Origin of the sequence: Streptomyces sp. NPDC093260 (genome assembly GCF_040683715.1) — a bacterium.
Taxonomy (GTDB): Bacteria; Actinomycetota; Actinomycetes; order Streptomycetales; family Streptomycetaceae; genus Streptomyces; species Streptomyces sennicomposti.
In genome coordinates this window covers 68,257-181,147 of the sequence record NZ_JBFBEK010000010.1, presented here as the reverse complement: position 1 = coordinate 181,147, position 112,891 = coordinate 68,257, and the positions used below count along the sequence as shown (strand labels likewise).

At 74.5% G+C, this 112,891-nt stretch carries 97 protein-coding genes and 2 pseudogenes (1 of these 99 cut by a window edge); 46 read left to right on the top strand and 53 right to left on the bottom strand.

Annotated features, from left to right (window positions below; genetic code table 11):
* Together fxsT and AB0N63_RS15495 are read left to right on the top strand one after the other, a co-directional pair.
* A protein-coding gene (gene fxsT / locus AB0N63_RS15500; RefSeq protein WP_365529171.1) for an FxSxx-COOH system tetratricopeptide repeat protein crosses the window boundary here: on the top strand, window positions 1–2,989 show its 3' portion. It extends 698 nt beyond the left edge of the window; 2,989 of the gene's 3,687 nt are visible here — the last part of the coding sequence; the start codon falls outside the window, past its left edge; its stop codon occupies window positions 2,987–2,989.
* Between the two features lie 52 nt (window positions 2,990–3,041).
* Window positions 3,042–4,022, top strand: coding sequence for a hypothetical protein (locus tag AB0N63_RS15495; RefSeq protein WP_365529168.1), 981 nt, complete (start codon window positions 3,042–3,044; stop codon window positions 4,020–4,022).
* On the opposite strand, the gene AB0N63_RS15490 is transcribed toward AB0N63_RS15495, so the two are convergent.
* The 5 genes from AB0N63_RS15490 to AB0N63_RS15470 form a co-directional block, all read right to left on the bottom strand.
* On the bottom strand, window positions 3,991–6,324 hold the full coding sequence (locus AB0N63_RS15490; RefSeq protein WP_365529165.1) for a hypothetical protein: 2,334 nt from the start codon (window positions 6,322–6,324) through the stop codon (window positions 3,991–3,993). The genes AB0N63_RS15495 and AB0N63_RS15490 overlap by 32 nt on opposite strands.
* Complete coding sequence (locus AB0N63_RS15485; protein ID WP_365529162.1) at window positions 6,321–7,454, bottom strand: hypothetical protein; 1,134 nt, start codon at window positions 7,452–7,454, stop codon at window positions 6,321–6,323. Before AB0N63_RS15485 ends, AB0N63_RS15490 begins: the two co-directional genes overlap by 4 nt.
* A gap of 327 nt (window positions 7,455–7,781) precedes the next feature.
* Window positions 7,782–9,083, bottom strand: a complete 1,302-nt coding sequence (locus AB0N63_RS15480; protein WP_365529159.1) for a hypothetical protein — start codon at window positions 9,081–9,083, stop codon at window positions 7,782–7,784.
* Between the two features lie 463 nt (window positions 9,084–9,546).
* The gene (locus AB0N63_RS15475; protein ID WP_365529156.1) at window positions 9,547–9,888 is read right to left on the bottom strand and encodes a GNAT family N-acetyltransferase; all 342 of its coding nucleotides are present in this window, start codon (window positions 9,886–9,888) and stop codon (window positions 9,547–9,549) included.
* A 27-nt stretch (window positions 9,889–9,915) separates the two neighbouring features.
* The gene (locus AB0N63_RS15470; protein WP_365529153.1) at window positions 9,916–10,896 is read right to left on the bottom strand and encodes a pirin family protein; all 981 of its coding nucleotides are present in this window, start codon (window positions 10,894–10,896) and stop codon (window positions 9,916–9,918) included.
* Window positions 10,897–10,981: 85 nt separating this feature from the next.
* Between AB0N63_RS15470 and AB0N63_RS15465 the strand changes: the two genes are divergently transcribed.
* The 4 genes from AB0N63_RS15465 to AB0N63_RS15450 all read left to right on the top strand — a co-directional run bounded on the left by AB0N63_RS15465 (window position 10,982) and on the right by AB0N63_RS15450 (window position 16,003).
* Window positions 10,982–11,464: a carboxymuconolactone decarboxylase family protein gene (locus AB0N63_RS15465; protein WP_365529151.1), complete on the top strand. Its 483-nt coding sequence runs from the start codon at window positions 10,982–10,984 to the stop codon at window positions 11,462–11,464.
* Between the two features lie 223 nt (window positions 11,465–11,687).
* Window positions 11,688–12,263, top strand: a complete 576-nt coding sequence (locus tag AB0N63_RS15460; protein WP_365529148.1) for a DNA starvation/stationary phase protection protein — start codon at window positions 11,688–11,690, stop codon at window positions 12,261–12,263.
* 106 nt (window positions 12,264–12,369) lie between these two features.
* On the top strand, window positions 12,370–14,658 hold the full coding sequence (locus AB0N63_RS15455; RefSeq protein WP_365529145.1) for a helix-turn-helix domain-containing protein: 2,289 nt from the start codon (window positions 12,370–12,372) through the stop codon (window positions 14,656–14,658).
* A 295-nt stretch (window positions 14,659–14,953) separates the two neighbouring features.
* Window positions 14,954–16,003 (top strand): helix-turn-helix domain-containing protein, encoded by a 1,050-nt coding sequence (locus AB0N63_RS15450; protein ID WP_365529143.1) that lies wholly within the window; start codon window positions 14,954–14,956, stop codon window positions 16,001–16,003.
* Here the strand turns inward: AB0N63_RS15450 and AB0N63_RS15445 are convergent.
* The 5 genes from AB0N63_RS15445 to AB0N63_RS15425 form a co-directional block, all read right to left on the bottom strand.
* Window positions 15,958–16,608, bottom strand: a complete 651-nt coding sequence (locus tag AB0N63_RS15445; RefSeq protein WP_365529140.1) for a TMEM175 family protein — start codon at window positions 16,606–16,608, stop codon at window positions 15,958–15,960. The two genes, AB0N63_RS15450 and AB0N63_RS15445, sit on opposite strands and share 46 nt — an antisense overlap.
* Window positions 16,609–16,779: 171 nt before the next feature.
* Window positions 16,780–17,259, bottom strand: coding sequence for an NUDIX domain-containing protein (locus AB0N63_RS15440; protein WP_365529137.1), 480 nt, complete (start codon window positions 17,257–17,259; stop codon window positions 16,780–16,782).
* Window positions 17,260–17,429: 170 nt separating this feature from the next.
* A complete protein-coding gene (gene lnt / locus AB0N63_RS15435; RefSeq protein WP_365529134.1) occupies window positions 17,430–19,040 on the bottom strand; it encodes an apolipoprotein N-acyltransferase in 1,611 nt (536 codons plus the stop codon).
* A 67-nt stretch (window positions 19,041–19,107) separates the two neighbouring features.
* A complete protein-coding gene (locus AB0N63_RS15430; RefSeq protein WP_365529131.1) occupies window positions 19,108–19,650 on the bottom strand; it encodes a hypothetical protein in 543 nt (180 codons plus the stop codon).
* A 56-nt stretch (window positions 19,651–19,706) separates the two neighbouring features.
* Entirely contained in the window at window positions 19,707–20,492 is a 786-nt protein-coding gene (locus tag AB0N63_RS15425; protein WP_365529128.1) for an aspartate/glutamate racemase family protein, read from the bottom strand.
* 57 nt (window positions 20,493–20,549) lie between these two features.
* Here AB0N63_RS15425 and AB0N63_RS15420 point away from each other — a divergent pair, with 57 nt between their 5' ends.
* Window positions 20,550–21,728 carry a glycosyltransferase gene (locus AB0N63_RS15420; protein WP_365529126.1) on the top strand — a complete coding sequence of 393 codons (1,179 nt, stop codon included), beginning with the start codon at window positions 20,550–20,552 and terminating at the stop codon, window positions 21,726–21,728.
* A 43-nt stretch (window positions 21,729–21,771) separates the two neighbouring features.
* Here AB0N63_RS15420 and AB0N63_RS15415 read toward each other — a convergent pair whose 3' ends face one another.
* Window positions 21,772–23,112 (bottom strand): TerD family protein, encoded by a 1,341-nt coding sequence (locus AB0N63_RS15415; protein ID WP_365529340.1) that lies wholly within the window; start codon window positions 23,110–23,112, stop codon window positions 21,772–21,774.
* A gap of 307 nt (window positions 23,113–23,419) precedes the next feature.
* On the opposite strand from AB0N63_RS15415, the gene AB0N63_RS15410 reads away from it, so the two are divergent.
* From AB0N63_RS15410 to AB0N63_RS15400, 3 genes are all read left to right on the top strand, one after another.
* Window positions 23,420–23,851 carry a DUF6643 family protein gene (locus AB0N63_RS15410; protein WP_009187292.1) on the top strand — a complete coding sequence of 144 codons (432 nt, stop codon included), beginning with the start codon at window positions 23,420–23,422 and terminating at the stop codon, window positions 23,849–23,851.
* Window positions 23,852–24,309: 458 nt separating this feature from the next.
* Complete coding sequence (locus AB0N63_RS15405) at window positions 24,310–24,915, top strand: hypothetical protein (protein ID WP_365529123.1); 606 nt, start codon at window positions 24,310–24,312, stop codon at window positions 24,913–24,915.
* A gap of 150 nt (window positions 24,916–25,065) precedes the next feature.
* Complete coding sequence (locus AB0N63_RS15400) at window positions 25,066–27,504, top strand: right-handed parallel beta-helix repeat-containing protein (protein WP_365529120.1); 2,439 nt, start codon at window positions 25,066–25,068, stop codon at window positions 27,502–27,504.
* On the opposite strand, the gene AB0N63_RS15395 is transcribed toward AB0N63_RS15400, so the two are convergent.
* Window positions 27,474–29,774: a hypothetical protein gene (locus AB0N63_RS15395; RefSeq protein WP_365529338.1), complete on the bottom strand. Its 2,301-nt coding sequence runs from the start codon at window positions 29,772–29,774 to the stop codon at window positions 27,474–27,476. The genes AB0N63_RS15400 and AB0N63_RS15395 overlap by 31 nt on opposite strands.
* Window positions 29,775–30,230: 456 nt before the next feature.
* Between AB0N63_RS15395 and AB0N63_RS15390 the strand changes: the two genes are divergently transcribed.
* Window positions 30,231–31,076 carry a DeoR/GlpR family DNA-binding transcription regulator gene (locus tag AB0N63_RS15390; protein ID WP_365529117.1) on the top strand — a complete coding sequence of 282 codons (846 nt, stop codon included), beginning with the start codon at window positions 30,231–30,233 and terminating at the stop codon, window positions 31,074–31,076.
* 159 nt (window positions 31,077–31,235) lie between these two features.
* Here AB0N63_RS15390 and AB0N63_RS15385 read toward each other — a convergent pair whose 3' ends face one another.
* Window positions 31,236–32,360 (bottom strand): PLP-dependent cysteine synthase family protein, encoded by a 1,125-nt coding sequence (locus tag AB0N63_RS15385; protein WP_365529114.1) that lies wholly within the window; start codon window positions 32,358–32,360, stop codon window positions 31,236–31,238.
* Window positions 32,361–32,731: 371 nt separating this feature from the next.
* Here AB0N63_RS15385 and AB0N63_RS15380 point away from each other — a divergent pair, with 371 nt between their 5' ends.
* Together AB0N63_RS15380 and AB0N63_RS15375 are read left to right on the top strand one after the other, a co-directional pair.
* Window positions 32,732–33,055, top strand: a complete 324-nt coding sequence (locus AB0N63_RS15380; protein WP_365529111.1) for a hypothetical protein — start codon at window positions 32,732–32,734, stop codon at window positions 33,053–33,055.
* A 196-nt stretch (window positions 33,056–33,251) separates the two neighbouring features.
* Complete coding sequence (locus AB0N63_RS15375) at window positions 33,252–33,803, top strand: ATP-binding protein (protein ID WP_365529108.1); 552 nt, start codon at window positions 33,252–33,254, stop codon at window positions 33,801–33,803.
* Window positions 33,804–33,899: 96 nt separating this feature from the next.
* Here AB0N63_RS15375 and AB0N63_RS15370 read toward each other — a convergent pair whose 3' ends face one another.
* Window positions 33,900–34,211: an SHOCT domain-containing protein gene (locus AB0N63_RS15370; RefSeq protein WP_365529105.1), complete on the bottom strand. Its 312-nt coding sequence runs from the start codon at window positions 34,209–34,211 to the stop codon at window positions 33,900–33,902.
* Between the two features lie 173 nt (window positions 34,212–34,384).
* Here AB0N63_RS15370 and AB0N63_RS15365 point away from each other — a divergent pair, with 173 nt between their 5' ends.
* The 3 genes from AB0N63_RS15365 to AB0N63_RS15355 are packed head-to-tail and all read left to right on the top strand — an operon-like array spanning window position 34,385 to window position 36,484.
* A complete protein-coding gene (locus AB0N63_RS15365; RefSeq protein WP_365529103.1) occupies window positions 34,385–34,972 on the top strand; it encodes a TetR/AcrR family transcriptional regulator in 588 nt (195 codons plus the stop codon).
* Between the two features lie 22 nt (window positions 34,973–34,994).
* Window positions 34,995–35,579 (top strand): DUF4865 family protein, encoded by a 585-nt coding sequence (locus AB0N63_RS15360; RefSeq protein WP_365529100.1) that lies wholly within the window; start codon window positions 34,995–34,997, stop codon window positions 35,577–35,579.
* Window positions 35,576–36,484, top strand: a complete 909-nt coding sequence (locus AB0N63_RS15355; protein ID WP_365529098.1) for a phosphotriesterase — start codon at window positions 35,576–35,578, stop codon at window positions 36,482–36,484. Before AB0N63_RS15360 ends, AB0N63_RS15355 begins: the two co-directional genes overlap by 4 nt.
* A 259-nt stretch (window positions 36,485–36,743) precedes the next feature.
* Here AB0N63_RS15355 and AB0N63_RS15350 read toward each other — a convergent pair whose 3' ends face one another.
* Both AB0N63_RS15350 and AB0N63_RS15345 read right to left on the bottom strand, forming a co-directional pair.
* Window positions 36,744–37,982, bottom strand: coding sequence for an ROK family protein (locus AB0N63_RS15350; protein ID WP_365529095.1), 1,239 nt, complete (start codon window positions 37,980–37,982; stop codon window positions 36,744–36,746).
* Window positions 37,983–38,035: 53 nt separating this feature from the next.
* Window positions 38,036–38,728, bottom strand: a complete 693-nt coding sequence (locus AB0N63_RS15345; protein WP_365529092.1) for an alpha-ketoglutarate-dependent dioxygenase AlkB — start codon at window positions 38,726–38,728, stop codon at window positions 38,036–38,038.
* Between the two features lie 67 nt (window positions 38,729–38,795).
* On the opposite strand from AB0N63_RS15345, the gene AB0N63_RS15340 reads away from it, so the two are divergent.
* A complete protein-coding gene (locus AB0N63_RS15340) occupies window positions 38,796–39,929 on the top strand; it encodes a methyltransferase (protein ID WP_365529336.1) in 1,134 nt (377 codons plus the stop codon).
* A gap of 49 nt (window positions 39,930–39,978) precedes the next feature.
* On the opposite strand, the gene AB0N63_RS15335 is transcribed toward AB0N63_RS15340, so the two are convergent.
* Both AB0N63_RS15335 and AB0N63_RS15330 read right to left on the bottom strand, forming a co-directional pair.
* On the bottom strand, window positions 39,979–40,851 hold the full coding sequence (locus AB0N63_RS15335; protein ID WP_365529089.1) for a ketose-bisphosphate aldolase: 873 nt from the start codon (window positions 40,849–40,851) through the stop codon (window positions 39,979–39,981).
* 37 nt (window positions 40,852–40,888) lie between these two features.
* The gene (locus AB0N63_RS15330; RefSeq protein WP_365529087.1) at window positions 40,889–41,017 is read right to left on the bottom strand and encodes a hypothetical protein; all 129 of its coding nucleotides are present in this window, start codon (window positions 41,015–41,017) and stop codon (window positions 40,889–40,891) included.
* A 120-nt stretch (window positions 41,018–41,137) separates the two neighbouring features.
* Between AB0N63_RS15330 and AB0N63_RS15325 the strand changes: the two genes are divergently transcribed.
* Complete coding sequence (locus AB0N63_RS15325) at window positions 41,138–41,917, top strand: DeoR/GlpR family DNA-binding transcription regulator (RefSeq protein WP_365529084.1); 780 nt, start codon at window positions 41,138–41,140, stop codon at window positions 41,915–41,917.
* Between the two features lie 38 nt (window positions 41,918–41,955).
* Here the strand turns inward: AB0N63_RS15325 and AB0N63_RS15320 are convergent, their stop codons facing one another.
* Window positions 41,956–42,339, bottom strand: coding sequence for a luciferase family protein (locus tag AB0N63_RS15320; protein WP_365529082.1), 384 nt, complete (start codon window positions 42,337–42,339; stop codon window positions 41,956–41,958).
* 290 nt (window positions 42,340–42,629) lie between these two features.
* Between AB0N63_RS15320 and AB0N63_RS15315 the strand changes: the two genes are divergently transcribed.
* A complete protein-coding gene (locus AB0N63_RS15315; RefSeq protein WP_365529079.1) occupies window positions 42,630–43,202 on the top strand; it encodes a hypothetical protein in 573 nt (190 codons plus the stop codon).
* Window positions 43,203–43,445: 243 nt separating this feature from the next.
* Window positions 43,446–44,648, top strand: a complete 1,203-nt coding sequence (locus AB0N63_RS15310) for an MFS transporter (protein WP_365529334.1) — start codon at window positions 43,446–43,448, stop codon at window positions 44,646–44,648.
* Between the two features lie 179 nt (window positions 44,649–44,827).
* On the opposite strand, the gene AB0N63_RS15305 is transcribed toward AB0N63_RS15310, so the two are convergent.
* A complete protein-coding gene (locus AB0N63_RS15305; protein ID WP_365529077.1) occupies window positions 44,828–47,371 on the bottom strand; it encodes an ATP-dependent Clp protease ATP-binding subunit in 2,544 nt (847 codons plus the stop codon).
* Window positions 47,372–47,637: 266 nt separating this feature from the next.
* Between AB0N63_RS15305 and AB0N63_RS15300 the strand changes: the two genes are divergently transcribed.
* Window positions 47,638–48,393: a maleylpyruvate isomerase family mycothiol-dependent enzyme gene (locus AB0N63_RS15300; RefSeq protein WP_365529074.1), complete on the top strand. Its 756-nt coding sequence runs from the start codon at window positions 47,638–47,640 to the stop codon at window positions 48,391–48,393.
* 75 nt (window positions 48,394–48,468) lie between these two features.
* On the opposite strand, the gene AB0N63_RS15295 is transcribed toward AB0N63_RS15300, so the two are convergent.
* The 3 genes and pseudogenes from AB0N63_RS15295 to AB0N63_RS15285 all read right to left on the bottom strand — a co-directional run bounded on the left by AB0N63_RS15295 (window position 48,469) and on the right by AB0N63_RS15285 (window position 51,261).
* The gene (locus tag AB0N63_RS15295) at window positions 48,469–49,134 is read right to left on the bottom strand and encodes a response regulator transcription factor (protein ID WP_365529071.1); all 666 of its coding nucleotides are present in this window, start codon (window positions 49,132–49,134) and stop codon (window positions 48,469–48,471) included.
* Window positions 49,131–50,418 (bottom strand): annotated as a pseudogene (locus tag AB0N63_RS15290) (sensor histidine kinase). Before AB0N63_RS15290 ends, AB0N63_RS15295 begins: the two are co-directional and overlap by 4 nt.
* 144 nt (window positions 50,419–50,562) lie before the next feature.
* Entirely contained in the window at window positions 50,563–51,261 is a 699-nt protein-coding gene (locus tag AB0N63_RS15285) for a TetR/AcrR family transcriptional regulator (protein ID WP_365529069.1), read from the bottom strand.
* 149 nt (window positions 51,262–51,410) lie between these two features.
* Between AB0N63_RS15285 and AB0N63_RS15280 the strand changes: the two genes are divergently transcribed.
* Complete coding sequence (locus AB0N63_RS15280) at window positions 51,411–51,863, top strand: nitroreductase family deazaflavin-dependent oxidoreductase (protein ID WP_365529066.1); 453 nt, start codon at window positions 51,411–51,413, stop codon at window positions 51,861–51,863.
* A gap of 180 nt (window positions 51,864–52,043) precedes the next feature.
* Here AB0N63_RS15280 and AB0N63_RS15275 read toward each other — a convergent pair whose 3' ends face one another.
* Entirely contained in the window at window positions 52,044–53,306 is a 1,263-nt protein-coding gene (locus AB0N63_RS15275; RefSeq protein ID WP_365529063.1) for a geranylgeranyl reductase family protein, read from the bottom strand.
* Between the two features lie 214 nt (window positions 53,307–53,520).
* Here AB0N63_RS15275 and AB0N63_RS15270 point away from each other — a divergent pair, with 214 nt between their 5' ends.
* On the top strand, window positions 53,521–54,876 hold the full coding sequence (locus AB0N63_RS15270; RefSeq protein WP_365529060.1) for a dipeptidase: 1,356 nt from the start codon (window positions 53,521–53,523) through the stop codon (window positions 54,874–54,876).
* Window positions 54,877–55,541: 665 nt separating this feature from the next.
* Window positions 55,542–56,258: an MBL fold metallo-hydrolase gene (locus AB0N63_RS15265; protein ID WP_365529057.1), complete on the top strand. Its 717-nt coding sequence runs from the start codon at window positions 55,542–55,544 to the stop codon at window positions 56,256–56,258.
* Window positions 56,259–56,327: 69 nt separating this feature from the next.
* Here AB0N63_RS15265 and AB0N63_RS15260 read toward each other — a convergent pair whose 3' ends face one another.
* The 3 genes from AB0N63_RS15260 to AB0N63_RS15250 form a co-directional block, all read right to left on the bottom strand.
* Window positions 56,328–57,371, bottom strand: a complete 1,044-nt coding sequence (locus AB0N63_RS15260) for an NUDIX domain-containing protein (protein ID WP_365529054.1) — start codon at window positions 57,369–57,371, stop codon at window positions 56,328–56,330.
* 150 nt (window positions 57,372–57,521) lie between these two features.
* The gene (locus AB0N63_RS15255; protein ID WP_365529051.1) at window positions 57,522–57,716 is read right to left on the bottom strand and encodes a hypothetical protein; all 195 of its coding nucleotides are present in this window, start codon (window positions 57,714–57,716) and stop codon (window positions 57,522–57,524) included.
* Window positions 57,717–58,160: 444 nt separating this feature from the next.
* The gene (locus AB0N63_RS15250; protein WP_365529048.1) at window positions 58,161–59,114 is read right to left on the bottom strand and encodes an ROK family protein; all 954 of its coding nucleotides are present in this window, start codon (window positions 59,112–59,114) and stop codon (window positions 58,161–58,163) included.
* A 129-nt stretch (window positions 59,115–59,243) separates the two neighbouring features.
* On the opposite strand from AB0N63_RS15250, the gene AB0N63_RS15245 reads away from it, so the two are divergent.
* A complete protein-coding gene (locus AB0N63_RS15245; protein WP_365529045.1) occupies window positions 59,244–60,398 on the top strand; it encodes a LacI family DNA-binding transcriptional regulator in 1,155 nt (384 codons plus the stop codon).
* 82 nt (window positions 60,399–60,480) lie between these two features.
* Here the strand turns inward: AB0N63_RS15245 and AB0N63_RS15240 are convergent, their stop codons facing one another.
* From AB0N63_RS15240 to AB0N63_RS15220, 5 genes are all read right to left on the bottom strand, one after another.
* Entirely contained in the window at window positions 60,481–61,788 is a 1,308-nt protein-coding gene (locus AB0N63_RS15240; RefSeq protein ID WP_365529042.1) for an aldolase/citrate lyase family protein, read from the bottom strand.
* 198 nt (window positions 61,789–61,986) lie between these two features.
* Window positions 61,987–62,949: an electron transfer flavoprotein subunit alpha/FixB family protein gene (locus AB0N63_RS15235; RefSeq protein ID WP_365529040.1), complete on the bottom strand. Its 963-nt coding sequence runs from the start codon at window positions 62,947–62,949 to the stop codon at window positions 61,987–61,989.
* Window positions 62,950–63,002: 53 nt separating this feature from the next.
* A complete protein-coding gene (locus tag AB0N63_RS15230; RefSeq protein ID WP_365529037.1) occupies window positions 63,003–63,788 on the bottom strand; it encodes an electron transfer flavoprotein subunit beta/FixA family protein in 786 nt (261 codons plus the stop codon).
* 433 nt (window positions 63,789–64,221) lie between these two features.
* Window positions 64,222–64,740, bottom strand: a complete 519-nt coding sequence (locus AB0N63_RS15225) for a flavin reductase family protein (protein ID WP_365529034.1) — start codon at window positions 64,738–64,740, stop codon at window positions 64,222–64,224.
* Between the two features lie 207 nt (window positions 64,741–64,947).
* Window positions 64,948–65,274: a thioredoxin family protein gene (locus tag AB0N63_RS15220; RefSeq protein ID WP_365529032.1), complete on the bottom strand. Its 327-nt coding sequence runs from the start codon at window positions 65,272–65,274 to the stop codon at window positions 64,948–64,950.
* 334 nt (window positions 65,275–65,608) lie between these two features.
* On the opposite strand from AB0N63_RS15220, the gene AB0N63_RS15215 reads away from it, so the two are divergent.
* A complete protein-coding gene (locus AB0N63_RS15215; protein WP_365529029.1) occupies window positions 65,609–66,337 on the top strand; it encodes a lysophospholipid acyltransferase family protein in 729 nt (242 codons plus the stop codon).
* Window positions 66,338–66,379: 42 nt separating this feature from the next.
* Here AB0N63_RS15215 and AB0N63_RS15210 read toward each other — a convergent pair whose 3' ends face one another.
* The 5 genes from AB0N63_RS15210 to AB0N63_RS15190 form a co-directional block, all read right to left on the bottom strand.
* On the bottom strand, window positions 66,380–67,081 hold the full coding sequence (locus AB0N63_RS15210; RefSeq protein ID WP_365529027.1) for a phenylalanine--tRNA ligase beta subunit-related protein: 702 nt from the start codon (window positions 67,079–67,081) through the stop codon (window positions 66,380–66,382).
* Between the two features lie 17 nt (window positions 67,082–67,098).
* A complete protein-coding gene (locus AB0N63_RS15205; protein ID WP_365529024.1) occupies window positions 67,099–67,695 on the bottom strand; it encodes a transglutaminase family protein in 597 nt (198 codons plus the stop codon).
* Between the two features lie 120 nt (window positions 67,696–67,815).
* A complete protein-coding gene (locus tag AB0N63_RS15200; protein WP_365529332.1) occupies window positions 67,816–68,886 on the bottom strand; it encodes a low specificity L-threonine aldolase in 1,071 nt (356 codons plus the stop codon).
* On the bottom strand, window positions 68,883–69,638 hold the full coding sequence (locus AB0N63_RS15195; RefSeq protein WP_365529021.1) for an SDR family oxidoreductase: 756 nt from the start codon (window positions 69,636–69,638) through the stop codon (window positions 68,883–68,885). Before AB0N63_RS15195 ends, AB0N63_RS15200 begins: the two co-directional genes overlap by 4 nt.
* A 41-nt stretch (window positions 69,639–69,679) precedes the next feature.
* Window positions 69,680–71,077 (bottom strand): DUF6421 family protein, encoded by a 1,398-nt coding sequence (locus AB0N63_RS15190; protein ID WP_365529018.1) that lies wholly within the window; start codon window positions 71,075–71,077, stop codon window positions 69,680–69,682.
* Between the two features lie 443 nt (window positions 71,078–71,520).
* Here AB0N63_RS15190 and AB0N63_RS15185 point away from each other — a divergent pair, with 443 nt between their 5' ends.
* On the top strand, window positions 71,521–72,204 hold the full coding sequence (locus tag AB0N63_RS15185; RefSeq protein ID WP_365529015.1) for a glycerophosphodiester phosphodiesterase family protein: 684 nt from the start codon (window positions 71,521–71,523) through the stop codon (window positions 72,202–72,204).
* Between the two features lie 37 nt (window positions 72,205–72,241).
* Here the strand turns inward: AB0N63_RS15185 and AB0N63_RS15180 are convergent, their stop codons facing one another.
* Window positions 72,242–72,781, bottom strand: a complete 540-nt coding sequence (locus tag AB0N63_RS15180; RefSeq protein ID WP_365529012.1) for an N-acetyltransferase — start codon at window positions 72,779–72,781, stop codon at window positions 72,242–72,244.
* Window positions 72,782–72,877: 96 nt separating this feature from the next.
* On the opposite strand from AB0N63_RS15180, the gene AB0N63_RS15175 reads away from it, so the two are divergent.
* Both AB0N63_RS15175 and AB0N63_RS15170 read left to right on the top strand, forming a co-directional pair.
* Entirely contained in the window at window positions 72,878–73,270 is a 393-nt protein-coding gene (locus AB0N63_RS15175) for a VOC family protein (protein WP_365529009.1), read from the top strand.
* 92 nt (window positions 73,271–73,362) lie between these two features.
* Window positions 73,363–74,187, top strand: coding sequence for a VOC family protein (locus tag AB0N63_RS15170; RefSeq protein ID WP_365529006.1), 825 nt, complete (start codon window positions 73,363–73,365; stop codon window positions 74,185–74,187).
* A gap of 153 nt (window positions 74,188–74,340) precedes the next feature.
* On the opposite strand, the gene AB0N63_RS15165 is transcribed toward AB0N63_RS15170, so the two are convergent.
* Both AB0N63_RS15165 and AB0N63_RS15160 read right to left on the bottom strand, forming a co-directional pair.
* Window positions 74,341–74,967 (bottom strand): MarR family transcriptional regulator, encoded by a 627-nt coding sequence (locus AB0N63_RS15165; RefSeq protein WP_365529003.1) that lies wholly within the window; start codon window positions 74,965–74,967, stop codon window positions 74,341–74,343.
* The gene (locus AB0N63_RS15160) at window positions 74,964–76,670 is read right to left on the bottom strand and encodes an FUSC family protein (protein WP_365529000.1); all 1,707 of its coding nucleotides are present in this window, start codon (window positions 76,668–76,670) and stop codon (window positions 74,964–74,966) included. The genes AB0N63_RS15165 and AB0N63_RS15160 overlap by 4 nt, the downstream gene beginning before the upstream one ends.
* Window positions 76,671–76,860: 190 nt before the next feature.
* Between AB0N63_RS15160 and AB0N63_RS15155 the strand changes: the two genes are divergently transcribed.
* From AB0N63_RS15155 to AB0N63_RS15140, 4 genes are all read left to right on the top strand, one after another.
* Window positions 76,861–77,460 (top strand): DUF5134 domain-containing protein, encoded by a 600-nt coding sequence (locus AB0N63_RS15155; protein WP_365528997.1) that lies wholly within the window; start codon window positions 76,861–76,863, stop codon window positions 77,458–77,460.
* 188 nt (window positions 77,461–77,648) lie between these two features.
* On the top strand, window positions 77,649–78,584 hold the full coding sequence (locus AB0N63_RS15150; protein WP_365528994.1) for a M56 family metallopeptidase: 936 nt from the start codon (window positions 77,649–77,651) through the stop codon (window positions 78,582–78,584).
* Window positions 78,585–78,825: 241 nt separating this feature from the next.
* Window positions 78,826–79,485 (top strand): helix-turn-helix domain-containing protein, encoded by a 660-nt coding sequence (locus AB0N63_RS15145; protein WP_365528991.1) that lies wholly within the window; start codon window positions 78,826–78,828, stop codon window positions 79,483–79,485.
* A 173-nt stretch (window positions 79,486–79,658) separates the two neighbouring features.
* A complete protein-coding gene (locus tag AB0N63_RS15140; protein ID WP_365528988.1) occupies window positions 79,659–81,005 on the top strand; it encodes an FAD-dependent oxidoreductase in 1,347 nt (448 codons plus the stop codon).
* Window positions 81,006–81,033: 28 nt separating this feature from the next.
* On the opposite strand, the gene AB0N63_RS15135 is transcribed toward AB0N63_RS15140, so the two are convergent.
* Window positions 81,034–81,429, bottom strand: coding sequence for a helix-turn-helix domain-containing protein (locus AB0N63_RS15135; RefSeq protein ID WP_365528985.1), 396 nt, complete (start codon window positions 81,427–81,429; stop codon window positions 81,034–81,036).
* Between the two features lie 90 nt (window positions 81,430–81,519).
* Between AB0N63_RS15135 and AB0N63_RS15130 the strand changes: the two genes are divergently transcribed.
* Window positions 81,520–82,599 carry an NADH:flavin oxidoreductase/NADH oxidase gene (locus AB0N63_RS15130; protein WP_365528982.1) on the top strand — a complete coding sequence of 360 codons (1,080 nt, stop codon included), beginning with the start codon at window positions 81,520–81,522 and terminating at the stop codon, window positions 82,597–82,599.
* A gap of 21 nt (window positions 82,600–82,620) precedes the next feature.
* On the opposite strand, the gene AB0N63_RS15125 is transcribed toward AB0N63_RS15130, so the two are convergent.
* The 3 genes and pseudogenes from AB0N63_RS15125 to AB0N63_RS15115 all read right to left on the bottom strand — a co-directional run bounded on the left by AB0N63_RS15125 (window position 82,621) and on the right by AB0N63_RS15115 (window position 88,890).
* Entirely contained in the window at window positions 82,621–86,964 is a 4,344-nt protein-coding gene (locus tag AB0N63_RS15125) for a cation-translocating P-type ATPase (RefSeq protein ID WP_365528979.1), read from the bottom strand.
* A 543-nt stretch (window positions 86,965–87,507) separates the two neighbouring features.
* Window positions 87,508–87,762, bottom strand: a pseudogene (locus AB0N63_RS15120) (hypothetical protein); the annotation flags it as partial.
* A 381-nt stretch (window positions 87,763–88,143) separates the two neighbouring features.
* Window positions 88,144–88,890 (bottom strand): PaaX family transcriptional regulator C-terminal domain-containing protein, encoded by a 747-nt coding sequence (locus tag AB0N63_RS15115; protein WP_365528976.1) that lies wholly within the window; start codon window positions 88,888–88,890, stop codon window positions 88,144–88,146.
* Window positions 88,891–88,959: 69 nt separating this feature from the next.
* Here AB0N63_RS15115 and AB0N63_RS15110 point away from each other — a divergent pair, with 69 nt between their 5' ends.
* Window positions 88,960–90,696, top strand: a complete 1,737-nt coding sequence (locus tag AB0N63_RS15110; protein ID WP_365528974.1) for an acyl-CoA dehydrogenase family protein — start codon at window positions 88,960–88,962, stop codon at window positions 90,694–90,696.
* 33 nt (window positions 90,697–90,729) lie between these two features.
* Here the strand turns inward: AB0N63_RS15110 and AB0N63_RS15105 are convergent, their stop codons facing one another.
* Window positions 90,730–91,368 carry a hypothetical protein gene (locus tag AB0N63_RS15105; protein WP_365528971.1) on the bottom strand — a complete coding sequence of 213 codons (639 nt, stop codon included), beginning with the start codon at window positions 91,366–91,368 and terminating at the stop codon, window positions 90,730–90,732.
* Between the two features lie 281 nt (window positions 91,369–91,649).
* Between AB0N63_RS15105 and AB0N63_RS15100 the strand changes: the two genes are divergently transcribed.
* The 4 genes from AB0N63_RS15100 (at window position 91,650) to AB0N63_RS15085 (ending at window position 95,650) form a co-directional block, all read left to right on the top strand.
* Window positions 91,650–92,735, top strand: a complete 1,086-nt coding sequence (locus AB0N63_RS15100) for an exo-alpha-sialidase (RefSeq protein ID WP_365528968.1) — start codon at window positions 91,650–91,652, stop codon at window positions 92,733–92,735.
* A gap of 116 nt (window positions 92,736–92,851) precedes the next feature.
* The gene (locus AB0N63_RS15095; RefSeq protein WP_365528965.1) at window positions 92,852–93,529 is read left to right on the top strand and encodes a uracil-DNA glycosylase; all 678 of its coding nucleotides are present in this window, start codon (window positions 92,852–92,854) and stop codon (window positions 93,527–93,529) included.
* Complete coding sequence (locus tag AB0N63_RS15090) at window positions 93,526–94,518, top strand: BadF/BadG/BcrA/BcrD ATPase family protein (protein WP_365528963.1); 993 nt, start codon at window positions 93,526–93,528, stop codon at window positions 94,516–94,518. The genes AB0N63_RS15095 and AB0N63_RS15090 overlap by 4 nt, the downstream gene beginning before the upstream one ends.
* Before the next feature lie 208 nt (window positions 94,519–94,726).
* Window positions 94,727–95,650, top strand: coding sequence for a hypothetical protein (locus AB0N63_RS15085; protein WP_365528961.1), 924 nt, complete (start codon window positions 94,727–94,729; stop codon window positions 95,648–95,650).
* Window positions 95,651–95,796: 146 nt separating this feature from the next.
* Here the strand turns inward: AB0N63_RS15085 and AB0N63_RS15080 are convergent, their stop codons facing one another.
* Window positions 95,797–96,837: a lactonase family protein gene (locus AB0N63_RS15080; RefSeq protein ID WP_365528958.1), complete on the bottom strand. Its 1,041-nt coding sequence runs from the start codon at window positions 96,835–96,837 to the stop codon at window positions 95,797–95,799.
* Between the two features lie 156 nt (window positions 96,838–96,993).
* A complete protein-coding gene (locus AB0N63_RS15075; RefSeq protein ID WP_365528955.1) occupies window positions 96,994–98,490 on the bottom strand; it encodes an FUSC family protein in 1,497 nt (498 codons plus the stop codon).
* 305 nt (window positions 98,491–98,795) lie between these two features.
* Here AB0N63_RS15075 and AB0N63_RS15070 point away from each other — a divergent pair, with 305 nt between their 5' ends.
* Entirely contained in the window at window positions 98,796–99,272 is a 477-nt protein-coding gene (locus AB0N63_RS15070) for an Lrp/AsnC family transcriptional regulator (RefSeq protein ID WP_365528952.1), read from the top strand.
* 137 nt (window positions 99,273–99,409) lie between these two features.
* On the opposite strand, the gene AB0N63_RS15065 is transcribed toward AB0N63_RS15070, so the two are convergent.
* Window positions 99,410–101,455: a BTAD domain-containing putative transcriptional regulator gene (locus AB0N63_RS15065; RefSeq protein ID WP_365528950.1), complete on the bottom strand. Its 2,046-nt coding sequence runs from the start codon at window positions 101,453–101,455 to the stop codon at window positions 99,410–99,412.
* A 290-nt stretch (window positions 101,456–101,745) separates the two neighbouring features.
* On the opposite strand from AB0N63_RS15065, the gene AB0N63_RS15060 reads away from it, so the two are divergent.
* A complete protein-coding gene (locus AB0N63_RS15060) occupies window positions 101,746–102,624 on the top strand; it encodes an alpha/beta hydrolase (protein WP_365528948.1) in 879 nt (292 codons plus the stop codon).
* Window positions 102,625–102,707: 83 nt separating this feature from the next.
* Here AB0N63_RS15060 and AB0N63_RS15055 read toward each other — a convergent pair whose 3' ends face one another.
* Window positions 102,708–103,502: a LysR substrate-binding domain-containing protein gene (locus tag AB0N63_RS15055; protein WP_365528946.1), complete on the bottom strand. Its 795-nt coding sequence runs from the start codon at window positions 103,500–103,502 to the stop codon at window positions 102,708–102,710.
* A 58-nt stretch (window positions 103,503–103,560) separates the two neighbouring features.
* On the opposite strand from AB0N63_RS15055, the gene AB0N63_RS15050 reads away from it, so the two are divergent.
* Window positions 103,561–103,965, top strand: a complete 405-nt coding sequence (locus tag AB0N63_RS15050; protein WP_365528943.1) for a DUF5997 family protein — start codon at window positions 103,561–103,563, stop codon at window positions 103,963–103,965.
* A 118-nt stretch (window positions 103,966–104,083) separates the two neighbouring features.
* On the opposite strand, the gene AB0N63_RS15045 is transcribed toward AB0N63_RS15050, so the two are convergent.
* Genes AB0N63_RS15045 through AB0N63_RS15030 form a run of 4 tightly spaced genes read right to left on the bottom strand, consistent with a single transcriptional unit; the run spans window position 104,084 to window position 108,951 of the window.
* A complete protein-coding gene (locus AB0N63_RS15045) occupies window positions 104,084–105,241 on the bottom strand; it encodes an XdhC/CoxI family protein (protein ID WP_365528941.1) in 1,158 nt (385 codons plus the stop codon).
* Entirely contained in the window at window positions 105,234–107,375 is a 2,142-nt protein-coding gene (locus AB0N63_RS15040; protein WP_365528938.1) for a xanthine dehydrogenase family protein molybdopterin-binding subunit, read from the bottom strand. The genes AB0N63_RS15045 and AB0N63_RS15040 overlap by 8 nt, the downstream gene beginning before the upstream one ends.
* Window positions 107,372–108,364: a xanthine dehydrogenase family protein subunit M gene (locus AB0N63_RS15035; protein ID WP_365528935.1), complete on the bottom strand. Its 993-nt coding sequence runs from the start codon at window positions 108,362–108,364 to the stop codon at window positions 107,372–107,374. The genes AB0N63_RS15040 and AB0N63_RS15035 overlap by 4 nt, the downstream gene beginning before the upstream one ends.
* Window positions 108,361–108,951, bottom strand: a complete 591-nt coding sequence (locus AB0N63_RS15030) for a 2Fe-2S iron-sulfur cluster-binding protein (RefSeq protein ID WP_365528932.1) — start codon at window positions 108,949–108,951, stop codon at window positions 108,361–108,363. The genes AB0N63_RS15035 and AB0N63_RS15030 overlap by 4 nt, the downstream gene beginning before the upstream one ends.
* Before the next feature lie 281 nt (window positions 108,952–109,232).
* Here AB0N63_RS15030 and AB0N63_RS15025 point away from each other — a divergent pair, with 281 nt between their 5' ends.
* From AB0N63_RS15025 to AB0N63_RS15010, 4 genes are all read left to right on the top strand, one after another.
* Window positions 109,233–109,829, top strand: coding sequence for a TetR/AcrR family transcriptional regulator (locus AB0N63_RS15025; protein WP_365528930.1), 597 nt, complete (start codon window positions 109,233–109,235; stop codon window positions 109,827–109,829).
* A gap of 215 nt (window positions 109,830–110,044) precedes the next feature.
* On the top strand, window positions 110,045–110,884 hold the full coding sequence (locus AB0N63_RS15020) for a patatin-like phospholipase family protein (protein ID WP_365528927.1): 840 nt from the start codon (window positions 110,045–110,047) through the stop codon (window positions 110,882–110,884).
* 287 nt (window positions 110,885–111,171) lie between these two features.
* Window positions 111,172–111,846: a dienelactone hydrolase family protein gene (locus AB0N63_RS15015; protein WP_365528925.1), complete on the top strand. Its 675-nt coding sequence runs from the start codon at window positions 111,172–111,174 to the stop codon at window positions 111,844–111,846.
* A 45-nt stretch (window positions 111,847–111,891) separates the two neighbouring features.
* The gene (locus AB0N63_RS15010; protein ID WP_365528922.1) at window positions 111,892–112,770 is read left to right on the top strand and encodes a universal stress protein; all 879 of its coding nucleotides are present in this window, start codon (window positions 111,892–111,894) and stop codon (window positions 112,768–112,770) included.
* Window positions 112,771–112,891: the final 121 nt, after the last annotated feature.

The window sequence follows — 112,891 nt, the reverse complement described above, 5'->3', positions numbered from 1 at the left end:
TTTCGCCGAACGCGTCCGCCCCGCGCTGGAGCGGCTGGCGCAGGCCCTGGACCGGCCCCGCTTCTCCCGGCCCGCCAGGGCGCTGCTGGTCTGCGGTCCCCGGCACGCGGTGTGGGCGGAGTGGATCGAGGACCGGCTGCGCGGCTCCCGCGTCCAGGTGGTCCGCCGCTCCTACGGCGACTGGCCGGTCCAGCCGCCCGGCCCGGACGAGGTGCTGCTGCTCCTGCCGCCGACCGCCCCGGGCCCCGAGGACCGGCAGGCGCTGCGGGAGCTGTCCGACCCCGGGGTGCGGATGGTCCTGGTCGACGACGAGGCGCTGCCCCGCGAGTTCGCCCACCACCAGCGCGTCGATCTGCGCCGGCTGTCCGAACAGCGTGCGGCCGAGCGGCTGCTGCGCGCCCTGGACCTGTCCGCCGGCACGGTCCGTCCGTCCCGCGGCCGCCGCTTCCCGAGCCTGCCCAACAGCACCAACCTCGTCGCCCGCAACGTCGCCTTCGTCGGCCGGGACGCGCTGCTCGACGAGATCCGCGCCGAGGTCGCCGAGCTGGCCCGCGAGCACCGCCCCTGCCTGGTGTCGGGCGCGCCGGGCATCGGCAAGAGCGAGGTGCTGCTGGAGTTCTGCCACCGTTTCGGCGGCTCCTACGACGTGGTGTGGTGGCTGACCGGCGACGACCGCAGCGAGGTCCTGTCCGGTCTCACCGCGCTCGGCGGCGCCCTCGGCGAGCCCACCCGGCAGGACGCCGCCGCGCACGTGCGGGCTCTGCGCTCGCGCGCCGACGCCCTCGGCGAGCGGTGGCTGCTGGTGTGCGACGAGATCGACGACGCGGCGGGCGCGGAGCGGGCCGCCGGGCTGCTACCCGAACCGTCCGAGCACTGCCATGTGCTGATCGGCGCCCGCGCCGCCGCCGAGGAGGCCGGCCGCGGCGCCCTGGAGGTGCCGCCGTTCACCCGGGACGAGAGCGAGGCGCTGCTCACCACGATGGTGCCGGGGCTGACGCCGCTGTCCGCGCGGACCGTCGCCCAGCGGGTCGGGCCGCTGCCGCTGGCGCTGTGGCTGGCCGCCTGCTGGCTGCGGGTGGCCGCCGAGCGGGCGGAGGCGGTCAACCAGTCGGGGCCGCAGGCGCTGCTGACCGCGGTGGACGACTTCAGTCGGGCTTTCGACCCGCGCCGCCAGGCGCACGGTGCGGGTCCGACGCCGAGCGTGGAGGTACTGCTGCAGCTGGCCCGCGCCTCCCTGCTGCGCACCCCGGCGGCCGAGGCGTGGGCGCGGGAGCCGGTGGGCAGCCGGGCGCTGGTGTGGCTGCTGGAGGCGTGCGCCCTGCTCACCGGGGCCGGCGCGGATCTGCGTCTGCTGCACTCCCGGCAGCTGGCGGCGGCGCTGGCCCGTACCGCGCCGGACCCGTCCGGCGGCCGGCCCGGCGATCCGACCGCGCCGGTGCGCTCCGGCGACCAGCTGCTGATCGACGCCTCGCTGTGGGCGATGAACCGGCACGGTCTGCTGGACTTCGACTTCGCCCGTCCCGACCAGCCCGTCCGCCAGCACCGGGTGCTGCGGGACCTGATCGTCGCGGAGATGAGCGGCGCCGACCGGGCCGACCGGGAGGAGGAACTGCGGGCCGCGATCGGCGACACCCTGCTGGTGACCGACCAGGACCGGCCGGCGCCCGCCCCGCAGACGATCGTGCGCCGCGGCCGGCAGATCGACGCGCTCAGACTCTGGGCGGACCACCGTCCCGAGGTCCGCCAGGCTCTGCTCGGCCATCTGTCCGATCTGATCGTCAGCCAGGAGGAGCAGCACCTCCAGGACGCCCGGCGGCTGGCGGAACTGGCCGAACCGTACTGGGAGCCGGACTCCCTGGAGGGGCTGCGGCTGCGGTCGATGCTGTCGCAGACGCTGCGCCACCTCCAGGTCTACGGGCCGTCCGCTCGGATGGCCCGCAGCGTCCTGCAGAGCTACCGCACCCGGCTCGGCCTCGGCCATCCCCGCGCGCTGCTGGCGGCCGACGGGTACGCGGCGAACCTGCGCACCTTCGGCCGGTTCGGCGACGCCCTGGACGAGGGGCTGCACGCCGCGCGCGCCATGACCCGGCTGCTCGGGCCGCGGCACTGGACCACCGAGCAGATGCGCCGCAATCTCGCCTGGCGCTACGCCGTGCTCGGCAACTACACCGAGGGCCTGCGCATCCTGCGCATCCTCTACGACCACCGGCGCGCCGTCGGCGGGGACGACGACCCGGTGGTGGAGGGCATGGTCCCGAAACTGGCTGAGATGCACCGGCTGCTGGGCCAGAACATCGAGTCCTACCAGTTGCTCAAGAAGGCGCGGGTGCTGGGCGGGGCGCAGCCCCCGATCAGCCGGGTGCCGCTGGTGGTGCAGGCCGAGAACGGGCTGGCGGTGAGCGAGCGCCGGCTCGGCAGCCACGAGCGGGCGCAGGAGCGCGATCTGCGCACCCTGGACATGGCCGCGGCGATGCTGGGCGAGCGCAGCATCGCCGCGCTGCGCTGCCGGTTCAGCCTCGCCGCCGACCACCATCTGCTCGGCGACCACGACGGCGCCGTGGCGGAGACGGAACGCTGTCTGGAAGGACTGGAGGCGACGCTGGGTCCCGAGCATCCGTACGCCGATCTGTGCCGGGTACGCCTGGGCGTCCATCTGCGCGGCGCCGGACGGCTGCCGCAGGCCCGCGACGTCGGCCGGGCCGCGCAGGAGAACCTGCGCCGGCGGCTCGGCGACCACCACCCCTGGGTGCTCGCGGCCGCCACGTCGGTCGCGAACGCCCTGGTGGAGCTGGACGAGCTGGACGAGGCGGTGCGGTTGGAGGAGTTCGCCCGGCTGGGCTACGACAGGACGGGCTTCGGGCGGCACCCGGACCGGGCCCTGGTGGCGGACAATCTCGCCATGACCCGCGCCCGGCGGCTGGGCGCCCCGCCCACCGGCGAGGAGCCCCGGCAGCGCGCGGACATCGATCTCGAACTGCCCGATCTGTGAAGCGGGCCGCGGCACACCGGTGCGGCGCGGACCGGAAGGAGCGTGCAAGCCGATGAAGCGGGACGCCGACGGGGCGGTGAGCGATCCGAAGGCCCTGGTCGCCCCTCACGCCGAACGGGGCTACGACCATCTGATCGAGGCCTGCCGCACCACGGCCGCGGCCTGCCCGGAGATCCGGTCGCTGACCCATCTCACCCTCAACACCGTCGACTTCTGCGTGCGCGCCGCCGCCGCGACGCCCTTCGAGGACGCGCTGCCCTGGGAGGACGACGTGGAGGTGGAGGGGCGGCCCGCGCGGCGGCTGGTGCGCTGGGTGACCGAACTCGACCGCGCCATGCGGCCGTTGAACACCGGGGAGCTGATGCGGGTGCTGGCCGTCACCCGCTCGTCCGGGGCGCAGTGCTCGCGGCTGCGGGAGGGGCAGTACGTCGTCGGCGTCAGCGCGACCGGCGCCGGCAGCGACGCCGTGGACCGGGCCGTCAACGCGATGGTCACCGATCTGCGGACCCGCCACTACCAGCAGGGAGACGAGTTACCGGGCGGCGAGCTGGGCCGGTCCAAGCGCGTCCTGGACGGGCAGGTCCCGCTGGTGATGCACGTCCTGACCCCCGACCAGGACGAGGAGAGCCGGCTGCGCGGCATCTGGCAGCGCCATGTGAACCCCTACGACCTGCAGTACGCCGGCTACTACCGGCGCCGCTCCCCGGTCTGCGTCGGCGACGCCTTCGAGCACGGGGAACTGGTCGACACCTTCCTCGTCGTCCCCGTCCAGACCCGGCGCGCGCTCTACCGGGACCTCGTCTTCCGGCTCGGCTCGGCGCTGGTCGAACTGACGGACATCCTGCGGCCGGTGACCGGCGACCCGGTGGAGCGGCTGGTCCTCGACGTGCAGGAGGGGGCCGTGTACGTGCACTGGCTGGACGCGGCCGCGGGCGACTTCCTGGTGGGCGTCACGGTGCGGCAGCGGGAGGTGGCGGTGGCCGAGGAGCGTCTTGCCGACCTCATCGCCGAGCTGCGCCCGGGTCCGCGCTGACCTCCTCGCGCAGCGCGCGCCACACGGTGTCGGCCAGGCCGGTAAGCATTTCCTCCACGCCGCCGGCCGGGTCGCCCGCGCCCGGGCCGCTCCCGCCGGTGTCCACCCGGGGCAGCACCTCCACCGAGATCTCGAAGCTGCGGCAGACCGTGAACAGGTCCTGTTCGCTGCGGGCGTCGGCGTCGCCGCTCTCCCACCAGTGGGTGACCGCCTCCCGGAACGCCTCCACCAGCCGGCGCGCGTACAGCAGGGCGCCCATGGCCTGGAGCGTCGTCTGCTCCGTGGTGGCCCGGCGCGGCAGCGCCGCGCGCCCGCCCTCGATGCCGGGGGCGGCCGGGCCGAGCCGCGGGCGGGGGCCGACGCCGTCCTCCAGCAGCCGGTCGAGGGCCGCCTGGGCCTGCCGGAAGGGCCCGCGGACCGGCGGCGGCACCCGGGGGTCGGCCGAGTCCGGTCCGGGCGGCGGGGCGGGCAGCCGGGGATGGTTCACCGCGTGGTCCACGGCGTCGATCCGGTCCGCGAGCATGGCCTGCTGGGTCGTGATCGTCTCCAGCTGGTCGCGGACCTCCCCCAGCACGGCGTTGCGGCCGTTGGCCCGCAGCCGTTCGATCAGGCTGCGCACCCCGTTGAGCAGCATGGACTCGAAGCGGGGGTCGTCGAACACCAGCGGCACGGTGCCGCAGTGCTCGGCGACGCGGTTGCGCATCTCCCGGCAGGCGTGGCCGTTGACGACGACCAGCACCTCCACGTTCTCCGGCGACAGGACGGAGCGGACCCGGTCCACGAAGTGCTGGACGGCGTGCACATCGCCCTGGGTCAGCACGGAGGGCACCGGCAGCAGCGCGATCCACGCCTTGCGGGTCACCTGTACCCAGCGCGGTTCGCCGCCCTCCCGGGGCACGGTGAGGCTGCGGACGGAGAGCGGCGGCATGTGGTGCCACCACTGCCGGGGGGCGAGCACGTGCTGCAGCCGGTGGGCGACCTCGGCCATCTCGCGCTTGCCGTGCGCGGCGCGCAGCGCGGCGTGCACATCGGTCAGGCCGATCTCCCGCGGCGGCCGCGGCGCGGACCGCCGCGCCGGGTCGCCGTCCCCCGCGCCCGCCTCGCGCCCCACGGCCTGGTCCCAGGCGCCCTCGCAGATCTGGAGGATCTGCCGGGGCACACCGTCGGACTGGAGGACGATCTCCCTGAGCGCGGGTTCGGCGAACGGCGAGCTGTCCGCGCCGGCCGGCGGTTCCGGGTCCGCGCGGTGGACGTGCTCGGCGATCAGCCGGTCGGTCTCGGCGGCGCCCCAGCTGTCCAGCCACAGCGGCAGCACACGCTCGTGCAGCGACAGCGGCAGCCGGCCCCACAGCTCCGGCCGGGCGCAGAACAGCAGCAGGCCGCCCTGGTTCACATAGCGTTCCACCAGCATCTCGAACGCGTTGATGAACACGGCCCGGTCCTGCTCGGGCCACTCCGTGGTCTTGTCCAGCTCGTCCAGGACCAGCGCGTAGGGCCGGCCGCTCTTGCCGTAGACGAGGCTGAAGACGGCGAGCGCGTCGAAGACCTGCTGGATGCTGCGGATCGGCTCGCGGATGCCGCGTTCCTGGAGGTAGGCGACGGGTTCGCCGCCGGACAGCCAGTTCCACACGTCGTTCTCGAAGGGCCTGTTGAACAGCTGGGCGAGGGCGACGGCGAAGGTCCGGTGCGCGGTGACGCCCCGTAAGTGGCGGCGCAGCCGGTGCTGGATGCGCTCCTCGTCCAGGTTGAAGGCCTGGACGATCTTCTGCGGGTCGAGGCGGCGCGCCCGCAGCCCGTCCAGGAAGGCGGCCCGGTCGGCGCCGAACCGGTCGGTGTCGTCCTCGCTCAGGATCTCGGCGGTGACGTCGGCGTAGAAGTCGGTGATGGCCTGTTTGAAGTCCACGAAGGCGTCGAAGTCGTCGCGGGGGCTGGTCAGGCGCTCCTGGTAGACGGTTCGCATGTCGATGGAGGGCTGGCTGATCACCCACAGGGGCAGCGGCGGTACGTGCTTCCTCAGCAGCTGGGTGGCCTCGCGGGCCAGATGACTCTTGCCGAGGCCGAACTCGCCGACCAGCGCGATGGCGCGCCCGCGGGTCTCCGGCTCCCCCTGGTGCCGGAGGTAGGCCTCGACGTGCTCGGTGAGCCAGGCGCTGGTGCGCCCCGGGATGTGGACGCCGGCGCCGGCCGGTCCGGTCCCGATGGGGATGCTGTCGTCGAAGGCCTCCAGCTGCGCGACGGTGCTCTCGCGGAAGGGGTTCTTGCCGGGCAGGCCCTCGTGGGGGCCGATCGGTGGCGAGGTCATCGCGTCTCCTGTCCATGGCGGGTGGCGCCCGGCTCGCGCAGGAAGGCCTCCGGTTTCGGCCGGTGCGCCTCGAACCAGTCGGCGACATGGCTCTTGCGCAACTGGCCCTCGTCGTTCAGCACCGCCTCCTGGGAGACCTGGCGCAGGCAGTCCTGAAGCCTGGAGATGCTGAGGAGCGCCCAGGTCTCGGGCTGGTAGTCGAGCACGTCGTCATGGATGACGATCTTCGGGGCGGGTATGTCGCGGACCTCCATCCAGTGCCGCAGGTACTTGCCCCAGTCCTGCGGTCTGAGGGCGGAGGTCTGCAGATGGGTGATGCCCTTGCGCTCCTTCTCCGTGAAGAAGGTGTCGATGTCGCGTCCGGCATCCGTACGCTTCGTCTCCACGAAGAACACCACCCCGCGCGTGGACCGGTCGTAGCAGAAGCGCAGGAACCGCCGGGCGATGTCGGCGTCCTGCCAGTCGATGTGCGGCACGATCACCACGAGGGCGCGGCCGCACGCCTCCAGCGTGGCCGTGAGCCGGCGCCAGGCGAGGTACGGGTCCGGCTGCTCGGGCCGGTCCTCGCGGTGCCAGGCGGCGGCGAACTCCTCGTCCGCGCACAGCTTCTCCACGATGAGACGGGCGATGCGGTGGACCGTCATGTCGTACTGCGGCACGAAGGGCTTGGCGCCCGGCGGCGAGCCGAGGCCCCGGCCTTCGTTGCCGTTGCCGTCGATCCGCACGACGTACGCCGTCCGCGCGGGCCGGCGCCGGCTCCACGGGCGCTCCTGCCGGTCGGGCCCGGAGGCGTCCTCCGGCTGCTCCGGGTCGCCGGCCGGCTGTGCGAAGCCGTCGAGCTGCTGGACGAGTTCGTGGACGCAGCGGTGCAGCAGGCTGCTCTTGCCGGTGCCGGGCAGGCCGCTGACCACGACCAGGTGGCCGTGGCCGTCCTCACCCGGTCGTATGCCGCGGGCCATGGCACCCACCTCGGTGCGGAAGGTGAGCAGGGCGTTGGGCAGGTGGTCGATGTCGACCCAGAGGTCCTCGTGCCCGGTGATGTGCCAGGGCGCCAGCGGCTCGTACGTGGGCCAGGGGGCGTGGCCGTCTTCGGGAGGCGTGCCGAAGAGGCTGCAGTTGGCATTGGGCATGCGCGTTCCCCCGTGTGCGTGCTTCGGGCCGTCCCGGGGCGCGGGCCGCCCGATGGTGTCCTCGGTGCGCCGTGCGGGGCGCGCTGCGCCGGCCGGCCGGTGCTCCGGGCCGGGGCGGCGCGTGGCCCGCGTGCGTCTCCTGCTCGTGCGGGCGTGCCCCGCCCGCGGTGCTGGGTGGCTGTGTCACGAGTCTCCCCTGCCGGTCGGACCTCCGTGCGGAATACGAGCGTCGGTGCGTCAGCTGTGGGCGGCGCGCGCCGGATCCGGTCCGCGGTCCGCCCGGGGATGTCCCTCCCCCTGGCGATCCCCGCTCCCGTGACCGGGTACTCATCCCGCCCGGATCCGGCTGCTGCCCTTGGTGCGCCGCCGGGGCCGCAGGGCGCGGTGCGGGAGCTGCGGGACGGCGGGGTCCACGGGGCGGTCGGGGGTGCGGACGGCCACCCATGGCCGGGTGTCGGCGCGGGCCCAACGGAAGCCGTAGTGCAGGAGGTTGACCGTGAGGACGGCCGGTCCGACGACGCCGGCCGTCCCCGGGAACGTCGGCTCCAGGGAGAGCGCCAGCAGGATGGCGGTGATGCCGTTCTGCTGGCCGAGGCCGAGGTGAGCCCGGTCGGCGCGGCTGAGCCGGGGCCGTACCAGCAGGCGTCCGATGAGGAGGGTGACCAGGAACTGCGCGGCGAACGCGGCGGCGCCGAGCACCAGGCCCTGGTAGAGGGAGACGCCTCCGGAGAGCAGGAAGCCGAGGGCGGCCGAGGCCAGCAGGAAGGCGAGGGCGACCGCCCCCTCCAGGACGCCGGCGAACCGGCCGAGGCGTACGGCGAGGCCGGCCAGCGCCACCGCCAGGACGAGGGTGGTGTGCGCGGCCACCGTCAGGAGCACCACCACGACGGCCAGCGCCGCGATGTCCAGGGACAGCGGCCGGCCGGCCGCGGACCGGACCTCGCCCGCGGGTGCGGGCGGCGGGACCGTCCGGTCCGCGTCGTCGTCCGCGCGCCCGGTGCGGGAGCGGAGCAGGTGTGCCAGCCGGATCAGCCGCCACACGGCCAGCGTGAGCGCGAACAGCGCGATGTTGGACAGCAGGCTGCCGAGGACGTCCGCGGAACCGGACACCACCGAGCCGGAGGCCGGGCCGGTACCGCCCAGGCGCAGGGCGAGCGCGGAGAAGTACACGGTGAGCAGGACCGTCATCGGGTCGTCGAAGGACGCCCAGATGGACAGGATGGCCTTGGCGCGCGGGGTGACCCGCGGATCGTCCTGCATGGCGGCGACGGACAGCGGGTCGATCTGCGCCACCGCGATGCCGAGGACCAGGTACTCGGGCCTGCGGAAGGCGAGGACCATCACCGCCGCGATGAGCGCGGCCTTGAGGATGACGCCGAAGGTCACGGCGACCAGCACGACCCGTAAGGACCTTCTGACCTCGGCCAGTTCGATGTCGTGCGTGCTGCCGTACAGGCCGATGCCCAGCAGCAGGGTGGCGGCGAAGCCGTAGCCGGGGGTGCCGAGCAAGGAACGGGCCGGCCAGAGCGCCCCGGCGACGAGCCCGGCGCCGACGGCGGCGCAGACGGCGAGGACGAGGTACGGCACGGCGAGTCGGCGTGTGTGCCCGCGCAGCAGGTTCACTCCCAAGGCCCGCGCTCCGTTCGGCTCCGCGCCAAGTCCGCTCGCGCGGCCGGGAGACGGTCGCCGTGGGGACCGTCGGCGCGGCGGCGCGAGGGGCCCATCATGCCGTACCCGTGGGCCCCGCCCGCCACATACGAGTCAACACGCACCACCGACTCACCCCCCGGAGCGACCTTGCCCGACAAGGCACACCTGAGTCCAGGGTATCGGGGCGGTCACGGTCCGCACAGGGCGCTCGGGCTTCCCGGGGCCCTTTCCGGACGACGGCGGGCGACGGCCCGCGCGCCCCCGGCCGCCGGGGAGCCGACCCGGCGGCCGGAGGCGGCCCGGACGCTCCGGGGGCGGGGTGCGGGGGCGGGCCCTGCCGTGGAGTGGGCGCACCCGTGGGGCGGGTGCGCCCGCGTGTTCCTCCGCCGCCGCCGGTTCAGCCTGCGTACGGGCCCGGCCTCTTCGTCGCTGCGGCTGCCGGTCAGGCCGGTTTCCCGTCCCGCAGCCAGCTGAGGACGTCGGGGGTCACCGGGTCGGCGATGTCGGCGAACTCGCCGTGTCTGGTGAGGTACTTGGCGACGTACGGGCACACCGGCACGATCCGCTTGCCCTGGGCGCGCACGTCGGCGAGGGCCTGTCCGACGAGCTGTGCGGCCAGGCCGCGTCCGGCGTAGGCGTCGCCGATCTCGGTGTGGTAGAAGACGCGCTGCTCGCCGCGGTCGCGGAAGGCGGTCAGGCCGGCGCGCTCGCCCTCGACCAGGATCTCGTAGCGGTGCCGGTCGTCCCTGCGCTCGACGGTGGGCTCGGTGGCGGGCTGGGTCATCGGGTTTCCTTTCGACAGGTGGCGGGTTCAGCGCGGCGGGTTGCGGCGCGGGCGGATGGTGGCGTGCGGCAGGGCGGGGGCGGGCAGCCGGTCCGCGGGACAGCCCTCGACGACGCCGAACCGGTCGGAGGCGTCCTCCCAGTCCCGCCGGGCCCGGACGATGTCGTCATGGCTGCGTCCGACGAAGTTCCACCACATGACGATCTCCTCCTCGAAGGGGGTACCGCCGAGCAGGACCGTCCGGGCGGGGCCGGCGGACTCGTTGCGCAGGGTCAGGGCGCCGTGGCCGGGGCGCACGTAGCCGAGTTCCGCCGGGCGCAGCACGGTTCCGGCCAGCCGAACGTCCTCTTGGTCCACGAGGAGCCCGTGTTCGAAGGCCGGGTCCACGGCGAGGGTGACCGAGGCGTGCGGTGCGAGGGTGATCTCGGCGCCCAGGAGGGGGCTGAAGACCGGTACCGGCGAGACGGACCCGGCCAGCTCGCCCAGGAACACCCTGATCTCGGCGCCGTCGGTCCGTACGGGCTCGGGCACGTGGTGGCGGAAGTCACGGGCGGTGTGCCGGTGTTCCGCCGGCAGCGCGACCCACAGCTGGACGCCGTGCAGGACGGAGGTCCGCGCGGTGGAGAACTCCGAGTGGCTGATGCCCTGTCCGCCGGTCATGAGGTTCAGCTCGCCCGGCCGGACCAGGGCGTGGCTGCCGAGGCTGTCGCGGTGCTCGATCTCCCCGCTGAACAGCCAGCTCACCGTCTGGAGGCCGGTGTGCGGGTGCGGGGGCACGCGCATGCCGCCGGTGCGGGCGACGTCGTCGGGGCCGTAGTGGTCGGCGAAGCACCATGCGCCGATCAGGGTCCGTGACCGCTGCGGCAGCGTGCGCCGTACGGTCATGGCCCGGGGGCCGCCCAGGGGTACGTCGCGCGGGGTGAGGATCTCGACCTCGCCGTCCGTCTGCCCGCCGTCCTGCCGTGTTCCGCCGTGGGTCTCCACGGTCTCCGCTTCCGTCCTGCTCATCGAGCACCACCTTTCAGCATCATGATACTTTCACATTCAACAACTTTTCCTCGCCAACACCGATGACGTCCGGAGGAATTCCGAGTTGACCAGCACCGCGCCGGGGTCCGCGACCCGGCGGATCTTCATCGACAAGCAGAGCCCCGCCGCCTACGACGCGCTGGTGCGCACCTCGGAGGCGGTCCGCAAGGTCACCGCCGACGCGGGACTCGACCGGTCCCTGGTGGAACTGATCGACCTGCGCGTGTCCCAGATCAACGGCTGCGCCTACTGTCTGCACGTCCACACCCGGGCCGCCCTGCGCACCGGCGAGACGACACAGCGCCTCGGGGTGCTGGCCGCCTGGCGGGACACCGAACTGTTCACGCCCGCCGAACGCGCGGCGCTCGCCCTGGCCGAGGCGACCACCGCGGCGGCCGACACCGCCGCGCAGGAGACGGCGTACGCGGCCGCCCGCGAGGTGCTCACCGACGACCAGATCTCCGCGGTGATCTGGGTGGCGGTCACCATCAACGCGTTCAACCGGGTCTCGATCCTGAGCAGGCATCCGGTACGGCCGGAACGGTGACGCGGACGCGCTCTCAGGGGCCGCCGGACGACGCCGGCGCGCGACGGGGCGGCGCCGAGCCCGTCCGCGCACGGCCACGGCACCGGGAGCACACGGTCTCCCGCCGCGCCGCCCCTGGTGCGCTCAGGGGCGCCACCGCATGCGCTGGCGGACAACTCGTCCCCGTTCACAGCGCCTAGCGTCGCCCGGGTACCGCACAGCACGGCAGCCCAGGGAGCACACCATGAGCACGGTCACCCCGCCCACGAGCAGCCAGCCGTGGCTGCACCAGAAGGGCACGGTCGTCCAGGAGTTCGGAACCGTGAGACAGTTCCCGCTGGGCCTCTCGCACGACGCCCGGATGTATTCCTGCCAGCGCCTGAACAAGATCCTGGCGGACACCCAGATCCTCTACGGCCTGTACAAGAAGCACCACTGGCTGCTGCGCGGCGCGACCTTCTACCAGCTGCATCTGCTGCTGGACAAGCACGCCGTGGAGCAGCTCGCCCTCGTGGACACGATCGCTGAGCGGGTCCAGACGCTGGGCGGGGTGGCGCTGGGCGATGCCCGGCACGTCGCCGAGATCACGACGGTCCCGCGCCCGCCGGACGGGGCGGAGGAGGTTCCCGCCATGCTCTCCCGCCTGCTGGAGGCCCACGAGGAGATCCTGACCCAGGCGCACGACGCGGCGGCCCGCACCGGCGAGCTCGGTGACGACGGCACCAACGACCTCCTGGTCTCCCAGGTGATCCGTACCGGGGAGCTCCAGGCCTGGTTCCTGGCCGAGCACCTGGTCGACACCCCTTTGGTGCGGGCCTGATCCGGACCGCCCGAAGGGGGCTGTGACCTGCGCTCTCACCATTTCGTCCTACAATCGTCCCGGCCGTGCCCTCGGGTGGGCGAGGCATGGGGCGGGGAGGACCGGGGTGGCCGGTGGGCAGGCGTTCGGCGCGCTGCTGCGCGAACTGAGGATCGCCAGGTCGCTGACGATCGAGGGTCTCGCGGAGGCGTCGGGGGTCAGCGTCCGGGGCGTGGGCGACCTGGAGCGCGGCCGGCGGGCGGCGCCGCAGCGGCGAACCGTCGCCGCGCTCGCGGACGGTCTGGGGCTCGGCGAGGCGGAGCGGGAACGCCTGCTGGCGTCCGCCCGCAGCGGCCGGAGCCCTGCCTACCGCCCGGCCGGCGTCCGCGCCTTCCCCCGCGGCGTCGACGACTTCGTCGGCCGGTCCCGGGAACTGGAGCGCTTCGGCGGACTCGCGGAGCGGGCCGCCGCCCGCGCCGCGTCCCGCTCTCCCGGCGACGGCGGAGCGGCACACCCGGTCGTGGTGGCCGTCTCCGGGGCCCCCGGCACCGGCAAGACCACCCTCGCGCTGCACGCCGGCCGCCGCCTGGCCGACCGGTTCCCGCACGGTCAGCTGGTGCTGGACCTGCGGGGCACCGACGAGAACCCGCCCGCACCGGCCGAGTTGCTGCTCGTCGTCCTCAAGTCCTTCGGCGTGCCCGACCGCGACCTCACCAAGGCGGGGCCGGAGGGCCATCCGGCGCTGTACCGGCAGCTGCTGGCCGAGCGGCGGAGCCTGCTGGTACTCGACAACGCCCGGGACGAGGCGCAGGTGCGCCCGCTGCTGCCCGGGGCCGGCGCGGGGATGGTCGTGGTGACCAGCCGGCGGATGCTGACGGGCCTGGAGAGCGTGCACCGGATGCCGCTCGGCGAGCTGAGCACCGAGGAGGCCACCACGTTCCTCGCCTCGCTCGTCGGGGCCGAGCGCGCCACCGCCGATCCCGCGGCCCTCGCGGACGTCGCCCGGCGCTGCGGGCATCTGCCGCTGGCGCTGCGGGTGGCCGGCAACTGGCTGGCGACGCGTACGGGCTGGACGGTGCGCCGGCTGGCCGACCGGCTCGCCCTGGAGGAACGGCGGCTGGACGTGTTGTCCGCCGGGGACGTCCGCGTGGTGGCCGCCTTCGACCTGTCCTACCGCCAGCTCACCTCCGCCGCCGCCCGCATGTTCCGGCGGCTGTCCCTGGTGCCGGGCCCGGACGTGAGCGCCGCATGCGCCGCCCGGCTGACCGGCCAGGACCTGTTCGACGCCGAGGACACCCTGGAGGAACTGGTCGAGGCCGGGCTGCTCGGCACGGACCGGGACCGCTACCGTCTGCACGATCTGCTGTGCCTGTACGCCCGTGGCCTGCTGACCGCCGAGGAAGGCGCCGAGGGGGCCGAGCGGGCGCGGGCGCGGATGTACCGCTGGCTGCTGGAGACGGCCGTCGTGGCGGGCCGCTGGTACGAACCGGACCACGGGGCTCCGCCGGCCGCCTGGCAGGGCACGGTCGATCTGTCCAGCGCCGACCGGGCGCGCCAATGGCTCCAGGCCGAAGGGGGCAACTGGCTGGCCGCGCTGCGCGCCGCCGCGGCGGCCGGTGAGCACGCCACCGTGGTCGAAGTGGCCGAGTCCCTGCACTGGTTCTCCGACCAGTGGATCTTCTGGGGGCACTGGCACGAGATCTTCGGCACCGCCGCCCGCTCCGCCCGGGCGCTGGGCGATCCGCTGCCGGAAGCGACCCAGCTGAACTACGACGCCTGGGCCCTGCTGCTGTGCGAGGGCCGCCCCCGGGACAGCCTCGCGCGGTCCGCGCAGGCCCTGGCCGCGGCGAAACGCGCGGGCGACCTGGAACAGCAGGCCTGGGCCCACCACTACACCGCCTGGGCCCACCGGCTCCTCGACGAACCCGCGCCGGGCGTCCGCCACAACGAGCGGGCCGCCCGGCTGTTCGAGGCCGCCGGTGATCTCCACGGCCTCCTGCAGTGCATGCACACCCGCGCACTGCTCCTGGCGGGTCAGGACCGCAACGAGGAGGCCATCGCGGCCTACCGGTCCACGCTGACGTGGCTCGACGGCACGGGCGCCGCCATCGAGCCCCACGTCGCCGGCCTGACCCGGCTGGGCGTGCACGGCGGCATCGGCACCTGCCACAGCCGGCTGCGCCAGTGGGACGAGGCCGTGTTCCATCTGCGGACCGCCCTCGAACTGTGCCGCGCCGGCGGCAACACCGCCCTGGAGAGCCGCCATCTCGTCCATCTGGCCGACGCCCTGCTGGCCGCCGGGCACACCGACGAGGCACGGGAGGCCCTGGCCCGCTGCGTCCGTCTCGGACCGGACGCCGACCCGCAGTGCGTCGCCGAGGCCCGCGGTCGGCTCGACCGCCTCGGCAGCCGCTGAGCGTTCCGGCAGCGCCCGGGCGTCCGGCCGCGTTCCCTCACCGTAGGCCATGGCGTCGGAGGCGCCCTGTTCCCGGAGCGCACCGCGCTGTTCCGTGAGCGCACGACGGGCGGTCCCGCCGCGGACCGGCGCTTTCTGCCTGTTTCCTGCCTGGAGGGCGGTCCCGTGCGCTGCTTGGCTGATCGCGGCGGGGAAACAGGACTGCGAGATCGCCGTCCGTGCCTGTCCGCGATGCGTTGCGAACGCGCCGCGGCCCGGGGTCTTCGCCGGTACCGCACGTGGAGAGGAGAGCCAGGTGAGCCTGGTGCTGACGACGGATTCCGTCCCCGACGAGGAGAAACTCGACTACTGGCGCGCGGCCGTGAGCAGGGGGCTGGTGCCGATGGCCGTCACACCGCGGGGTGAGGACCCGATCGCCGGCCGGATCACCACCGGCCACCTGGGATACCTCAGGGTCTGCGCCGTCGAGGCGGACGCCCAGCGCACGAGCCGTACCGCGGCGCACATCGCGCGCTCCCCCGAGGCGTTCCTGGCCGTGGGCGTCCAGCTGCGGGGCACGGCCACCCTGGTCCAGGACGGCCGGCGCACCGCCGTCGCCGAACGGGACATCGTCGTCTACGACACGGCCCGCCCCTACTCGCTGGACTACCCGGAACGGTTCTCCACCCGCGTCGTCCACCTGCCGCGCCGGGTGCTCGGCCTGCCGGACGAGCAGATCCGCCGGATCACCGGAACCGTCGTCGACACGGCGCAGGGCATCGGCTCGGTGCTGCTGCCGTTCCTGGCCACGCTGGTCACCTCGGCGCACACCTGTTCACCGGCCGTCGCCGGGAGGCTGGCCGCCACCGTCCTCGACTTCTTCGCCACGCTCGTCGCCGAGCACACCGGGTCCGGCGAGGAGGGACCGGACGGTGCGCGCCGGGAGCTGGTGCTGCGCGTGCGCGATCACATCGACCGCAACCTCGGGGACCACGACCTGTCCCCGCAGACGGTCGCGGCGGCGCACCACATCTCCGTGCGCTATCTGCACCGGCTCTTCCAGGACGAGGGCATCACGGTGAGCCGGCTCGTCCAGCGGCGCCGGCTGGAGGAGAGCGCGCGCGAACTGGCGCGCGGCGGCGCGAGCGCCCCGACGGTGTCCGCGGTGGCCCGGCGGTGGGGATTCGTCAGCCCGGCGCACTTCAGCCGGGTGTTCCGCGGCTGCTACGGCTGCTCCCCGCTGGAGTGGCGCAGACTGCGCACCGCGCGGGACGGCGGCACGTCCCCGCAGAAGGCGCCGCCCCAGCCGTGCCGGCCGGCTCAGTCGTCCCGGCCCTCGGGCAGGCCCTCGCTGGTGGCGAAGTAGAAGACGGGCAGGACGACGAAGACGCCGATCGCCAGCAGCGGCGCGACGAACACCCCGAGCAGCCCGGCGACGGCGTAGGCGAGCGCCCCCGCCCAGGAGCGCAGCCGTCCGTGCCGCACGTACGTCCGCTCGGCGTCCGGGTGCAGCAGTTCGGGCCGGCGGGCGAGCTGCCGGTAGAAGACCACCCAGCTCAGGCACATCGCCGCGGCGAGACCGGCGTACAGGGCGACGGCGACCCGGGCGTCGGCGTCCATGAGGTCGGCCTGCAACGCGTCCGCGACCACCGCGGTGGGGAAGGAGAGCGCGGCGGTGGTGAGCAGCATGAGGAGGTTGGCGGCGTGCAGGCCGCGGTCCATGATCCGGATGCGGACGAAGGCCTGGTGGTGGTTGAGCCAGATCACCGACACATAGCCGAAGGAGGCCAGATAGCCGAGGTAGGCGGGCCACTGGACGAGCAGGGCGCGGCCGAGTCCGCCCGGCCGGTGCGGCGGGTCGGTGAGGTTGAGGACCAGCAGCGTGACGGCAATGGCGAACACGCCGTCGCTGAAGGCCTCGGCCCGGGTGGTCTCGGACCGGGAGAACGTGCGGGGCCGGGTGCGGGACAAGCTGGCTCCTGGGAGTGTGCGGCTCGGGCCACGAGTATCCGTGCCCGTCCGCCCCTGCACCGCCGTCAGCGGGGCGGTGTGCGCCGCGAGGCAACGAAACGGGCGCGCACGGAGCACATGTCCCGCCGGGAGCCGCCCGGCCCCGTCGTCAGGTCTCCAACCCGTCAGGTCTCAGCCGGGCAGCGCGGGGTCGAACCAGGCCGGCCCGTCGGTCATGGCCTGCTTGATCCGGGTCAGGGCGAACTCGTCCAGGGCGGGCAGCGCGTCCACCGCGAACCAGCCCACCTCCAGCGACTCGTCGTCGTTGACCCGGGCCTGCCCGCCCACGGCGCGGCAGCGGAAGGTGATGTCCATGAACTGGCAGATGTCGCCGTTGCCGTAGGTGATCGGCTTCAGCGCCTGGACGAGGACCACCCGCTCGGCGACACAGTGCACCGCCGTCTCCTCGTACACCTCCCGCACGGCGCAGGCGGCCGGTTGCTCGCCGGGGTCGGGGATGCCGCCGACCACCGACCACTTGCCGGTGTCGGAGCGGCGGCCGAGCAGCACTCTGCCCTCGTCGTCGAAGACGACGGCGGTGATGCCGGGCAGCCACAGCAGCTGGCTGCCGGCGGAGGCCCGGAGGATGCGGATGAAGTCGGGAGTGGCCATGCGACCGACCCTAACGGTCCATCGGCCGGCCCCGGCCGGCCCGGCGGCCCCCACCGGCGTACGCACCGTGTCCACGACCTCGTGGGGCCGACGCGTCCGCCCGCGTGCGCGCCCCGTGTGCGGCCCGGTACGACTTGCCGCGCGTACGCCCGCCGGCACCCCGCGTGCGGTCAGACCCCCTCGGCGCGGCGGGCGCGCACCCCGGCCCCGATCGCCCAGCCGAGCCCGCCCGCGGCCAGCAGCACCAGGACCGCCTCGGGCAGGACGCCCAGCTCGGTGGCGGGCGTCTCGGAGGACCGCAGCGGCACCTTCTGGACCAGGTAGGCGGGCACGAACATGCCCGTCTTCTGCGTGACCCGCCCGTCCGGCATGATGACCGCGCTGATGCCGCTGGTCACCGGGACGGTCACGGCCCTGCTGTGCTCGACCGCGCGGATCCGGCTCATGGCGAGCTGCTGGTAGGTCATCTCGCTGCGGTCGAAGGTGGCGTTGTTGCTCGGCACGGAGATCATCTGCGCGCCGTGGGTGACGGTGTCGCGCACGGCCCAGTCGAAGGCGGCCTCGTAGCAGGTGGCCAGGCCGACCTTGGCGCCGCCGACGGTGAACACGCCCGGCTCGCGGCCCCGGCTGAAGTCCTGGCGGACCATCGCGGTCCAGTTCTCGTTGATCGCCCCGATCAGCGAGCGCAGCGGCAGGTACTCGCCGAAGGGCTGGATCTGCCGTTTGTCGTACGTCTGGAGGGGGCCCTTGACCGGGTCCCACAGGATCTGCTCGTTGAACAGCTGACCGTCCCGCTCCACGACGCTGCCGATCGAGATCGGCGCCCGGATCGACTTGGCCGCCTGGTCCACGACGAGGCGGGCGTCCGGGTACTCGAGGGGGTCGATGTCGGAGGAGTTCTCCGGCCAGAGCACGAAGTCGGGCCGGGCCGTCCTGCCCGCCCTCACGTCGGCGGCCAGCCGTGCCGTCTCGCGTGCGTGGTAGTCGAGGACCGCCCGGCGCTGGGCGTTGAACTCGAGGCCCGCGCGCGGCACGTTGCCCTGGACGAGGGCGACGGTGGCAGTGCCGTTCTCGGCCTTGTCGCTGACCAGGGAGCGGGCCGCGACCGCGCCCACCACGGGCACGGCCACGCTGAGCAGCGCCGCGGCGGCGGCCGACCGCCGCAGAGTGCGGGTGCGCCGCCCGTGGACGGCCAGCCGCACCCCCTCGCCGAGGCCGAAGCCGCACAGGACGACCGCGAAACCGAGTACGGGTGTGCCGCCCACCGCGGCCAGCGGCAGGAACATCCCGTCCGCCTGCCCGAAGGCGACCTTGCCCCAGGGGAAGCCGTGGAAGGGCACGCGCGCGCGTACCGCCTCGCCGGCGATCCAGACGGCCGCCGCCCACACCGGCGCCCCGGGGAGCTGGGAGACCGCCGCGATGCCCACGCCCACCAGGGCGACGAAGACCGCCTCGATGAGGACCAGCGCCAGCCAGGGCCCGGGGCCGACCTCCACGCCCGTCCACACCAGCAGCGGGAGCAGGAAGCCGAGGCCGAAGAGGTAGCCGAGACCGAGCGCGGCCTTCCGGCTGCGGCCGCGCAGCACCCAGCCGAGGGCGGCGAAGGCGGGCAGGGCCAGCCAGGACAGGGTGCGGGGCGGGAAGCTGACGTAGAGGAGGAGGCCGGCCAGCGTCGCGGCCGCGGCCGGGGCGAGCCGGACGAGCCTGGTCCTCCAGGGCGCCGGAGCGGGCTGCGGACGCAGTCCGTCCGACTCGTCGACGGAAGTTGCGGTGACGGTCACCCCAGGGAGTGTACGGCGGTGACCTGGGGCCCGGCCGTACGGTCGCCGGGCGCCCCCGCCACGGCCGTCAGGCGAGGTCGGGGGACGGCGGGCGGAGCCGGGCCTTGATCACGCGGACCGCCGACTCGGCGTTGTCGATGGTGATCGTGAACGTGTGGCCGTCCCACAGCCGCAGCACGATGCCCTCGCCGCGCCGTACGACGACGGCGGTGCCCTTCTCGGGCCGCCAGCGGTAACCCCAGCCGCCCCAGTGCCGCGGGGTGACGTGGGGCGCGAACTCGGCGCCGGCGACATGGGCCAGCGGGATCCGGCGGCGCGGCAGTCCGATGTGGCCGCAGCGCACCTCCAGGCACTCGCGGTCGACCTTCACCGCGACGTGCACGAAGGCGAGGGTGCCGAACAGGACCAGCAGTCCGGCCGCGATGCAGCCCACGACGGACATCACCAGCGGTGCCACGCCGGAGCTCCAGGCGGAGTCGACGGCCAGCTCGATGCCGAGGGCGAGACAGGCGGCGCCGACGAGCGCCAGCAGCCACTGGAACCGGTTGGTGGCACGGCCCGTCCAGACCTCCGGACACGGGCCGCCGTCACTGTGGGAGTGGTCCCTCATGTCAATGAGGTTACTAAGGTTTGGCCGCGCGGGTAGCGCGTCGCGCACGGGGAGTGTCAGCGCGCGGGGGTGGCGGCCTGGAGGAGGCGGCCCTCGGCGTAGGCGAGCGCCGGGGCGGGCAGTGCGCCCTCCCGGCCGTTGAGCAGGACCGTCACGGCGCCCTCGGCTGCGGTCTCCGGCTCGGGCCGGGCGCCGATCCGGCGCAGCGCCTGCGCCGCGACCGCGCCCGCCGAGCCGTGCAGGACGAGCGGCGGGCGGCCGGGCTTGCGGACGGCGCCGCGGATGCGCTCGGCGACCAGTTCGTAGTGGGTGCAGCCGAGGACGACGGTCGTCACGTCGTCGGGGGTCAGCGCGGCGGCGGCGGTGACCGCCTCGTCGATCGCCGCCTGGTTCGCGTGCTCGACGGCCTCGGCCAGCCCCCAGCAGGGCACCTCGGTGACCGGCACGCCGTCGGCGAAGTCGCGGATCAGGTTCCGCTGGTAGGGGCTGCCCGTGGTGGCGGGCGTCGCCCAGATGGCGACGGGGCCGCCGCCGGCGGCGGCCGGCTTGATCGCGGGCACGGTGCCGACGACCGGGAGGTCCGGTTCGAGGAGCTGGCGCAGGGCGGTCAGCGCGTGCACGGTCGCGGTGTTGCAGCCGACGATCAGGGCGTCGGGGCGGTGCGCGGCGGCGGCCTCGGCGACGGCGACGGCGCGCGCGGTGAGGTCCTCGGGGGTGCGCGGCCCCCAGGGCATGCCGGCCGGGTCGAGGGAGAGCACGAGATCTGCGTCGGGTCGCAGGCGCCGTACCGCGGCGGTGGCCGCCAGCAGCCCGATCCCGGAGTCCATGAGCGCGATCTTCACGCCGTAACGATAGACGATGGCCTCGATCGGGCCGCCCGGGTGGGGCAGACTGCGGGGGTGACCGTGATCGTGTGGACCGCCGTGGGATCACTCGCCGCCTGGCTGTGGCTGCTGCTCGGCCAGGGCTTCTTCTGGCGTACGGACGTCAGGCTGCCGCCAGGCGAGGACCCGCCGCGGGGCGGCTGGCCGGCGGTGTGCGTCGTGGTGCCCGCGCGCGACGAGGCGGCCGTGCTCGGCGAGAGCCTGCCCTCGCTGCTCGCCCAGGACTATCCGGGGCGGGCGGAGGTCTTCCTGATCGACGACGGCAGCACGGACGGCACCGGGGAACTGGCCCGGGCGCTGGGGCGGCGCGGCGGGCTGCCGCTGACCGTGGCCTCGCCCGGCGAGCCGCCCGCCGGCTGGACCGGCAAGCTGTGGGCGGTGCGGCACGGCGTCGCGCTGGCACGCGCGCGGGAGCCCGAGTACCTGCTCCTGACCGACGCCGACATCGCGCACGCCCCGGACAGCCTGCGCCGGCTGGTCGCGGCGGCGCGCGCCGGCGGCTTCGACGTGGTCTCCCAGATGGCCCGGCTGCGGGTGGAGTCGCTGTGGGAGCGGCTCGTCGTGCCGGCCTTCGTCTACTTCTTCGCGCAGCTCTACCCGTTCCGCTGGATCGGCCGCAGGGGCGGACGGACTGCGGCGGCCGCGGGCGGCTGTGTGCTGCTGCGCGCGGAGACCGCCGGGCGGGTCCGGATCCCGGACGCGATCCGGCACGCGGTGATCGACGACGTGGCGCTCGCCCGGGCCGTCAAGGGCGGCGGCGGGCACGTCTGGCTGGGGCTCGCCGACCGCGTGGACAGCGTGCGCCCGTACCCGCGGCTGCACGACCTGTGGCGGATGGTCTCGCGCAGCGCCTACGCGCAGTTGCGGCACAACCCGCTGCTGCTGGTCGGCACGGTCGCCGGGCTGGCGCTGGTCTATCTGGCGCCGCCGGTGGCGCTGGTGGCGGGGCTCGCGGCGGGCGGCGCGGCGGCGGCGCTCGCCGGGGGCGCGGCCTGGCTGGTGATGACGGCGACGTACGTGCCGATGCTGCGCTACTACCGCCAGTCGCTGTGGCTCGCCCCGCTGCTGCCGTTCACCGCGTTCCTGTACCTGCTGATGACGGTGGACTCGGCGGTGCAGCACTACCGGGGCCGGGGCGCGGCCTGGAAGGGCCGCACCTACGCGCGCCCGGACGCGATTCCCGAGGAGGGCTGACGCCCGGGCGCGGGCCCTCGTTCGCGGACGCTCGCCCGGGTGGTCACTTGCGGCCCGGGGTCCAGTTCATGCCCCAGCCGTAGGCGTGGTCGACGGTGCGCTGCGGGCTGACGCCGCGCTGGGGCACCAGATAGCGGGCCTCGCGCTGGACGACGAGGTCGCCCCCGGTGTTGGTGATGAGGGCGAGCGCGCACACCGTCGAGGGCACGGTGCACTCGTCGAGGGAGAAGTCGACGGGTGCGCCGTGCTGCGGCTGGAGCGTGACGGTGGCGTGCAGATCGGCGAAGGAGCGGGCGCCTTCGTAGATGGTGACGAAGACGAGGATGCGCCGGAAGTCGCTGCGGTGGTCGAGGTTGACGGTGAGGTTCTCGCCGGTGGCCACGGCTCCGGTGCGGTCGTCGCCGTCGAGGTGGATGTACGGCGGCCGGTGCAGGGCGCCGAAGGCGTTGCCGAGGGCCTGGACGACGCCCTTGCGCCCGTCCGACAGTTCGTACAGGGCGCACAGGTCGAGATCGAGGTCGGAGTGCGTGGCGAAGGCCCGCCCGCGCTTGCCGCCCCAGCCGGAGAACTGTTTGCGCACCTGCCAGTTGAGGTTCACGCGCATGGCGCCGGAGGTGCCGCCCTGTTTGGCGAGGGACACCGACGGGGCGGCCTTGGTGAGCGTCACCTTGGTCAGACGGACGGGGGCCGGGGGCGTGGTGGGCGGCGGTGGTGCCACCGGGGGCGCGACCGGCGGCGGCAGGGGTACGGGGGCTCCGGTCGGCGGGGGCGCGACGGGTCCCGGGACCGCCGGGGGCGGTGTCTGCCCGGCGGGCGCCGGCCAGGCGGTGTGCGGCGCCGGGGCCGGTGGCGGCGTGTGCCGCGGTTCGTCGACGGTGATGCCGTAGTCGGTGGCCAGGCCCTCCAGACCGCTGCTGTAACCCTGGCCGACGGCCCGGAACTTCCAGGCGCCCTGGCGGCGGTAGAACTCGCCCAGGACGAACGCCGTCTCCACGCTCGCGCCGGCGCTGTCGAAGCGGGCGGCCACCGTGTCCCGGGCGGCGTCACGCACCTCGATGTACAGGTCCGGCACCTGCCCGAAGGTACCGCCGTCCGCCGAGGCGGCGAGCACCACCCTGTCCACGTCCGCCTCCACGCGCGCGAGGTCGACGACGAGGGTGTCGGTGGCCCGGCCGCCGGTCTCCCGCTTGCCCTCGTGCCGGACCGAACCGGAGGTGTGCGCGGGCTGGTTGTAGAAGACGAAGTCGGCGTCGGAGCGCACCTTCCCGCCCGCCGCCAGCAGCAGCGCGGAGGCGTCCACGTCGGGGACGCCCGGGCCGGAGCGCCGGCCCACCTCGACCCTGAGGGCCGTGGCCGGCACCTGCGTGTTGGACCCCTTCGGCATTGCCATGTCCGCCCCCTCACCTGTGGCCGGGACGTGTCCCGGCGGTACGGCCCTCGGCGGGCCGTCTGCTCGTCGCCCGCCCAGTCTGCTCCCCCGGCGGTCCGGGGCGGCACGAGGAGCAGTGGAACACGCCTGTCCGACCCCCGGTAACCCCCGAGAAACCGCCCTTTTACACGGCTCAAGGCCGCCGCGGTGCCCCTTTTCGTCGAATTCGCTCGCATTGGGGATCCCGCGTCACCGCGGGCACGGAAAACAACCCTCTTATCGGTCTCCCCAACCAGCACATCGTGGGCTTAACTTATGTGCCATGACCTCCCCCCGCTCCACTTATGGTGGCGGCTACTATTCCGCCTCCTTCCCGGACACCCCGATCTACGACTCGCTCGTCGCCGAGCGTGGCACCCCGCAGATCGCCCCGATCCGGGTCCCCGCGCCGTACGACACGGGAAGTCACCTTCCCGCGCTCCCCTCGGCACTGCCCGCCCTTCCGGCGGCCCCGTCCCAGTCCTACTACGGCTACCAGCAGGCGCCGCAGCCCGCCCCGCTGCAGCAGGCGCCCGCGGCCTACATCCCGCAGCAGGCCTCGGCCCCGCGCGGGTACCCCGGCCCCCAGCAGCCGATGCCGCAGCGCCCGATGGCGAACGGCACCGGCTACGAGGCCATGCGTCCCGCGGCTCCCCGACCCGCCGCGGCGCCGTACCAGGACCCGTACAACCAGCAGCAGTACCGCGGCTACTGATCCGCTCCCCCGGCTGTCCGTGCCGCGCGGCAGGACGAGGTCACGGGGGGTGGAGCCGCGCTCGCCGCACATCCGCCCGGTCGCGGCGTCCCGAGCCGTGGGACGCCGAACGGCCGTCAGGGACTCTGGGGTCCGGCAGGGGACCGGCGCCGGGTACTGATCGACCACGGGGGAAAGGTCGTCACCCGGCGCCGACAGTCGCGCCTCGCGAAGGCCGCCGCCGAGCAACTGCTCGGGGGCGGCCTTCGTGCGTGACCGCGCAGGTCGCCGCCCCGTCCGCCGTCCGCCCCGAGGACGGGAGGTGAAGCGGGAACTCCGGAACGCCGCCCGGCCGTTGGGGTGGCGTGAGAGGTTTGTGAGGGTCCCGGCCGGAGGTGATGTGGCTCTCTCTTCGGCCCGACCCACGGCCGGCCGGCCGCGCCGCGCGTTATGACGGAGCGGGAAGGGGGTGGTGGAGGGTGCGGGTCATCGGCGGACTGTGGCGCTGGCGGCACAACCCGCTGCGCCGCACGACCGATCTGGTCGAGTGCTGGGTGGCGTTGGTGTCCCTGCTGCTCATCCTGGTCGCCGCCCCCGTGGCCGGCTCCCTCGTCGGCGACGCCGCCCAGCACGCCCTGCAGCAGTCGGTGCGCGACCAGCGCCAGAGCCGGCACCTGGTGCAGGCCACCGTCGTGGCCGGGGCGACCGACGAAGCGCCGCGGCCGGACCCGGAGATCTCCGCGGGGCGGGCGGTGCGCAGCCGGGTCGTCGCCGACTGGACCGCCCCGGACGGCACCCGCCGGCACGGCCGGGTGGCGACCGACCTGAAGAAGCCGCACCCCGGCGACCGCTTCGCGCTGTGGACCGACGCGCACGGCCGGGCGGTGCCCCGCCCGCTGGACTCCGGCACGGCCACCGCCCACGCCGTGCTGGCCGGACTCGGCACGGCCATGCTGGCCGCCGCACTCGTGGAGTGCGTCCGCAGGCTGATCCTCTGGCGGCTGGTCCGCCGCCGGTACGCGCGCTGGGACCAGGCCTGGGACCGCGCGGGACCGGACTGGGGCCGCGCCGGCGCCGACAGCTGACCGCCTTCCGGCTCCGGTCAACCGACCGTCCGCGCTCACGCTACGGTGGACCGGCCGGCGCATCCGGCACGACGGGCGCACGGGCGAACCGCAGCGGCGCGCCGCGACGGCGAACGATCCATCAGCACGAGGTGGGGGCACAGCAACGCCATGGCACAGGGCACGGTCCAGGTGACGCACACCGGCACATCGCGGTGGCGGCGCCGCACGGGTGAGTACGCATCGCTCGCCGCCGCTCTGGAGGCCGCGGCGGACGGCGACGTCCTCACCATCGCCCCCGGCACCTACCGGGAGAACCTCGTCGTCCAGCGGGCGGTGACCCTGCGGGGTCCCGAGGGCTCCCCCGGCTCGGTGCGGATCGCGCCCGCCGACGGGGTCCCGCTGACCGTGCGCGCCTCCGCGGTGGTGCAGGACCTGCACGTGGAGGGCCAGGACGCCGCCGCGCCCGCCCTGCTGGTGGAGGAGGGCACACCGGAGCTGAGGGACGTGCGGATCGTGACCCGCTCCGCCTCGGGCATCGAGGTGCGCTCCGGCGCCCGGCCCACCGTGCGCCGCTGCACGGTGGACAACCCGGCCGGCATCGGCATCGCCGTACTCGACGGCGGCGGGCTGTTCGAGGAGTGCGAGATCGTCGCGGCCGGGCAGTCGGGTGTGGCCGTCCGCGGCGGCGGCCGGCCCCGCCTCGAACGCTGCCGGGTGCACCACGCCTCCGGCGCGGGCATCACCGTGACCGGCGACAACGCCGCTCTGGAGGCGGTGGGTTGCGAGGTCTACGAGGTGCGGGGCAGCGGTCTGCAGATCACCGGGCGCGGCACCGCGCACCTGACCGACTGCGATGTGCACCGCACCGCCGCGGACGGCGTCACCCTCGACACCGACGCCGTGCTCACCCTCGCCGACTGCCGCATCCACGACATCCCGGAGAACGCGGTGGACCTCAGGTCGCGTTCGGTGCTGACGCTGACCCGCACCACCGTGCAGCGGTTCGGGCGCAACGGCCTGTCGGTGTGGGACCCGGGCACCCGCGTGGACGCCAACCAGTGCGAGATCTTCGACAGCACGGGCGACTACCCGGCCGTGTGGGTCAGCGACGGGGCGACCGCGGTCCTGGACTCCTGCCGGGTGCACGACGTGCCGGACGCGCTGTTCGTCCTGGACCGCGGCTCGCGCGCCGACGTCGTCGACAGCGATCTGTCCCAGGTTCGCAACACGGCGGTGTCGGTGAGCGACGGCGCGACCGCGCAGCTCGACGACTGCCGGATCAAGGACGCCGCCACCGGCGCGTGGTTCCGCGACCACGGCAGCGGCGGCACCCTCAGCAACTGCACCGTGGACGGCGCGCAGACCGGCGTGATCGTCACCAAGGGCGCCGACCCGACCATCGAGCGCAGCACGATCGTCTCCCCCGCCGAGGCCGGGTTCTACGTCTCGGCCGGGGGCCGCGGCAGCTTCCTCGGCTGCCGGGTCACGGGCAGCGGCGGCTACGGCTTCCACGTGATCGACGGCTGCCGTACGACGCTGCGCAAGTGCCGTACCGAGCGCTGTGCGCGCGGTGGCTTCGAGTTCGCCGACGGCGGCGCGGAGGCGGCCGGTTCGGGACCCGTCGTCGAGGACTGCACCAGCGACGAGAGCGGGGGCGTACGCCCGCCGGCCACGACCGAGACCGTCGCGCAGACGGCGAGCACGTCGCCCGGGCTGCTGGGCGCGCTGCCCGGCCAGCGCGCCACCGAGCCCGAGCCGGTGCGCTCCGCGCCGGAGCCCGAGCCGGAGCGGCCCGAGCGCAGCGCGAAGGACGTGCTGGGCGAACTGGACGCGCTGGTGGGCCTGGAGAGCGTCAAGCGGGAGGTGCGCGCCCTCACCGACATGATCGAGGTGGGCCGGCGCCGGCAGCAGGCGGGGCTGAAGGCTGCATCGGTCAAGCGGCATCTGGTCTTCACCGGTTCCCCGGGCACCGGCAAGACGACCGTCGCCCGGCTGTACGGCGAGATCCTGGCCTCCCTCGGGGTGCTGGAGAAGGGCCATCTCGTGGAGGTGTCCCGGGTCGATCTGGTCGGCGAGCACATCGGCTCCACCGCGATCCGCACCCAGGAGGCGTTCGAACGGGCCCGCGGCGGCGTGCTGTTCATCGACGAGGCGTACGCCCTCTCCCCCGAGGACGCCGGGCGCGACTTCGGCAAGGAGGCCATCGACACACTGGTGAAGCTGATGGAGGACCACCGCGACGCGGTCGTGGTGATCGTGGCCGGCTACACCGCCGAGATGGAGCGCTTCCTGTCGGTCAACCCGGGTGTGGCGTCCCGTTTCTCGCGCACCATCACCTTCAGCGACTACGGTCCGGAGGAACTGCTGCGGATCGTGGAGCAGCAGGCCGAGGAGCACGAGTACCGGCTCGCTCCGGGGGCCGAGGAGGCGCTGCTGAAGTACTTCGCGGCGCTGCCCAAGGGCGCGGCGTTCGGCAACGGCCGTACCGCGCGCCAGACGTTCGAGGCGATGGTGGAGCGGCACGCGAGCCGGGTGGCGCAGTTCGCCGATCCCAGCACCGACGATCTGACGCTGCTCTACCCCGAGGACCTGCCCGCGCTGCCCTGAGCGCCCGAGCCGTCGGCGTCGGCCTCCTCGCCGGTGGCGGGGCGGGGCGCCGGCAGGTCGGGGCGCAGCCGGGCCAGGAGCCGTGCGCGTTCCTCGGCGAAGGCGGGGTCGGCCCGGTAGTCGGAGTGGCCGAGGATCGGAGCGGGCAGCGGGTGCGCGGGGGTGCGGCCGAAGGCGAGGGGGTCCTTCAGCGGAGCGCGGTCCACGTCGTCGCAGGGGTCCGCCGCAGCGCCCGGGCCGGTGTCCGGGGCGTGGCCGCCGGGGACGCGGACCGGGCCGCCGATGGGGTCGGTGAGCCGGTACAGGTTGCGCCAGCAGTCCGCGTCGCGGTGCAGGGCGGTGAGGGCCGAGAGTCCGAAGTGGGCGGGGAACCAGCGGCCGTAGAGCCGCTCCAGCGGGCAGCCGTAGGTCAGCAGGGCGACCCGGCGCCGTACCGCGGCCGGCAGCTGCCAGACCGCGGCGGCGGCCAGCACACTGCCCTGGGAGTGGCCGGACAGGACGAGCCGGCCGCCGGTCGCGCCGGTCCACGTCGCCATCCGCCAGGTCAGGTCGGGCACCGCGCGTTCGGCGTAGCAGGGCGGGGCGAAGGGGTGGGCGGCGCGCGGCCAGAAGGTGCCGACGTCCCACAGGATGCCGATGGTGCGCCGCGCCGAGGCGTCCTTGTAGGCGCGGCGGCCCCAGGTGACGAACAGTATGAAGCCGACGCCGACCAGCCAGGAGCCCAGCGCCTGCGCGGTGTCGGCCGCGCCCGCCACGAAGCGGGGCGTTCCGGCGGCGGCCTGGGCGGGGGTGGTGTGGAAGCCGAGGCCGCCGACGAGGGCGACGGCGCCCAGCACCAGGGTGACGGCGCAGGTGACGCCGACGACGCGGGGCGCCTCGTCGGTGAGGGCGGCCAGCGCGCGGACGCGGGCGATGCGGTGGGTGCGCGCGGGGTCCGGCGGATCGTCCGGGTAGTCGCGCGCCACGGCGGCTTCCCCCGCACGGGCCAGTCGGCGGGCGCGCAGGGCGAGCCGGGCGGCGAGCACGAGCAGCACGACGAGCAGCGGCGGGATGACGGAGGCCTGCCAGGTCAGCAGGACCGGCGGGCCGGGTATGGACGTGGCGTCGCCGTCCAGCCAGTCGGCGACCCGTTGCGCGACCCCGCCGGTCATCACGCCGCCGAGGGCGCAGGCCAGCAGGGCGACCGCCGGGCCGCCGAGGCCGCGCAGGGCGGCGCGGGGGTCGGGGAGCGTGCGGTACAGGGCGAGCGAGGCGAGGCTCAGGGCGATCACGAGGAGGCCCTGGACCAGGGTGACGGAGCCGAAGGCGGCGTCCGCGGCGAGGCGGCCCGTGGCGTACCAGGCGGGGCGCGCCCAGCCTGCGTAGAGGGCGGCGCACAACAGGAGGAGCAGGGCCCCGAGCGGGAGGCCGCGCACGAGGTGGCGGTCGAGCCGCCGGTCGAGGCGGTTCTCGCTGCGCCCCCGGCGGCAGACCGCGCCCACGACGAGGGCCGCGGTGGCCACCAGCGAGGCCTGGAGCAGCCAGCCGAGCAGGTCGAGGACCGCGGGGCCGCCGGGACGGCGGTCGAAGTGTGCGGCGGGGACGGCGAGCGCCGCGGCCACGGTCAGCAGGCCGACGGCGGTGTGCGCGGCGCGCAGCCGGGCCACCAGGCGGCGTCCGTACCAGAAGCCGGGTCGGCTCAGGGCCCCGTCGGTGCTCTCCCCTTCCGGTTCGGGCGCGGAAGAACCGTGGTGCAGGGGCTGTTGGGACTCGTAGGCGCTCCAGGTGCGGTGGGAGAGGTACCACAGGAGGCCGGTGAGGGCGGTGGGGACGACGGCGGCCAGGGCGAGGCGGCGGCCGGGTGTGCTCCACCAGCCGGCGCCGGGGGCCAGGAAGCCGAGCCAGGAGTGGCGTGCGGCGCACGCGCGCGTTCCCGCGCACTGCCAGGCGGCGAGGTCCAGCGCGACCTCGCAGGCGGCGGCGGTGAACAGCACCGTGAGGGTCAGGCCGGTGAGCCTGACCAGCAGTCCGTACAGGCGGACGGTGCGGGGGCGGCCGCGGGTGGTGGGGCGCATCCAGTGGGCGAGGTTGACGACCATGAACGGCAGCAGCAACAGCCACAGGGCACGGCTGCCGTCGCCGGAGGTGAGGTTGCACCAGACGTAGGCCTCGGGCACCGGACCGTCGCGGTGGCCCTCGGGCCGCGACTCGGCGTCCGCGTCGGCGGCGCGCCGGTAGAGGGCGGCGGTGTCGTCCCCGAAGACCCGGACCGTGTGCGGGTCGTCCAGCATCTCCTGGGGTGTGGTGCCGCCGACTCCGTGGACCAGGAGTTCCAGGGCGGGTCGCGGCACGCGGGCCGGTGTCGGCGGGCGGTCGGCCGCGTGGTCCGCCGGGTGGTCTCCGGCCGGCCGGTCCGCCTGGAGGTTCCGCTCTGCGCGTTTCACCACCCGCACCCCCGTGGCCGTGCCGTCGCCCGTGTTCTCGCGGGAACAGGATGCTCGATGGTGACGTGCGCCACACATGCAGCCGGGGGAAAGCGCCCGATCCGGTGACGTCCGCCGCGCGCCGGGCGTGTCGCGCGGTGCTCCGGAGGGCGGCGGGTGCGTGTCGGGCGGGCGGTGCCGCGGTGTCCGGCGCCCCGTGAAAGGATGGGGCGCCCGTGTGGCACCGCCCGTGACGAGCCCTTCGTCGCGGCTGGCGTCGCCGGGCGTGTCGGGCGGCTTGAGGCGAAAGGAACCGGAGCACACGTGAGTGAGAATCAGAACCTCCTCGCGGAGCAGCGGCGGGCCCTGATCCTGGACGAGGTCCGGCGCCGCGGCGGGGTCCGGGTCAACGAACTGACGCGCAAGCTCGGCGTGTCGGACATGACGGTCCGCCGCGACCTGGACGCGCTGGCCCGGCAGGGCATGCTGGAGAAGGTGCACGGCGGCGCGGTCCCGGTGGTGGAGGCCAGCACGCACGAGCCGGGCTTCGAGGCCAAGTCGGGTCTGGAGCTGACGGCCAAGGAGGACATCGCGCGGGCGGCGGCCCAACTGGTCGCACCGGGCTCGGCGATCGCGCTCTCGGGCGGTACGACGACGTACGCGCTGGCCCATCGTCTGGTGGACGTGCCGGATCTGACGGTGGTCACCAACTCGGTGCGGGTCGCGGACGTCTTCCACACCGCGCAGCGCGCCTCCGGCCAGCGGCAGGACTCGGCGACGGTGGTGCTGACCGGCGGGGTGCGCACCCCGTCCGACTCGCTGGTCGGGCCGGTGGCGGACCAGGCGATCGCCGCCCTCCACTTCGACGTGCTGTTCCTCGGAGTGCACGGGATATCGGCCGAGGCCGGGCTGTCGACGCCGAACCTCGCCGAGGCGGAGACCAACCGGCGTCTGGTGCAGTCCGCACGGCGGGTCGTGGTGGTCGCCGACCACACCAAGTGGGGCGTGGTGGGCCTGAGTTCCTTCGCCTCACTGGACCGGATCGACACCCTCGTCACGGACGCGGGACTGCCGCCGGAGGCGCGCGCCGAGGTCGCGGAGCATCTGCGGCTGGTGGTGGCCGGGGAGAGCGGGGAGTCCGGGGAGCCGGGGCACACGCCGGACGCCTGAGCGTCCGCCGGCACCGGGGCGCGGTGCCGGCCCGTCAGACCGCCGGCCCCGGAGCACCTGCCGGGCCCGACGGACCGGCCTCTGGACACGGCCGCCTGACGGCACCCGCACGGCGGTCTTCGGACCGTTCGTCGCGGCGGCCGGGCCGGCTCGCCCGGGTCAGACCGGCCAGGCCCCCGTGGCCAGGAACGACTCGATCGCCGCCGTGTACGGCGCGGCGTCCAGCCCCTGTTCGGCCAGCCACGCGTCGGAGTAGTACTTGTCGAGGTAGCGGTCCCCCGGGTCGCACAGCAGCGTCACCACGCTGCCCCGGCGGCCCTGCGCCACCATCTCCGCGACGATCTTCAGCGCGCTCCACAGACCGGTGCCGGTGGAGCCGCCCGCCTTGCGGCCGATGGCCCCCTCCAGGGCGCGGACGGCGGCCACGGCGGCGGCGTCCGGCACCTTCATCATCCGGTCGATCGCCCCGGGCACGAAGCTCGGCTCCATCCGCGGCCGGCCGATGCCCTCGATGCGCGAGCCGCAGTCGCAGGAGACGTCCGGGTCGCCGGTGGTCCAGCCGTCGAAGAAGCAGGAGTTGTCCGGGTCGGCGACACAGATGCGGGTGTCGTACTGCATGTAGTGGACGTAGCGCGCGAGGGTCGCCGAGGTGCCTCCGGTGCCCGCGGTGGCGACGATCCACGCCGGTTCGGGGAAGCGCTCCAGTTCGAGCTGGCGGAAGATGGACTCGGCGATGTTGTTGTTGCCGCGCCAGTCCGTGGCCCGCTCGGCGTAGGTGAACTGGTCCATGTAGTGGCCGCCGGTCTCCACCGCGAGCCGGGCGGAGGCCTCGTACATGGTGCGCGGGTCGTCCACGAAGTGGCAGCGGCCGCCGTGGAACTCGATCAGACGGCACTTCTCGGCGCTGGTCGTGCGCGGCATCACCGCGATGAACGGCACCCCGATCAGCTTGGCGAAGTACGCCTCGGAGACGGCCGTCGAGCCGCTGGACGCCTCGATCACGGGGCGGTCCGGCCGGACCCAGCCGTTGCACAGGCCGTACAGGAAGAGCGAGCGCGCCAGGCGGTGCTTGAGGCTGCCGGTGGGGTGGGTCGACTCGTCCTTCAGATAGAGGTCGATGCCCCACTCCTCGGGCAGCGGAAAGCGCAGCAGGTGGGTGTCGGCGGACCGGTTGGCGTCGGCCTGGACCTTGCGGACCGCCTCTTTGAGCCAGTTCCGGTAGCCGGTGTCGCTGCGGTCGACGTCGAGGGTGTCGCCGGTCCGGCGCTGCTCGGTGGTGCTCACGGCGGGACTCCTAACGGTGGGCGCCGACGGCGTGTCGCGCGGCCGGACGTCCTCGATGATAGACACCTTCCGCAAGCTTCTCACCTGCATAAACGCCTCTTTGAGCGGCCCAAAGGCAGCCCTGGGGCGCGGCACGCCAGAGCGCGTGCGGGGCTCATTCGCCGCATGGGCGGGGGCGCGTTCGCGCGGGTGCTCCGTGCGCCGTTCGAAAGCGCCCCACGTCTACTGGTGCCGGGCGCGGAAGCGGGGCAGACTGCACCGCGCGGGGACGGAGAGCCGTACGGGATGCGCGGAAGATCCCGTACGGACGGCGGCGGCCCGTGAACCGGGCCGGACAGCAGCCGGCGGCGCGTGCAAGGGGGCGGGCGGGGATGGCGGAACCGGAGTTCACGGCCACGGGCGTGCGGATCGCCAGGCGACTGCGCTCCCTCACCCGGGCCGGACGGGTCCGGATCAGCGACGGCAGGCTGGAGCTGCTCACCAGCTACGGCACGGTGATCGACAGCGCGCCGGTGAGCGCGGTGCGGGCGTCCAGGCCCTGGCTCGGCCCGGACGGCCGGGCGCGCGCCGACCTCGCCGGCACCCGGTACCTGCTGACCCTCAGCGACCGCGACCCCGCCCCCGGCGAGCCGGGGCCGCCCGCGGCGCGCCGGTTCGTCGAGGCCGTCCGCAGGGCCGCGGGGCGCGGCGGCTGAGCCGTCGGGAAGGTGGCGCGAAGTTGCGGTGCCGAACCCCTTGCGCCACGCTGGTCTCACGTCACTCTGGGTTTACCGGCGATAACGCTGCGAACCAGCCCGCCGGCCACGACAGCAGGCGGCAGTGTCATGCAGGCGTCCTGCTGCATCCGAAACGTCGTGTTCTTCCGGACCTCAACGTCGGGGAGTCGCAGCCGTGATCAGTCACCCAAGCAGACACTGCACGGTGGAGCTCCAAGCCCTGCCGTCGCGGATCGGCCAGGTCCGCAGAATCGTATCGGCGCACTTGCGCTACTGGCATCTGGACCCTCTGATAGACCGGGCCGCGCTCGGTGTGACGGAGTTGCTGACCAACGTCCACCAGCACGCCCAGCCCGACAAGTTGTGCACCGTCGAGCTCGAGTTCCTGCTCGACCGGCTCACCGTCTCCGTGCGCGACCACGATCCGCGTCTTCCCGTGGTGGAGGACATGGGCGACATCGCGCCGCTGGCCACCGAAGGTCGGGGACTGGCGATGGTGGCCGCGATGAGCGAGAGCTGGGGCGCGCGCCCGGACGGCGAGGAGGGCAAGGTGGTGTGGTTCACCCTGCCCTCCGCCGCCGCCCCGGTCGCCGCCACGGTGCCGTCGCGGGTGCCGCGACTGGCCGCCGGGGAGCAGCAGCCCGTACGCCGGTTCACGGAGGTCGAACCCGCGCTCGACGGGGCGAGGGCCGCGCCCGTTCCCGCCCGTTCCCCCGTCCCCGGCTGACCGGGGACGAGCCCGAGCGACGCCGTCACCGCCGGATTCCGGCCGGTGGCGGCGTCGGGGCGGTGCGGTGGGGCGCGGCGCCCTGTGCCGCCGTCGTCAGCGGACACCGTTCTTCTCCGCACGGCCGAAGTGCTCTTCCAGCACGGACAGCCGGCGCCAGTACTCGTCCTCGTCGATCTCGCCGGAGGCGAAGCGGCGGCCGAGGACGGCCAGCGGCGAGTCGCCGGCGGGACAGCCGTCCAGACCCCGCCGGGGGCCGCCGGCCGGGCCCGTCCACGGCCCTCCCGCGTCGCGCCGGGTGCGCCGCAGAAGGGTGACGACTCCGGCGATCGCGGCCGCCCAGAACAGCGGGAACAGGAGGACCCACGGGCCGGGGCCGCTCCCGTCCCAGTTCGCCGAGGTCTGCATCTCGCTCGTCTCCTTCGGGAGTTCTCGGGGTGACGGGCCGAGCATGGCCGCCCGCGTGGGTCGAGGTCGTCGTACGGGCAGCGGCAGTGTGCCTACCCCCCGGGGAGTACAGGGGCGCGGCGCAGCTGGCCCTGAAGCGCTTCCGGAAGGGCTCGACTTCTGTACCTACTGGTATGTACTCTGTCCGCATGAGCACGCAGGAGCGATTGATCGAGTCCACGCGCGAACTGCTGTGGGAGCGGGGCTACGTGGGCACCAGCCCGAAGGCGATCCTGGAGCGCGCCGGTGCCGGGCAGGGCAGCATGTACCACCACTTCAAGGGCAAGTCCGACCTGGCCCTGACGGCCATCCGGCGTACCTGCACGGAGCTGCTGGCCACCGCGGACGCCCTGCTGACCGGCCCCGGCACGCCGTATGAGCGCATCGAGGCGTATCTGCGCCGCGAGCGTGACGTGCTGCGCGGCTGTCCGGTCGGCCGGCTGACCATGGACCCGGAGATCGTCGCCAGCGCCGAACTGCGCGCACCGGTGGACGAGACGCTCGACGCCCTGCGCGAGCGGCTGGCGCGGGTCGTGGAGGAGGGCAAGGAGTCCGGCCTGTTCCCGCCCCACCTGGACGGCGAGGAGATCGCGGCGACGGTCCTCGCCACCGTGCAGGGCGGCTATGTGCTGGCCCGGGCCGCCGGCTCCCCCGCCGCCTTCGACACCGGCGTACGGGGACTGCTGTCGCTGCTGCGCCCCGACGCCGACCGTCCGGCCTGAGCGCCGGGGAAGGGACCTTCACGTGCACGCGACGCAGTACGAGCTGACCCTGCCCGCCGATTACGACATGGGGATCGTCCGGGACCGCGTCGAGCGGATCGGGCACGCGCTCGACGACTGGGACGGCCTCGGCGTCAAGGCGTACCTGATGCGCGAGCGCGGGGTGCACGGCTCTCCGGTCAGCCAGTACGCGCCGTTCTACCTGTGGAACACGACGGAGGGCATGAACTCCTTCCTGTGGGGCGGTCCCTTCCAGGGGCTGGTGGGCGATTTCGGCCGGCCCGTGGTGCGGCAGTGGACGGGGCTGGCGCACGAGGCCGGCGACGCCGCGGAGTCGGCCCCCGTGGTCGCCGTACGGCAGCGGGTGCCCGTCCCGGAGGGCGTGGTGCTGGCCGAGTTCATGGACGAGGCGGTGCGCGAGAACGGGCGGCTGGCCGGGCGGGACGGCGCGGTGCTCGCGGCGACCGCGGTGGACACGAGCCGCTGGGAGCTGGTGCGCTTCTCCCTGTGGGCGCGGGAGACGCCGGACGCGGACGGCGAGGTGTTCCAGGTCCTGCACCTGTCGGCGCCCGGCCGCACGTCACTGCCCACGGGCCGGCAGTGGTGAGCGCCGTCCGCACCGTGCTCGGCGATGTCGCGCCGGCCGAACTCGGGGTGACCGACGCGCACGACCACCTCTTCTTCCGCAGCCCCCGGCTGCCCGGCCAGGAACTGGACGACGTGCGGGCCGCCGGCTCGGAGCTGGCCGCGTTCCGCGCGGCGGGCGGGTCGGCCGTCGTGCAGTGGACGCCGTACGGGCTGGGCCGCCGGGCCGCGGAGTTGCCGCCGCTGTCCCGGGCCGTCGGGGTGCACGTGGTGTGCGCGACGGGACTGCACCAGGACGTCCACTACGACGCGGACACGCTGGCAGCGGTGCGCGGGAGGCTCGCGGACGTCTTCGTCACCGAACTCACCGAGGGGATCGGCGACACCGGCGTGCGGGCCGGGCTCGTCAAGGTCGCCGGCGGCTTCCACGGCCTCGACGCGCACGCCCGCTGGACGATGACCGCCGCGGCCGAGGCCCACCACGCCACCGGTGCGCCCGTCGCCGTCCACCTGGAGATGGGCACGGCCGCCCTCGACGTGCTGGACCTGCTGTGCGGCGAGTCCGAGGTGCCGCCGGACCGGGTGATCCTCGGTCATCTGAACCGCTTTCCCGATCCGGTGGCGCACCGCCAGGCGGCCGAGTCGGGCTGTTACCTGGCCTTCGACGGCCCCTCCCGGAGCCACCACGCCACCGACTGGCGGATGCCCCAGGCCGTGCGTGCCCTGGCCGAGGCCGGACACGGCGACCGGCTGCTGCTCGGCGGCGACACGGTGGTCGCCGGCGGCCGGTCGGTCGACGGCGGCCCCGGCATGCCGTACCTGCTGCGCCGCATCCGCCCGCGGCTGGCGGCGGAACTGGGCACGGACCTGGTGGACCGCGTCCTCACCGAGAACCCGGCCCGCGCCTTCGCCACGGCCTGGCACTGAGCGCGGGTGCCCTCGCCTCTCCTGACGCGGGCATCCGCGAGCCCCCCGGGCGCGGTGGCGCTCCGCCGGGTGGCTCCGGGCGGCGGGAAGGCAGGAGTCGGGGACCGTCCGCCGGGGCGGGCCCCGGGCGGAGGAGCCCCCCGGCCGTCAGGCGGATGCCGAACCAGGCCTCGGCCGTCAAGCCGATACCGGGCCACCTAGGGGGCGGGCACCGGCCGCGACGGCACGGGCGGGGGCCGGGCTGCCCGGCCCCCGCCCGTCAGGCCAGTGCCCCCAGGGGGTCGTCCAGGACCGGCTGCCAGGCCAGTTCCGCCGCGCCGACCAGGCTGTTGTGGTCCAGGGTGCAGGGGAGGATGGGCACGCCGCCGCTCTGGCCCCACAGGCTGCGGTCGGCGACGACGGCGCGCAGCCGGTCCGGGGCGGCCTCCAGCAGGGTGCGGTGCAGTCCGCCGAGGATGATCCGGTCCGGGTTCAGGATGTTGACCAGACCGGCCAGCCCCAGCCCGAGGCGGTCCACGAGGGTCGCCACGGCCGTCCGGACGGCCGGGTCGTCGAGGTGGCCGCGGATCAGGTCGTCGGCCTGCTTGAGCAGCGACACCTCGGGGCCGGGCGCGCGCCCGGCGGCGGTGAGGAGGGCCAGCGGGTCGGCCTCCACGTCCAGGCAGCCGCGGCTGCCGCAGTGGCAGGGGCGGCCCTCGGGGTTGACGGTGAGGTGCCCGACCTCCAGCGCCAGGCCGGAACTGCCCGTGTGCAGCCGCCCGTCCAGCACCAGCGCGCCGCCCACGCCGCGGTGCCCGGTGGCCACGCACAGCAGGTCGCGGGCGCCGCGTCCGGCGCCGTGCCGGTGCTCGGCGAGCGCGGCGAGGTTGACGTCGTTGGCGGCGAAGGCCGGTCCGCCGATCCCGGCGGCGCGCACGCACTCGGCGAAGATCCGCCGTACGGGAGCGCCGACCGGCCAGGCAAGGTGCAGCGGGTTGAGTGCGGTGCCGTCCGGTTCGGCGACCGCGGACGGCACGGCGAGTCCGGCGCCGACGCAGCGCCGGCCGGTCGCGCGCAGCAGCTCCGCGCCGGCCTCGACGACCGAGCCGAGCACCTTGGCCGGGTCGGCGTCCACGGTCTCGCAGCCGGGCGCGGTGGCCACGATCCGGCCGCCGAGGCCGACCAGGGCGGCGCGGAAGCCGTCGGCGTGCACCTGGGCGGCGAGGGCGACGGGTCCGTCCTCGGCGACCGAGAGGCGGTGCGAGGGCCGGCCCTGCGAACCGGCCGCGGCGGCCGGCCGGGGGTCCACCCGGATCAGCCCGAGCGCCTCCAGTTCGGCGGCCACCGCCCCGGCCGTCGCCCGGGTCACCCCCAGCTCCGCGGTGAGCACGGCCCGAGTCGGGGCCCGCCCGGTGTGCACCAGCTCCAACGCGGGTCCGAGCGCGCCACGCCCCCGGTCCAGCCGCGTCCTCGAGGTGGTCCCTTCCCCCGCCGTCCGGGGGTCAGCCTTGCCGCTCATGAGGGGGAGTCTCCCATGATCCGTGGTCCCGGCCGTCCGGAGACCGGCCCGGTTCAGGCCCGCTGTCCGCTCCGTCCCCCTCCGGGCGCGGGGGCCGGCAGGCCGCTCACCCGCAGCGTGACGTTCAGCCGCCCGGTCAGCCCCAACTCGCCCGGCGCGGTGCCCGCGTGAACGCGCGGCACACCGTGGTAGGCGAACCGGGAGGGGCCGCCGAAGACGAACAGGTCGCCGCTGCGCAGCTCGACGTCCGTCCACGGCCGGGTACGCGTCGCGGTGTTGCCGAAGCGGAAGACGCAGGTGTCGCCGAGGCTGAGCGACACCACCGGCGCGGAAGACCTCTCGTCGGCGTCGCGGTGCATGCCCATACGCGCGTCGGCGTCGTAGAAGTTGATCAGCGCGACGTCGTACGCCGCCTTCCGCGCCGCCTCCGGTCCGAGGGCGTCGGTCACCGCCCGCCGCCCCAGCTCGCCCAGCCAGGCGGGAAACGGTTTCACCGGTGCGCCGTCGCCGTCGGCGACCGTGCGGGCGTAGGCGTACGGGTACCAGTGCCAGCCCAGGCAGACCTGCCGGGCGGTCATCGTGCCGCCGCCGGGGGTGCGCACCGTGCGCAGGCCGGCCGGCGGGCGGGCCCACCGACGGCAGGCGTCCAGCAGCTCGCGCTGGCGCGCCGGGTCCAGCCAGTCGGGGAGGTGCACCGCGCCCGGCGCGATCTCGGCCCGGCGGCGGGGGAACAGCTCGGCGTCCATGCCCCCATCCTGCCCCGGCCATCCTGATCTGCGGCTCGGCTAGCCTGGACGGACGATGAACGACCGTATGACGACCCCCTGGGGCGAGCCGGCGCTGTCCCGGTTCCCCGTGGACCCGCGTGACCGGCTGCGTGCCTGGGACGCCTCCGACGAGTACCTCCTGCGGCACCTCGCCGAGCAGGCCATCGACCTGTCCGGGACGGTCGTGGTCGTCGGGGACCGGTGGGGCGCGCTGGTCACGGCGCTGGCGGCGCACGGGCCGACGCAGATCACCGACTCCTACCTCGGGCAGGAGGCGACCCGGCTCAACCTCGCCCGCAACGGCGCCGAGCCCGGCGCGGTGCGGCTGCTCACCACGCAGGACCCGTCGCCGGACCGGATCGACGTGCTCCTGGTGCGGGTGCCCAAGAGCCTGGCGCTGCTGGAGGACCAGCTGCTGCGGCTGGCGCCCGCCGTGCACGAGGGCACGGTCGTCGTGGGCACGGGCATGGTGAAGGAGATCCACACCTCGACGCTGACGCTGTTCGAGCGGATCCTCGGTCCGACCCGGACCTCGCTCGCCGAGCGCAAGGCCCGGCTGATCCTGTGCACCCCCGCCCCGTCCCTGGAGCGGCCCGCCAACCCGTGGCCGTACACCTACACGTTGCCCGGCGGGATCGGCGCGGTCTCCGGCCGGACCGTCGTCAACCACGCCGGGGTGTTCTGCGCGGACCGGCTCGACATCGGCACCCGCTTCCTCCTCCGGCACCTGCCGGACGGCCGAGGCGCGCGGCGGGTGGTGGACCTCGGCTGCGGCAACGGCGTGGTGGGCACGGCGATGGGGCTGGCGCACCCGGAGGCCGAAGTGCTGTTCACCGACGAGTCGTTCCAGGCGGTGGCCTCGGCCGAGGCGACGCACAAGGCGAACGGGGTGCCGGGGCACGCCGAGTTCCGGGTCGGCGACGGGTTGTCCGGAGTGCCGGACGGCAGCGTGGACCTGGTGCTCAACAACCCGCCGTTCCACTCCCACCAGGCGACGACCGATGCGACGGCATGGCGGATGTTCACCGGGGCGCGGCGCGCGCTGCGCCCCGGCGGCTCGCTGTGGGTGGTCGGCAACCGGCACCTGGGCTACCACCTGAAGCTGCGCCGGCTGTTCGGCAACAGCGAACTGGTGGCGAGCGACCCGAAGTTCGTGCTGCTGCGGGCGGTCAAGCGGTAGGCGGCGGGCCGGGGTGGACGCCGTGCGGGCGGGCGTCAGCCGGCGGGCGTCAGCCGGCAGCCGTCGCGCGGGGTGCGCCGATCACCACGAGGAGGCGGGTCACCTCCTTCGCCATGGCCTCCCGGCCCACGCCGAGGTACTTGCGGGAGTCGACGGCCTCGGGGTGGGCGGCCAGGAACTCGCGGATCGCGCGGGTCATGGCGATGTTCAGGGCGGTGCCGACGTTGACCTTGGCGATGCCGCCGGTGACGGCCGCGGTCAGCTCGGCGTCGGCGAGGCCCGAGGAGCCGTGCAGGACGAGGGGCACGTCCAGCGCGTCGGCGAGGCGTTTGAGCAGGTCGTGGTCGAGGGCTGCGGTGCGCTCCGTCATGGCGTGGGAGTTGCCGACGGCCACGGCGAGGGCGTCCACTCCTGCGCCGGTGACGAACGCGTGCGCCTCTGCGGGGTCGGTGCGGGCGCCGGGGGCGTGGGCGTCCAGCGGCGGCCGGCCGTCCTTGCCGCCGACCTCGCCCAACTCCGCCTCCAGCCACAGCCCCTGGGCGTGCGCCCATTCGGCGGCGGCCCTGGTCGCGGCGAGGTTCTCCGCGTACGGCAGCCGGGAGGCGTCGTACATGACGGAGCTGAAGCCCGCCTCGGGCGCCTGGCGCAGCAGGTCGTCGCTCTGCACATGATCGAGGTGCAACGCCACGGGCACGGCGGCGCGCCGGGCCGCCTCGACGGCGGCACGGGCCAGGGGCAGCAGCCGTCCGTAGCGGAACCTGACCGCGTTCTCGCTGATCTGGAGGATGACGGGCGTGCCGGCCGCCTCGGCGCCGGCGACGACGGCCTCGACGTGTTCCAGCGTGACGATGTTGAAGGCGGCGACGGCGGAGCGCGCGACGGCGGCGCTGCCGACCAGCTCGCCGGTGGTTGCAAGCGGCACGGCCTGTCCTCTCCGGAGGGGAAGGTGGTGAGGGGCGTCAGGAGGCGAGGAGCACCGAGCGGGTGAAGTGGCGAGGCCGGTCCGGGTGAAGGCCCCGGGCGGCGTCGGCGACGACGCGGGTCCAGCACCCGGGCTGACTTGTCAGCTCGTCCTCGACATGTCTCATCGCACACCCTCCCGTTGCTGATTGTTCTTGCAAGATAGCGACGAGTTTCGAGCACAATCAAGCATTTCGCTCCGTGGTGGGTGCGTTAGGGTCACGGAGACCGAGGAACGGAGGCCGCCCATGTCGCGCGACGCCCGCTGGAAGGCGCTGCTGGAACTGCTCGTGGAGCGCGGCCGGCTGGACGTGGAGGAGGCCGCGACCCGGCTGGAGGTGTCGGCCGCGACGATCCGTCGGGACTTCGACCAGCTCGCCGAACAGCAGATGCTGGTCCGCACCAGGGGCGGCGCCGTCGTGCACGGCGTGTCCTACGAGCTGCCCCTGCGCTACAAGACGGCCCGCCGCGCGGGCGACAAGCAGCGCATCGCCCGCGCGGTCGCGGAACTCGTCGCTCCCGGTGAGGCGGTGGGCCTCACCGGGGGCACCACCACCACGGAAGTGGCCCGCGCCCTGGCGGTGCGCGCCGATCTGACCGCCGGGTCGCCCGCCCTGACCGTGGTCACCAACGCGCTCAACATCGCCAACGAGCTGGCGGTACGACCCCAGTTCAAGATCGTGCTGACCGGTGGGGTGGCGCGCCCGCAGTCGTACGAGCTGATCGGGCCGCTGGCGGACGGGGTGCTGAGCCAGATCACGCTCGACGTGGCGGTGCTCGGCGTGGTCGCCCTGGACGTCACGCACGGCGCGGCGGCGCACGACGAGGCGGAGGCCGCGATCAACCGGCTGCTGTGCGAGCGCGCCGAGCGGGTGGTCGTCGCGGCGGACTCCAGCAAGCTCGGGCGGCGCGCCTTCGCCCGGATCTGCCCGGTGGAGTCCGTCGACACACTGGTCACCGACGGGGCGGCGGACGGGGACGCGGTGCGCAGGTTCGAGGAGGCGGGGGTACGGGTCCTCACGGTGTGAGGCGGGGTCGGCCGGGGGTGCGTGACCGGCGGGAACGGTCAGGTGCGCCAGAAGCCCACGCCGCGGCCGTCGTTGCAGCCGGCGGGTACCGGGCGGTCGTCGGCGGCGGGTCCGCCCAGATGGGCCTTGAGGGCGACGCTCATCAGGGACAGCAGCAGATCGACGTCGGCGGAGGCGTCGAGGCGGATCGTCACCCACGACGAGCCCGGTACGACCCGGACGGCGGCGAAGCGCCTCAGGTCGCCCGCCAGCCGGCGTATCGCCCGGTCGGTCAGGTTGAGGTCGACGTCGCGGTCGGAGTGGAAGTGGGCGATCTCCCCGTACGGCGAGCTGAGCGCCTGCCCGGCGCCGCAGCTCGGCACCACTTCCATCAGGTCGGGCCAGCCGGCCAGTTGGGTGAGGGCGCGCGCGGCGAGCGTCATGCCACCATCATGGCGCGCTCACCGCACGGCCACCGGCGCGTGCGCGAGCCTTGACCGTTCCGTGTCCCGATCCGGTCGGCGCGGCTCCGCCCCGTCCGGAACCGCTCCGTGTCCCCATCCGGTCGGCGCGGCTCCGCCCCGTCCGGAACCGCTCCGTGTCCCCATCCGGTCGGCGCGGCTCCGCCCCGTCCGGCCGCCCGGATCTTTTCCGCGCCGTCACCGCGGCTTCCGATCTCCTCAGGGGGCACACTGGCAGTAGGAGCCCGTCGGTGCACGAGGGGGTGTCGAAGGTGACACGTCGTGCGGGAGTGCGGTGGTGGCGGTGGCGGCGCAATCCGCTCCGGCGGACCAGCGATGTCGTCGAGGCGTGGATCCTGCTCGTCGCCTGGAGCCTGGCCGTGCTGGGCGGGCTGGTGGCGGGACTGCTGACGGCGGGCGCCGTGCAGCAGAGCGCGGACCGCGTCCGGGCGCAGACCCACGCCGTGTCGGCCGTGCTGGCCGGGGAACCGGCGCGGGGAGCCGCCACGCGGCCGGCCGGCGGGTCACTGGTGTGGGGCACCGTGGGCTGGACGGACGCGAGCGGAGTCGCACACACCGGCCGCACCCGGGTGCCCGCCACCGCGGCGCCCGGCACCCGGGTCACGGTGTGGACGAACGAGCGCGGCAACCTCACCTCGCCGCCCGCCTCGCCCGCCGACACCGCCTTCCAGGCCGTGCTGGGCGGCCTGTGGGCCGGTTCGGCCAGCATGGGCCTGGTCATCGGCGGCGCGAAGCTGGCCCGCAACCGCCTCGACCACCACCGCTTCGACCAGTGGGCCGCGGAATGGGCCCGGGTGGACACATGGGGGCGTAAGACGGGCTGACGCGCCGGTGTCCCGGCACCCGCCGGGGGCGCACGATCGCGCCCGTCACCGCGTCGCCTCGCCCACCGTTCCCGGTCGTCGCCGCGGCGCCCGGCCGCCCGGCGCCCGCGCCCGTCGGCGGACCGCCCGCCCCCGACCTCCGCCCCTGGTCACCGCACCCCGCCCCTGCCCCTTGCCCGCTGGTCCGCGCACTCCTAGCCTGACTTTGTGCCGCTCATAAACAAAGTCCGCTCGCACAGTGTCGTGCCGGGCCACTCCCTCACCCGGCTCCGGGTTGCCCTCACCGCCTTCTTCGCCCTCGACGGCTTCGTCTTCGCGGGCTGGGTGGTACGCATCCCTGCCGTCAAGCAGCAGACCCACGCCTCCGCCGGGGCGCTCGGGCTCGCCCTGCTCGGCGTGTCCGCCGGAGCCGTGATCACCATGACCCTCACCGGGCGCCTGTGCCGCCGCTACGGCAGCCACCCGGTCACCGTCGTCTGCGCCGTCCTGCTGTCCCTCAGCGTCGCCCTGCCCCCGCTCACCCACTCGGCCTGGACGCTGGGGGCGGTGCTGCTGGCCTTCGGCGCCTCGTACGGTGGTATCAACGTCGCTTTCAACAGCGCGGCCGTCGATCTGGTGGCCGCGCTGCGGCGGCCGGTGATGCCTACCTTCCACGCCGCCTTCAGTCTGGGCGGCATGGTGGGAGCGGGGCTCGGCGGGCTCGTGGCCGGTTCCCTGTCCCCCACCCGCCATCTGCTGGGCCTCACCCTGATCGGCCTGCTCGTCACGGCCGTCGCCGGCCCCGCCCTGCTGCGCCACCCCGCCCCGACGCCGCCGGACGACGGCCCGGCGAGCGGCGGATCCCGGTCGGCGCAGTCGGATCCGATGCGGGCGGCGGACCCGCCCCGCCCCGACTCCCGCCGCACCCGCGGGCTCGTCGTCGTCCTCGGCCTCATCGCCCTGTGCACCTCCTACGGCGAGGGCGCCATGGCCGACTGGGGCGCCCTGCACTTCCAGCAGGACCTGGAGGCCTCAGCCGGTGTGGCCGCCGCCGGATACTCCTGTTTCGCCCTCGCGATGACCGCCGGACGGCTGACCGGGACGACGCTGCTGGAGCGGCTCGGCCGGTCCCGGACGATCGTGGCCGGCGGTGCCACCGCGGCGGCCGGGATGCTGCTCGGCTCGCTCGCTCCGTCCGTGTGGGCGGCGCTGCTCGGCTTCGCCGTGACCGGGCTCGGACTCGCCAACGTCTTCCCGGTCACCGTGGAACGCGCGGGCGCCCTGGCCGGTCCGAGCGGCGTCGCCGTGGCCTCCACGCTCGGCTACGGCGGCATGCTGCTCGGGCCCCCGGCCATCGGGTTCATGGCCGACTGGCTCACCCTGCCGGCCGCGCTCACCAGCGTCGCCGTCCTGGCCGCGGTCGCCGCCGCGATCGGCTTCGCGACCCGGCGGTCGGCGTTCGAATGACCGGCGTACAAGCAGACACGGCCGCGCACCGGCGGACCGTGCCGGCGCGTGCGAGGCCAGCCCGACGGACCGGCCGTCGGGGCACCAGGCCGGCGCCGGCCCGACTTCCGCCGCGGACGTCCGAGCGGCGCCGGCCGTGGAGGTGACAGGCACCGGTCGGAAGGCGCGCGAGCCGCCGGTCAGCCGGCGGGCGCCGCGCTCCCGCCGCTCTCCTCGTAGACCTTCGCGTCGGACGGGGCCGGGCGTTCGACGCGGCAGACCAGGGAGTCGTTCACGACGTCGGCCACGATGGTGTCCCCGGGGTCGGCCGCGCCGCTCAGCAACAGGGACGCGATGCGGTTGTCCAGTTCCGTCTGGATGGTGCGGCGCAGCGGGCGGGCGCCGAACTCGGGCTGGTGACCGTGGGCGACGAGGAGCTTCTTCGCCGCGTCGGTGACCTCCAGCTCCAGCCCCTGCGCGCGCACCCGGCGGCGGCTGTTGTCCAGCAGCAGGTCCACGATCCGGTTCAGCTCGTCCTCGCCGAGGCCGTGGAAGATGATGATGTCGTCGATGCGGTTCAGGAACTCGGGCAGGAACCTGCCGCGCAGGTCCTCCATCAGCTGGTCCTTGATGTCGGCGACGTCGCCGTGGTGGGCGAGGATGCGCTGCGCGCCGATGTTGGAGGTCATCACGACCACGGTGTTGCGGAAGTCGACCGTGCGGCCCTGCGCGTCGGTGAGCCGTCCGTCGTCCAGGACCTGGAGCAGGGCGTTGAAGACGTCCGGGTGGGCCTTCTCGACCTCGTCGAACAGCAGCACGCTGTAGGGCTGGCGGCGGACCTTCTCGGTCAGCTGGCCCGCCTCCTCGTGGCCGACGTAGCCGGGCGGGGCGCCGACCAGCCGGGAGACGGTGTGCTTCTCCTGGAACTCGCTCATGTCGAAGCGGACCAGGCGGTTCTCGTCGCCGAAGAGCAGCGCCGCGAGCGCCTTGGCCAGTTCGGTCTTGCCGACGCCGGTCGGGCCGAGGAACAGGAAGGAGCCGACGGGACGGTTCGGGTCGCCCATGCCGGCCCGGCTGCGGCGCACCGCCTGCGCGATGGCGGTGACGGCCTCGTCCTGCCCGACCACCCTGTCGTGCAGCGCCTCCTCCAGCTTCAGCAGCCGTTCCCGCTCGCTCTCGGTCAGCTGGGAGACGGGGATGCCGGTGCGCCGGGACAGCACGTCGGCGATGTCGTCGACGGTCACCTCCAGCACGCCCTCGCGCCGCTCGGCCAGCCCCGCCAGTTCGTCCTCCACCTCCACGATCCGGTCCTTGAGCTCGCTGGCCCGCTCGAAGTCCTCGGCGGCGACGGCCTGGTCCTTCTCGCGGCGCAGCTTGGCCAGCCGGTCCTCACGCTCGGCGACCTCGGTGGAGCGGCCGAGCGAGCGCAGCCGGACCCGGGCGCCGGCCTGGTCGAGCAGGTCGATCGCCTTGTCGGGCAGGAACCGGTCGGAAATGTAGCGGTCGGACAGCTCGGCCGCGGCGACTAGGGCGTCGTCGCTGTAGCGGACCTGGTGGTGGGCCTCGTAGGAGTCGCGCAGGCCCTCCAGGATCTGCACGGTCTCCTCGACGCTCGGCTCGGGCACCATGACGGGCTGGAAGCGGCGTTCCAGGGCGGCGTCCTTCTCCACGTAGCGCCGGTACTCGTCCAGCGTGGTGGCTCCGACGACGTGGAGTTCGCCGCGGGCCAGGGCCGGTTTGAGGATGTTGCCGGCGTCCATGGAGCCCTCACCGGTGGCGCCGGCGCCGACGACGGTGTGCAGCTCGTCCAGGAAGAGGATGGTCGACTCGGAGGCGGCCTTCACCTCGTCGATGACGTTCTTCAGCCGCTCCTCGAACTGGCCGCGGTACTGGGCGCCGGCCACGAGCCCGGTCAGGTCGAGGGCGACGACCCGCTTGTCCGCCAGCGTCTTCGGCACGTCCCCGGCGATGATCCGCTGGGCGAGGCCCTCGACGATGGCGGTCTTGCCGACGCCCGGCTCGCCGATCAGGACGGGGTTGTTCTTGGAGCGGCGGGAGAGGATCTCCACCGTCTGCTCGATCTCCAGCGCCCGGCCGACCACCGGGTCCAGCTTCCCGTCGCGCGCCTCTTCGGTGAGGTCGCGGCCGTACTGGTCGAGGGTCGGGGTGTCGCTGGGCTTCTCGCCGCCGGGCGCGGTCTCGCCGCGGGCCGCCTCCTCGGCGCTGCGGCGCAGCCGCTCGGTCTCCAGGCCGTGCGAGGCGAGCACGCGGCCCGCCGCCGTGCCCGGGGTGTCCAGCAGCGCGCCGAGCAGGTGTTCGGGGCCGATGTACGACACTCCGGCGGCCCGGGAGCGTTCGTAGGCGCGCAGCAGCACTCGCTTGGCGGCGGGGGTCAGGCCGGGCTCGGCGGAGGGGGTGCCGCTCTCGCCGGGCAGCGCGGCGGCGAGGTCGGCGCCGAGCCGCTCGGGGTCGGCGCCCGCCTGGGTGAGCAGTCCGCAGGTGGGCTCCACCTGGGTGCAGGCCCACAGCAGGTGCTCGGTGTCCAGGTCGGAGCTGCCGTCCTCGGCGGCCCGCCGGGTAGCGGTGTTGATCAGCTCGCGCGCGGAATCGGTCAGCAGCCGGCCGATGGGCACCCGCTGCACCTGGGGCGGCGAGGCGCCCGGCGTCATGCCGAAGAAGCGGTTGAGGATCTCGGAGAACGGGTCCTGGCCGCCGAATGAGGCGCCGAAGGGGGACATCGTCATGGTCGCCGTCCGCAGCGTGGGGAACGTGAGTCATCCCCCAGCCCACCTCGTCCGGCGCGCCGCCGCAACGCGACATACGCCGGCCCGGTGCGGGAGCGACACGAACGGCGGCTCCGCCGGGGCGGGACGGCCGTTCGCTCCGCGGGCGGACCGGTCCGCTCTTCGGTGCCCACCGGGCTGCCCCGTCCGCCGTGCCGCAGGTCGGCCGTCCCGCAGGACGGAATCCCTCTGCCCCCAAGGCCGCCCCCTCGGGCAGACTCCGTGGAATGAAGACTGCCGAGTTCCTTGACGTGCTCGACCGGGAGGGGCGGCTGCTGGCCGCGGCCGCCGAGGCGGCGGGCACCGACGCCGAGGTGCCGACCTGCCCCGGGTGGCGGGTGCGGGACCTGCTGGCGCACACGGGCGCCGTGCACGAGTGGGCCGCCGCCTTCGTCGCCGACGGGCACACGTCCCCGCTCGCCCTCGGCGAAGCGCCCCGGCTCGACGGCCCCGAGCTGGTGGCCTGGTACCGCGACGCCCACCGCCGGCTGGTGCGGACCCTGGCCGAGGCGCCCGCCGAGGTGGAGTGCTGGACCTTCCATCCCGCACCCCAGTCACCGCCCACGTCCCTGGCCTTCTGGACCCGGCGGCAGGCGCACGAGACGACCGTTCACCGCTTCGACGCCGAGTCCGCACGCGGCGGCGCCCCCACGGCGATCGACGCCGGCTTCGCCGTCGACGGCGTGGACGAACTGCTGCGCGGCTTCCACGCCCGCCCCAGGAGCCGGGTCCGCGTCCCCGAGCCGCGCGTCCTGCGGGTGCGCGCGACGGACGCCGGGGAGGCGGACGAGGCGGTGTGGACCGTACGGCTGACGGACGGGCCCCCGGTCACGGTGCGGGACGCGGCCGGTGCGGTGGACGCCGAACTCTCCGGCCCGGCGGACCGGTTGTACCTGGCGCTGTGGAACCGGGGGCCGGTGCCGAGCGTGACGGGCGACGCGTCGCTGGCCGCACTGTGGCGGGAGACGTCGGCGATCACCTGAACCGCCGGGCACGCCGAAGCCCGGCCCCGCGCGGATCCCCTCCCGGCGGGTCGGCACGGTGCGCCCCGCCGGGCCTCACCCCAGCCAGCCCGGCCGGACCAGGCCCGACTCGAAGGCGAGCACGACCAGTTGGGCCCGGTCGCGGGCGCCGAGCTTCACCATGGTGCGGCTGACGTGGGTCTTGGCGGTGAGGGGGCTGACGACCAGGCGGCGGGCGATCTCCTCGTTGGACATACCGATGCCGACCAGGGCCATGACCTCGCGTTCGCGCTCGGTGAGCCGGGCAAGGGCGTCGGCCGCCGCGGGCTCCTTGGACCGGGCCGCGAACTCGGCGATCAGCCGGCGGGTGACGCCGGGCGACAGCAGGGCGTCACCGGCGACCACAGCCCGCACCGCGCGCAGGAGTTCGTCCGGTTCGGTGTCCTTGACCAGGAAGCCGGAGGCGCCCGAGCGGATCGCCTCGAAGACGTACTCGTCCAGTTCGAAGGTGGTGAGCATGACCACCTTGACGTCCGCCAGGCCGGAGTCGCCGGTGATGCCCTGGGTGGCGGCCAGGCCGTCCAGCACCGGCATGCGGATGTCCATCAGCACGACGTCCGGGCGCAGTTCGCGCACCCGGCGCAGGGCCTCCGCCCCGTCGGCGGCCTCCCCGGCCACCTCGATGTCCGGCTGTGCGTCGAGCAGCGCCCGGAACCCGGCCCGGACCAGCGACTGGTCGTCGGCGAGCAGCACGCGGATCACCGGTCGTCCTCCTCGGTCGTCAGGGGCAGTACGGCGAGCACCCGCCAGCCGCCGTCGGGGCGCGCTCCGGCCTCGATGGCGCCGCCGAGCGCGGCGGCCCTCTCCCGCATCCCGGCCAGTCCGTTGCCGCTGCCGCCCGCGTCCGCGCCGGTGGCCGGTCCGTCGTCGTCGATCCGCAGCCGCAGGGCGCCGCCGTCGTGGCCGAGGCGCACGCGCGCGTGCCGTGAGCCGGAGTGCCGTACGACGTTGGTGAGGGCTTCCTGGACGATGCGGAAGGCGGCCAGGTCGGTGCCGGGCGGCAGCGGGGGCGGGGTCCCGTCGACCTCGACGGCGAGTCCGGCGGCGGCCGCCTGGTCGACCAGTTCGGGCAGCCAGCCGAGGCCGGGCGCCGGGGCGCGCGGGGCGTCGCCGGGGGTGCGCAGGGTCTCGAGCACCTGGCGCACCTCACCGAGCGCCTCCTTGCTGGCGGCCCGGATGGCGGTGAGCGCCGTACGGGCCTGTTCCGGGTCGCTGTCCAGCAGGGCGAGGCCGGTGCCGGCCTGGACGTTGATGACGGAGATGCTGTGCGCGAGGACGTCGTGGAGTTCACGGGCGATGCGCAGCCGTTCCTCGTCGGCGCGCCGCCGGGCCGCCTGGGCGCGCTCGGCGCGATCCCGGGCCCACTGCTCGCGTCGGGCGCGGGCCAGTTCGGACAGGGCGACGACGGCCACCACCCAGGTGGCGACGACGAGTTGCTGTCCCCAGGAGGAGGGTCCGTCCCCGGGCGGCGGCAGCCACCGGTAGAGCCAGAGCACGATGAGCGCGTTGCCGGCCCACAGCGCGCCCACGGACGTCCAGGCGGCGCGGCGGCACCCGGCGACGACGGCGCCGAAGCAGGCCACGGCGACGGCCGCGAACACCGGTCCGTAGGGGTAACCGGCGGCGAGGTAGGCCAGGGTGGCCGCCGCGGTGCCGTACGCCACGGGCCGGGTGCCGGTGCCGCCACAGCAGCGGTACGCAGGCCAGGAGCAGCAGTGCGTACGCGGCGCCGTCCAGCGGCTCGCGATGGCCGTGCCGGCCGTGGGCCGCGAAGTGGGAGCCGGCGAGCACGAGGGCGGTGCAGAGCGCGGTGGAGGGCCAGGGCAGGTGCGGGCGCCCCGGCCGGAGCCCGCCCGTGCGCGGCCTTCCGGTTCCCCGTCCGTCGTCCTGCCGGCCCGGCGGCTCCTCCCCCGTCCCGTGCCACCACGGCGGCGTGTGCCGCCGCCACCGCGGCGGGCCGCCCGGGACCGCGCACTGCTCTTCCATGCCCGCCACGCTGGACCGGCCGCCCGGCCCGCGCGTCAGCCCGGCGAGGTGATCACCCGTACTCCCGGGGAAGTACGGCGGCCGAGGCGGCGTGGGGCCGTGTCCCCCGCTCACGGCCGTCCCGGCGGCGGGCGGGGCGGCCGGTCAGGGCTCAAGCCCCACCCCGTGGGCGAGCCGGACCGCCGCGTGCCGGAAGAACGGCTCGCGGTCCTCCACCACCCGGTTGAACTGCCCGAACAGCTCGAACCCGACGAGCCCGTACAGCTGCGCCCAGGCGGCGACGAGCGCCGTCACGATCTCGGGAGGCAGGTCGGGGGCGAGGTCGGCGGTCATCCGCCCGGCCTCCCGGCGCAGTTCGGCGGGAAGCTCGGGACCGCTCAGCCGGCCCTGCTCGTGGGCGTCGCGGACGATGCCGATGAGCAGGAGACCGACGCGGGCCGCCGCCGGCACGGTGCTCTGCGGGGCGCTGTAGCCGGGCACGGGCGAGCCGTAGATCAGGGCGTACTCGTGCGGATGGGCGAGGCCCCAGCCGCGCACCGCCTCGCAGACGGCGGTCCAGCGCTCCAGGGGCGCGGCGTCGGCGACCGCGTGATGGGCCTGCTCGGCGGCGGCGCCGAGGGAGTCGTAGGCGTCGACGATGAGCGCGGTCAGCAGGTCGTCGCGGCTGGGGAAGTACCGGTACAGCGCGGAGGAGACCATGCCGAGTTCGCGGGCCACGGCGCGCAGCGAGAGCTTGGCGGCGCCCTCGGCGGCCAACTGCCCGCGCGCGGCCTCCTTGATGGCGGTGGTGATCTCCGTCCTGGCCCGGGCGCGGGCTCCCTTGACGGTGTTCGCGGTGTCCATGGGGAGAGTGTTCCACGAATTCGGAGCACCGCACACGTCATGGAGCACCGCACACAAAAGAGAGCACCGCTCTTGCTTTGGAGCGCCGTTCCGCACACACTGGAACCCGGAAGCGAGAGCACCGCTCTCCCGAACCCGTGGGGGTCCTCATGTCGTCGTCGCCGTACTACCTCAAGGGCAGCGCGTTGAGCGTCCGTCTGAACGGCGTCGTCGGGTGGCTGGCCCGGCACGGACTGAGCCTCGCGGGCTCGGCCGAGCTGTCCGTGCGGGGCCGCAAGAGCGGCGAGCTCCAGCGCATCCCGCTCAACCCGCACAGCTACGACGGGGCGCAGTACCTGGTCTCGGCGCGCGGCCACTCCCAGTGGGTGCGCAACATGCGGGCGGCGGGCGGCGGGGAGCTGCGGGTCGGGCGCAAGGTGCGGGAGTTCACCGCGGTGGAGCTTCCCGACGCGGAGAAGCTCCCGGTCCTGCGGACCTATCTGGAGCGGTCGGGCTGGCAGGTCGGCGCGTACTTCCAGGGGGTCACGGCCGCCTCCTCGGACGAGGAGATCAACGCGGTGGCCGTCGACCACCCGGTCTTCCGGATCACGGTCAAGGGCTGAACACGGCGGCGGACGGAGCGCGGACCGAGGGCGACAACGGCCACTGGCAGCGCGCGGCCAGTGGCCGGCCGGGGCCGAGCACGGCCGGGGCGGACCACGGTCAGGAACCGATCGCGGTCAGGGGCCGGTCACGACCGGAAGCCGAGCGCGGCCGGCACGGCCCGGCCGTGCCGGCCGCGCTCAGGAAGCGGCCCCGTCCTCCGCCTCCTCGGCGGGCGGCGCGACCGGCTCCGCGACCCTGCGGTCCATCACGGAAAGCGCCCGCTGCGCCAGCGGGTGGTTGCGGACCAGTTCGCCGAGCGAGGTCGAGCCCTGGGTGATGTCCTTGAACGCCTTCCAGGCGGGGCGGAACCCGGTCAGGGCGGCGTGGAAGAGGCCGGGCCGGCGCTCGAAGACCGCGAGCATCCGCTTGCCGACGGCCATCTCGACGCCGAGCCCCGCCTTGATCGCGAACGCGTAGTTCAGCGCCTGGCGCCGGGCGTCGACCGCGTCGTGCGCCTCGGCGATCCGCACCGCCCACTCCCCCGCGAGCCGGCCCGAGCGCAGCGCGAACGAGATGCCCTCGCGCGTCCACGGCTCCAGCATCCCGGCCGCGTCGCCGCACACCAGCACCCGTCCCCGTGACAGCGGCGAGTCCTCGGCGCGGCAGCGGGTCAGATGCCCGGAGGAGATGCTCGGCTCGAAGCCGGCCAGGCCCAGGCGGGCGATGAAGTCCTCCAAGTACCGCTTGGTGGCGGCGCCTTCGCCGCGGGCCGAGATCACGCCGACGGTCAGCGTGTCGCCCTTGGGGAACACCCAGCCGTAACTGCCGGGGATCGGGCCCCAGTCGATGAGCACCCGCCCCCGCCAGTCCTCGGCGACGGTCTCGGGCACCGGGATCTCCGCCTCCAGGCCGAGGTCCACCTGGTCCAGCTTCACGCCGACGTGGGCGCCTATCCGGCTGGCGCTGCCGTCCGCGCCGACGACCGCCCGCGCGAGGACGGTCTCGCCGCCCTGGAGGACCACGGCGACCGTGCGCCGGTCCGGCACCGCCGAGCCGTGCTGCTCGACCCGGGACACGGTGACGCCGGTGCGCAGTTCGGCGCCGGCCTTCTGCGCGTGCTCGACGAGCTGCTGGTCGAACTCGGGCCGGTTGATCAGGCCGAACAGCATCTGCCGGGAGCGGCGGGTGCGGGTGAAGCGGCCGTTGTTCGAGAAGGTCACCGCGTGCACGCGGTCCTTGAACGGCAGTTCGAAGCCGGGCGGCAGCGAGTCGCGGGACGGGCCGATGATGCCTCCGCCGCACGTCTTGTAGCGCGGCAGTTCCGTCTTCTCCAGCAGCAGCACGCGCCGTCCCGCGACCGCCGCCGCGTAGGCGGCCGAGGCCCCTGCCGGTCCCGCGCCCACCACGACGACGTCCCACACCTGCCGCACGTCGTCTGCCGAAGAGTTGTCGCTGCTCACGATGGTCTACCGCTCCAGATCAAGCCGGCTGCCGCTGCTGTCTCCCGCATCCTACGGCGGTCGGCGACCAGGCCCCCTGTGGGAGGATCGGGAGCGTGGGCGCCCCGGCCGCCGCACGGCGCCCGCACCCACCCGATCATCCGGAAACAGAAGTACCCGAAGTACCGCCGAAGGTACTCACGAGTGCACCATCGCACCCACAAGGAGCGTGCCCATGTCGTCGAATCCGGTCGCCGAGGCCGTCGCCTCCCTGCTGCCCAGGGCCAGGACGGAACTCGCCGAACTGGTGGCCTTCAAGTCGGTGGCGGACTTCGAACAGTATCCGCGCAGCGAGAGCGAGGCCGCCGCCGACTGGATCGCCGACGCGCTGCGCGCCGAGGGCTTCACCGACGTGGCCCTGCTCGACACCCCGGACGGCACCCAGTCGGTGTACGGCTACCTGCCCGGCCCCGAGGGCGCGAAGACCGTGCTCCTGTACGCCCACTACGACGTGCAGCCGCCGCTGGACGAGGCCGCCTGGGTCACCCCGCCGTTCGAGCTGACCGAGCGCGACGGCCGCTGGTACGGGCGCGGCTCCGCCGACTGCAAGGGCGGGGTCATCATGCACCTGCTCGCGCTGCGCGCCCTCAAGGCCGACGGCGGCATACCGGTCGCCGTCAAGATCGTCGTGGAGGGTTCGGAGGAGCAGGGCACCGGCGGTCTCCAGCGCTACGCCGAGCAGCACCCCGAACTGCTCGCGGCCGACACGGTCGTGATCGGCGACGCGGGCAACTTCCGCGTCGGCCTGCCCACCGTCACCTCCACCCTGCGCGGCATGGTCCTGGTCCGGGTCCAGGTCGACACCCTGGCGGGCAACCTGCACTCCGGCCAGTTCGGCGGCGCCGCCCCCGACGCGCTCGCCGCGCTGATCCGCACCCTGGACTCGCTGCGCGCCGAGGACGGCTCCACCACCGTGGACGGCCTGTCCGGCGACGCCGTCTGGTCCGGGCTGCGGTACGACGAGGCACAGTTCCGCGCGGACGCCAAGGTGCTCGACGGGGTCCAGCTGATCGGTTCCGGCGCGGTCGCCGACCGCATCTGGGCCCGCCCGGCCATCACCGTGCTCGGCATCGACTGCCCGCCGGTCGTCGGCGCGACCCCCTCCGTTCAGGCCGGCGCGCGTGCCCTGGTCAACCTGCGGGTGCCGCCGGGCGTCGACACCGGCGAGGCGGCCAAGCTGCTCCAGGCCCATCTGGAGGCGCACACGCCGTGGGGCGCCCGGGTGAGCACCGAGGTGGTCGGCCAGGGCGAGGCCTTCCGCGCCGACACCAGCAGCCCGGCCTACCGGGCGATGGCCGACGCGATGGCCGCCGCCTACCCCGGCGAGGAGATGCAGTACGCGGGCCAGGGCGGCTCCATCCCGCTGTGCAACACCCTCGCCTCGCTCTACCCGGAGGCGGAGATCCTGCTCATCGGTCTGAGCGAGCCCGACGCACAGATCCACGCCGTCAACGAGAGCGTCTCCCCTGAGGAACTGGAGCGGATGTCGGTGGCGGAGGCGCTGTTCCTGCGCAACTACGCGGCCGGCTGAGGCGCGACGGGGGTGACGTACCGAGCCGCTGTCCGCCCTGGAGGCCGGCGAGTCGGGGCGCGCCCGCCCCTGGGGCCGCGGTACGCCCCCACCGCGCCGACGGCGCAGGGGGCACCGCCGGTTCCGCCGACGGGAAGGCGCGGCGTGGCCGACCCGACGAAGGACTGCGCCGGCGCGGCACAATTTCATCAGCCCGCCGAAGGGGCTCGCGGTCTCCACCGCGGACGCCGCCCGCAGCGCGATGATCGCGGGCGCCGGGCACACCCGCTCCGGTGGCGGCGCAGGGCACACCACTCGCTCCGGCCGACGCCACCGGGCACTGCGCAGGCTCCGCCGACGGGACCGGGCGCACCATCGGTTCCGGCAGCGGGTCGGCACGACCCCGCCGGCCCGCCGTGGGACTTCGCCGGCTCCGCCGAAGGCGCCGGGCGCAGCGCGACTGCCGCGGACGCCGGGCGCGCCCGACCGCTCCGCCGGCGGCGCCGGGCGCGTGTCGTCCCTTCGGCGTGGGCGCCGGGCGCCTTGCCGGGGCCGGCGACGGCACCGGGGCCGCCGAGCGGTCGGCGGCCCCACGGGCCGCTCTCCCGTTCCGCAGGCCCGCCGACGGTTCTGCCGTGGGCAGAGGGTCCTCGCCCCGCGCGGGGGGACCTGCCTACGGTCGGGGCATGGACATCGTGGAGATCCTTCCCCGGCTGCATCTGCTGCGCTTCGCCGTCGGTCAGGCCTACCTCTGGCGCGACGGCGACGAGCTGACCCTCGTGGACGCCGGGGCGCGCGGCGCGTGCGTGCCGGTGGTCGAGGCGATCACCTCGCTCGGCGGCGACCCCGCGCGGTTGCGGCGGATCGTGCTGACGCACTTCCACGAGGACCACGCGGACGGGGCGGGCGAACTGGCGGCGGAGACCGGCGCGCAGGTGCTGGCGCACCGGCTGGACGCGCCGGTGGTCCTCGGTGAACTGCCCGGTCCGCCGCCGGTGTTGGAGGGCTGGGAACGCCCCCTGCACGCGACGGCGTCCACCCGGCTGTCCGGTGGGGAGCCGGTCCGCCCGGCCGAGGTCACCGGGCTGTCCGACGGCGACACGGTGGATTTCGGCGGCGGCGCCCGCGTCCTCCACGTCCCGGGTCACACGCACGGCAGCATCGCCCTGCATCTCCCGCGGCGCGGTGTGCTGTTCACCGGCGACACGGTCGCCGCCTCGCCGGTGGACGGCGCGGTCATGCCGGGCGTGTTCAACCTCGACCGGTCCGAGACCCTCGCGTCCTTCCACCGGCTCGCCGCGCTCGACACCGAGGTGGCCTGCTTCGGTCACGGCGACCCGGTGACCGCACGGGCCGGGGCCGTCCTGCGCGAGGCGGCGAGGCGGCATCCGGTACACAGCTGAGCGTGACGCACCGCGGCCGCACGCGCCCCGCCGGTGCCGTACCGGCCGCGGGCACCACACGGCGCCCGCTCAGCCCACCGGCACCCCCGCCTCCAGGTAGAGCGCCGCGCCGCGTTCACGGGCCCGCAGCGCCCAGCGCAGACGCTCGTAGCGGACGGGCGGCAACAGCGTCGCGGCCTCCCGTTCGGTGACGAAGCGGCAGTCGCGCAGTTCGGGTCCGGGCAGCAGCAGCCGTCCGGCCGCCTCGGAGTCCAGCCGGCCGCCGTCGAACAGCAGCCGCAGTCCGCCGTAGCCGGGCGGCCGGGGCGATTCCCAGTCCACGACGAGCAGCCGCGGCACCTCCGCCAGCTGTATCCCGGTCTCCTCGGCGACCTCGCGGACACCGGCGCGGGCCGGTGCCTCCCCGGGCTCCACGACCCCGCCGGGGAACTCCCAGCCGGGCTTGTAGGTGGGATCGACCAGCAGCACCCGGTCCCGCTCGTCGAAGAGCAGCACCCCGGAGGCGACGGTCTCCGCGGTGGGCTCCGGGGTCTGCACGATCTCGCAGGCGGGAACGGTCCCGCTGCCGACCGCCTCGGCGATGCGGACGGCCGTCTCGTACGGTGTCAGGGCGCTGGTGTCGACGACATGGGCGTCGGCGGTGAGCCAGGCGGCGAGGGCTGTGCGGTAGGGCTCGATGTGGTCGTAGGACCACTGGCGTATGCGCAGTTCGCCGTCGGGGAGGTCGGGCGGGACCTCGCGGCCGGCTATCCGCTCACGCAGGATCGTTTCGGCCGGGGCGAGGAGGATGTGGCGGACTTCGATGCGGCGGGCGGCGAGGCCGCCGAAGATCTCGTCACGGTACTCCTGGCGCAGCAGGGTCATGGGCACCACGAGGGTGCCGCCTAGTTCGGCGAGCATGGCCGCGGCCGTGTCGATGACCAGCCGCCGCCAGATCGGCAGGTCCTGGAAGTCGCCGGCTTCGGCGAGGTGCTTGGGCGGCAGCAGGTGTGCGAGTGCGCCGCCGATGACCTCGGGGTCGAAGAGCGTGCTGTTCGGGATCAGCTCGATCAGTTCCCGTGCGGTGGTGGTCTTTCCCGCACCGAACGTGCCGTTGATCCAGACGACGGTCACTGGTCCCCCTCTTCTGTTGGCCCCCTGTGGCTTGCCCGCTCCACCCTGCCACGGAAACCAGCCCCAGTTGAGGCCGCACACAAGAAGGCGCCGGCGCCCCCTGGGGAAGGGGCGCCGACGCCTTCGAGCGCGGACCGCCGAACGGCCGGCTCAGCCGTTCTCGGCCGGGACCGAGCGGTCCCCGGCGGGGCTGTCGTGGTCCACGGTGACGTCCAGGGCGCCCACGGCGTCCTTGGCCTTGGCGTCGTCGGCCGCGGGGCGCCCGGTGGCGTGCGACGGGGAGACGGCGGCGACCACGAAGCCGGTGGCGAGGGAGGCGAGGGCGAGCATGCTGCGCTTCTTCATGCCTGCTCAACGCCGAACCGGGCGATGGGTAACGGCCCCGGCCGAAGCCACCGGGCTCCGCCCCCGCCACCGAAGGCCCCTCCCCGGGAGACCGGGCGGCGCGGCCAGACGGCACCCCGGGGCGGGTCCCGCCGCGGGGCGCCCGGCCGCCGCCCGTCGCATGCACCCGGCCGTCAGGAGCCGCCAGGCGGGTACGGTTCCGGCAACCGCCGCGAGAAGACCGGAAACCCACACCGGCCGGACGGGGCTCAGCCTCCGGCAGCCACCGCGGTCACCGCCCCAGCGCGGCCGCAGACACGCCCCGCCACGGACCAGACCGCCCCGCCACGGGCCAGACCGCCCCGCCACGGGCCAGACCGCCCCGCCACGGGCCAGACCGCCCCGCCACGGGCCAGGCCGCCCCGCCCTCCGGGCGGGATCAGACTTCCGCAACTCCGTACCGCGTCACACCCCGGCGGCAGCCGCCTTCGCCGGGCGCGCCAGTGCGGCGGCCGCCGCGCCCACCAGGCCCGCGTCCGTGCCCATCCGGGCCGGGACCACCTTCAGCCGCCGGACGAAGGAGAGGGTGGCGTAGTCGGTGAGGGCCGTGCGGAGGGGGGCGAAGAGGATCTCCCCCGCCTTGCCCACGCCGCCCCCCACGACTGCGATGTCGATCTCGACCAGAGTCGCCGTCGCGGCGATGCCCGCGGCCAGGGCCCGTGCGGCGCGCTCGAAGGAGGCCACGGCGACCGGGTCCCCTGCGCGCGCCGCGGCGGCCACCGCGGCGGCAGAGGCGTCGCCGTCGGGGCCGGGCCGCCAGCCGTTCTCCAGCGCCCGGCGGGCGATGTTCGGCCCGCTGGCGATCCGCTCCACGCAGCCGCGCGACCCGCACGGGCACGGATCGCCGTCCAGGTCGACGCTGATGTGCCCGATGTGCCCGGCGTTGCCCGTCGGGCCCGGGTGGAGCCGGCCGCCGAGCACGAGACCGCCGCCGACGCCGGTGGACACCACCATGCACAGCGCGTTGTCGTGGCCGCGGGCGGCGCCCTGCCAGTGCTCGGCCGCCGTGATGGCGACCCCGTCGCCGATCAGCTCGACGGGCAGTCCCCCGATCGCCGAGCGGGCCCGCTCCACCAGCGGGTAACCGCGCCAGCCGGCCACGTTGACCGGGCTGACCGTGCCGGCGGAGGCGTCCACGGGCCCGGCACTGCCGATCCCGAGAGCCGCGACCCGCTCCCACAGCGGCGACGCCGTCAGTTCGCCGAGGACGTCCGTCACCGCGCGCATCACGGTGTCGCCGTCCTCCTGCGCGGGCGTCGCGCGCTGCGCACGCACCAGGATGCCGCCGCGGCCGTCCACCAGGGCTGCGGCGATCTTGGTGCCGCCGATGTCGAGCGCGGCCACGAGGTCGGTGTGCATCAGAGTCGGATCTCCCCGTCAACCATGGAGGACAAGAGGTGGGCGCAGTCCCGGTCGCGCGCTGGGGGACGGCGGGCCGAGTGTGCACGGGACAGTCTCTCGCGCGGTTGACAACGTTGTCCAGGCTCTATGCTCGACGCCACATCCGTGAAACGCTTCCGGGGACCGCCCCGCCGTCCCCGCGGGTACGACAGGACAGGACGCCGTATCGTGCCAGAGACCGCCCGCCGGGCCGACCGCCCCGGCGACCGCCGCCCGGACCGCCGTTCAGGGAACCGTTACGGCAACCGGCCGACCATGAAGGACGTGGCGGCGCGGGCCGGGGTGGGCCTCAAGACCGTATCCCGCGTGGTCAACGGCGAGCCCGGCGTCACCCCCGACACCGAGCGGCGGGTCCAGGAGGCCATCGAGGCGCTGGGCTTCCGCCGCAACGACAGTGCCCGGGTGCTGCGCAAGGGCCGGACGGCGAGCATCGGGCTGGTGCTGGAGGACCTGGCCGACCCGTTCTACGGTCCGCTGAGCCGCGCGGTCGAGGAGGTGGCCCGCGCGCACGGCGCCCTGCTGATCAACGGCTCCAGCGCCGAGGACCCCGACCGTGAGCAGGAGCTGGCGCTGGCGCTGTGCGCGCGGCGGGTGGACGGGCTGGTGATCATCCCGGCAGGCGACGACCACCGGTATCTGGAGCCGGAGATCAGGGCGGGCGTGGCGACCGTGTTCGTGGACCGCCCGGCGGGGCGGATCGACGCCGACGTGGTGCTCTCGGACAACTTCGGCGGCGCCCGGGACGGTGTGGCGCATCTGATCGCGCACGGCCACCGCCGGATCGGCTTCATCGGCGACATGCCCCGGATCCACACGGCCGCCGAGCGGCTACGCGGCTACCGGACGGCCATGGAGGACGCCGGGATACCCGTCCAGGACGCGTGGATGTCCCTCGGCGGCACCGATCCGGAGCGGGTGCGCCGGGCCGCCGAGGAGATGCTGTCCGGGCCGGGCCCGGTCACCGCCGTCTTCACGGGCAACAACCGGGTGACCGTCACCGTGATCCGCGTCCTGGCCGCGCTGTCCCGCCCGGTCGCGTTGGTCGGCTTCGACGACCTGGAACTCGCCGACCTGCTCCAGCCGGGCGTGACCGTGGTCGCCCAGGACGCGGCGGCCCTCGGCCGCACGGCCGCCGAGCGCCTCTTCCGGCAGTTGGACGGCACCCTGCTCGCCCCCGAGCGCATCGAGTTGCCGACCCGACTGGTGCAGCGCGGCTCGGGCGAGATCCCGCCCTCCGGCTGACCGCGGACGCAAGCTCGGTACGCGCTCAGCACGCGACGGGACGCGCCCGCACGCGCGGTCACGCCCGTCCCGCGGACTGCGGCTACTGGGCGGACGCCGTAAGGTCGCCGCGGCGCGGAGCGGCGAAGCCCTCCAGGTCGGCGCGGGTCAGACCGCTGAGGCGGGCCACCTCTGCTATGTCGAGGGCGCCGCAGTCCAGGCCGCGCAGCAGATAGCCGCTGAGCGCCTTGGCGGTGGCCGGCTCGTCCATCACGTCGCCGCCGGTGCGGTTGGCGTAACGGGACAGCCGGGCGGCGGCCTGCTCGAAGCCCTCGCGGTAGAAGGCGAAGACCGCCGCGTACCGGGTGGGGATGTGGCCGGGGTGCATGTCCCAGCCCTGGTAGTAGGCGCGGGCCAGGGCCCGGCGTGTGAGACCGTAGTGCAGCCGCCAGGCGTCGTGCACCTTTTCGGTCGGGCCGACGGGCAGCACGTTGGTGGAGCCGTCGGACACGCGCACGCCGGTGCCGGCCGCGGCGACCTGCATGACGGCCTTGGCGTGGTCGGCGGCCGGGTGGTCGCTGGCCTGGTAGGCGGCGGAGACACCGAGGCAGGCGCTGTAGTCGAAGGTGCCGTAGTGCAGTCCGGTGGCCCGGCCCTCGGCGGCCTGGATCATGCGGGCGACGGCGGCGGTGCCGTCGGCGGCGAGGATGGCCTGGCTGGTTTCGATCTGGATCTCGAAGCCGAGCCGGCCGGGCTCCAGGCCGTGCGCCTTCTCGAAGGCCTCCAGCAGCCGGACCATGGCGGTGACCTGCTCGGGATAGGTCACCTTGGGCAGGGTCAGGACCAGTCCGTCGGGCAGGCCGCCGGCCGCCATCAGGCCGGTGAGGAAGACGTCGAGGGTGCGGATGCCGCGGTCGCGGACGGGCGCCTCCATGCACTTCATGCGGATGCCCATGTACGGGGCGGCGGTGCCGTTGGCGTAGGCCTCGGCGACCAGGCGGGCGGCGCGGGCGGCGGCCTCGTCCTCCTCGGCGTCGGGGCGGGGGCCGTAGCCGTCCTCGAAGTCGATGCGCAGGTCTTCGATCGGTTCGCGCTCCAGCTTGGCGCGGACGCGGCTGTGGACCGGTTCGGCGAGGTCGTCGCTCAGGCCGAGGACGGCGGCGAGGCTCGCGGCGTCGGGAGCGTGTTCGTCGAGCGCGGCGAGCGCCCGGTCGCCCCAGGAGCGGATGGTGTCGGCGGCGAAGACGTCGCCGGGGACGTAGACGGTGTGGACGGGCTGGCGGGTGCCCGGGTCGCCCGGGTAGCGGCGCTCCAACTCGGCGTCGACCGGCGCGAGGGAGGCGCTGATCTCCTCGCTGACGGCGCCCGCGAGGCTCGTCGCCACCTTCTCCTCCTGCTGGCCCTGGACCATCCCACACCCTCCAAGTTTCCGCTCTACGGAATCAACAATCCGTAGAACGAAGTTATCCGTGGATCTTCCCGCCGGTCAACACCTGTCCGCAGCCTGAGCCATCGGCGCGCGCCGGACAACCTGGGTATACAGAGGCCCCCGTGACCGGGCGGGTCACGGGGGCCTCGTGCGGACCGGGGGGCGGCCGGCCGGGGAGTCTCAGCCCTTGCGGGTCTTGATCTCCTCGGTCAGCTGCGGGACGACCTCGAAGAGGTCGCCGACCACGCCGTAGTCGACCAGGTCGAAGATCGGGGCCTCGGGGTCCTTGTTGACCGCGACGATCGTCTTCGAGGTCTGCATGCCGGCGCGGTGCTGGATGGCGCCCGAGATGCCGTTGGCGATGTACAGCTGCGGCGAGACCGACTTGCCGGTCTGGCCGACCTGGTTGGTGTGCGGGTACCAGCCCGCGTCCACCGCGGCGCGCGAGGCGCCCACGGCCGCGCCGAGGGAGTCGGCCAGCGCCTCGATGATCGCGAAGTTCTCCGCGCCGTTCACACCGCGGCCGCCGGAGACCACGATCGCGGCCTCGGTCAGCTCCGGGCGGCCCGTCGACTCACGCGGCGTACGGCCGGTGACCTTGGTGCCGGTGGCCTGCGCGGAGAAGGACACGGACAGGGCCTCGACCGCGCCGGCGGCCGGGGCGGCCTCCACGGCGGCGCTGTTCGGCTTCACCGTGATGACCGGAGTTCCCTTGGACACACGGGACTTGGTGGTGAAGGACGCGGCGAACACCGACTGGGTGGCCACCGGGCCCTCGTCGCCGGCCTCCAGGTCGACGGCGTCGGTGATGACGCCCGAACCCAGGCGCAGCGCGAGGCGGGCGGCGATCTCCTTGCCCTCCGCGGAGGAGGGGACCAGGACGGCGGCCGGGGAGACGGCCTCGACGGCGGCCTGCAGCGCGTCCACCTTCGGCACGACCAGGTAGTCGGCGTACTCGGCGGCCTCGTGGATGAGGACCTTGACCGCGCCGTGCTCGGCGAGCGCGGCGGCGGTGTCGGCGGCGCCGTTGCCGAGGGCGACGGCGACCGGCTCGCCGACGCGGCGGGCCAGGGTCAGCAGCTCCAGGGTGGGCTTGCGGACGGTGCCGTCCACGTGGTCGACGTAGACGAGAACTTCAGCCATGGGACTTCTTCTCTCCTGCTTGCGAAGTATGAGGGGCGGTCAGCGAACGGGCTCTAGATGAACTTCTGGCCCGCGAGGAACTCGGCGAGCTGCTTGCCGCCCTCGCCCTCGTCCTTGACGATCGTGCCCGCGGTACGCGCCGGACGCTCGGTGGCCGACTCGACCGCGGTGTACGCGTTCTCCAGGCCGACCTCGTCCGCGTCGATCTCCAGGTCGGACAGGTCCCAGGACTCCACCGGCTTCTTCTTGGCCGCCATGATGCCCTTGAAGGACGGGTAGCGGGCCTCACCCGACTGGTCGGTCACCGACACGACGGCCGGCAGGGAGGCCTCGAGCTGCTCGGAGGCGACGTCGCCGTCGCGGCGGCCCTTGACGGTGCCGTCCTCGACCGACACCTCGGACAGCAGCGTCACCTGCGGGACGCCCAGGCGCTCGGCGAGCAGGGCCGGTACGACGCCCATGGTGCCGTCGGTGGAGGCCATGCCGGAGACGACCAGGTCGTAGCCGGCCTTCTCGATCGCCTTGGCCAGCACCAGCGAGGTGCCGATGGCGTCCGTGCCGTGCAGGTCGTCGTCCTCGACGTGGATCGCCTTGTCGGCGCCCATCGACAGCGCCTTGCGCAGCGCGTCCTTGGCGTCCTCCGGGCCCACCGTCAGGACGGTGACCTCGGCGTCGTCGGCGTCCTCGGCGATCTGCAGCGCCTGCTCGACGGCGTACTCGTCGAGCTCGGAGAGCAGACCGTCCACGTCGTCCCGGTCGACGGTCAGGTCATCGGCGAAGTGCCGGTCGCCAGTGGCGTCGGGCACGTACTTCACAGTGACAACGATCCTCAAGCTCACGCCGGCTCTCCTACTGCATCGTCATTTCCAGGGCTGCCTTCTTGCAGGCAGCATAGGCGCCTGAAGCGGCCGATCCCGGTCGGGGCGACCCCGCGCTCCGAGCGGAATATTACTCGTCAGTACACCCAGTTCATGCCCGCTAAGCAAGCGCTTTGAACTGTGACCTTCGCAACGCAGCGTAACCGGAACTCGACGCCCCCGCAGGTCCGGGGTGCCGGGCCGCGAGGAAGCTCTGGAGTCTTCCGTTCGGATCAGGACCGATCAGGGAGCGGCCCCTCCACGCCGTTCAGGCAGTGGGGGAGCGTCGCGAGGCGGAGGAGGGCGGCATGGCGGAGCCATGGCACCCGACGACAACGCCGCGGGCCCCCCGCTCGAAGAACTCGGGGGAGCGGTGCCGGGGCCCGCGACCCCGGCAAGATCCGGACGAAAGACCCTAGTCGCGCAGGCCGCTGAAGCGGCCCTGGTGGTACAGCAGGGGCCGGCCGGTGCCGGTGGGGTCGCCGAGCAGCACCTCCGCGAGGACGATGCGATGGTCGCCGGCCGGTACCCGGGCGACCACCCGGCAGACCAGCCAGGCCAGCACCCCGTCGAGCACGGGGACATTCTCGGGGCCGTCGCGCCAGGAGGTCGGCGCGCCGAAGCGGTCGGCGCCGCTGCGGGCGAAGGTGGCGGCCAGGTCCTCCTGGTGCTCGCCGAGTATGTGGACGCCGATGTGCTCCGTGCCGGATACCGCCGGCCAGCTGGAGGCGCCGGTGCCGATGCCGAAGGAGATCATCGGGGGCTCGGCGGAGACGGAGGTGAGCGAGGTCGCGGTGAAGCCGACCGGTCCCGACTCCCCGCGCGCGGTGATCACGGCCACACCGGCCGCGTGCCGCCGGAAGACGGAGCGCAGCAGGTCGGGCGAGGCGAGCTGGAGGGCGCCGGGAGCGCCGAGACCGGGGGTGACGGCCATGGAGTTGTCCTTCGGATGGTGAGGCGAGCGGGGTCCGTGGCTGCTCAACAGCCCGGACAGCACGCGCTCGCGGTACGGGCGAGATCGACGTGCACCCGTCCGAAGAGAAGGAGTTCCCGGTCCATGCAGTCAGGCTGACGATGGATGGCAGGCGCAGTCAAGTGGCGTCGGACGCATGGGACGTGCCTCACGGCGGCGGACACGGTGTCAGACCGCCTCACCGAGCGCCGCGATGACGTCCGCCTTGCGCGGCAGGCCGGCGGCGCGCCGCACGACACGACCGGCCGCGTCGAGGACCAGCACGGTGGGCGTCTTGAGGATGCCGAGTTCGCGCACGAGGTCCAGGCGGTCCTCGGCGTCGATCTCGACGTGGGCGACGCCGGGCACCATGCCGGCCACTTCGCCCAGGACCCTGCGGGTGGCCCGGCAGGGGGCGCAGAAGGCGGAGGAGAACTGCACCAGCGTGGCCCGCTCGCCCAGTTCCCCGCCCCACCGCGCCGCGTCCAGCCGCCTGTCGTCCTCGTCCGCGCGCACCGCACTCTCCTTCTTCCTCCTCGTCCCGCCCGTGGCCGTCGTGGCCGGCCTTCGTGCCGCCCGGCGACCGGCCGCCGATACGGGTACCCGCCCGCCCGCGAGCTCTTCTCGGACTTCAGCGTCCCGGCGGCCGCGGTTGATTCCCGTCCGCCGCCGCGGCGCGCGCACCCCGTCGTTGGTCCGACGTGACGAGGATCTCGCCGTGTACGGGCACGCGGACTGGCTACCCGGCCGTTCTTCGGGCACGATCTGCGACATGCCGTAAACCTACGGCAGCGTAACTTCGCAGGGAGCCCCCCCCCTTCCCTGGCAGACAGAAGGGTCCACCCCGCCCATGGCCGAGCTTGTCTACCGTCCCGTCATCGGTTTCGCCCGCACGATGTTCAAGGTGTGGGACCTCAGGATCGATTGCCGCGGTTCGGAGAACATTCCGCGCTCGGGCGGTGCCGTGCTGGTGAGCAATCACATCAGTTATCTGGACTTCATCTTCAACGGCCTGGCGGCCCTGCCCCAGAAGCGCCTGGTGCGCTTCATGGCGAAGGAGTCGGTCTTCCGGCACCGGATCTCCGGTCCGCTGATGCGCGGTATGAAGCACATCCCGGTGGACCGTGCGCGGGGTGAGGCGGCCTACGAGCACGCACTGGACTCGCTGCGCTCGGGCGAGGTGATCGGGGTCTTCCCCGAGGCGACCATCTCCCAGTCGTTCACGCTGAAGAGCTTCAAGTCGGGCGCCGCCCGGCTGGCCCAGGAGGCGGGCGTCCCGCTGGTCCCGATGGCGGTGTGGGGCACCCAGCGGCTGTGGACCAAGGGCCAGCCGCGCAACTTCCGGCGCAGCCACACGCCCATCACCATCCGGGTGGGCGAGGCCCTCGAGGCCCCCCGCGACCAGTACGCCGGCGCCATCACCCGCCGGCTGCGCGAGCGCGTCCAGGAGCTGCTGGAGGCCGCGCAGCGCGCCTACCCGGTGCGGCCCCGGGGCGCGGAGGACACCTGGTGGATGCCCGCCCACCTCGGTGGCACGGCCCCGACCCCGGAACAGCTCCGCCTGGCCGAGGCGCACTGACCGCTCCCGGCCCTGCGGTGCGCCCCGGCCGGGCCGGACCGTTCAGGCCGCGGAGTACGGCGCGTGCACGTTGATCCGTGCTCCGGGGCTGAACTTCTCCAGCAGCTCGGCCAGTTCGGCGGCGGCCGCCTCGGCCTCGGTGACCGGCATCGGGGCCAGACTCTCCAGCAGGAAGAGACCGGAGACGGTCCCCTCGGTCAGCCGGGTGCGCGGCCCCTGGCGCCAGTTCCAGCGGCGGCAGGTGACGCCGGCCCCGTCGCACCACACCACCTCGCCCGCGTCGGGGTGCTCGACGGTCTCCTCGCCGCCGGACACGGTCACGAAGTCCTCGTCGCCGGTGGCCCGCACCAGGCGCATCCCGCCCTGGATCAGCTCCAGGTCCTCGCCGCCGACCGGGATCAGACGGGCGACGCTGATGGCGTTGTAGAGGTCGACCAGGACGTTGATGCGGGGCAGCCCTGCGTCCGAGAGCGCCCGCTTCGCCAGTGCCTCGGCCGAGTTGCGGGTGCGCGACGGTCTGGAGCCGAACGCCGTGTAGACCTCGCGCCAGGCGGCCATGTGCGGGTCCTCGTGCGGGGCGCGGCCGTCCAGCCGGGCGGCCAGCCGGCGGGCGGCGTCGTCCAGCAGCGCCGAACTGGCCTCCGTGGAGGGTCCGTTGGCCAGGTCGTACGCCTCCACCGCCACATGGGTGAAGCCGGGCGCGAGCGCGCGCACCTCGTCGGACACGGTGAGCGTGAGTGTCATGTTCTGTCGCCTCGGGATCAGAGTGCGGTAGGCAGCGCCTTCCACAGCCACGGCCGGTCGGGAGCGGCCCTGAGGGCGTTCAGCACGACCGGATGAGGTTCAGCGTACAGTACCGGGTAGTCCATTTCATTCGCCTGTGGATCCACCGGGAAGGCCAGGCGCTCGCCGGCGAGGGAGAACTGCGCGTCGACCCCCGGCTTGTTGCCGCGCGGGTCCTGCCGGTGCCAGGCGCCGTTGAACCGCACCGCGACCAGTCCGTGCACGACGTGCCCGCCGGCCTCCTCGTCGTGCGTGAGGCGCTGGTAGCACAGGGCCGTCGGGATGTCCTCGGCCCGCAGCAGGGCGGCCAGGGCGTGCGCCTTGGCGTGACAGATGCCGGTGCGCAGCCGCAGCACGTCGGAGGCCCGCCAGGTGACGCGCGGATCGCCGGCGTCCTGCGAGTGCGGGATCGTGTCGCGCACGAACTCGTAAGCGGATCGCGCATAGGCATACGAGTCGGCGACCCCTTCGGCGAGGCGGGCAGCCGTCTCGCGGACCACTGGGTGGTCATGGTCGATCGCCTCGTCAGCGGCCAGATAGGCGGACAGGTCAGGGGTGTGCTGGATCAGCTCCATGCCCGCAGAGCATAGGAATGCGATCACCCAACAGTCAATGACTTTCCGGGTGATCGCATAACTATGCACATCGTCCCACCGGCTCGACGCCCTCGGGCGGACGGCTCCGGGGAGCGCGCCTCAGCGCGCCATCTCCTCCTTCAGCGCCGCCACGAAGGCGTCCACGTCGTCCTCCGTGGTGTCGAAGGAGCACATCCAGCGCACGACGCCCGCGGACTCGTCCCAGAAGTAGAACCGGAACCGCTTCTGGAGCCGCTCGCCCACGTCGTGCGGCAGCCTGGCGAAGACGCCGTTGGCCTGCACGGGGTAGAGGATCTCCACCCCGTGCACGGCCCGCACGCCCTCCGCGAGCCGCTGCGCCATCTCGTTGGCATGCCGGGCGTTGCGCAGCCACAGGTCCTTGGCGAGCAGGGCCTCCAGCTGGACCGACACGAAGCGCATCTTGGAGGCGAGCTGCATGCTCATCTTGCGGATGTGCTTCATCCTGCGGACGGCGTCGTGGTCGAGGACGACGACCGCCTCGCCGAACATCGCGCCGTTCTTCGTCCCGCCGAGCGAGAGGATGTCCACGCCGACGGCGTTGGTGAACGTGCGCATCGGCACGTCCAGCGAGGCCGCCGCGTTGGCTATGCGGGAGCCGTCCAGGTGCACCCGCATGCCGTGCGCGTGGGCATGCTCGCAGATCGCGCGGATCTCCTCGGGCGTGTAGAGCGTGCCCAGCTCCGTGCTCTGGGTGATCGACACCACCTGCGGCATGGCCCGGTGCTCGTCCTCCCAGCCGTACGCCTGCCGGTCGATCAGCTCGGGGGTGAGCTTGCCGTCCGGGGTGGGCACGGTGAGCAGCTTGAGGCCGCCCACACGCTCGGGGGCGCCGCCCTCGTCCACGTTGATGTGCGCGCTCTCGGCGCAGATCACCGCGCCCCAGCGGTCGGTGACGGCCTGGAGCGCGACGACGTTGGCGCCGGTGCCGTTGAAGACGGGGAACGCCTCGGCGCCGGCCCCGAAATGGCTGCGCACGATCCGCTGGAGATTGCCGGTGTAGTCGTCCTCGCCGTACGCGACCTGGTGCCCGCCGTTGGCCAGGACCAGGGCGGCGAGCACCTCCGGGTGGACTCCGGCGTAGTTGTCGCTGGCGAAACCGCGGACTTCCGGGTCGTGGTGGCGACGCGCGTCGGTCTTGGCGGGGTTCACGGCTGCTCGGTCAGCCACAGACGTTTTCCGTTCACTTCCGCGGCGGGCTTGTCCCAGACGCCGACGATGGCCTCGGCGAGGTCCTTGACGTCCGTGAAGCCCGCGAACTTCGCGTTGGGGCGCTCGGCGCGCATCGCGTCGTGCACCAACGCCTTCACCACCAGGATCGCAGCCGCCGAGGTCGGTCCGTCGGCGCCCTCGGCCTTCCCGGCCTTGCGGAAGTAGTCGGCCATGGCGAGCGTCCACGCCTCGGCGGCGGCCTTGGCCGCGGAGTAGGCGGCGTTGCCCGCGGTGGGCTTGGACGCGCCGGAGGCGCTGATCAGCAGGTACCGGCCGCGTTCGCTGCGCTGCAGGGCCTCGTGGAAGGCCAGTGAGGTGTGCTGCACGGTGCGCACCAGCAGCAACTCCAGGAAGTCCCAGTCGTCCAGGCTGGTCTTGGTGAAGGTCTCGCTGCCGCGCCAGCCGCCGACGAGGTGGACCAGGCCGTCCACGCGGCCGAAGTCCTTCTCGATGTGGGCGGCCCACTCGCGGGTGGACTTCAGGTCCAGCAGATCGACCGTGTCACCGGTGACGGTGGCGCCGCCGGAGGCGTAGCGGGCGGCGTCCACCGCCTCGGAGAGCCGCTCGGGATCGTTGTCCGCGCCGACGACGGTCGCGCCCGCCTCGGCGAGCCGGAGCAGCGCCGCCCGGCCGGCGGGTCCGCCCGCGCCGGCCACCGCGATCACGGCACCGCTGAGAGCCCCGTTCCCCATGTTCTTCGCCTCCGTAGCAGCAGTGTTCTGGACGTGATCGCTCACGCGGCGACCCGCTCGGCGCTGTCGGCCGTGATGCCCTTGGTGGAGGCGATCACGTTCTTCAGCTTCTTGGACAGCGCCTCGTAGAACATGCTGAGCGGAAACTCGTCCGGAAGCACGTCATCGACGAGCTTGCGCGGCGGCAGGCTCAGGTCCAGGGCGTCGGGGCCCTTGGCCCACTTGGAGCCGGGGTGCGGGGCGAGATAGGCCGAGACCAGTTCGTAGCCGGCGAACCAGTGCACCAGCTTGGGGCGGTCGATGCCGTCGCGGTAGAGCTTCTCTATGTCGGCGCACAGCTGGTTGGTGACCTGCGGGGCGCGCTCCCAGTCGATGGAGAGCCGGTTGTCGGTCCAGCGCACCACGTCGTGCTTGTGCAGGTAGGCGAAGAGGAGCTGGCCGCCGAGGCCGTCGTAGTTGCGCACCCGCTCGCCGGTGACCGGGAAGCGGAACATGCGGTCGAACAGCACCGCGTACTGCACGTCGCGGGCCTGCGGGACGCCGTCGGCCTGGAGCTTGACGGCCTCCTTGAACGCGGTCAGGTCGCAGCGCAGCTCCTCCAGGCCGTACATCCAGAACGGCTGGCGCTGCTTGATCATGAACGGGTCGAACGGCAGGTCGCCGTGGCTGTGGGTGCGGTCGTGCACCATGTCCCACAGCACGAAGGCCTCCTCGCAGCGCTTCTGGTCGTGGACCATGGCGGCGATGTCCTCGGGCAGTTCCAGGCCGAGGAGGTCGACGGCGGCGGCGGCGACCCGGCGGAAGCGGGCGGCCTCGCGGTCGCAGAAGATGCCGCCCCAGGAGAAGCGCTCCGGGGCCTCGCGCACGGCGATCGTCTCGGGGAAGAGGACGGCGGAGTTGGTGTCGTAGCCGGCCGTGAAGTCCTCGAAGGTGATGCCGCAGAACAGCGGGTTGTCGTAGCGGGTGCGCTCCAGCTCGGCCAGCCAGTCGGGCCAGACCATGCGCAGCACGACCGCCTCCAGGTTGCGGTCCGGGTTGCCGTTCTGCGTGTACATCGGGAAGACGACCAGGTGCTGGAGACCGTCCACCCGGTGGGCCGCGGGCTGGAAGGCCAGCAGGGAGTCGAGGAAGTCGGGCACCTGGAAGCCGCCGTCGGCCCAGCGGCCGAGGTCCGCCACGAGCGCCCGGTGGTAGGCGGCGTCGTGCGGCAGCAGCGGCGACAGCCGCTCCACGGCGTCGATCACGCGGCGTGCGGCATGCTCGGCGTCGGCCCGGGAAGGCGCCCCCTCGGCCTGGAAGTCGATGGAACCGTCCTTGGACTGCCACGGCCGGATCTGCTCCACGGCATCCTTGAGCACGGGCCACGCCGGGTGCTCAACCACCCTGGTCGCCGAAGGAACCTCCCCCTCGGCACCCACCTGCACAAGAATTTCCGTCATGACCCATCCTCCACGGGAGAAGCTCGCGTAAGGAGACCGTATACATACAGCGTTTCTCCCATCAAGGGCACCCTCAGGAAATTATTCTGCGCACCCGCATCTCCACCGGTCATTTTCCTGCCGGACACCCGTATGGCGGCCACCTGTGCTAGGCCGTTCGAGTGCAGCCATCCGCCGTACCAGAGAGGCGACTTCCGGCCTGCGGCGGCTGCGGGACGGCGGTCCGGGGCCGGTTCGTCAGCGTCCGCGCGACTCGCCCACGCCCGGGTGATCGTCCGCACGGGCCAGGCCCCTGCGGCGCCCGGTCGTCACCCCAGTGCGCCGTGTACGCGGGGGTCCAACGCGGGTACGGGCCGTTAGGCTGCGGGCCTGCCGCGTGGACGACGAGGCCCCGTATGGTCCGCGTGCGTGCCGAGCCGCCGTCGACGGAAGCGAGTTGAACCTTGAACTTCCTTACCATCGGTCACCGCGGAGTCATGGGTGTCGAGCCCGAGAACACCCTCCGTTCCTTCGTGGCCGCCCAGCAGGCCGGCCTCGACGCCATCGAACTCGATCTGCACCTCAGCAAGGACGGCGCCCTCGTCGTCATGCACGACGCGGAGGTGGACCGCACGACCGACGGCAGCGGCGCCATCGCCGACAAGACCCTCGCCGAACTGCGGGCTCTGGACGCCGGGCACGGCGAGCGGGTCCCGGTCTTCGAGGAGGTCCTGGACGCCGTCAGCGCCCCGCTTCAGGCCGAGATCAAGGACGCGGCCGCGGCGCGGGCGCTGGCCGAGGTCATGCACCGGCGCGATCTGCTGTCCCGGGTGGAGGTGCTCTCCTTCCACGACGAGGCGCTCACCGAGATCGCCCGCCTGGTGCCCGGCGTCCGCACGGCACTGGTCGCCGACCACTACGGCCCCGAGGTCGTCGGGCGCGCCACCGCCGCCGGGGCCGCGACCCTCGTCCTCAACATCCGCCGGCTCACCCTGGAGACCGTCGAGCACGCCCGCACGGCGGACCTGAGGATCATCGGCTGGGTGGTGAACACCCTGGACCACCTGCGGCTGGTCCGCGCCCTGGAGCTGGACGGGGCCACCACCGACTATCCGGACATCAAGCGCACCGGCCGCTTCACCGCGTGAGAGCGCGCCGCGCGGGGCCCGTCGGACCGGCTCCGGGTCAGACCAGTTCCTTGACCAGCAGTTCGAACCGGAGGTCGTCGCGGAGCGGGAGGCCGAAGCGCTCGTCGCCGTACGGGAACGGGCTCATCCGGCCCGTGCGGCGGTAGCCGCGCCGCTCGTACCAGGCAATCAGCTCCTCGCGCACGGAGATCACGGTCATGTGCATCTCCGTCGCGCCCCAGATCTCCCGGACCCGCCGCTCCGCCTCCGCGATGATCACCTTGCCGAGTCCGGCGCCCTGGAGGTCCGGGGCGACCGCGAACATGCCGAAGTACGCGTACGCGCCCCGGTGCTCCAGCTGGCAGCAGGCCACCACGCGGCCGTCCCGCTCGACCGTCAGCAGCCTGCTGTCCGGCGACTCGATCACCGCGCGCACGGCCTCCGGGTCTGTCCGCTGTCCGCCGAGGATGTCCGCCTCGGTCGTCCACCCGGCCCGGCTGGCGTCGCCGCGGTAGGCCGACTCGATCAGCGCGACCAGCGTGTCCACGTCGGCCTCGGTGGCGTCTCGGAAGGTCAGGGGGGCGGCGGCGGTCTCCATCAGAGTGGTGCCTTTCGTACTCGTGCGCGACCGTACTCGTGCGCGACAGGCGGTGCAGAACGCCATCCTGCCACTCGCTCGTTAGGCTCCGGGTTCATGGTGCATGTACTCAGCAGCCGGACGCTGCTCCAGCCCACCGACCCCGAGCGCTCCCGCCGGTTCTACGGCGAGCAGCTGGGCCTGCCCGTCTACCGCGAGTTCGGCACGGGACCGGAGCGCGGCACCGTCTACTTCCTCGGCGGCGGCTTCCTGGAGCTGTCGGGCCGCTCCGACGCCCCCCGCTCCCCCGCCGTGCGGCTGTGGCTCCAGGTGCCGGACGTGGCCGCGGCCCACGCGGAGCTGCGGGACGCGGACGTGGAGATCGTGCGTCCGCCGGTGCGCGAGCCGTGGGGGCTGATCGAGATGTGGATCGCCGACCCCGACGGCACGCCCGTCGTCCTCGTCGAGGTGCCCGCCGACCATCCGCTGCGCCACCGGCCGGGGATCTAGGGCCACCCCGGCCACGGCCCCGGCTGGCCACCGTCGGTGACCGGGGATAGCGTGCTGGAGGTGGGGGCGAGCCTTCTTCCCGGAGGAGTGCCATGGAGTTCGACAAGCCGGTGACCGGCGGCCCCTGCTGGGCGGAGCTGGGCACCAGCGATCTCGCGGCGGCCAAGCAGTTCTACGGTGAGGTCTTCGGCTGGCGGTGCGACGCCCCCGACTCCCGCCCCGAGCTGCGCGGCTACACCGTCGTCCGGCTCGGCGGCGCCGCGGTCGCCGGGCTAGGCCCCCTCTACCGGCCCACGCAGCCGATCGCCTGGAACGTCTCGTTCGCCGTCGCCGACGCCGACGCGGCCACGCACCGGGTGGTGGAGGCCGGCGGAACGGTGATCCGCGGCCCGATGGACATCTTCGACGAGGGCCGCCGCACGGTGGCGCTGGACCCGTCCGGCGCGGCCTTCCAGCTGTGGCAGGCACGCGACTTCCCGGGCGCCGGCGTCTTCAACCGGCCCGGTGCGCTCGGCTGGGTGGAGCTCGCCACCCGTGACGTCAAGCGGGCCAGGGACTTCTACACGAGCGTCTTCGGCTGGAGCGTCAACGCCTCCGAGTGGTACACGCAGTGGGGCATGCACGGCATGGACTTCGGCGGGGTGACCGCGCTGCACGAGCGCTTCCCCGCCGACGTGCCGCCGCACTGGCTGCCCTACTTCGCGGTCGAGGACGTGGACGGCACCACGGACGTGGCGCTGCGGGCGGGCGGCAAGGCCCTCCAGGAGCCCACCTCCGTCCCGGACGGACCCCGGATCGCGGTGCTCCGCGACCCGCAGGGCGCGGCCTTCGGCGTCTACACGGCCGGCGACGAGGACATGGGGCCGGACGGCGCGCAGGACGCCGGGCGGGAGGAGAGCGGGGCGGGGGCGGGCTGAGGACCGGCGCGGTGCGGCTCAGCGGTGTGCTCGGCTTCGGCGGTGAGCCGAGGCTCGGGGGCGGGGCTGAGGCTGCGGGCGTGGCTGAGGCGGTGGCTTCACGATCGCTGCCCTGACGACGCCACCCGAATCCGTCGGGCCCCTGGACGCGCCTCAGATCCGCAACGCCCCCGGGCGGCCCTCCAGCCTGCTCAGCAGCTCGCACAGCAGTGCGGCCAGTTCGCCGCGTCCGGCGCTGTCGAGACCGGCGAGGACGGTCCGCTCGTAGGCGAGCTGTTCCGGCAGGATGCCGTCGACCAGCTCGCGCCCGGCGTCGGTGAGGCGGACGTGGGCGACCCTGCGGTCCCGGGTGTCGCCGCGCCGCTCGACCAGATCCCGCTCGGTCAGCTGCTTGAGGCGCTTGGTGACGGCGGCGCCCGAGGAGAACGTCTCGCGGGCCAGTTCGCCGGGGGTGAGTTCGTGCCCGGTGCGCCGCAGCGCGCCGAGCAGGTCGAACTCGGGCCGGCTGAGCCCGGCCCGGCGCAGCGGCGCGTCCTCGGCCTGCTGGAGGAGGGCGGCGCAGCGGTTGATCCGGCCGATGATCTCCATCGGCGCGGTGTCCAGACCGGGGTGGACGGCCCGCCACTGGCGCACGACCGCGGCGACGGTGTCGTCCCGGACGGACGCACTCCGGGTGGCCTCCCGAGGCGGGGCCGCGTCCCGGACGAGGGTGTCCTCGGTCGTCACCGCGGTCTGGTCGTGGGCGGCGCCGGGGGCCGGCCGTCCGTCGTTCGCCGTCATGGCCGTGGGTCCTCCGTGGTGCCGTCCGTGCCGGTCGCCGGGGTGTGCAGTCCCAGTCGACGTATCGTCGCGGCGAGCGTACGGTGTGCGGCCTGCTCGGTGAGCACGACCCGCTCCTGGGGCAGGGCGCGCTGCCACCACTCGCCGGACGCGGCGTCGGCGGTGGCGCGCAGTTCGACCAGCGCGGCGGCCAGGGCCCGACGGACGGTCTCCAGCGCGGCGGGCTCGGGCCGGTCCTCGGCGAGCAGACGCGCGGCCCGCTCGCGGGCCCGTTCCACGGCGCTCAGGGCGTCCTCGATGCGGTCGCCGGCCCGGCGGTTGGTGACGGCCACGGCGGCCGCGAAGCCGACCAGCGCGCCGACGACGGTGTCGACCGCGCGCTCCGTGATCAGCTCGCCCGTGGCCTGCTGCCGGGCGAACTCGGTGATCAGCAGGGCCATCGGGGTCACGCAGATGGTGCCGAGCCAGTAGTTGCGGCCGATCAGCGCCTCGGCGCCGAAGTTCAGGGCCAGGCAGCACAGTACGAGGGCCACGCCGCTGGTGTGCGCGAGCGGGGCGATGACCGCGAAGACGAGGACGCCGACGAGGTTGCCGACGACCCGCTGGACGCTCCGGTTCCAGGTGAGGGCCAGGTTGGCCTGGTAGAGGGCGGCGGCGGTGACCAGGGCCCAGTAGGGGCGGCCGATGCCGAGGGCGAGGGAGGCGTATCCGGCGAGCGCGCAGCCGAGGGCGGTGCGCAGCGCGATCGGGGCGAGCGGGCCGAGGCGGCTCCACCAGGGTCGGTGCGGGGCGGCGCTCTCGGCGGCCACTCCGAGCAGTTCGTCGGTGGCCGCCGCCGTCTCGTCCACCGCCGGGACGGGTCCGCGACCGCACAGGAGGCGTGCCCAGGTGCGCAGCCGGTCCGGGTCGGTGTCGGCCGGGGCGGCGAGGGCGACCTCGGCGCGGACGACGAGGCGTTCCAGGGCGCGCCGGGTCTCGGCGCGTGCGCCGGAGGCCAGCAACGTCTGCCAGGCGGCCTGGACGGCGGCCGCCGCGGCGGCGCGGGTCCGGGCGTGGCCCGCGCCGTCGCCGCCGGTGACGGCGTACGCGGCGGCGGCGTTCAGCGCCTGCGCCGTGGCGCGGCGCTCCGGGCCGTGCGGGCGCAGCAGTCCCGGGGCCATGCCGACCAGCCAGGCCCAGATCCCCGCGGCGGCGGCCAGCGCCAGGTGCCCGGGGACCTGGCCGAGGGTCTGCGGGACGAACAGGGAGGCGGAGCTGATGAAGGTGAGGACGACGTTGCCGGGCGGACCGAGCCGGGTCGCGTCGCACAGCACCTTCTGCGCGGCGGCCATGAGCGCGCCCACGGTCACCAGGACGGCCGCGTCGGTGGTCAGGGAGGCGGCCACCAGGGGGAGGCCGAGTCCGCCGAGCATGCCGGCCACGACCCAGGCGAGGACCCGGGCCCGGGCGGCATAGGGGCGGTTGTGGGCGTAGAGGGCGCACAGCGACCCGGCCATCGTGTACATGGCGAGGTCGAGCCGGCCGAGGGCGAGCAGCGTGAGGTTGGGCGGGGCGACCGAGACGACGACGCTCAGCGCGGGCTTGAACCAGATGTCCGAGGGACGGCCGAGCCGGAGCACTCCGGCGAGCGGGAGGCGCGGGGCGGACCGGCGGGTCGAGGTGGGGGCGGGGGTGCGGTGGGGACTGGGGGGCGCACTGCTCATACCCACAATCTTAACAGGTGTTTTACCAGTAAATTATGCTGCCCGGCCGCGTCGTGCCGCCATGCACTCCCCCACATGCTCCCCGCGTACACCCTTGCGCTTGTGTGCGCGCCGCATGCCCCGGGCATCGCTTGACCGACCGGCGGACCGCGAGCGGCGGTCCGGCGACCGTCGAGCGGGGAGGTGGGGGGTGCACGGACCGGCTTCGCCCGGCTGGCTGCTGGTCGCGCTGTGCGCGGCGAGCGGCGCCTACTGCCTGCTGCGGATGCGCAGCGGCGTCGAGGAGCAGCGCAGGGCCGCGGGCGGCGAGGCGCTGATGGGGTTCGCGATGGCCGCCATGGCCGTGCCCGCGGCGGCCTTCACCCCGCCGGCCTGGGCCTGGCCCTGCTACGCGGCGGTCTTCGGCGTGGCCGCGCTGCGCTCGTTGCGGTGGGCGCGGACCAGTGCGCACCATCTGCACCACTCGGTGGGCTCCGCGGCCATGGTCTACATGTCGGTGGTGATGACGCTCTCCCCCGGCTCCTCCGGCGGGCACCACCACGCGCACGGCGGCTCGGGGCCTCCCCTGCTCACCGGCGCGCTGCTGCTGTACTTCGCCGGGTACGTCCTGCTGACCGGCGCCCGGCTGGTGCCGGCGGTGGCCGCGCCCGCGGGTGGTGGCGGCGACGGTGCGGTGACCGTGGCCGGCGGTGGGGGCGGCGGCACGGGCTGGGGCGACCGCCCGGAACTGGCGCGCGCGTGCCGGCTGTCGATGGGGATGGCGATGGTGGCGATGCTGCTGACGATGTGAGCGGGCGCGGGTCCGGAGGACGTGGGCGGGCGAGGGTCGGCGCGGACGGGTCCGGTGTCGGGCGGGGCCGTCCCGGGGGCGGCGGGAACGCCGCGGCAGACGGTCCGGCGGGGTCTTGGCGCCGTGGTCTGCGTCACTTTGCCGGGCGGCGCGGTATCCGAGCGGCCGGGCGCTCATAAGGTGCTCGCATGATGGTCCCCGCGGTCCTGTTGCTGTTCGGCGCGCTGACCGCCGTGGCCGCTCCGCGGCTGCTGGCCCGGACCGACTGGCCGGACCGCGAGCCGGTCGTCGCGCTGTGGGCCTGGCAGTGCGTGGTGGCTTCCGTCCTGCTGTGCTGCACGCTGGCGATGACGCTCAGCGCTGCGGCCGCCTGGGAGGCGGTGCGCGGCCATGTGTTCGCCACGGCGCCGCGCGCGGTGGTCGAGGCGTACGCGCTCGGCACGGCCGGGGCGTGGGCGCCGACCACGGCGGTGGCCCTGGCCTGCGGCGGGGTGTGGAGCGCGGCGATGCTGCTGCGCGAGATCGTCCGGGCGCGGCGGCGGCGCGGCAGTCGCCGCGCCGAACTCCTCGTCCGCGCACCGCTGTTGCCTGGGGAGGAGCCCGGCGCCGACCGGCTCGTCGTGCTGGAGAGCGACCGGCCGGACGCACGGTGGCTGCCCGGGGCCACGCCCCGGCTGGTCGTCACCACGGCCGCGCTGCGCCGGCTGAAGGGACGGCAGCTGGACGCCGTCCTCGCCCACGAGCAGGGACATGCGCGGGCCCGGCACGACTGGCTGCTGCACTGCTCGGCCGCGCTGGCCGACGGCTTCCCGCGGGTACCCGTCTTCGCCGCGTTCCGCGACGAGATGCACCGCCTGGTCGAACTCGCCGCCGACGACGCCGCCTCGCGCCGTTTCGGCCGGCTGACGACCGCGCTGGCCCTGGTCGAACTCAATGAGGACCGGGGCGTGTTCGGCCCCTGCCCGAGCCCGCAGGCCGATGTGCCGCGGCGGGTGCACCGGCTGCTGGCGCCCCGCGGCCGGCTCACCGCCGCCCACCGTCTGCGCCTGACGGCGGTGGCGTCGCTCGTGCCGGTGGTCCCGGTCCTGGTCACGCTCGTTCCGGGACTGCACGCGCTGGGCTGAGCGGAGCGGGGAAGCCGCGAATCCGCCGACTCCCGGCCCCTGGACATCAGCTCTCGGAACCGGCGCCGACCCCGGGGACCCATTAGGTGCCTCAGGACACCATGCGGGGAAGAGCGAGCCCGTCTCGGACGATCCCCCGCGTCGCCCGAGACGGGCGGCATGCCGACCAGGCCCTCACAGGGGCCGGTCCGCCTGCGTTGAGTATAGTTGGCTGGCAGCCAGTCAACGCAGGAGTTACAGCATGTCCCCGCGCAGCGCCTCGGTCAATGAAGAGTTGCGGCGGCGTTCCCGGGAACGGCTTCTCCAGTCGGCGGTCGAACTGGTCGCCGAACACGGGTACGACGCGACGACGCTCGGCGCCATCGCCGACCGGGCGGGCTCGGCACGCGGCCTGGTGTCGTACTACTTCCCCGGAAAGCGCCAGCTGGTGCAGTCCGCCGTGCACCGGCTGATGCACCGCACACTGGAGGAGGCACTGGAGCGCGAGCCCCGCACCGAGGACGGCCGGGAGCGGCTGGCGCGCGCCATCGACGCGATCCTGGGTCTGGCGGTGGACCGGCCGGTGCTGATGCGCCAGCACATGGCGGGCATCCTCCAGGCCGAGGGCTTCGTGCAGTGCCCGGAACAGCAGCGGCTGTCGTACCTGCTGCGGGACACGGTGGCGCGGCGCGGCTCGGCCGACGTCGACGCGGACTACCCGATGCTGCGGGCGCTGCTGATGGGCGCGGTGTACGCGGCGCTGGTGCCCGGCGCGCCCATGCCGGTGCCGGCACTGCGGGCGGAGCTGTTCGAGCGTTACGGCCTGGACTGGGACATGGGCATGCCGCCGGGCGCGGACGCCCCCGGTGGTTCCTGCGGCGCCGACGTGTCCCGCTTCTTCGCGACGGACCGGCCGGAGTAGCAGGCCGGCCGCCGGTCCGGGCTGCCCCTCGCGGGCCGGGAGAGGCGGCGGTCCGGGGCGGGCGGGTGACATGCCGCCGGGGCGGTGTCGTGGCGCTTACCCGCCGGCATCCCCGGTGCCATGCTGGGAGACATCAGCGCTCTCCTGCGACCGCCGGGGTAAGGAGTTCCGCCGTGCTGCGTGTCGCCGTCGTCGGCTCGGGGCCGAGCGGGTGCTACACCGCTCAGGGCCTCGTCCAGCAGGACCCCTCGGTACGCGTCGACGTCCTCGACCGGCTGCCGTGCCCGTACGGGCTCGTCCGCTACGGCGTGGCGCCGGACCACGAGAAGATCAAGTCGCTCCAGGGCAGTCTGCGCGCGGTGCTGGAGCACGAGCGGGTCAGATTCCTCGGCGGGGTGCGGATCGGCGGCCCCGACGGGCTGCCCGTCGACAGGCTGCGGCAGCTGTACCACGCGGTGGTGTACTGCGTGGGCGCCTCCACCGACCGCCGGCTCGGCGTCCCGGGCGAGGAGCTGCCGGGGAGCTGGTCGGCGACGGAGTTCGTGTCCTGGTACAGCGCCCACCCGGACGCCGTGGACGGCGGTTTCGTACGGAACGCCCGCAGCGCCGTGGTCGTCGGCGTGGGCAACGTGGCCGTGGACGTCACCCGCATGCTGGCCCGGGGCGCGGCCGAGCTGAACCCCACCGACATGCCCGAGGCCGCGCTCGCCGCGCTCGCCGCGAGCCGGGTGACCGACATCCACATGGTGGGCCGGCGCGGCCCCTCGCAGGCCCGGTTCACCACCAAGGAACTGCGGGAGCTGGCGGACCTGCCGGACACCGATGTGATCGTCGACCCGGCGGAACTGGCGCTGGACCCCGCGTGCGCGGACCCCTCGGCACTGCCGGCCGCCCAGCGCCGCAACGTGGAGGTGCTGCGCGAGTGGGCGCGCACGCCGCTGCGCGGCGGCTCCCGCCGCATCCACCTGCGGTTCTTCCTGCGCCCGGTCGAACTGCTCGGCGCCGGCGGACAGGTGGCCGCGGTGCGCCTGGAACGGACGGCGCCGGACGGCCGGGGCGGAGTGAGGGGCACGGGGAGGTACGAGGAGCTGGCGGCGCAGCTGGTGCTGCGGTCGGTCGGCTATCGCGGGGTGCCGCTGGACGGGCTGCCGTTCGACCCCGCCACCGGCACCGTGCCGCACCGGGCGGGCCGGGTGCTGCGCGAGGGCGTCGTCGCGCCCGGTGAGTACGTGGCCGGATGGATCAAGCGGGGTCCCACCGGCGTCATCGGCACCAACCGGCCGTGCGCGAAGGAGACGGTGGCCTCGCTGCTCGCGGACGCGCCGGACCTCGTCCGCGCGCCGGTGCCCGAGGACGCCTTGGCGGCGCTGCGCGCGGAGGGTGGGGAACCGGTCGGATGGGCGGGCTGGCAGGCCATCGAACGGGCCGAGGCGCGGCTCGGCGCCTCGCTCGGCCGGAGCGTCGTCAAGCTGCCCGACTGGGAATCGCTCCGGGCGGCGGCCCGCACGGCGCCGCGGTAGGCGCGCCGCCCGGGACGGCCGACGCGTCTCAGGCCCCCGCCAGGCGTCCCTCCTGGCGGGCGGCGGCGTCGAGGAGGCTGTCGAGCAGGCCCGGGAAGAGGGCGTCGAGGTCGTCGCGGCGCAGGCCGTTCATCTTCGCGGTGCCCCGGTAGACCTGCCGGATCACCCCGGCCTCGCGCAGCACGCGGAAGTGGTGCGTGGTGGTCGACTTGCTGACGGGCACGTCGAAGTCCGAGCAGGCCAGCTCGCCGCTGCCGACGGCGAGTTCCCGCACGATGCGCAGGCGCAGCGGGTCGGACAGCGCGTGCAGCACGCCCTCCAGGCGGATCTCACGCGGCGCGGGGTGCGCGAGGGCACGGCTGCCGGCGGCGGGGACGGAGGCAGGGGCGGTCACGGCGGCTCCACTTCGTACGAGGCAGCTCATTCTACGAGGAACATCGTAGTTTGACAGTCGCCGTACTACGAGAGCTATCGTACAAGCCGACCACCGCTCCCGTGACGAATGGAGTCCGCCGTGAGTGCGCTCTTCGAGCCCTGGACACTGCGCGAAGTGACGATCCCCAACCGGGTCTGGATGCCCCCGATGTGCCAGTACTCGGCCGAACCCGAGGGCCCGCTGACCGGCGTCCCGCACGACTGGCACTTCGCCCACTACGCGGCGCGCGCCACCGGCGGCACGGGGCTGATCATCGTGGAGGCGACCGCCGTGTCGCCGCAGGGCCGGATCTCCCCCTACGACCTCGGCATCTGGAACGACGCCCAGGTCGAGGCGTTCCGCCGGATCACCCGCTTCCTCAAGGGCCAGGGCACGGTGCCGGCGGTCCAGCTGGGGCACGGCGGCCGCAAGGCGTCGACGGACCGGCCCTGGCGGGGCGGCGCGCCGGTCGGGCCGGACCAGCACGGCTGGCAGGCGGTGGCGCCGAGCGCGGTGCCCTTCGACGAGCGGCACCCGGTCCCGGACGAGCTGACGGCCGAGCAGATCCAGGGGATCGTGCGGCAGTTCGCGGACGCGGCGCGCCGCGCCCTGACCGCCGGCTTCGAGATCGTCGAGATACACGGTGCCCACGGCTACCTGATCAACGAGTTCCTCTCGCCGTACTCCAACCACCGCACGGACGCCTACGGCGGCTCGTACGAGAACCGGGTGCGGTTCGCGCTGGAGGTCGTGGACGCGGTGCGGGCGGTGTGGCCCGAGGACAAGCCGCTCTTCTTCCGGATCTCCGCCACCGACTGGCTGGAGGAGGGCGGTTGGACGGCCGACGACACGGTGCGCTTCGCGGCCGAGCTGCACGCGCACGGCGTCGATCTGCTCGACGTCTCCACCGGTGGCAACGTGCCCGGCGCGAGCATCCCGACGGGCCCCGGCTACCAGGTGCCGTTCGCCGCGCGGGTGAAGGCCGAGACACCGATGCCGGTGGCCGCCGTGGGCCTGATCACCGAGCCGGAGCAGGCCGAGAAGATCCTGGTCAACGGCGAGGCCGACGCCGTCCTGCTCGGCCGCGAGCTGCTGCGCGACCCGTTCTGGGCCCGGCACGCGGCCCGCGGGCTGGGCGGCCAGGTCCACGTGCCGGACCAGTACCACCGGTCCGTCTGACCGACGGGGCACGGGCGCCGGTCAGGTCCCGGCGGTGGCGGCGGCCTCCTGGCCCCGCCCCTTCGGCAGCAGCCGTCCGACCGTCTCCTCCAGGCGGGGCAGCGCACGCTGGCCCGCAAGGGCGAGGGCGATGGCCGCGACGACACCGGCCCAGGCGACCGGCCCGAGCGGTGTGCAGCCGAAGACCCGGCTGACGCCCGGGGTCTGCACCATGGCGACCAGGGCGACGGCCGAGCCGAGGGACGTGACCTGGACCAGCCTGCTGTCCCGGCGGTCGAGGAGGGTCTGCGCGAGCTGGGTGCCGACCACCCCGCACAGCGCCATCGTGCCCGAGCGGCGCGCGGTGCCCGGGGTGAAACGCCCGATCAGCCAGGCCGTGACCGCGCCCAGGCAGGTGGTCAGCGCCCGGTGGCGGATCTGCCGGATCAGCGGCTCCCCCAGGACCCCGCCGGCCGCGTCCTCCGGGGAGCCGGCGCGTGCCCGCGCGACGTCCTCCTTGGGCGTGACCGCCACCGCCATGGCCGGGAACAGGTCGGTGAAGAGGTTCACCATCAGCATCTGCCGGGTGGACAGCGGCGCCCGGCCCGCCAGCAGGGTGCCGATGATGCCGAAGCCGACCTCGCCCGCGTTGCCGCCGATCAGGATGGCGATGGCGTCGGCGACGCTGTGCCACAGGGCGCGGCCCTCGCCGATCGCGTCGATCAGGACGGTGAGGTCGTCGTCGGTGAGGACGATGTCGGCGGCGTTGCGCGCGGCGGCCGAGCCGCGGGCGTTGATGCCGACGCCGATGTCGGCGGCCCGGATCGCGGCCGCGTCGTTGGCGCCGTCGCCGACCATGCCCACCACCCGCCCGGCGTCCCGCAGCGCCTCGACGACCTGGAGTTTCTGCTCGGGTGCCACCCGGGCCACCACGCCCGCGTCGCGCAGCATCCGGGCCCGGGCGGAGCGGTCGGCGGCGGCGAGTTCGTCGCCGGTGACCACGGTGGTGTCCTCGGGCCAGCCGAGTTCGGTGGCGATGGCCCGCGCGGTCTGCGGATGGTCGCCGGTGAGCATGACCGGCCGTACTCCCTCCTCGTACAGACCGTGCACGAGGGTCGTGGAGGTCTCGCGGGGAACGTCCGACAGGGCCAGCAGACCGGTGAACTCCAGGTCCTGCAGGGCCCGTTCGAGTGCGTCCGCCTCCTTCTCGCCCTCGGTGAGCCGGCGCTGCGCCACCGCCAGGACGCGCAGTCCGCTCCCGGCGAGGGAGTGCGAGGTGTCGGCGGCGTGCGAGGGCAGGGCGGGGCAGGCGGGCAGGACGGTCTCCGGGGCGCCCTTGACCACGAGCAGGCGCTGCCCGTCGGCGGTCCGGCCGACGGCCGCCGCGTAACCGCGGGCCGCCTCGAACCCGAGCCCTTCGAGCTGCGTCCAGTCCGGATCGGGCCGCGCCGCGTCCAGGACCGCCTCGTCGGTGGCGTGCACCGGCCGGTCGGAGCCGCCGTTCAGGCGCGGGCAGGCCCGCGCGGCGGCGCGGAGGGTGCCCGCGCCCGCCTCGTCGCCCACCGCGTGGACGGTGCCGCCGCCGTCGGAGATCCGGACCAGGCGCAGCCGGTTCTCGGTGAGGGTGCCGGTCTTGTCGAAGCAGAGGGTGTCCATGCGGCCCAGCGCCTCCAGGGTGCGCGGCGTGCGCACGAGGACACCGCCCCGGCTGAGCCGGCGGGCCGCGGCCAGCTGCGCCACGGTCGCCACCAGCGGCAGTCCCTCGGGCACGGCGGCCACCGCGACGGCCACCCCGCCGCTGACCGCCTCCCGGATGGGAGTGCCGCGCAGCAGGGCAAGACCGGTCACCGCCGCGCCGCCCGCGAGGGTCAACGGCAGTGCCCTGCGGGTGAGTTCCTGCAGGCGGGCCTGGACCCCGGCGGCCGGGGGCGTACGGGCGGCCAGGTGCACGGCGCGGGCTGCCTCGGTCAGCTCGCCGGTCTCCACGACGACGGCCCTCGCCTGCCCGGCCACCACGGTGGTGCCCTCGAAGACCATGCAGAGCCGGTCGGCGACGGCGGCGTGCGGGGTGGGGTCGGTCTGTTTCTGCACCGGCAGGGACTCCCCGGTCAGCGCGGACTCGTCGACCTCCAGGCCCGCCTGCCACAGCAGCCGGGCATCGGCGGGCACCACGTCGTCGCCCTTGAGCTCGATCACGTCGCCGGGGCTGAGCTTTCCCGCGTCGACGGTGCGGGTGCCTGCGGCGGGCGCCTGACCGGCCGTGGGCGCCAGGCGTGCCTTCTGCTTCTGCTCGGCCAGCAGCCCGGACAGCGCCCGTTCGGCGCGCAGCCGCTGGACGCCGCCGACCAGGGCGTTCAGGTCGAGGGCGCCGACGACGAGCAGGGCGTCCACCACGGAGCCGAGCAGCGCGGAGGCCGCCGAGCCGACCGCCAGGACGGGGGTGAGGGGGTCCTGGAGTTCGCCGCGCACGGCCCGCCCGAGGTCGTACGTCCAGCGGGCCGGGGTGAGGACCGGGTGGCGGAAGGCGCCGCCGACGGCCTCGCGGACGCGGCCGGCGGCCCGCTCCACGGGTGTCGGCTCGTCGGCCGGTTCCCGCTCCAGCCGTTCCCTGGCCTCGTCCGTCCCGAGCTCGTGCCAGGGCACACGCGGGTGCGGACGGGGGGCGCGGGCGGCGGCCACGCCCAGGGCGGCGCGCGCCCCCGAGAGCAGGGCGGTGGCCGCCGCGGCGTCGACCGGGGCGTGCCGCAGGCCGGGCAGCACGGACCGGCGGCCGCGGCCCCCCTTGGACTCGCCGACGGCGACCATGAGCCCGGACAGCGCGGCGCCGGACCGGGCCAGGGTCTGCGACCGGCGGCCCACCCGGCGGGCGGCCGGGACCGCGGTGAGCAGCCGCCACACGTCGGGCAGGCCGTGCAGGGCCAGGACGTCGGCGCCCCACACGACGGCGCCGTCGCGGTCGGTGAGGGCCACGGCGATGTCGCTGCCGCGCAGCCCGGCCAGGACGTCGTGGTCGTCGGCCGACCGCACCCGGGCGACGGTGACGACCGCGCCCTCGTCCTCGTCGCGGCGCAGCCCGTACACCACGTCGTCGAGGGGCCGCCGCGCGTCCACCACCTCGTCGGCCAGCCCGGTGATGTCCTCCAGGGCCGGGTCGCCCACGAGGACGACCCTGAGGCCGGCCCGGCGGGCGGCATCCAGGACGGGTTCGGCCCAGGGGTCGGCCCTGCCGTCCTCGGCGCGCAGCGCGCTCGGGTGCAGGACGACGGTGCCGGTCATCTCCAGCTGCCGCAGCCGCTCCGGGTCGCGCACCAGCACGCCGGTGCGGGCCAGCGCGGCGCTGAGCACGGCGTGGAAGACGGCGGGGCCGTAGCGGGCGGCCTTGGGCGAGCCGGAGAGTACCGCCTCGGCCGCGTCGGACCCGACGTGCTTGACCAGCAAGGTGGCCGCCGCGCCGATCAGGCTGCCGGCGGAGGCGTGGTTGGCGTAATCCTGGGCGGGCGAGACGCGCAGCGGCGGGCGCGGGCGGTCGTCGGTGCCGACGCTGATCCGCCCGGGCGAGCACAGCTGGTCGTGCACCGAGTCGAAGGCGGCCGAGCGGGCCACGGTATCGGCGAGCTGGCAGCCGCGCAGGGCGCCGTCGAGCACGAGCGAGGTGGGGGTCTGCCCGACGCTGTGCACGGCGGCGTTGGCGCACGCGAGCAGCAGGTCCGTCCGGTCGGCGCCGAGCCGGGCGCGCAGCCGGGCGCGGAAGCGCGGGTTCTCCCTGAGCAGGGTCACCACCGCGGTCGCCACGCGCGGCGACGGCGGCAACCGGAGCCAGTACGCGGCCAGGCCCACGGCGATGCCCAGCAGGTCCGCGCCGAGCGTGGCCGCCGCGGACCGCACCCCGGCGGGGTCGGCGGGATGCGTCATCTCCTCCGGGTCGCCGCCCGCCAGGGCCAGGCCGCTGCGGGCGGCCAGGTCGGCGGCGTGCTCCAGGACCCGGTCGGAGAACTCGTCCTCGGTGACGCTGACGACCAGACGGCCGAGCCCCTGGTCCCAGTAGGCGAAGAGGACGTCGGGCCGCTCGGCGAGCTTCCCGGCCACCCGGCGCGCCAGGTGCGCGGTGCCGCCGGCGCGCCGTACCGCGTCCGGCTCGGCGGCGCGCAGCGCGATATGGGCGCGCGTCCCTGAGCGCCAGGTGCCGCCGGCTGTGGGGAGCGTGTTGCGGGCGACCCGCGCGACGCGCACCGCGGCGTCCGCGCCGCGTACGCCGGCGCGTGCCGCCCCGGCCGCCGCCCCGGCGGCCACCCCGACCGCCGGGGCGGCGGCCCGGGCGAGCACCCGGGGCGCCGCGGGCAGCGACCTGACGGCGGCCGAGGGCGCGGTCAGCAGTCCAGGCACCATGGCGCGCCCTCAGAGAGTGGTGCGGCCGGGCCGCGCCGTGGGGCCGAGGGGACCGGTGGCCGCGGGGCCGGTGGCCGACTTCTCCGCAGTCGCCTTGCCGGCCGGCGCCTTGCCCGCCGGGGGCCTGCCCGTCGACTGCCGACCGGCCGGGGTCGTGCCCCGCTCCCGGTCGCCGGCGGTCTTCGGCGCGGGGTCGTCGGCCGGCACCGGGCCGGGCGACGACGGCGGCGTTCCGGCGGGTCCGGTACGGCCTGCGCCGCGGCCGGCCGGACGGGAGGTGAGCGCCGCGGTGGCGATGTCCTCCGCCGGTTCACCGGTCGCGTGGGTGCGCCTGGCCCGCCGGGGGGCGACGCCCGGGCTCGCGGACGCGCCGGCGGCGCCGGGGGGCTCGGTGGCCGGGGCCGCGGCTGCGGAGTCCGTGGTGCCGGAGGCGGTCGCCGAGGTGCCGGTGCCCGTGTCTCCTGCCGTGCCGGTCTCCCCCGCGCCGTTCTCCGCTTCCCCTGCCGTCAGGCGTCCGGGCTCGCGGGGCTCCTCGGAGCGCTCCGGCCGGGGCTGGGTGAGCCAGGCGACGGCCGCTCCGGTGAGCGCGACGGGCCACTCCACGACCCCGGCGACGCCGAGGACCCCGGCGCCCGTGTAGACCGCGATCCGCCGTCCCTTCGGCGACACGGCGCCGACCTTGTTCAGTGTGCCCTGTGCGGCCCTGCCCACCGTCCCGGCGCCGGGTACCCTCCGCAGCACCGAGGCCGCGCCGTGCAGGGGCGCCGCAAGGACTGACGACGACTTCTGCTCAGCCATGACTCTCCTCGCCTGGGTGAGATCCCTTCCGTGCCCCCCGGGTGCCCTCGACCGTGCTGGTCATCCCGCTCATCTCAGGGAACTCCAGGGTCCGCGTCCGCGCCACCGGCCGCGCCGCCCGCTCGGCCGGACGGCTCTCTCCGCCCCGGCGCGGCACGGCTCCCGCCGGGTCGACGGCGCCCGGCCGACAGCCGTCCTTCGCGCCCCCTGGACGTTCCTCCCGGGGCATTGCCCGGAGAGCGCAGCACGATCTCAGCAGCACGTCCGCGCCGCAGCCGGCGCGCACCGGCCGCCGGCCTGGCCGCGCTCGGCTTTCGGCGTGCATCAGCAGGGCATCACCACAAGGGATCCCGTACCGCGGCCCACACGGCGCCCGGTCGCTCACCGCCCCGCGTGGCCGAGCATCTCCTCGGTCAGCTCGCGCCGGTAGTCGGTGTAGGCGGCGCGCAGTTCCGGGCCGGGCCAGCGGCCGGGCAGCAGCGGGGCGGGCAGCACGGGGTCCGCCAGCAGGTGCCGTACCACCGCGGCGAGGGCGGTGAAGCGGTCGGCGGGCCGGTCGCCGCGCGCCACATGGGCGAGCAGTGCCCGGGCCGTCGCCGCCCACGCCTCCAGCGGCCACAGGCGGGCGGCGAGGTCCTCGCCCGGCTCCTCGGGCCGGGCGGTGAAGCGCCGGACCACGTCGTCCAGGTCGCCGGGCCAGGGGCGGCGCAGGTTGGCGGGGCGCAGCCAGACGCCCTCGCGGAGTTCGGCCAGCCGCAGGGCGGTCAGCCGGGTGCGCAGGGCGGCGCGTTCGGCGGGCCCGCGGCCGGTCGCCGTGACCACCGCCATCTCCCACGCGCCGGTCCAGTCGCGGGTGTGCGGGTGCACGGCCGCGTCCTGGCGGCGCTGGCGTTCCAGCAGGCGTTCGCTGAGGCGGTAGACGCCGTCCGCGCGCCGCAGATCGCCGGCGGCCACCATGCGGCTGAGCGCCGCCCGGAGGGTGGAGCCGCCGATCCCGAAGGGCTCGACGGCCCGCAGCAGGTCCCGTACCGGCAGTTCCGGCGGGTGCGTGCCCAGCAGCAGGCTGAGGACGACGGACCGCGCGGACAGCGGACGCAGGTCCACCGCGGTGGACTCGGAGGCGTTCATGGTCACGTACTGTACGGACGCGATGTTGCACTATTGCTACGGTCGCAGACGAACTGCAACACTGCCGGTATGGCTTCGACACTCGCGCACGAGCAGCAGGACCGGCGGGCCGCACGGCCCGCGCCGACGCCGCAGGACCGGGCCCTGGAGGAACGGCCGCAGCCGCCCGGGGCGTACGCCACGCACGACGTCACCAACCAGCCCCCGCCCCTGAGCCCCTACGACGCCGCCGAGGACGCCGCCCTGCTGGAGGGGCTGCGCCGGGAGGGCGCCGGATGGGCCGAGCAGGCCGTACGGCGGCTCGGCGCGCTGGCCGGGAGCGCCGAGGCGCAGGAGTGGGCGGAGCAGGCCGACCGGCACGAGCCGGAGCTGCGCACCCACGACCGGTACGGGCACCGAATCGACGAGGTGGACTTCCACCCGAGCTGGCACCACCTGATGCGGACCGCGGTCGCCGAGGGACTGGCCGGCGCACCGTGGGCCGACGGCCGGCCCGGCGCGCATGTGGCCCGTACGGCGGGCGGGCTGGTGTGGGGGCACACCGACGCCGGGCACGGCTGCCCGACCTCGATGACATACGCCGCGGTGCCCGCGCTGCGCGCCCAGCCCGACCTGGCCGCCGTCTACGAGCCGCTGCTGACCAGCAGGGTGTACGAGCCCGGGCTGCGGAGGCCGACGGACAAGCCGGGCCTGCTGGCGGGCATGGGCATGACCGAGAAGCAGGGCGGCTCGGACGTACGGACCAACACGACGGCGGCCGTGCCGACCGCCGAGCCCGGGGTGTACACGCTGCGCGGACACAAGTGGTTCACCTCGGCGCCCATGTGCGACGTCTTCCTGGTGCTGGCGCAGGCCCCGGGTGGGCTGTCCTGCTTCCTGGTGCCGCGCGTCCTGCCCGACGGCAGTCGCAACGCCTTCCGCATCCAGCGGCTCAAGGACAAGCTCGGCAACCGGTCCAACGCCTCCTGCGAGCCGGAGTTCGACGGGACGGTCGCCTGGCTGGTCGGGCCGGAGGGGCGGGGCGTCAAGACGATCATCGAGATGGTCAACTGCACCCGTCTGGACTGCGTGACGATGTCGGCGGCGCTGATGCGCAAGACGCTCGTCGAGGCGGGCCATCACACGCTGCACCGCCGGGCCTTCGGCGCGCGCCTGGCCGACCAGCCGCTCATGCGCAACGTGCTGGCCGATCTGGCGCTGGAGTCGGAGGCGGCCACGACGCTCACCCTGCGGCTGGCCGGCGCGGCGGACCGGGCGGTGCGCGGGGAGGGCCCCGGGGAGGTGGCGTTCCGGCGGATCGCCACCGCCGTCGGCAAGTACTGGGTCACGAAGCGGGGCCCGGCCTTCACCGCGGAGGCCCTGGAGTGCCTCGGCGGCAACGGCTACGTCGAGGAGTCCGGCATGCCCCGCCACTACCGCGAGGCGCCCCTGCTGTCGATCTGGGAGGGATCGGGCAACGTCAACGCCCTGGACGTGCTGCGGGCGCTCGGCCGCGAGCCCGGCGCCGCGGAGGCGCTGTTCGCCGAACTGTCCCTGGCGCGGGGCGCGGACGCCCGGCTGGACGCGGCCGTCACCGGCCTCAGGAACGGTCTCGGTGAGGCGTCTTCGTTCGGCGCGCGCCGCCTGGTGGAGCGGATGGCGCTGACCCTCCAGGCGTCGCTGCTGGTCAGGCACGCCCCGGCCGCCGTCGCCGACGCCTTCTGCGCGACCCGGCTCGGTGGCGAGGGCGGCCACGCCTTCGGCACCCTGCCGGACTCGGCGGACGTGGACACGATCCTGGGTCGGGCGCTGCCCGGGACGGTGTGAGCCGCCGCTGAGGCGAGGGGGGCGGCGGCGCGTTCAGGAAGGTCTGCGGCCCCACAGCGGGTCGAAGCGCGCCCACTCCACGTCCCACTGCTCCAGCCGCCGGCGTTCCAGACGGTCCCGCAGGAGGCGGCCGCAGGCGAGGGGCACGGCGGCTGCGCTCAGCCCGACCAGGCCGCCGATCGCCAGGGACCGGGCGCGGGCCTGGTTCACCGTCGGCGGCTGGGTCACCAGTCTGCCCGCGGGGTCGGTCCAGACGCTGACGGCCGCGCCGACGGCGCTGCCGGAGGCCACCCGGGTCCCGCCGGTGCGGGCCGTCCCGTCGGGCGCGGTCCAGCGCACCTCGCCCCACACCGAGGCGGGACGGCCGCCGCGGCCCTGTCCGGCGCCGGCGGCGCCGCTGTCGTCCCCGCCGCCGCCGGCGCCCCCCGCGGTGGCGGAGACCGGGCCGGAGGCCTTCTGCGTCACCAGGGCCACGGTGGGCCGCCACTCCTCACGCTCCTGGTCCAGCCCGTGCCGCACGCTGCGCCCGCCGGACCAGCCGACGAGGACGCCGACGGTGACGGTGAGGAGCCAGACGCCGAGCACGACCCAGGCCTCCACGGCGTCGGAACGGCGCTTGAGCGGGTTGCGGCGCCACCGCCAAAGCCGCACGCCGGGACCACGGAAGCCCATCGAGGCGTCCTCCTCACGTGTGCGCGGACAGGCCGGACCGCTCTTCCATACGGAAGGCGGCCCCGCGATGCTCACGCCGGGTTCCCCCGGCCGCCGGTCCCATGGCCGCGAGGCTCCGGCACGACCGGTCGAGCGGCCCGTCGCACGACCGTCCGGCGTACCGACCATGCCGCTCCGACCTGCGACGACGCCGTCGCGCCGGTGACTGTCAGTGGTCAGGTGCAGACTGGCGGGTGTCCGGGACGAAGACGTCCGGGACAAGTGTCGTGGAGGTGATCGGCATGACCGAGGTACTGCTCGCCGTGGGCACCCGCAAGGGTCTGTTCATCGGACGGCGGCGCGCCGGCGACTGGGAGTTCGACGACCGTCCCCACTTCAACGCCCAGTCCGTGTACTCGGTCGCGATCGACACCCGCGGCCCCGTCCCCCGGCTGCTGGCCGGCGGCGACAGCGCGCACTGGGGCCCGTCGGTGTTCCACTCCGACGACCTGGGGCGCACCTGGACGGAACCGGCCCGCCCCGCGGTGAAGTTCCCCAAGGACACCGGCGCCTCGCTGGAGCGGGTGTGGCAGCTCCATCCGGCGGCGGCGGAACCGGAGGTGGTGTACGCGGGCACCGAGCCCGCCGCCCTGTACCGGTCCGAGGACCGCGGCGAGAGCTTCGAGCTGGTGCGCCCGCTGTGGGAACATCCCACGCGGTCGAGATGGGTGCCGGGCGGCGGCGGTGAGGGTCTGCACACCGTGGTGACGGACCGGCGCGATCCGAACGCCGTGACGGTCGCCGTGTCGACCGCCGGGGTGTTCCGCACCTCGGACGGCGGGGCGAGCTGGTCCCCCGCGAACCACGGCGTCTCCGCCGTGTTCCTGCCGGACCCGGACCCGGAGTTCGGCCAGTGCGTCCACAAGGTCGCCCAGGACTCGGCCGACCTCGACCGGCTGTACCTGCAGAACCACTGGGGCGTGTACCGCAGCGACGACGGCGGCGCCCACTGGACGGACATCGGCGAGGGGCTGCCCTCGACGTTCGGCTTCGCCGCGGCCGCCCATCCGCACCGCGGCGGGACGGCGTACGTCTTCCCGATCAACGCCGACGCGGACCGGGTGCCGGCCGGCCGTCGCTGCCGGGTGTTCCGCACCCAGGACGCGGGCCGCAGCTGGGAGCCGCTGTCGGCGGGCCTGCCGCAGGAGGACCACTACGGCACGGTGCTGCGCGACGCGCTGTGCACCGACGACGCCGACCCGGCGGGCGTCTACTTCGGCAACCGCAACGGCGAGGTGTACGCCTCGGCGGACGACGGCGACAGCTGGCGGCAGCTGGCCGCGCATCTGCCGGACGTGCTGTGCGTGCGCGCGGCGGTGATCGGATGACGACGTCGGGCGTCCTCGGTCCGCATCCGGCGCCGGACGCACCGCTTCGGTCGTCTTCGGCCGGTGTCCGGCAACCGCTTGATCATCGCCCGGTGCCCGGCAGTAGGGTGACGCCCGTGGCACCACGACCCCTGCACGAAATCGTCGAAGCCGGCTGGGCCAAGGCCCTGGAACCCGTCGCCGGACGGATCGCCCAGATGGGCGACTTCCTGCGCGCGGAGATCGCCGCGGGACGCACCTACCTCCCGGCCGGGGCGAACGTCCTGCGCGCCTTCCAGCAGCCCTTCGACGACGTACGCGTCCTGATCGTCGGCCAGGACCCGTACCCGACCCCGGGGCACGCGGTGGGGCTGTCGTTCTCGGTGGCGCCCGAGGTGCGCCCGCTGCCCGGCAGCCTCATCAACATCTACCGCGAGCTGACCAGCGACCTGGGGCTGCCCCAGCCGTCCTCCGGCGATCTGACGCCGTGGACGCGGCAGGGCGTGCTGCTGCTCAACAGGGCGCTCACCACGGCCCCGCGCAAGCCGGGCGCCCACCGCGGCAAGGGCTGGGAAGAGGTCACCGAGCAGGCGATCCGGGCGCTGGCGGCGCGCGGCAAGCCCCTGGTGTCGATCCTGTGGGGCCGTGACGCCCGCAACCTCCGCCCGCTGCTGGGCGATCTGCCCTCGGTGGAGTCGGCCCACCCCTCCCCCATGTCCGCCGACCGCGGCTTCTTCGGCTCCCGTCCGTTCAGCCGCGCCAACGACCTGCTGATCGGGCAGGGCGGACAGCCCGTGGACTGGCGTCTGCCGTGACGGGCGGTGCGGCGGCCGGTCCGGCAGGGTTCCTCGCCGTCGACTCCGGCGGCTCCGGTGTCCGGGCCGTCGTCGGGGTGCCCGGCCGGGGACCGCTCGCCGAGCGCCGGTCCACGGAACCGGTGCGCACCGGGGACCGCGGCATCGACCCCGGGCACCTGATGGCCCAACTGGTGCCCATGGCCCGGGCGTTGACCGCCGAGGCCGGGGTGGGCCGGCTGGCGTCCGCCGTCGTGGGGGCCGCCGGGTTCGCCACCCTGGGCGACGCCCTGCGCGCCGAGCTGCCCGGCGCGCTGGCGCGCGAACTGGGCGTGCGTGAGGTCGCGTTGGCCGCCGACGCCGTCACCGCCTATGCCGGTGCGCTCGGTTCACGTCCCGGCGCGGTGATCGCCGCCGGGACGGGGCTGATCGCGCTCGGCACCGATCTGGCCGGCTGGCGGCGCGCGGACGGCTGGGGGCATCTGCTGGGCGACTGCGGCGGCGGGGCGTGGATCGGCCGGGCCGGGCTGGAGGCCGCGCTGCGCGCCCACGACGGACGCGACGGCGGTTCGGCGGCGCTGCTGGCCCGCGCCGAGGAGGCGTTCGGGCCGATGCGCGAACTGCCCGGCCGGCTCTACCCGCGCCCCGACCGCGCCGCCGTCCTCGCCTCCTTCGCCCCCCAGGTGGCCGCCTGCGCCGCCGGCGACCCGGTCGCGGCCGGAGTGCTGCGCGCCGCCGCCCGGCACATGGCCGAGTCGGCCGCCGCCGTGTGTCCGCCGGGGGGCGAGCCGCTCGTCGCCCTCACCGGGGGCCTCTTCAAGATGGGCGACCCGCTGCTCCTCCCGCTGGAGCGGGAGCTGACCCTGCGGCTGCCGCACGCGCGGCACGTCGCCGCCGAGGGCGATCCGCTGCACGGCTCCGCGCGCATCGCGGCCGAACTGGCCGAGGGAGCGCTCACCCTGCCGGGTGACGAGAAGATGCTGTACGTCCCACCGGCACAAAGGGACTGATCCCCCGACCGATCGCCCACATCCCGACGTGTCGAGCACGCGTCGGACAAGTGCGCCGATGTCCTGGGCGAGTTGTCTCTTCCGAGCCTTTTGCGCACATCGAACACGCTTGATCAGTACGTAACCCATCAGACAAAACCGGACGGAAACCGCTCACCTGCACCCTCCCCGAACAGGGGCACCGCGAAAGCCAGTAACATGCGGCGCCATGAGCTCCCCCACTGGGCCCGCGTCCGGCCTGCCAGTACGAATGCCGCGCCCCCGCCAGCCCGGACGGCACCGCCGACCCGAACCGCTGGCGGCTCCCGAGGGCGCGCCCGCGCTCGTCCTCGCGGTGCCGGGTACGCCCGGCGCCGCCACGCGCGGCCTCGCCGAGGAGGTCGTGAGCATCGCCCGTTCCGAGCTGCCCGGCCTCGACGCCCTGATCGGGTACGTGGACGGCGACGACTCGGAGTTCCCGACCCTGCAGTCCGTACTCTCGCGCGCGGCCGACGAGCGCACCGCCCGCTACGAGCAGGCCCTCGCGGCCGGCGTCGAGGCCAAGGAGCCCGACGGCCCGGTGGCGGTCGTCGTGCCGCTGCTCGCCGGCCCGGACAGCGCGCTGCTGCGCCAGGTCCGCCAGGCCGTCATGGACAGCCGGGTCGCGGCCGAGCTGACCGACGTCCTCGGCCCGCACCCGCTGCTCGCCGAGGCGCTGCACGTCCGGCTGTCGGAGGCAGGGCTGGCCCGCGCCGACCGCGCCCGGCTGTTCACCGTGGCGACCGCGGCGGACGGCATCATCCTGGCCTCGGTCGGCGGCGACGAGGCCGTGCAGGCCGCCGGGATCACCGGCATGCTGCTGGCCGCCCGCCTCGCCGTCCCGGTGATGGCCGCCGCCCTGGACCAGGAGGGCTCCATCTCGGCCGTCGCCGAGCAGCTGCGCTCCTCCGGCTCCCAGCAGCTGGCCCTGGCGCCGTACCTGATCGGCCCGGAGATCGACGCGGAGCTGGTCGTCGCCGCCGCCAAGGAGGCGGACTGCTCCGCCGCCGAGGCGCTCGGCGCCTACCCGGCGATCGGCAAGCTCGCCCTGGCCAAGTACACGACGGCCCTGGGCATCGCGCCGCAGCAGCCGCAGGGCACACCGGTCCACTGATCTCGGCGCAGCCGCGCAACCCGGGCACGACGCACGGACGTACGACCGCGTGAACGCGGTGGAGGGCCCGCTCCGCACAGCCGGGGCGGGCCCTTCGTCATGCCGCGGACCGGGCCTCGCTGCGGGCGGGGCCGTACGGGCGCGGCTCAGCCGAAGACGACGCAGGAGGCCGCCGGCACGCGCACCGCGCCGACTCGCTCCGGCACTCCCGTCGCCGGGTCCACGGCGAACCAGGTCACGTCCCCGGAACGCTCGTTCGCGACGTACAGGAAGCCGTCGGACCAGGTGAGCGCCCGCGGCCAGTGGCCGCCGCACGGCACCGTGGCGGTGCGCGCCAGCCCTTCGCCGTCCCCTTCGACGGCGAAGACGGACAGCACGTCCTCGCCGCGCGTGGCGATCCACAGGAAGCGGCCGTCCGGCGCGACCACGATGCCCGAGGGGTAGGCGTCGCCGGCCGGGGTGTCCGGCAGGACCGGCGTCTCGGCCAGCGGCTTGAGCGAGCCGGCGACCGCGTCCCAGCGGCAGACCGTGACGGTGGGCGTGAGCTCGTTGACCACGTAGGCGTGCCGGCCGTCCGGGTGGAAGGCCAGGTGGCGGGGGCCGGAGCCGGGGCGCAGCGCGATCTCCCGGTGCAGCTCGGGCTTGCCGTCCGTCAGCGTGCACACCCGTACCGAGTCGGTGCCGAGGTCGACGCTGACGGCCCAGCGGCCGCTGGGGTCGGGCTGCACCTGGTGGGCGTGCGGGCCGCGCTGGCGGCGCTCGTTCGGTCCGGAGCCGCTGTGCCGGAGCTGTCCGGAGGGGGCGCCGCCGAGGCGTCCGTCGGCGCGGACGGGGACGGCGGTGACGCTGCCGGAGCCGTAGTCGGCGGTGAGGACGTGGCCGTCGAACAGGCTCAGGTGGGTGGGTCCGCTGCCGTCGAGCCGCACGGGCGGGCCGGCGAGTTCGAGCGTCTCCCCCTTCACCCGGTACGCGGCCACCGCGCCCTCGGCGGTCTCGCTGACCGCGTAGAGCGTGTTCCCGTCGGGCGACAGAGCCAGGTAGGAGGGGTCGGCGACGCTGTCCGCGCTGGTCAGCGGGGTCAGGGACCCGCCGTGCTCGGCCACGGCCGCGGTGACGAGGCCGGGGCCGCCCGCCGCCGTGAACGATCCGATGAACGCCCGCCGTGCCCGCCTGCCGCCGTCCGACACCGCTGTCCCCTCTCGGTCGACCCGTTGCGGTGACCGTAGCAGCCGATCATGGGCGGTCTAGACCAAGACGGCGGACGTGTTCCCTTCCCGCGCGTGTCACCGGCTCCCCGGGCACGGGGCCGTCCGGATCCGAACGCCTCAGCGCCCCCGTGCGGCTCAGGCGCCGACCAGAGGGGAGCCCGAGGGAGCGCGCAGGGGTGCGGACAGCTCCGTGAGGGCGCGTTCCAGGCCGTGCAGATGGGCGAGTGCGCCGACGTCCGCGGCCGGGCGGGCGGTGACGTCGGCGACCGGTTCGGCGCCACCCCCGGTCAGCGCCTCCACGGCGGCTTCCACGCGCCAGCAGGCGGCGGCCAGCCGGGCGTCGTGGGATGCCTCCGGGTCGGCGGCCACGGCGACCAGGCCGCGGATCTCGCGGGCGCAGTCGTCGAGCAGCCGCAGCACCTGCCGGGCGCGCCGCTTGCGGCCGAGCATCGGGTTCAGCGGGTGGACGAGCGGCGCGACGGACAGCCGTACCCGGCCGAGCAGCTGTTCCAGCTCGGCCGCCCGGGGTACGGGGTCGGCGTCCGCCGTGCCCGCGAGCCGGGCGGCCGCCTCGGCGGTGCAGGCGTGGACGCAGCGCAGGGCGCGCTGGATCCAGGCGTCCGTGACGGCGTGGGTGCTGACCGGCAGCACAAACAGCACGGCCAGCCAGGCGCCGAGCGCACCGACGGCGGTCTCGCCCAGGCGCAGCGCGAGCAGCCCCGGGGTCAGTACGCCGAGGAGGCCGTAGAGCGAGGTGGCGAGCACCGTGACCCAGAGCATCATCCAGGTGTACGACACGGCGGCCGTGTAGAAGATGCCGAAGACGCTCACGGCGACGAGCAGGGCGGTGGGCAGCCCGGCCCCGTGCAGCGGTGCGACGACGAGGACGCCGAGGCCGATGCCGAGCACCGTGCCGAGGACCCGGCGGAATCCGCGGACCAGGGTCTCGCCGCGCGAGGCGGTGTTCACGAAGACCCACCAGGTCGCGCCGACGGCCCAGTACCAGCGCTGTCCCGACATCAGTTCGCCCGCGACGAGCGCAAAGCCGGCGCCGGCGACCGCCTGCACGGCCTGCCGGGTGGTCACCCGGGCCAGCCCGGTGCCGCCCGGCGGCGCGGGCGCCGCGGCCGGGGGCAGCCGGCGTTCGTAGCACCACAGCCCGAAGCGGACCCCCGCCGCGCTGAGCACCGACAGGACGACGGCGACGGACAACTCGGGCAACTGGCCCGGCGTGGCGTGCAGGAACTGGGCCACGAAGAAGGTCATGAACGCGAACACGCCGAGGCTGTGACCGCGCGGCCCCCAGCGGCGCGCGTACACGCCGGCCCCGACCACGGCGAGGAGGACCAGGTCACGCAGGAGGGGCTGGGCGTGCAGCGCGGACGCGGCGGCGAGGACGGGGATGCCGACGACCGGCAGCAGCGCGGTGGTGACGGCCTGGCCGCGGACCGTGGGGTCGGCGACGGTGAACAGGGCCAGCAGCGCGGCGAGCCCGCCGGTGACGGCGCCGGTGAGCGAGTGTCCGGCCGCGGCGCAGACGAGGACCGCCAGGCCGATGCCGAGGACGGCCCGGGCGGCGAAGCGCAGCCGCGTCCGCCCCGGGTCCGGAGCCGTGAACACCCTCTTCAGCACTGCTGACCGCCCCCTTGGAGTACATGGGGTGCCGCGGGACGCCTCATGTGCGCGGCACCTGGACACCGAACGAAAAAGGCGCCGCGGGGATCCGCAGCGCCATCGACGTGTCCATCACAGCATCACGACGGCCTCTGGCTCAAGTGACCTGCATTCTACTGGGCCATTGGCTCAACGCGGCGGGTCGGGTACCCGCTGATCACAGGCCAATGGACGACACCTGATGGTCCAAACTGTCCGCCCGCTGCTGAGCCATTGGTACAGTCGACGTCGATCAACGCACATATCTGGAGGCCGGCGCCGTCATGGCCGTGGACGAACTCGACACCCGCATCCTGCGGCTGCTCCTGGACCAGCCCCGCACCAGCGTGCGCGAGTACGCCCGCATCCTCGGCGTCGCGCGCGGCACGCTCCAGGCCCGGCTGGACCGGCTCGAACGGGACGGTGTGATCACCGGCACGGCGCCCGCCCTCTCCCCCGCCGCGCTGGGGCATCCGGTGCTCGCGTTCGTGCACATCGAGGTGACCCAGGGCCATCTGGACGACGTCGGGGACGCGCTGGCCGGGGTGCCGGAGATCGTCGAGGCGTTCTCCATCACCGGCGGCGGCGATCTGCTGACCCGGGTGGTGGCGCGGGACAACGCCCATCTGGAGGACGTGATCCAGAAGCTGATCAGTCTGCCGGGCGTGGTCCGCACCCGCACCGAGGTGGCCCTGCGCGAACGCGTCCCGCACCGGATGCTGCCGCTGGTGGAGTCGATCGGGCGGACGGCGCGCAGGTGAGGCGCGGGGGGCCCGCGTGAGCCGGCCGGACGGTCCGTGAGTGAGCTGGGGCGTACGACCCGCGAGTGGGCTCGCGAGCGCGGTCCGAGGGGCGGGGTGCCGGTTCGGGGAGGTGAGGCGCGAGCGGGGCCCGGCGGTCAGGGCGCCGGTTCGCCGAGCGCGGCGGTGATCTCCGCCAACCAGCGGTCGACCGGTCCGAGGGTGACCAGGCCGCTGCCCGCGCCCGCCAGTTCGCCGGCGGCCGGTCTCAGCCGGGCACGGGTCCGTTCCAGCGCGGCCCGGTCACCGAGTTCCAGGGCGACGGCCGCCTCCAGACAGCACAGGGCCTCGTAGAACAGGTCGGCGGGCGGTTCGGACAGGCCCTCAAGCGCGGACCTGGCCTCGGTGCGGCGCCCCTCGCCGAGCAGGGCGAAAGGCCGGGCCCAGGGCCGGTACGGTCCCCAGTCCGCTCCCGGGTCCATCGCACCGGCCGCCTCCAGGGCCGCCCCGGGACGATCGGCCAGGCGCAGACAGAGCAGCGCCAGCGGGAGCAGCCCGGTCGCCAGGCCCGGCATCCCCGCACCGTCCAGGAGCCCGGCGGCCGACCGTACGGCCCGCTCGTCACCGGCCTCCATCGCGTGGTACCAGCCGGTGAACACCGCCACCAGCGGACGTTCGTTCCGCTCGCCGAGTCGGTCGGCGGCATCGGCGTGCGCCCGGGCGCCGGCGCGGTCGCCGAGCGCGGCGCGGGCCTGCATCCGCACGAGACGTCCCAGCACCTCGTAGTTCGTCAGCCCGTGCCGCGCCGACAGAGCCACCAGTTCCTCGCCGATCGCGTCCCGCCGGGCGGCCAGACCGGCCCGCGCGCAGGACTGCATGAAGCGGCCGTTGAGGGCGAAGGCGAGGAGCGCGGGATCGTCCAGCCGCCGGGCGAGTGTCTCCGCCTCGACCGCGGCCCGCGGTCCCCGGGCCGACCGGGTGCCGCGCGATTCCAGGGCGACGGTGGCGAGCAGCCGGCACCGGTCGGCGTCGTGCGCGGGCCCGGGCGGCAGGGCGGCGAGGGTGCGCTCGGCGGCGGCGACGATCCGCCGGGCGGCCGGCGGATCGTCGCTGCGGGTCCAGATCGCGGGAATGTCGTAGGCGCCGATGATCCGGGCGGTCAGAACGGGGTCGCCCTGCTCCTCGGCGGCGTCGACCACCGCCGTCCGCTGCTCGCACGCCGCCGAAAGACCGCCGCCCCCGGCGAGGGCGAGGCCGCGCAGCAGTCCGACCGTCGACTCCAGTCGCGCCCGGGACCCGGCGGCGACGGCACGGTCGTACGCCTGTGCGGCACGGTTCCACAGGGTCACCGCGGCGGCCGTCTCTCCGGGCGTGTCCAGGTCGGGGCTCTGGGCGAGCACGTCCGCCTCCAGGCGGCGCAGTGCGGGACCCGGATCGACGCCGAGCTGTTCGGCCAGGGTGGTGCGGGCGCGGCGCAGTACGGCGAGGGCGTCGCCCTGCCGGCCCGTGCGGTACAGCGCGAGCGCCAGCAGCCGCCAGGCCTCCTCACGCCACGGATGTCCGGTGACGTGGGCCTCCAGGTCAGGAACGGCTTCCGCCGCCCGGCCGAGCGCCAGGCGGACGCCGCTCCGCTGTTCCTCGGCGCTCAGGCGCAGCTCGGCGAGGCGGGCACGCTCGGAACGGGACCAGTCCTCGTCGGCGAACTCGGCGTAGGCCGGGCCCCGCCACCACGCCAGGGCCTGTTCGAGCCGGTCGAGGGCCTCTTCGGGCGGCAGACGGGCGGCGTCGGCCACGGCCGTCTCGAACCGCCAGGCGTCCACCGTGTCCGGCGCGGTCCGCAGCGCGTACCCGGGCCCGTCGGTGACCAGCAGACGGGCGGGAGCGCGGGGCGGGCGGTCAGGTTCGAGGGCGCGGCGCAGGGCGGCGACGAAGGTCTGCAGTGCGCCGACGGCGCCGGCCGGTGGTTCCTCCCACAGGTCCGCGACCAGCCGGGCGACGGGGACCACGCGACGGCGGGCGACGATCAGCCGCGCCAGTACGGCGCGGTGGCGTGGCCCCTTCAGGTCCAGCGGCACCTTCCGGGCCGGCGGTTCCTCGGGGTCCGGCGACCCGCTCGGGTGCAGCGGCTCCCTCGGGTTCAGCGGGCCCTCGTCTCGCTCGGCCACCACCGGCCCGAGGACACCGAACCGGACCCTGTCCGCCATCGTCCGCCTTCCTTTCGTCCGCCCGGCCGGTGATCGGTCGCAGCGTGTCCACGGTAGTGAGCGGTGCGGGCGCGCGGCGCGGTGCGTTCATGCGTGCGGCTCGGCGCGTACGGGCGGTCCGTGCGGCGCCGGGCGTGCGAACGGCGCGACGCGGGCTCGCACGCGCACCGTTCATCCTCCGACCTTGTGTGCTGATTGTCCGCTGATCGGGAGGCGGCAGGCTCGGTGGCACCGGTCGAGCCGACCGTCCCGCCCTTACCACCAGCCCTACCTGAGGAGAGGCATCACCGATGACACCCGCCATCCCCGGTTTCGACCTGCGCCGCGTACCCGTCGCCGACGGGGTCGAACTGACCACGGCCGTAGGCGGCTCGGGTACTCCCGTCATCCTGCTGCACGGCTTCCCGCAGACCCATCTGATGTGGCGGCACGTGGCCGCCGACCTCGCCGCCGATCACACCGTGATCTGCCCCGACCTGCGCGGATACGGCGCCAGTGACAAGCCGGCCGACACCGAGGGGACGACGTACGCCAAGCGGACCATGGCCGCGGACGTGGTGGCACTGGCCCGCGCTCTCGGCCACGAGCGGTTCGCCCTCGCCGGCCACGACCGCGGCGCCCTGGTGGCCTTCCGCGCGGGTCTCGACCATGCGGACCGGGTCACGCACCTGGCCCTGCTGGACGTCCTGCCCACCCTCGACATGTGGGACGTCCTGCACGGGGCCTCGGCCGCCGTGGCGTTCCACCTCTATCTGACGGCCCAGCCGCCGGGCCTGCCCGAACGGATGATCGCGGCCGCGGCGGACGACTTCTTCGGATACTTTCTGGACGCCTGGACCCAGTCCCCGGAAGCACTGCCGACCGACGTGCGGGCCGCCTACCTCGCGGCCTGCCGCGCCGCCGTGCCCTCGATCGTGGCGGACTACCGGGCCTCGGCCGGCATCGACACGGCCCACGACCGTGCGGACCGCGACGCCGGGAACCTGCTGACCATGCCCGTCTCCGTCCTCCAGCAGGACTGGGGCGCCGCTCTCGGCTACGACGCCGCCGCGCTGTGGCGGGCGTGGGCGCCGGACCTGCGCCACACCACGGTCACCTGCGGACACTTCATGGCCGAGGAGGCTCCGGGAGAGGTGGTGAAGGCGCTGCGGGACCTGCTGGCCCGATGACCCACCGAGGCACGGTACGGCCCAGGTCCGTGCTCTGCGGAGCCCGCCCGGCCTCCCCGCGCGGCCCCCTCAGCGGACACGCCTCAGGATCGGCGACGTGAGCCTCCTTGGCGGCCGCCGCCCCTGGTGCCTTTGGTCCCCTTGGGGTTCCTGGCGCCGCTCTTCTGGCCGGTCGCCGACCTGCCGCCGCGCGTGGTCGCGGGCTTCCGGCGGGTGTTCTTCTCCTGTCCCTGGCCGTCCTTGGAACGCTCCCCGTCCTGGGCGCGGGTGCGTCCCCGGGTGCTGTTGACGGTGCGGCCTCGGACGATGCCGATGAAGTCCTCGACCAGGTCCGTGGTCGCCTCCTCCGGCCACGTCAGCGCGACGCCCGACTGGGGGGCGTCGGCGACCGGCCGGTAGGTGAGGTCCCGGCGGTGGTAGAGGCGGGCCAGGGACTGCGGCACCACGAGCACGCCCACCCCGGCCGCCACCAGTTCCACGGCGTCCTCGGTGGTGGCCGGGCGCTCGAACGCCGGCTCCCCGGGCGGCTGCTCCCAGCCGAGCACGTCGTCCAGGGGGTGGAAGACGACCTCCTCGGCCAGGTCGGCGACCGTCACCTCCTCCACAGCCGTCAGCAGATGGTCCTTGGGGACCACGACGACGGTCGTCTCGGTGTAGAGCGGGATCGCGCTGAAGAACGTGCGGTCCACCGGCAGCCGCAGGATGCCCGCGTCCGCCGCGCCGTCGCGCAGGGTCGCGGGCGCGTCGGCGGCCGGTACCTGGACGAGGGTGAGCGGGACGTCGGGCAGGCGCTCGTTCCAGATCCGCACCCACTTGGCGGGCGTCACCCCGGGGACGTACGCGAGCCGGAACGTGGGGGATGTCTCCGAGCCTGTCACCCCGCCAGGTTACCCGCCGTGGTCAGAGCTCTCTCCGGCGGTCGATAGTCTGGACACCATGAAGTCGCACCAGACCGCCCAGACCATGAAGGCCGCCACCGCGGCGAAGAAGCTGGGTGTGTACCTCCCCGCCACGCCCGCGGAGTTCCAGCAGGGCGTCGTCTCGCGCGCCGAGCTGAACCAGCTGCAGGCCGATCCGCCCGAGTGGCTGCGGGAACTGCGACGCAACGGTCCCCACCCGCGCCCCGTCGTCGCGGCCAAGCTCGGCGTCTCCATCGCCGGTCTCGCGCGCGGCGGGATCACCGAGGCCCTCACCACGGACCAGATCGAGGCGCTGAAGCAGGAACAGCCCGAGTGGCTGGAGAAGGAGCGGGCCACTCAGGCCGAGGTCCGCAAGGAGGCCGCCCGACTGAAGGCCCGGGACGCCGAACGCGCCGAGCAGGACGACGAGCCCCGCTCCTGACCAGCCCTCTTCGTGACGAGCCCCGGCCCGGCGCGGTCCCTGACGAGGCCCGTTCCTGAGAGGGGCCGGGCCGGCTCCCGGCGGCCCGCTGTTCCGCTCGGCCGGCATTCGTACGGCCTCAGGCCGCCCGGGTGTCGGTCCGGTGCCTCCTCACCTCCCGGTGGATCGGCGTGCCGGACCCGGTCAGCGGAACACCTGTTCCGCCGTGCCGGGCCGCGACGATCTCCGCCGCGATCGACAGCGCTGTCTCCTCCGGTGTGCGGGCGCCGAGGTCCAGGCCGATCGGCGACCGCAGCCGGGCCAGCTCCCGTTCGCCCAGTCCGGCCTCGCGCAGCCGCCGCTCACGGTCGGCGTGGGTGCGGCGCGAGCCCATCGCCCCGACGAACGCGACCGGCATCCGCAGCGCGGCCTCCAGCAGCGGTATGTCGAACTTGGCGTCGTGAGTGAGGACGCACAGCGCGGTACGCGTGTCGGTCGCGGTGCGCCGCAGATAGCGGTGCGGCCAGTCGACCACGATCTCGTCGGCGTCCGGGAAGCGGGCCCGGGTGGCGAAGACCGGACGGGCGTCGCACACGGTCACGTGGTACCCGAGGAACTTGCCCGCCCGCACCAGTGCCGCGGCGAAGTCGACCGCCCCGAAGACGATCATGCGGGGTGGTGGCATGTTCGACTCGACCAGCAACGTCAGTCCGCCCGGGCAGCGCGCCCCGTCCTCCGACAGCTCCACCGTACCGGTACGGCCGGCCTCCAGAAGCGCTCCCGCCTCGGCCGCCGCGGCGCGGTCCAGTTCCGGGTCCCCGGTCAGGCCTCCTGCGCGTGATCCCTCGCAGGTCCCGTCCGGCCGGACCAGCAAGGCGGCGCCGGCCAGGCCGGCCGGTCCCCGGACGACCCGGGCGAGGGCGGCGGGCTCACCCCGGACGGCGGCCGACAGCGCCGCCCGGACCACCGGCCGCACGGGGGACGCCGCGTGGACCGGGGTGACCAGGACGTCGATGGTGCCGCCGCAGGTCAGGCCGACGGCGAAGGCGTCCTCGTCGCTGTAGCCGAACCGTTCGAGGACCGTCTCGCCGTCCTCGAGGGCCCGCAGGCACAGTTCGTAGACCGCTCCCTCCACGCAGCCTCCGGAGACCGAACCGACCGCCGTGCCGGCGCTGTCCACGGCGAGGGCGGCGCCGGGGTCGCGCGGCGCGCTGCCGCCGACCGCCACGACGGTGGCGACGGCGAAGTCCCGGTCCTCCGCCATCCAGCGGTGCAGCTCAGCGGCGATGTCAAGCATCCGGCGCTCCCGTCACCGCCTGGAGGACGCGGTCGGGGCGGATGGGCAGGTCGCGGTGACGGACGCCGGTGGCGTGCCAGACCGCATTGGCGATCGCCGCCGCGGCGCCGACGATGCCGACCTCTCCGATGCCCTTGAGCCCGACCGGGTCGTCCGGATCGGGGTCTGCCACCCAGTCGGCCTCGATGTCCGCCACGTCGGCGTTGGTCGCCACGTGGTAGCCCGCCAGATCGGCGCCGTAGAGGCCGCCGGTGGCCGGGTCGCGGACCGCCTCCTCGTGCAGGGCCATGGAGATGCCCCAGATCATGCCGCCGAGGAGCTGGCTGCGGGCCGTGAGCGGGTTGACGATCCGGCCGGCGGCGAAGATGCCGAGCATCCGGCGCACCCGTACCTCTCCGGTGGCGACGTCGACCGCGACCTCGGCGAACTGCGCCGCGAAGGAGTGGCGTTCCTTCTGGGTGAGCGCCTGGAGCGCCTCGGTGGTGTCGGACCGTACCGTGATGCCCTCGGGCGGGATGTCGGCGCCGAGCGCCAGCCGCTCCCTCAGTTCGCTCGCCGCCGCCGTGACCGCCCAGCCCCAGGAGCGGGTGCCCATGGAGCCGCCGGCGATCCACGCGGGCCCGAAGTCGCTGTCGCCGATCCGCACCTGGACCCGGTCGGGGGTGACGCCCAGGGCGTCGGCGGCGAGCAGCGTGAGCGCGGTGCGGGCGCCGGTCCCGATGTCGGCGGCGGCGATCCGCACCGTGAACGTGCCGTCCGCCTCGGCCGTGGCGACCGCCGTGGACGGTGCGGCTCCGGCGGAGAAGGAGCCGGCGGCCGTGCCGGTGCCGATCAGCCAGCGCCCGTCGCGGCGCACTCCGGGACGCGGGTCCCGGTCCGCCCAGTCGAAACGGCGGGCGCCCTCCTCGAAGCAGGCGCGGAGGTTGCGGCTGCTGAAGGGCAGTCCGGAGACGGGGCCGCGCTCCGGTTCGTTGCGCAGGCGCAGTTCGATGGGGTCCAGACCACACTTCTCGGCGAGCTCGTCGAACGCCGACTCCAGGGCGAAGGAGCCCGGGGCCTCACCGGGGGCGCGCATGAACGTCGGGGTCGGCACGTCCAGCCGCACCACGCGGTTCGCGGTGTGGTGGGCCTCGGCGCCGTACATCACCCGGGCCGGGCCCGCCGCCGGTTCGACGAAGTCGAACACGGTCGAGGTGACGTTGACGGCGCTGTGCTCCAGGGCGCGCAGCCGCCCGTCGGCGCTCGCGCCGAGCCGGACCCGCTGGACGGTGGGGCTGCGGTAGCCGGTGAGCGAGAACATCTGGCGGCGGGTCAGGACGACGCGGACCGGTCGGCCCACGGCGCCCGCGGCCATCACCGCGGCGACCTGGTGTGCGCGCACTCCCTTGCTGCCGAAGCCGCCGCCGACGTGCTCCGAACGCACCCGCACGGCGTCCGGGGCGAGGGAGAACAGCTTCGCCAGCTCGTTGCCCACCCAGGTGGCGCCCTGGTTGGAGTCGATGACTTCGAGTCGGCCGCCGTCCCACAGGGCGGTCGCCGCGTGCGGCTCCATCATGCTGTGGTGTTCTTCAGGGGTGGTGTACTCGGCGTCCAGGACGACGTCGGAGGCGGCGAGTTCGGCTTCCAGGTCGCCCTTCTCCGTCACCGCCGGCATGAATCCGTCCACGGGGCGGACGTCCGGGCGGGTGGCGGAGAACGCCACGTCGTGCGGCTCCCGTTCGTAGTGGACGACCAGCGCCTCGGCGGCCTCCCTCGCCTGTTCGGGGGTCTCGGCGACGACCAGTGCCACGGGCCAGCCGAGGTGGGGCACGCGGTCGTGCTGGAAAACGGTCCAGGTGGGGTCCGGCGGGGTGCCCAGGGTGCCGATGTAGTCGGTGTTCAGGCGCGGCGCGTTGCCGTGGTGCAGGACGGTGATCACGCCGGGCGTCCGGAGGACGGATTCGACGTCGAGGGAGAGGATGCGGCCACGGGCGACGGTGGACACGGCGAGCCAGCCGTGGGCGAGGCCGGCGAAGGGGATCTCGCCCGCGTAGCGGGCCGTTCCGGTGACTTTCTCGTAGCCCTCGACCCGGGTGTGAGCCGTCCCCGCCGAGCGCTTCGGGGTGGTGGGCGTCCCGGTCGTCGTGGTGGTCATCGGGCGGCCTCCTCGGCCAGTTCGGTCAGGACGGCCACGATGAGGTTGCGCATCAGGGTCACCTTGTATCCGTTGTGGGACAGCGGCCGGGCGGCGGCGAGTTCGGCGTCCGCCGCGGCGGCGAACGTCTCGCCGTCGGCCGGTGCTCCGGCCAGCACCCGTTCGGCCGCGCGGGCCCGCCACGGCCGGGAGGCGACCGCTCCCAGGGCCAGGCGCGCCTCGCGCACTACGCCGTCCTGTACGTCGAGCGCGGCGGCGACGGAGCCGATCGCGAACGCGTAGGAGGCACGCTCGCGCACCTTGCGGTAGCGGGAGCGGGCGGCGACGGGAGGAGGCGGCAGGGTGACACCGGTGATCAGTGCGCCCGCCGGCAGGGCCGTCTCGAGGTGCGGGGTCTCGCCGACCGGCAGATAGAAGTCGGCGAGGGGCAGTTCGCCGGGGCCGTCGGGGGTCTCGTAGGCGACGACGGCGTCGAAGGCGGTCAGCGCGACGCCCATGTCGGAGGGGTGGACGGCCACGCAGTGCTCGGAGGCGCCCAGGACGGCGTGGTTGTGATGCTCGCCCTGGATCGCCGGGCAGCCGCTGCCCGGGAGGCGCTTGTTGCACGGCTGGGTGACGTCGGTGAAGTAGTCGCAGCGGGTGCGCTGGAGCAGATTGCCGCCGACGGTGGCCATGTTGCGCAGTTGCCCGGAGGCCCCGGCCAGCACGGCCTGTGTCAACGCGGGGTAGGAGCGGCGTACTTCGGGGTGGACGGCCAGGTCGCTGTTGGTGACGGTCGCTCCGATGCGCAGGCCGCCGTCCGCGGTGTGCTCGATCCCGTCGAGCGGGAGTTCCCGTACGTCGACGAGACGGGCAGGTCGTTCGACGCCGGTCTTCATCAGGTCGACCAGGTTGGTTCCCCCGCCGAGGAAGCGGGCGTCCGGGTCGGCGCCGAGCAGGGCGAGGGCGCCCGCGACGTCGTACGCCCTCTGATAGCCGAACTCCCTCATGCCGCGGCCTCCCGGTGTGCTGTGGTCGTGTTCTCGCCGGTCGACGCGGTGTGCGCCGCGGCCGCCCGGGCGACTGCCTGGGTGATGGCGACGTAGGCACCGCAGCGGCACAGGTTGCCGCTCATCCGCTCCCGGATCTCGTCGGGGGTCAGGGGCGGCGGGCCCGCGTCGGGGCGCACGTCGTCGGTGACGGCGCTCGGCCAGCCGGCCGCGTGCTCCTCGAGCACGGCGATGGCGGAACAGATCTGTCCCGGCGTGCAGTAGCCGCACTGGTAGCCGTCGAGGTCGAGGAAGGCCTGCTGCACCGGGTGCAGTCGCTCGCCCTCGGCGACGCCCTCGACGGTGGTGATCTCACGGCCCTCCGCCGCCACCGCGAACTGCAGACAGGCCACGGTGCGGCGGCCGTCGACCAGCACGGTGCAGGCGCCGCACTGTCCTTGGTCGCAGCCCTTCTTGGTGCCGGTGAGATCCAGTCGCTCCCGCAGAGCGTCCAGCAGGGTGGTGCGGTGATCGACGGTCAGCGCGTGCTTCTCGCCGTTGACGTTCAAAGTGATGCCGCTGTGCGTGGGCGACGGAACCGGGTCCATGATCAGCTTCTTTCGCGTATCCGGAAGTGCGCCGGAGGGAGGCCGCCGGCGGACGGACGATTCGGAGGACAAGCGGAACAGGAGAGTCGAAGAACCGAGGAAGAAGAACCGGGGAACTGGGTCGAGGAGTCTGGCGACTGGCAGGACACCGCAGATGGCGCGAAAGCGCTGCCCGCCACTATGGTGGTGCGAAACGGACAGCTGTCCGCTATCTGAAAACTAGCGGACAGCTGTCCGCTTAGCAAGACCGGGTGTGCCGTCGCCACCCGCGAGGAGGACGAGTGCGGCACGAGAAGAACGCGCCCAAGCGCTCGGACGCGCAGCGCAACCGCGAGAGCATCCTGGAGGCGGCGGTGGCGGAACTGACCCGCTGCGCGGACGCCCCGCTCAGCCTCATCGCCAAGAAGGCCGGGGTCGGACAGGGCACCCTTTACCGTAACTTCCCCAGCCGCGAGGCACTCGTCCTGGAGATCTACCGCCACGAGGTGCAGCAGGTCGCCGACAGCGCGGTCCAGTTGCTGGCGAGCCTGGAGCCCGACCGGGCCCTGCGGGAGTGGATGGACCGGCTGGCCCGGTTCGCCATGACCAAGGCGGGCCTGGCCGACGCGATCCGCCAGGCCACCAGCGCCCCCGGCAGCCCGGGGAAACCGGGGAACAGGCCGGTGACCGAGGCGGCCGAACTCCTGCTCCGGGCGGGTGAGGAGGCCGGCACCGTGCGGCCCGGCGTGACCGGGGACGACTTCCTGCTCGCCATCGCCGGCATCTGGCAACTGGACCCGCACAGCGACTGGCAGCCGCGCGCCGCCCGTCTGCTGGACCTCGTCATGGACGGCCTGCGCGCCGGAGCGCCCGCGGCCCGCACGGCCCGGCCGAACTGAGGGCCCGCCGCCCCGGCCGACCGGTCCGCACCGACTGGGCACCGGCGCCTCGACCGGCAGGACCGGCGGAACCGGCAGGACCAGCGAGGCGGGCATGACCGACGGGACCGATCGAGAGTCGCGGCCTGTGCCGTCCCCGACCGACCGACTAGGGTTCAGTCGAACGCGCGAATGATCAAACGCGCGGACGATGCACAGGTGTCGAGGAGGCGGGCATGACCGAGGCGTTGGTGCTGGGCGGGGGCGGTGTCGGGGGCATCGCCTGGATCACCGGGCTGCTGACGGGGCTCGCCGACAAGGGGCAGGACGTGACGGGCGCCGACCTGATCGTCGGCACCTCAGCGGGGTCGGCCGTCGCGGCCCAACTGGGCAGCGGACTGTCCCTGGAGGAGCTGTACGCCCGGCAGGTCGAGCCTTCGTCGCAGGCCGCCGAGATCATGGCAGAGCTGGACCTGGAGTCCTTCGCGGCGCAGCTCGGCGCCGCGCTGACCAGCGGCGACGGACCGCGGATGCGGCGTGCCGTCGGGGAACTGGCACTGCGCGCCGAGACCGTGCCGGAGGCGGAGCGGCGGGCGGTGATCGAGTCGCGGCTGCCGCGGCACGAATGGCCGACGCGCCGGCTGCGCATCGTGGCGGTGGACGCCGGGAGCGGCGAGGCCCGGGTGTTCGACGGCGCCTCGGGCGTGAGCCTGGTCGACGCGGTCGCCGCGAGCTGCGCGGTCCCGGGCGTCTGGCCGCCCGTGACCATCGGGGGCCGCCGGTACGTCGACGGCGGCGTCCGGTCCATGGCCAACGCCGACTACGCGGCCGGAGCCTCGCGCGTCCTGGTGATCGTGCCGATGGGCACGGTGGAACCGTTCCCGAGCGAGACGCCGCTGGAGCGGGCCCTCGCGGAACTGCGCGCCCAGGGCGCCGAGGTCGCGGTGATCGAACCGGACGAGGCCTCCAAGGCCGCGATCGGCACGAACCCGCTGGACCCGGCCACCCGCACCCCGGCCGCCGAGGCGGGGCGCGCACAGGGACGTGCGCTGACGATCGAGTGGGCGCGCGGCTGAGAGGGTGCGCCGGGCGGCCGGTGGGCGCGCCCTCGCGGAGCGCCTCCGGCCACGTACCGGACCGGCGTGCGTGGCCCGTCTCGGGCTGAACGGGTGAACGATCCCCCGCATCCTTCAGCGCGTCCGCGCCGGCCTGACGCAGTGGGCGGACCGTTGTCGCCGTACGGCGCGGTCTCCGCACGCGCCCGGCGGTCCAGGTGATCCGGTTGCCGTCCGGACGGGTACCCGGCGAGCGGCGGAGTGCTTCCCAAGGGAGCATGGAGCCGAGCGACCCGGGAGTGATGCCCATGTTGTCCGATACGGTGTCGATGCCCGCCGACCGTGTGACGCTCGAGGGCGACCTCTCCGTTCCGGAGTCCGCCGAGGCGGTGGTGCTGATCCCGCACGACGTCGACACGTCCCGGCGGGACCCGCACAGCCAGGCGATCGCCACCCGCCTCCGCGCGGCCGGTTGGGGGACCCTGCTGGTGGATCTCCTCAGCGAGCGGGAGGACCGCGGGGGCACGGAGCGCGGAGAACAGGTATTCGACACGGGGCTGCTGGCCCGCCGCTTGGTGGCCGCCGTCGACTGGCTCGGGGCGCAGCCCGGCACCCGGGCGCTGCCGGTCGTTCTGTTCGGGTGCGGCACCCAGGCGGCCAGCGTGCTGGAAGCCGCCGCGGAACTGCCTGACCGGGTGCTGACGGTGGTGCTGTGGGGCGGACTGCCCGATCCGACGGCCGACACGGTCCGGCGCCTGAGGGTGCCGGTGCTGTTCGTCGCGGGCGGCCGGGAACCGGGCGTACTGCGGCTGACCGAGAAGGCGGCCCGGCGGCTGCACGCGCCGCACGAGGTGCGCGTGGTGCCCGAGGCCACGCATCTCTTCCAGGGCACGGACGTGCTCGACCAGGTCACCGGCATCGCCGATGAGTGGTGCGCCGAACGTCTGCGGGCCTCGCGGGCGGCCGCCCGGCCGGGGCGGTGACCCCTTCGGCGTCCACGATCCGGCGTCTACGCTCTTGGAGGAACGATGACTGACGAGCACCGTGGCCCGGTCCTCGTAGCGGTCGACGACACGGCGCACTCCTGGCTCGCCGTGGAGTGGGCGGCCACGGAAGCGGCGTTGCACGGGCTGACGTTGCGGCTCGTCCACTCCGTGGGCCCCGGTCCCGAGATCGGGTACGACGAGACGGGCGCCGGTCTCACGGAGCAGGTGTTCGAGGCGGTCACCGGCATGCTGGAGGACGCCCGGAGCCGGATCGCCGTCGCCCATCCCCAGCTGCCGGTCGACACCGTCCTCGTCCACGGTCGTCCGGCGGAGGCCGTCCTGGACGCGGCAGCGGACGCGGACGCCGAGGTCGTCGTCCTCGGCACCCGTGGCCGCGGCGGTTTCGCCGGACTGCTGCTGGGCTCGGTGAGCATGAAGGTCGCCGCGCACGCGGACCGGCCCGTCGTCGTCGCCCGTGGCCAGGTGGAACGAGCCGTGGGTGACGACATCGTGGTCGGCGTCCGCGACGAGCGCGACGAGGCGGCCGTACGGTTCGCCCTCGCCGAAGGAGGCGTGCGCCGGGCCACGGTGCGCCTGGTGCACGCCTGGTCGCCACTGCGTGAGGCCGGGCTCATGGTGCCGCAGGTGGGCCATGTGGATGAGGAGCAGCGCAGTCATGCCGAGTTGCTGAACCGGGTCGCCCGTGCCGCCGCCGAGGACTTCCCCGGGGTGCGGGTGGCCACCGAGCTGGCCGTGGCGTCGTCGCCGGCCTCCGTGCTGGTGGACGCCTCCAGGGAGGCCGGCCTCGTGGTGCTGCCGCGCCATCCGGCCGAGGGCGGACTCGGTCTGCCCCTGGGCACGGTGACGCACGCCGTGCTGCATCACGCGAACTGCCCGGTCGCCGTCGTGCCGGTGCGGTAGCACGTCCGTGGGCCGGGCCGGTTGCTCGTGAGCAACCGGCCCGGGCCCCCGCCCCGACCCGCGACCGCAGACCGGGAGAACCCCCGCGCGCGGGGGGGCGAGTAAACCGGGCACCCGGTCG

What these genes read in the sequence shown, in the direction of transcription:
- AB0N63_RS15495 (WP_365529168.1), top strand. Translation starts at nt 3,042, where the DNA reads ATGAAGCGGGACGCCGACGGGGCGGTGAGCGATCCGAAGGCCCTGGTC.
- AB0N63_RS15490 (WP_365529165.1), bottom strand. Translation starts at nt 6,324, where the DNA reads ATGACCTCGCCACCGATCGGCCCCCACGAGGGCCTGCCCGGCAAGAAC.
- AB0N63_RS15485 (WP_365529162.1), bottom strand. Translation starts at nt 7,454, where the DNA reads ATGCCCAATGCCAACTGCAGCCTCTTCGGCACGCCTCCCGAAGACGGC.
- AB0N63_RS15475 (WP_365529156.1), bottom strand. Translation starts at nt 9,888, where the DNA reads ATGACCCAGCCCGCCACCGAGCCCACCGTCGAGCGCAGGGACGACCGG.
- AB0N63_RS15470 (WP_365529153.1), bottom strand. Translation starts at nt 10,896, where the DNA reads ATGAGCAGGACGGAAGCGGAGACCGTGGAGACCCACGGCGGAACACGG.
- AB0N63_RS15460 (WP_365529148.1), top strand. Translation starts at nt 11,688, where the DNA reads ATGAGCACGGTCACCCCGCCCACGAGCAGCCAGCCGTGGCTGCACCAG.
- AB0N63_RS15440 (WP_365529137.1), bottom strand. Translation starts at nt 17,259, where the DNA reads ATGGCCACTCCCGACTTCATCCGCATCCTCCGGGCCTCCGCCGGCAGC.
- AB0N63_RS15430 (WP_365529131.1), bottom strand. Translation starts at nt 19,650, where the DNA reads ATGAGGGACCACTCCCACAGTGACGGCGGCCCGTGTCCGGAGGTCTGG.
- AB0N63_RS15415 (WP_365529340.1), bottom strand. Translation starts at nt 23,112, where the DNA reads ATGCCGAAGGGGTCCAACACGCAGGTGCCGGCCACGGCCCTCAGGGTC.
- AB0N63_RS15410 (WP_009187292.1), top strand. Translation starts at nt 23,420, where the DNA reads ATGACCTCCCCCCGCTCCACTTATGGTGGCGGCTACTATTCCGCCTCC.
- AB0N63_RS15400 (WP_365529120.1), top strand. Translation starts at nt 25,066, where the DNA reads ATGGCACAGGGCACGGTCCAGGTGACGCACACCGGCACATCGCGGTGG.
- AB0N63_RS15395 (WP_365529338.1), bottom strand. Translation starts at nt 29,774, where the DNA reads ATGCTGGACGACCCGCACACGGTCCGGGTCTTCGGGGACGACACCGCC.
- AB0N63_RS15380 (WP_365529111.1), top strand. Translation starts at nt 32,732, where the DNA reads ATGGCGGAACCGGAGTTCACGGCCACGGGCGTGCGGATCGCCAGGCGA.
- AB0N63_RS15370 (WP_365529105.1), bottom strand. Translation starts at nt 34,211, where the DNA reads ATGCAGACCTCGGCGAACTGGGACGGGAGCGGCCCCGGCCCGTGGGTC.
- AB0N63_RS15365 (WP_365529103.1), top strand. Translation starts at nt 34,385, where the DNA reads ATGTACTCTGTCCGCATGAGCACGCAGGAGCGATTGATCGAGTCCACG.
- AB0N63_RS15350 (WP_365529095.1), bottom strand. Translation starts at nt 37,982, where the DNA reads ATGAGCGGCAAGGCTGACCCCCGGACGGCGGGGGAAGGGACCACCTCG.
- AB0N63_RS15345 (WP_365529092.1), bottom strand. Translation starts at nt 38,728, where the DNA reads ATGGACGCCGAGCTGTTCCCCCGCCGCCGGGCCGAGATCGCGCCGGGC.
- AB0N63_RS15340 (WP_365529336.1), top strand. Translation starts at nt 38,796, where the DNA reads ATGACGACCCCCTGGGGCGAGCCGGCGCTGTCCCGGTTCCCCGTGGAC.
- AB0N63_RS15330 (WP_365529087.1), bottom strand. Translation starts at nt 41,017, where the DNA reads ATGAGACATGTCGAGGACGAGCTGACAAGTCAGCCCGGGTGCTGGACC.
- AB0N63_RS15325 (WP_365529084.1), top strand. Translation starts at nt 41,138, where the DNA reads ATGTCGCGCGACGCCCGCTGGAAGGCGCTGCTGGAACTGCTCGTGGAG.
- AB0N63_RS15320 (WP_365529082.1), bottom strand. Translation starts at nt 42,339, where the DNA reads ATGACGCTCGCCGCGCGCGCCCTCACCCAACTGGCCGGCTGGCCCGAC.
- AB0N63_RS15305 (WP_365529077.1), bottom strand. Translation starts at nt 47,371, where the DNA reads ATGACGATGTCCCCCTTCGGCGCCTCATTCGGCGGCCAGGACCCGTTC.
- AB0N63_RS15300 (WP_365529074.1), top strand. Translation starts at nt 47,638, where the DNA reads ATGAAGACTGCCGAGTTCCTTGACGTGCTCGACCGGGAGGGGCGGCTG.
- AB0N63_RS15285 (WP_365529069.1), bottom strand. Translation starts at nt 51,261, where the DNA reads ATGGACACCGCGAACACCGTCAAGGGAGCCCGCGCCCGGGCCAGGACG.
- AB0N63_RS15280 (WP_365529066.1), top strand. Translation starts at nt 51,411, where the DNA reads ATGTCGTCGTCGCCGTACTACCTCAAGGGCAGCGCGTTGAGCGTCCGT.
- AB0N63_RS15270 (WP_365529060.1), top strand. Translation starts at nt 53,521, where the DNA reads ATGTCGTCGAATCCGGTCGCCGAGGCCGTCGCCTCCCTGCTGCCCAGG.
- AB0N63_RS15265 (WP_365529057.1), top strand. Translation starts at nt 55,542, where the DNA reads ATGGACATCGTGGAGATCCTTCCCCGGCTGCATCTGCTGCGCTTCGCC.
- AB0N63_RS15255 (WP_365529051.1), bottom strand. Translation starts at nt 57,716, where the DNA reads ATGAAGAAGCGCAGCATGCTCGCCCTCGCCTCCCTCGCCACCGGCTTC.
- AB0N63_RS15250 (WP_365529048.1), bottom strand. Translation starts at nt 59,114, where the DNA reads ATGCACACCGACCTCGTGGCCGCGCTCGACATCGGCGGCACCAAGATC.
- AB0N63_RS15245 (WP_365529045.1), top strand. Translation starts at nt 59,244, where the DNA reads ATGCTCGACGCCACATCCGTGAAACGCTTCCGGGGACCGCCCCGCCGT.
- AB0N63_RS15240 (WP_365529042.1), bottom strand. Translation starts at nt 61,788, where the DNA reads ATGGTCCAGGGCCAGCAGGAGGAGAAGGTGGCGACGAGCCTCGCGGGC.
- AB0N63_RS15235 (WP_365529040.1), bottom strand. Translation starts at nt 62,949, where the DNA reads ATGGCTGAAGTTCTCGTCTACGTCGACCACGTGGACGGCACCGTCCGC.
- AB0N63_RS15225 (WP_365529034.1), bottom strand. Translation starts at nt 64,740, where the DNA reads ATGGCCGTCACCCCCGGTCTCGGCGCTCCCGGCGCCCTCCAGCTCGCC.
- AB0N63_RS15215 (WP_365529029.1), top strand. Translation starts at nt 65,609, where the DNA reads ATGGCCGAGCTTGTCTACCGTCCCGTCATCGGTTTCGCCCGCACGATG.
- AB0N63_RS15210 (WP_365529027.1), bottom strand. Translation starts at nt 67,081, where the DNA reads ATGACACTCACGCTCACCGTGTCCGACGAGGTGCGCGCGCTCGCGCCC.
- AB0N63_RS15205 (WP_365529024.1), bottom strand. Translation starts at nt 67,695, where the DNA reads ATGGAGCTGATCCAGCACACCCCTGACCTGTCCGCCTATCTGGCCGCT.
- AB0N63_RS15195 (WP_365529021.1), bottom strand. Translation starts at nt 69,638, where the DNA reads ATGGGGAACGGGGCTCTCAGCGGTGCCGTGATCGCGGTGGCCGGCGCG.
- AB0N63_RS15190 (WP_365529018.1), bottom strand. Translation starts at nt 71,077, where the DNA reads ATGACGGAAATTCTTGTGCAGGTGGGTGCCGAGGGGGAGGTTCCTTCG.
- AB0N63_RS15180 (WP_365529012.1), bottom strand. Translation starts at nt 72,781, where the DNA reads ATGGAGACCGCCGCCGCCCCCCTGACCTTCCGAGACGCCACCGAGGCC.
- AB0N63_RS15175 (WP_365529009.1), top strand. Translation starts at nt 72,878, where the DNA reads ATGGTGCATGTACTCAGCAGCCGGACGCTGCTCCAGCCCACCGACCCC.
- AB0N63_RS15170 (WP_365529006.1), top strand. Translation starts at nt 73,363, where the DNA reads ATGGAGTTCGACAAGCCGGTGACCGGCGGCCCCTGCTGGGCGGAGCTG.
- AB0N63_RS15165 (WP_365529003.1), bottom strand. Translation starts at nt 74,967, where the DNA reads ATGACGGCGAACGACGGACGGCCGGCCCCCGGCGCCGCCCACGACCAG.
- AB0N63_RS15160 (WP_365529000.1), bottom strand. Translation starts at nt 76,670, where the DNA reads ATGAGCAGTGCGCCCCCCAGTCCCCACCGCACCCCCGCCCCCACCTCG.
- AB0N63_RS15150 (WP_365528994.1), top strand. Translation starts at nt 77,649, where the DNA reads ATGATGGTCCCCGCGGTCCTGTTGCTGTTCGGCGCGCTGACCGCCGTG.
- AB0N63_RS15145 (WP_365528991.1), top strand. Translation starts at nt 78,826, where the DNA reads ATGTCCCCGCGCAGCGCCTCGGTCAATGAAGAGTTGCGGCGGCGTTCC.
- AB0N63_RS15135 (WP_365528985.1), bottom strand. Translation starts at nt 81,429, where the DNA reads ATGAGCTGCCTCGTACGAAGTGGAGCCGCCGTGACCGCCCCTGCCTCC.
- AB0N63_RS15125 (WP_365528979.1), bottom strand. Translation starts at nt 86,964, where the DNA reads ATGGTGCCTGGACTGCTGACCGCGCCCTCGGCCGCCGTCAGGTCGCTG.
- AB0N63_RS15115 (WP_365528976.1), bottom strand. Translation starts at nt 88,890, where the DNA reads ATGAACGCCTCCGAGTCCACCGCGGTGGACCTGCGTCCGCTGTCCGCG.
- AB0N63_RS15110 (WP_365528974.1), top strand. Translation starts at nt 88,960, where the DNA reads ATGGCTTCGACACTCGCGCACGAGCAGCAGGACCGGCGGGCCGCACGG.
- AB0N63_RS15105 (WP_365528971.1), bottom strand. Translation starts at nt 91,368, where the DNA reads ATGGGCTTCCGTGGTCCCGGCGTGCGGCTTTGGCGGTGGCGCCGCAAC.
- AB0N63_RS15100 (WP_365528968.1), top strand. Translation starts at nt 91,650, where the DNA reads ATGACCGAGGTACTGCTCGCCGTGGGCACCCGCAAGGGTCTGTTCATC.
- AB0N63_RS15085 (WP_365528961.1), top strand. Translation starts at nt 94,727, where the DNA reads ATGAGCTCCCCCACTGGGCCCGCGTCCGGCCTGCCAGTACGAATGCCG.
- AB0N63_RS15070 (WP_365528952.1), top strand. Translation starts at nt 98,796, where the DNA reads ATGGCCGTGGACGAACTCGACACCCGCATCCTGCGGCTGCTCCTGGAC.
- AB0N63_RS15065 (WP_365528950.1), bottom strand. Translation starts at nt 101,455, where the DNA reads ATGGCGGACAGGGTCCGGTTCGGTGTCCTCGGGCCGGTGGTGGCCGAG.
- AB0N63_RS15060 (WP_365528948.1), top strand. Translation starts at nt 101,746, where the DNA reads ATGACACCCGCCATCCCCGGTTTCGACCTGCGCCGCGTACCCGTCGCC.
- AB0N63_RS15050 (WP_365528943.1), top strand. Translation starts at nt 103,561, where the DNA reads ATGAAGTCGCACCAGACCGCCCAGACCATGAAGGCCGCCACCGCGGCG.
- AB0N63_RS15045 (WP_365528941.1), bottom strand. Translation starts at nt 105,241, where the DNA reads ATGCTTGACATCGCCGCTGAGCTGCACCGCTGGATGGCGGAGGACCGG.
- AB0N63_RS15040 (WP_365528938.1), bottom strand. Translation starts at nt 107,375, where the DNA reads ATGACCACCACGACGACCGGGACGCCCACCACCCCGAAGCGCTCGGCG.
- AB0N63_RS15035 (WP_365528935.1), bottom strand. Translation starts at nt 108,364, where the DNA reads ATGAGGGAGTTCGGCTATCAGAGGGCGTACGACGTCGCGGGCGCCCTC.
- AB0N63_RS15030 (WP_365528932.1), bottom strand. Translation starts at nt 108,951, where the DNA reads ATGGACCCGGTTCCGTCGCCCACGCACAGCGGCATCACTTTGAACGTC.
- AB0N63_RS15020 (WP_365528927.1), top strand. Translation starts at nt 110,045, where the DNA reads ATGACCGAGGCGTTGGTGCTGGGCGGGGGCGGTGTCGGGGGCATCGCC.
- AB0N63_RS15015 (WP_365528925.1), top strand. Translation starts at nt 111,172, where the DNA reads ATGTTGTCCGATACGGTGTCGATGCCCGCCGACCGTGTGACGCTCGAG.
- AB0N63_RS15010 (WP_365528922.1), top strand. Translation starts at nt 111,892, where the DNA reads ATGACTGACGAGCACCGTGGCCCGGTCCTCGTAGCGGTCGACGACACG.